Annotated in this window: 124 protein-coding genes and 1 pseudogene; 103 read left to right on the top strand and 22 right to left on the bottom strand. The window is 68.1% G+C overall.

All coding sequences use genetic code 11. The features are described 5' to 3' along the window. The 41 genes from HY68_RS37025 to HY68_RS45945 all read left to right on the top strand — a co-directional run. Window positions 1-783 (top strand): GntR family transcriptional regulator (locus HY68_RS37025; RefSeq protein ID WP_347560692.1); only part of this gene is annotated, 783 nt, incomplete at its 5' end. Window positions 784-950: 167 nt separating this feature from the next. Then, window positions 951-1,163 (top strand): helix-turn-helix domain-containing protein, encoded by a 213-nt coding sequence (locus HY68_RS37020; protein WP_157874571.1) that lies wholly within the window; start codon window positions 951-953, stop codon window positions 1,161-1,163. 37 nt (window positions 1,164-1,200) lie between these two features. Beyond that, complete coding sequence (locus HY68_RS37015; protein WP_157874570.1) at window positions 1,201-1,653, top strand: hypothetical protein; 453 nt, start codon at window positions 1,201-1,203, stop codon at window positions 1,651-1,653. After that, on the top strand, window positions 1,650-1,772 hold the full coding sequence (locus tag HY68_RS46150; RefSeq protein ID WP_277816795.1) for a hypothetical protein: 123 nt from the start codon (window positions 1,650-1,652) through the stop codon (window positions 1,770-1,772). Before HY68_RS37015 ends, HY68_RS46150 begins: the two co-directional genes overlap by 4 nt. Before the next feature lie 17 nt (window positions 1,773-1,789). Next, entirely contained in the window at window positions 1,790-2,116 is a 327-nt protein-coding gene (locus HY68_RS37010; RefSeq protein ID WP_157874569.1) for a hypothetical protein, read from the top strand. Then, entirely contained in the window at window positions 2,116-2,514 is a 399-nt protein-coding gene (locus tag HY68_RS37005) for a hypothetical protein (RefSeq protein WP_042001333.1), read from the top strand. The genes HY68_RS37010 and HY68_RS37005 overlap by 1 nt, the downstream gene beginning before the upstream one ends. 70 nt (window positions 2,515-2,584) lie before the next feature. Further along, window positions 2,585-3,145: an NUDIX hydrolase gene (locus tag HY68_RS37000; protein ID WP_063779760.1), complete on the top strand. Its 561-nt coding sequence runs from the start codon at window positions 2,585-2,587 to the stop codon at window positions 3,143-3,145. A gap of 48 nt (window positions 3,146-3,193) precedes the next feature. After that, window positions 3,194-4,195, top strand: a complete 1,002-nt coding sequence (locus HY68_RS36995; protein WP_042001330.1) for a hypothetical protein — start codon at window positions 3,194-3,196, stop codon at window positions 4,193-4,195. 34 nt (window positions 4,196-4,229) lie between these two features. Next, complete coding sequence (locus HY68_RS36990; RefSeq protein WP_241778911.1) at window positions 4,230-4,763, top strand: hypothetical protein; 534 nt, start codon at window positions 4,230-4,232, stop codon at window positions 4,761-4,763. Between the two features lies 1 nt (window position 4,764). Beyond that, complete coding sequence (locus HY68_RS36985; protein ID WP_052457555.1) at window positions 4,765-5,373, top strand: hypothetical protein; 609 nt, start codon at window positions 4,765-4,767, stop codon at window positions 5,371-5,373. Window positions 5,374-5,496: 123 nt separating this feature from the next. Then, window positions 5,497-7,536: a hypothetical protein gene (locus tag HY68_RS43205; protein WP_042001327.1), complete on the top strand. Its 2,040-nt coding sequence runs from the start codon at window positions 5,497-5,499 to the stop codon at window positions 7,534-7,536. After that, a complete protein-coding gene (locus tag HY68_RS36975) occupies window positions 7,536-7,916 on the top strand; it encodes a hypothetical protein (protein ID WP_042001324.1) in 381 nt (126 codons plus the stop codon). Before HY68_RS43205 ends, HY68_RS36975 begins: the two co-directional genes overlap by 1 nt. A gap of 51 nt (window positions 7,917-7,967) precedes the next feature. Beyond that, window positions 7,968-10,301, top strand: a complete 2,334-nt coding sequence (locus HY68_RS36970) for a hypothetical protein (RefSeq protein ID WP_052457554.1) — start codon at window positions 7,968-7,970, stop codon at window positions 10,299-10,301. A gap of 374 nt (window positions 10,302-10,675) precedes the next feature. Next, entirely contained in the window at window positions 10,676-11,131 is a 456-nt protein-coding gene (locus HY68_RS36965; RefSeq protein ID WP_042001320.1) for a hypothetical protein, read from the top strand. Next, a complete protein-coding gene (locus HY68_RS42445) occupies window positions 11,128-13,668 on the top strand; it encodes a terminase family protein (RefSeq protein WP_052457553.1) in 2,541 nt (846 codons plus the stop codon). Before HY68_RS36965 ends, HY68_RS42445 begins: the two co-directional genes overlap by 4 nt. A gap of 81 nt (window positions 13,669-13,749) precedes the next feature. Continuing rightward, complete coding sequence (locus HY68_RS36955) at window positions 13,750-15,636, top strand: hypothetical protein (protein WP_042001318.1); 1,887 nt, start codon at window positions 13,750-13,752, stop codon at window positions 15,634-15,636. Between the two features lie 65 nt (window positions 15,637-15,701). Then, window positions 15,702-16,535: a hypothetical protein gene (locus tag HY68_RS36950; protein WP_042001316.1), complete on the top strand. Its 834-nt coding sequence runs from the start codon at window positions 15,702-15,704 to the stop codon at window positions 16,533-16,535. Window positions 16,536-16,638: 103 nt separating this feature from the next. Further along, a complete protein-coding gene (locus tag HY68_RS36945; RefSeq protein WP_042001313.1) occupies window positions 16,639-17,373 on the top strand; it encodes a hypothetical protein in 735 nt (244 codons plus the stop codon). A gap of 10 nt (window positions 17,374-17,383) precedes the next feature. Beyond that, window positions 17,384-18,445 carry a major capsid protein gene (locus HY68_RS36940; RefSeq protein ID WP_042001310.1) on the top strand — a complete coding sequence of 354 codons (1,062 nt, stop codon included), beginning with the start codon at window positions 17,384-17,386 and terminating at the stop codon, window positions 18,443-18,445. A 3-nt stretch (window positions 18,446-18,448) separates the two neighbouring features. After that, a complete protein-coding gene (locus HY68_RS36935) occupies window positions 18,449-18,739 on the top strand; it encodes a hypothetical protein (protein WP_042001307.1) in 291 nt (96 codons plus the stop codon). Between the two features lie 143 nt (window positions 18,740-18,882). Next, window positions 18,883-19,224: a hypothetical protein gene (locus tag HY68_RS36930; protein WP_052457552.1), complete on the top strand. Its 342-nt coding sequence runs from the start codon at window positions 18,883-18,885 to the stop codon at window positions 19,222-19,224. After that, a complete protein-coding gene (locus HY68_RS36925) occupies window positions 19,221-20,057 on the top strand; it encodes a hypothetical protein (RefSeq protein WP_042001304.1) in 837 nt (278 codons plus the stop codon). The genes HY68_RS36930 and HY68_RS36925 overlap by 4 nt, the downstream gene beginning before the upstream one ends. Next, window positions 20,054-20,650, top strand: a complete 597-nt coding sequence (locus tag HY68_RS36920) for a 3'-5' exoribonuclease (RefSeq protein WP_042001301.1) — start codon at window positions 20,054-20,056, stop codon at window positions 20,648-20,650. The genes HY68_RS36925 and HY68_RS36920 overlap by 4 nt, the downstream gene beginning before the upstream one ends. After that, window positions 20,643-21,020 carry a hypothetical protein gene (locus HY68_RS36915; protein WP_157874568.1) on the top strand — a complete coding sequence of 126 codons (378 nt, stop codon included), beginning with the start codon at window positions 20,643-20,645 and terminating at the stop codon, window positions 21,018-21,020. The genes HY68_RS36920 and HY68_RS36915 overlap by 8 nt, the downstream gene beginning before the upstream one ends. Further along, the gene (locus HY68_RS36910; RefSeq protein WP_042001294.1) at window positions 21,020-21,469 is read left to right on the top strand and encodes a DUF6093 family protein; all 450 of its coding nucleotides are present in this window, start codon (window positions 21,020-21,022) and stop codon (window positions 21,467-21,469) included. The genes HY68_RS36915 and HY68_RS36910 overlap by 1 nt, the downstream gene beginning before the upstream one ends. Then, a complete protein-coding gene (locus HY68_RS36905) occupies window positions 21,466-21,852 on the top strand; it encodes an HK97 gp10 family phage protein (RefSeq protein ID WP_042001291.1) in 387 nt (128 codons plus the stop codon). Before HY68_RS36910 ends, HY68_RS36905 begins: the two co-directional genes overlap by 4 nt. Then, window positions 21,849-22,298 (top strand): hypothetical protein, encoded by a 450-nt coding sequence (locus HY68_RS36900; RefSeq protein ID WP_157874567.1) that lies wholly within the window; start codon window positions 21,849-21,851, stop codon window positions 22,296-22,298. The genes HY68_RS36905 and HY68_RS36900 overlap by 4 nt, the downstream gene beginning before the upstream one ends. 132 nt (window positions 22,299-22,430) lie before the next feature. Then, window positions 22,431-22,913: a hypothetical protein gene (locus tag HY68_RS36895; RefSeq protein ID WP_042001285.1), complete on the top strand. Its 483-nt coding sequence runs from the start codon at window positions 22,431-22,433 to the stop codon at window positions 22,911-22,913. Window positions 22,914-23,024: 111 nt separating this feature from the next. Beyond that, a complete protein-coding gene (locus HY68_RS36890; protein ID WP_042001281.1) occupies window positions 23,025-23,612 on the top strand; it encodes a hypothetical protein in 588 nt (195 codons plus the stop codon). Beyond that, a complete protein-coding gene (locus HY68_RS39905; RefSeq protein ID WP_052457551.1) occupies window positions 23,609-23,980 on the top strand; it encodes a hypothetical protein in 372 nt (123 codons plus the stop codon). Before HY68_RS36890 ends, HY68_RS39905 begins: the two co-directional genes overlap by 4 nt. A 17-nt stretch (window positions 23,981-23,997) precedes the next feature. Further along, window positions 23,998-28,788 (top strand): hypothetical protein, encoded by a 4,791-nt coding sequence (locus HY68_RS39900; protein WP_052457550.1) that lies wholly within the window; start codon window positions 23,998-24,000, stop codon window positions 28,786-28,788. Continuing rightward, on the top strand, window positions 28,781-29,683 hold the full coding sequence (locus HY68_RS36875; RefSeq protein ID WP_042001278.1) for a phage tail domain-containing protein: 903 nt from the start codon (window positions 28,781-28,783) through the stop codon (window positions 29,681-29,683). Before HY68_RS39900 ends, HY68_RS36875 begins: the two co-directional genes overlap by 8 nt. A 12-nt stretch (window positions 29,684-29,695) precedes the next feature. Then, a complete protein-coding gene (locus HY68_RS36870) occupies window positions 29,696-30,631 on the top strand; it encodes a hypothetical protein (RefSeq protein ID WP_042001275.1) in 936 nt (311 codons plus the stop codon). Beyond that, window positions 30,628-31,725: a hypothetical protein gene (locus HY68_RS36865; protein WP_042001272.1), complete on the top strand. Its 1,098-nt coding sequence runs from the start codon at window positions 30,628-30,630 to the stop codon at window positions 31,723-31,725. The genes HY68_RS36870 and HY68_RS36865 overlap by 4 nt, the downstream gene beginning before the upstream one ends. Beyond that, window positions 31,725-33,500, top strand: a complete 1,776-nt coding sequence (locus HY68_RS36860) for a hypothetical protein (protein WP_042001269.1) — start codon at window positions 31,725-31,727, stop codon at window positions 33,498-33,500. Before HY68_RS36865 ends, HY68_RS36860 begins: the two co-directional genes overlap by 1 nt. 154 nt (window positions 33,501-33,654) lie before the next feature. After that, window positions 33,655-34,488 (top strand): hypothetical protein, encoded by an 834-nt coding sequence (locus tag HY68_RS36855; RefSeq protein WP_042001266.1) that lies wholly within the window; start codon window positions 33,655-33,657, stop codon window positions 34,486-34,488. Between the two features lie 28 nt (window positions 34,489-34,516). Next, window positions 34,517-34,696, top strand: coding sequence for a hypothetical protein (locus HY68_RS36850; RefSeq protein ID WP_042001263.1), 180 nt, complete (start codon window positions 34,517-34,519; stop codon window positions 34,694-34,696). After that, the gene (locus HY68_RS36845; protein WP_052457549.1) at window positions 34,696-35,748 is read left to right on the top strand and encodes a peptidoglycan-binding protein; all 1,053 of its coding nucleotides are present in this window, start codon (window positions 34,696-34,698) and stop codon (window positions 35,746-35,748) included. Before HY68_RS36850 ends, HY68_RS36845 begins: the two co-directional genes overlap by 1 nt. 33 nt (window positions 35,749-35,781) lie before the next feature. Continuing rightward, window positions 35,782-36,147, top strand: a complete 366-nt coding sequence (locus HY68_RS36835; protein ID WP_042001260.1) for a hypothetical protein — start codon at window positions 35,782-35,784, stop codon at window positions 36,145-36,147. A gap of 30 nt (window positions 36,148-36,177) precedes the next feature. Further along, window positions 36,178-36,492 (top strand): hypothetical protein, encoded by a 315-nt coding sequence (locus HY68_RS36830; protein WP_042001257.1) that lies wholly within the window; start codon window positions 36,178-36,180, stop codon window positions 36,490-36,492. A 746-nt stretch (window positions 36,493-37,238) separates the two neighbouring features. Continuing rightward, on the top strand, window positions 37,239-39,521 hold the full coding sequence (locus HY68_RS45945; RefSeq protein WP_078864160.1) for an SGNH/GDSL hydrolase family protein: 2,283 nt from the start codon (window positions 37,239-37,241) through the stop codon (window positions 39,519-39,521). A 170-nt stretch (window positions 39,522-39,691) separates the two neighbouring features. Here HY68_RS45945 and HY68_RS36820 read toward each other — a convergent pair whose 3' ends face one another. Both HY68_RS36820 and HY68_RS36815 read right to left on the bottom strand, forming a co-directional pair. Continuing rightward, on the bottom strand, window positions 39,692-39,886 hold the full coding sequence (locus HY68_RS36820) for a hypothetical protein (RefSeq protein ID WP_042001254.1): 195 nt from the start codon (window positions 39,884-39,886) through the stop codon (window positions 39,692-39,694). Then, a complete protein-coding gene (locus HY68_RS36815) occupies window positions 39,883-40,353 on the bottom strand; it encodes a hypothetical protein (RefSeq protein WP_042001252.1) in 471 nt (156 codons plus the stop codon). The genes HY68_RS36820 and HY68_RS36815 overlap by 4 nt, the downstream gene beginning before the upstream one ends. A gap of 598 nt (window positions 40,354-40,951) precedes the next feature. Here HY68_RS36815 and HY68_RS36810 point away from each other — a divergent pair. The 6 genes from HY68_RS36810 (at window position 40,952) to HY68_RS36785 (ending at window position 45,460) form a co-directional block, all read left to right on the top strand. Next, window positions 40,952-41,194, top strand: coding sequence for a hypothetical protein (locus HY68_RS36810; RefSeq protein WP_042001250.1), 243 nt, complete (start codon window positions 40,952-40,954; stop codon window positions 41,192-41,194). Window positions 41,195-41,567: 373 nt separating this feature from the next. After that, on the top strand, window positions 41,568-41,804 hold the full coding sequence (locus HY68_RS36805) for a hypothetical protein (RefSeq protein ID WP_042001382.1): 237 nt from the start codon (window positions 41,568-41,570) through the stop codon (window positions 41,802-41,804). 162 nt (window positions 41,805-41,966) lie between these two features. Further along, on the top strand, window positions 41,967-42,236 hold the full coding sequence (locus HY68_RS36800; RefSeq protein ID WP_042001248.1) for a hypothetical protein: 270 nt from the start codon (window positions 41,967-41,969) through the stop codon (window positions 42,234-42,236). 421 nt (window positions 42,237-42,657) lie between these two features. Further along, window positions 42,658-43,686, top strand: a complete 1,029-nt coding sequence (locus HY68_RS36795) for a site-specific integrase (RefSeq protein ID WP_042001244.1) — start codon at window positions 42,658-42,660, stop codon at window positions 43,684-43,686. After that, the gene (locus tag HY68_RS36790) at window positions 43,683-44,306 is read left to right on the top strand and encodes a hypothetical protein (RefSeq protein WP_042001241.1); all 624 of its coding nucleotides are present in this window, start codon (window positions 43,683-43,685) and stop codon (window positions 44,304-44,306) included. The genes HY68_RS36795 and HY68_RS36790 overlap by 4 nt, the downstream gene beginning before the upstream one ends. 74 nt (window positions 44,307-44,380) lie before the next feature. After that, window positions 44,381-45,460, top strand: coding sequence for a LacI family DNA-binding transcriptional regulator (locus HY68_RS36785; RefSeq protein WP_042001238.1), 1,080 nt, complete (start codon window positions 44,381-44,383; stop codon window positions 45,458-45,460). Window positions 45,461-45,806: 346 nt separating this feature from the next. Here HY68_RS36785 and HY68_RS43195 read toward each other — a convergent pair whose 3' ends face one another. Both HY68_RS43195 and HY68_RS36780 read right to left on the bottom strand, forming a co-directional pair. After that, window positions 45,807-45,950: a hypothetical protein gene (locus tag HY68_RS43195; RefSeq protein ID WP_157874565.1), complete on the bottom strand. Its 144-nt coding sequence runs from the start codon at window positions 45,948-45,950 to the stop codon at window positions 45,807-45,809. A 15-nt stretch (window positions 45,951-45,965) separates the two neighbouring features. Continuing rightward, window positions 45,966-46,355 (bottom strand): WYL domain-containing protein, encoded by a 390-nt coding sequence (locus HY68_RS36780; RefSeq protein WP_042001236.1) that lies wholly within the window; start codon window positions 46,353-46,355, stop codon window positions 45,966-45,968. Window positions 46,356-46,591: 236 nt separating this feature from the next. On the opposite strand from HY68_RS36780, the gene HY68_RS36775 reads away from it, so the two are divergent. The 55 genes and pseudogenes from HY68_RS36775 to HY68_RS41400 all read left to right on the top strand — a co-directional run bounded on the left by HY68_RS36775 (window position 46,592) and on the right by HY68_RS41400 (window position 78,572). Beyond that, entirely contained in the window at window positions 46,592-47,122 is a 531-nt protein-coding gene (locus HY68_RS36775; protein WP_042001234.1) for a hypothetical protein, read from the top strand. Between the two features lie 8 nt (window positions 47,123-47,130). Beyond that, on the top strand, window positions 47,131-48,360 hold the full coding sequence (locus HY68_RS36770; RefSeq protein ID WP_157874564.1) for an ATP-binding protein: 1,230 nt from the start codon (window positions 47,131-47,133) through the stop codon (window positions 48,358-48,360). After that, entirely contained in the window at window positions 48,360-49,163 is an 804-nt protein-coding gene (locus tag HY68_RS43190) for a hypothetical protein (protein WP_157874563.1), read from the top strand. Before HY68_RS36770 ends, HY68_RS43190 begins: the two co-directional genes overlap by 1 nt. A gap of 82 nt (window positions 49,164-49,245) precedes the next feature. After that, window positions 49,246-49,524 (top strand): hypothetical protein, encoded by a 279-nt coding sequence (locus HY68_RS36760; RefSeq protein ID WP_042001232.1) that lies wholly within the window; start codon window positions 49,246-49,248, stop codon window positions 49,522-49,524. Between the two features lie 306 nt (window positions 49,525-49,830). Continuing rightward, window positions 49,831-50,718, top strand: coding sequence for a WhiB family transcriptional regulator (locus HY68_RS42440; RefSeq protein WP_042001226.1), 888 nt, complete (start codon window positions 49,831-49,833; stop codon window positions 50,716-50,718). After that, window positions 50,715-51,050, top strand: a complete 336-nt coding sequence (locus HY68_RS36745) for a hypothetical protein (RefSeq protein WP_042001224.1) — start codon at window positions 50,715-50,717, stop codon at window positions 51,048-51,050. Before HY68_RS42440 ends, HY68_RS36745 begins: the two co-directional genes overlap by 4 nt. Next, a complete protein-coding gene (locus HY68_RS36740; protein WP_042001221.1) occupies window positions 51,047-51,442 on the top strand; it encodes a hypothetical protein in 396 nt (131 codons plus the stop codon). Before HY68_RS36745 ends, HY68_RS36740 begins: the two co-directional genes overlap by 4 nt. Further along, a complete protein-coding gene (locus HY68_RS36735) occupies window positions 51,439-51,852 on the top strand; it encodes a hypothetical protein (RefSeq protein ID WP_042001218.1) in 414 nt (137 codons plus the stop codon). Before HY68_RS36740 ends, HY68_RS36735 begins: the two co-directional genes overlap by 4 nt. Window positions 51,853-52,273: 421 nt before the next feature. Continuing rightward, entirely contained in the window at window positions 52,274-52,675 is a 402-nt protein-coding gene (locus HY68_RS36730; protein ID WP_042001215.1) for a DUF6221 family protein, read from the top strand. Further along, window positions 52,672-53,157 carry a hypothetical protein gene (locus HY68_RS36725; RefSeq protein WP_042001212.1) on the top strand — a complete coding sequence of 162 codons (486 nt, stop codon included), beginning with the start codon at window positions 52,672-52,674 and terminating at the stop codon, window positions 53,155-53,157. Before HY68_RS36730 ends, HY68_RS36725 begins: the two co-directional genes overlap by 4 nt. Further along, on the top strand, window positions 53,154-53,612 hold the full coding sequence (locus HY68_RS36720; RefSeq protein ID WP_042001209.1) for a hypothetical protein: 459 nt from the start codon (window positions 53,154-53,156) through the stop codon (window positions 53,610-53,612). Before HY68_RS36725 ends, HY68_RS36720 begins: the two co-directional genes overlap by 4 nt. A 400-nt stretch (window positions 53,613-54,012) precedes the next feature. Beyond that, window positions 54,013-55,338: a helix-turn-helix domain-containing protein gene (locus HY68_RS36715; RefSeq protein ID WP_052457544.1), complete on the top strand. Its 1,326-nt coding sequence runs from the start codon at window positions 54,013-54,015 to the stop codon at window positions 55,336-55,338. Then, a complete protein-coding gene (locus tag HY68_RS36710) occupies window positions 55,331-56,125 on the top strand; it encodes a DUF721 domain-containing protein (protein WP_052457543.1) in 795 nt (264 codons plus the stop codon). The genes HY68_RS36715 and HY68_RS36710 overlap by 8 nt, the downstream gene beginning before the upstream one ends. Beyond that, window positions 56,122-56,598 (top strand): SLOG family protein, encoded by a 477-nt coding sequence (locus tag HY68_RS36705; protein WP_042001203.1) that lies wholly within the window; start codon window positions 56,122-56,124, stop codon window positions 56,596-56,598. Before HY68_RS36710 ends, HY68_RS36705 begins: the two co-directional genes overlap by 4 nt. A gap of 80 nt (window positions 56,599-56,678) precedes the next feature. Continuing rightward, on the top strand, window positions 56,679-56,888 hold the full coding sequence (locus HY68_RS43185; protein WP_157874562.1) for a hypothetical protein: 210 nt from the start codon (window positions 56,679-56,681) through the stop codon (window positions 56,886-56,888). An 89-nt stretch (window positions 56,889-56,977) separates the two neighbouring features. Next, window positions 56,978-58,396, top strand: coding sequence for a ParB/RepB/Spo0J family partition protein (locus HY68_RS36700; protein WP_042001200.1), 1,419 nt, complete (start codon window positions 56,978-56,980; stop codon window positions 58,394-58,396). A gap of 29 nt (window positions 58,397-58,425) precedes the next feature. Next, entirely contained in the window at window positions 58,426-59,298 is an 873-nt protein-coding gene (locus tag HY68_RS39885) for a ParA family protein (RefSeq protein WP_052457542.1), read from the top strand. 760 nt (window positions 59,299-60,058) lie between these two features. Further along, entirely contained in the window at window positions 60,059-60,388 is a 330-nt protein-coding gene (locus HY68_RS36690; protein ID WP_157874561.1) for a hypothetical protein, read from the top strand. A 362-nt stretch (window positions 60,389-60,750) separates the two neighbouring features. Beyond that, window positions 60,751-61,176: a hypothetical protein gene (locus tag HY68_RS36685; protein ID WP_157874560.1), complete on the top strand. Its 426-nt coding sequence runs from the start codon at window positions 60,751-60,753 to the stop codon at window positions 61,174-61,176. Between the two features lie 142 nt (window positions 61,177-61,318). Then, on the top strand, window positions 61,319-61,591 hold the full coding sequence (locus HY68_RS36680) for a hypothetical protein (RefSeq protein ID WP_157874559.1): 273 nt from the start codon (window positions 61,319-61,321) through the stop codon (window positions 61,589-61,591). A 180-nt stretch (window positions 61,592-61,771) separates the two neighbouring features. Beyond that, complete coding sequence (locus HY68_RS36675) at window positions 61,772-62,116, top strand: hypothetical protein (protein WP_042001188.1); 345 nt, start codon at window positions 61,772-61,774, stop codon at window positions 62,114-62,116. A gap of 101 nt (window positions 62,117-62,217) precedes the next feature. Then, the gene (locus HY68_RS39880; protein ID WP_052457541.1) at window positions 62,218-62,568 is read left to right on the top strand and encodes a hypothetical protein; all 351 of its coding nucleotides are present in this window, start codon (window positions 62,218-62,220) and stop codon (window positions 62,566-62,568) included. Between the two features lie 37 nt (window positions 62,569-62,605). Continuing rightward, window positions 62,606-62,869, top strand: coding sequence for a hypothetical protein (locus HY68_RS36665; RefSeq protein ID WP_042001186.1), 264 nt, complete (start codon window positions 62,606-62,608; stop codon window positions 62,867-62,869). Between the two features lie 8 nt (window positions 62,870-62,877). Beyond that, on the top strand, window positions 62,878-63,156 hold the full coding sequence (locus tag HY68_RS36660) for a hypothetical protein (RefSeq protein ID WP_157874558.1): 279 nt from the start codon (window positions 62,878-62,880) through the stop codon (window positions 63,154-63,156). Window positions 63,157-63,199: 43 nt separating this feature from the next. Continuing rightward, window positions 63,200-63,520 carry a hypothetical protein gene (locus HY68_RS36655; protein ID WP_042001180.1) on the top strand — a complete coding sequence of 107 codons (321 nt, stop codon included), beginning with the start codon at window positions 63,200-63,202 and terminating at the stop codon, window positions 63,518-63,520. Further along, entirely contained in the window at window positions 63,517-63,639 is a 123-nt protein-coding gene (locus HY68_RS46145) for a hypothetical protein (protein WP_277816794.1), read from the top strand. The genes HY68_RS36655 and HY68_RS46145 overlap by 4 nt, the downstream gene beginning before the upstream one ends. Beyond that, complete coding sequence (locus HY68_RS36650) at window positions 63,636-64,235, top strand: hypothetical protein (RefSeq protein WP_042001178.1); 600 nt, start codon at window positions 63,636-63,638, stop codon at window positions 64,233-64,235. Before HY68_RS46145 ends, HY68_RS36650 begins: the two co-directional genes overlap by 4 nt. Then, window positions 64,232-64,486, top strand: a complete 255-nt coding sequence (locus HY68_RS36645; RefSeq protein ID WP_042001175.1) for a hypothetical protein — start codon at window positions 64,232-64,234, stop codon at window positions 64,484-64,486. Before HY68_RS36650 ends, HY68_RS36645 begins: the two co-directional genes overlap by 4 nt. Further along, window positions 64,479-64,706 carry a hypothetical protein gene (locus tag HY68_RS36640; RefSeq protein ID WP_042001173.1) on the top strand — a complete coding sequence of 76 codons (228 nt, stop codon included), beginning with the start codon at window positions 64,479-64,481 and terminating at the stop codon, window positions 64,704-64,706. Before HY68_RS36645 ends, HY68_RS36640 begins: the two co-directional genes overlap by 8 nt. Further along, a complete protein-coding gene (locus HY68_RS36635; protein WP_042001170.1) occupies window positions 64,703-65,185 on the top strand; it encodes a hypothetical protein in 483 nt (160 codons plus the stop codon). The genes HY68_RS36640 and HY68_RS36635 overlap by 4 nt, the downstream gene beginning before the upstream one ends. 237 nt (window positions 65,186-65,422) lie before the next feature. Continuing rightward, window positions 65,423-65,788 carry a hypothetical protein gene (locus HY68_RS43180; protein ID WP_042001167.1) on the top strand — a complete coding sequence of 122 codons (366 nt, stop codon included), beginning with the start codon at window positions 65,423-65,425 and terminating at the stop codon, window positions 65,786-65,788. 23 nt (window positions 65,789-65,811) lie between these two features. Further along, on the top strand, window positions 65,812-66,357 hold the full coding sequence (locus tag HY68_RS43175; RefSeq protein WP_042001164.1) for a RusA family crossover junction endodeoxyribonuclease: 546 nt from the start codon (window positions 65,812-65,814) through the stop codon (window positions 66,355-66,357). Between the two features lie 5 nt (window positions 66,358-66,362). Next, a pseudogene (locus HY68_RS45940) lies at window positions 66,363-66,668 on the top strand (WhiB family transcriptional regulator); the annotation flags it as partial. 371 nt (window positions 66,669-67,039) lie between these two features. Continuing rightward, complete coding sequence (locus tag HY68_RS36615) at window positions 67,040-67,786, top strand: hypothetical protein (RefSeq protein ID WP_157874557.1); 747 nt, start codon at window positions 67,040-67,042, stop codon at window positions 67,784-67,786. Next, entirely contained in the window at window positions 67,786-68,286 is a 501-nt protein-coding gene (locus HY68_RS36610; RefSeq protein WP_042001159.1) for a single-stranded DNA-binding protein, read from the top strand. Before HY68_RS36615 ends, HY68_RS36610 begins: the two co-directional genes overlap by 1 nt. Before the next feature lie 153 nt (window positions 68,287-68,439). Beyond that, window positions 68,440-68,619 (top strand): hypothetical protein, encoded by a 180-nt coding sequence (locus HY68_RS36605; protein WP_042001156.1) that lies wholly within the window; start codon window positions 68,440-68,442, stop codon window positions 68,617-68,619. Between the two features lie 115 nt (window positions 68,620-68,734). Next, entirely contained in the window at window positions 68,735-68,866 is a 132-nt protein-coding gene (locus tag HY68_RS46140; protein ID WP_277816793.1) for a hypothetical protein, read from the top strand. 103 nt (window positions 68,867-68,969) lie between these two features. Further along, window positions 68,970-69,362: a hypothetical protein gene (locus HY68_RS36600; RefSeq protein ID WP_042001152.1), complete on the top strand. Its 393-nt coding sequence runs from the start codon at window positions 68,970-68,972 to the stop codon at window positions 69,360-69,362. Next, the gene (locus tag HY68_RS36595; RefSeq protein WP_042001150.1) at window positions 69,362-69,610 is read left to right on the top strand and encodes a hypothetical protein; all 249 of its coding nucleotides are present in this window, start codon (window positions 69,362-69,364) and stop codon (window positions 69,608-69,610) included. The genes HY68_RS36600 and HY68_RS36595 overlap by 1 nt, the downstream gene beginning before the upstream one ends. Before the next feature lie 90 nt (window positions 69,611-69,700). Continuing rightward, entirely contained in the window at window positions 69,701-69,880 is a 180-nt protein-coding gene (locus HY68_RS43170) for a hypothetical protein (RefSeq protein ID WP_157874556.1), read from the top strand. 3 nt (window positions 69,881-69,883) lie between these two features. Next, entirely contained in the window at window positions 69,884-70,402 is a 519-nt protein-coding gene (locus HY68_RS36590) for a hypothetical protein (protein ID WP_042001147.1), read from the top strand. Between the two features lie 137 nt (window positions 70,403-70,539). Further along, window positions 70,540-70,914 (top strand): hypothetical protein, encoded by a 375-nt coding sequence (locus HY68_RS36585; RefSeq protein WP_157874555.1) that lies wholly within the window; start codon window positions 70,540-70,542, stop codon window positions 70,912-70,914. 26 nt (window positions 70,915-70,940) lie between these two features. Further along, the gene (locus HY68_RS36580) at window positions 70,941-71,483 is read left to right on the top strand and encodes a DUF1643 domain-containing protein (protein WP_042001361.1); all 543 of its coding nucleotides are present in this window, start codon (window positions 70,941-70,943) and stop codon (window positions 71,481-71,483) included. A 19-nt stretch (window positions 71,484-71,502) separates the two neighbouring features. Then, window positions 71,503-71,964, top strand: a complete 462-nt coding sequence (locus tag HY68_RS36575; protein ID WP_042001141.1) for a helix-turn-helix transcriptional regulator — start codon at window positions 71,503-71,505, stop codon at window positions 71,962-71,964. Between the two features lie 106 nt (window positions 71,965-72,070). Next, window positions 72,071-72,304, top strand: coding sequence for a hypothetical protein (locus HY68_RS36570; RefSeq protein WP_042001138.1), 234 nt, complete (start codon window positions 72,071-72,073; stop codon window positions 72,302-72,304). A gap of 35 nt (window positions 72,305-72,339) precedes the next feature. Beyond that, the gene (locus HY68_RS41410) at window positions 72,340-72,927 is read left to right on the top strand and encodes a hypothetical protein (RefSeq protein ID WP_052457539.1); all 588 of its coding nucleotides are present in this window, start codon (window positions 72,340-72,342) and stop codon (window positions 72,925-72,927) included. Further along, window positions 72,924-73,313, top strand: coding sequence for a hypothetical protein (locus HY68_RS36565; protein ID WP_052457538.1), 390 nt, complete (start codon window positions 72,924-72,926; stop codon window positions 73,311-73,313). The genes HY68_RS41410 and HY68_RS36565 overlap by 4 nt, the downstream gene beginning before the upstream one ends. After that, window positions 73,310-73,780, top strand: coding sequence for a hypothetical protein (locus HY68_RS36560; protein WP_157874554.1), 471 nt, complete (start codon window positions 73,310-73,312; stop codon window positions 73,778-73,780). Before HY68_RS36565 ends, HY68_RS36560 begins: the two co-directional genes overlap by 4 nt. A 199-nt stretch (window positions 73,781-73,979) precedes the next feature. Then, window positions 73,980-74,660 carry a nuclease-related domain-containing protein gene (locus HY68_RS39870; protein WP_078864155.1) on the top strand — a complete coding sequence of 227 codons (681 nt, stop codon included), beginning with the start codon at window positions 73,980-73,982 and terminating at the stop codon, window positions 74,658-74,660. 280 nt (window positions 74,661-74,940) lie between these two features. Next, the gene (locus tag HY68_RS43165; protein ID WP_157874552.1) at window positions 74,941-75,204 is read left to right on the top strand and encodes a hypothetical protein; all 264 of its coding nucleotides are present in this window, start codon (window positions 74,941-74,943) and stop codon (window positions 75,202-75,204) included. A 410-nt stretch (window positions 75,205-75,614) separates the two neighbouring features. Further along, window positions 75,615-75,998 carry a hypothetical protein gene (locus HY68_RS43160; RefSeq protein ID WP_157874551.1) on the top strand — a complete coding sequence of 128 codons (384 nt, stop codon included), beginning with the start codon at window positions 75,615-75,617 and terminating at the stop codon, window positions 75,996-75,998. After that, a complete protein-coding gene (locus HY68_RS36540; protein WP_042001128.1) occupies window positions 75,995-76,174 on the top strand; it encodes a hypothetical protein in 180 nt (59 codons plus the stop codon). Before HY68_RS43160 ends, HY68_RS36540 begins: the two co-directional genes overlap by 4 nt. Continuing rightward, window positions 76,171-76,320, top strand: coding sequence for a hypothetical protein (locus HY68_RS43155; protein WP_157874550.1), 150 nt, complete (start codon window positions 76,171-76,173; stop codon window positions 76,318-76,320). Before HY68_RS36540 ends, HY68_RS43155 begins: the two co-directional genes overlap by 4 nt. A 718-nt stretch (window positions 76,321-77,038) precedes the next feature. Beyond that, the gene (locus HY68_RS36530) at window positions 77,039-77,572 is read left to right on the top strand and encodes a hypothetical protein (protein WP_042001124.1); all 534 of its coding nucleotides are present in this window, start codon (window positions 77,039-77,041) and stop codon (window positions 77,570-77,572) included. A 37-nt stretch (window positions 77,573-77,609) separates the two neighbouring features. Continuing rightward, window positions 77,610-78,572 (top strand): helix-turn-helix domain-containing protein, encoded by a 963-nt coding sequence (locus HY68_RS41400; protein WP_052457536.1) that lies wholly within the window; start codon window positions 77,610-77,612, stop codon window positions 78,570-78,572. 222 nt (window positions 78,573-78,794) lie between these two features. On the opposite strand, the gene HY68_RS36520 is transcribed toward HY68_RS41400, so the two are convergent. The 15 genes from HY68_RS36520 to HY68_RS36455 all read right to left on the bottom strand — a co-directional run bounded on the left by HY68_RS36520 (window position 78,795) and on the right by HY68_RS36455 (window position 86,506). Then, complete coding sequence (locus HY68_RS36520) at window positions 78,795-79,073, bottom strand: hypothetical protein (RefSeq protein ID WP_042001121.1); 279 nt, start codon at window positions 79,071-79,073, stop codon at window positions 78,795-78,797. Next, window positions 79,073-79,324: a hypothetical protein gene (locus HY68_RS36515; protein ID WP_042001118.1), complete on the bottom strand. Its 252-nt coding sequence runs from the start codon at window positions 79,322-79,324 to the stop codon at window positions 79,073-79,075. The genes HY68_RS36520 and HY68_RS36515 overlap by 1 nt, the downstream gene beginning before the upstream one ends. After that, window positions 79,324-79,749 carry a hypothetical protein gene (locus HY68_RS36510; RefSeq protein WP_042001117.1) on the bottom strand — a complete coding sequence of 142 codons (426 nt, stop codon included), beginning with the start codon at window positions 79,747-79,749 and terminating at the stop codon, window positions 79,324-79,326. Before HY68_RS36510 ends, HY68_RS36515 begins: the two co-directional genes overlap by 1 nt. After that, complete coding sequence (locus HY68_RS36505) at window positions 79,749-80,231, bottom strand: hypothetical protein (RefSeq protein ID WP_042001114.1); 483 nt, start codon at window positions 80,229-80,231, stop codon at window positions 79,749-79,751. The genes HY68_RS36510 and HY68_RS36505 overlap by 1 nt, the downstream gene beginning before the upstream one ends. Continuing rightward, window positions 80,231-80,662 (bottom strand): hypothetical protein, encoded by a 432-nt coding sequence (locus HY68_RS36500; protein WP_042001110.1) that lies wholly within the window; start codon window positions 80,660-80,662, stop codon window positions 80,231-80,233. The genes HY68_RS36505 and HY68_RS36500 overlap by 1 nt, the downstream gene beginning before the upstream one ends. A gap of 195 nt (window positions 80,663-80,857) precedes the next feature. Next, window positions 80,858-81,058 carry a hypothetical protein gene (locus HY68_RS36495; protein ID WP_042001108.1) on the bottom strand — a complete coding sequence of 67 codons (201 nt, stop codon included), beginning with the start codon at window positions 81,056-81,058 and terminating at the stop codon, window positions 80,858-80,860. After that, the gene (locus HY68_RS36490) at window positions 81,055-81,933 is read right to left on the bottom strand and encodes a hypothetical protein (RefSeq protein ID WP_042001106.1); all 879 of its coding nucleotides are present in this window, start codon (window positions 81,931-81,933) and stop codon (window positions 81,055-81,057) included. The genes HY68_RS36495 and HY68_RS36490 overlap by 4 nt, the downstream gene beginning before the upstream one ends. Before the next feature lie 78 nt (window positions 81,934-82,011). Next, entirely contained in the window at window positions 82,012-82,203 is a 192-nt protein-coding gene (locus HY68_RS36485) for a hypothetical protein (protein WP_157874549.1), read from the bottom strand. 47 nt (window positions 82,204-82,250) lie between these two features. After that, a complete protein-coding gene (locus tag HY68_RS36480) occupies window positions 82,251-82,655 on the bottom strand; it encodes a hypothetical protein (RefSeq protein WP_042001100.1) in 405 nt (134 codons plus the stop codon). 40 nt (window positions 82,656-82,695) lie between these two features. Further along, window positions 82,696-82,920: a hypothetical protein gene (locus tag HY68_RS44455; RefSeq protein ID WP_198533526.1), complete on the bottom strand. Its 225-nt coding sequence runs from the start codon at window positions 82,918-82,920 to the stop codon at window positions 82,696-82,698. Between the two features lie 647 nt (window positions 82,921-83,567). Further along, a complete protein-coding gene (locus HY68_RS36470; protein WP_042001097.1) occupies window positions 83,568-84,002 on the bottom strand; it encodes a DUF732 domain-containing protein in 435 nt (144 codons plus the stop codon). 32 nt (window positions 84,003-84,034) lie between these two features. Further along, window positions 84,035-85,315: a 3'-5' exonuclease gene (locus tag HY68_RS39860; RefSeq protein ID WP_157874548.1), complete on the bottom strand. Its 1,281-nt coding sequence runs from the start codon at window positions 85,313-85,315 to the stop codon at window positions 84,035-84,037. 85 nt (window positions 85,316-85,400) lie between these two features. Further along, window positions 85,401-85,724 (bottom strand): hypothetical protein, encoded by a 324-nt coding sequence (locus HY68_RS36460; protein ID WP_042001094.1) that lies wholly within the window; start codon window positions 85,722-85,724, stop codon window positions 85,401-85,403. 123 nt (window positions 85,725-85,847) lie between these two features. Next, window positions 85,848-85,988, bottom strand: coding sequence for a hypothetical protein (locus HY68_RS44450; RefSeq protein ID WP_198533525.1), 141 nt, complete (start codon window positions 85,986-85,988; stop codon window positions 85,848-85,850). Window positions 85,989-86,110: 122 nt separating this feature from the next. Next, window positions 86,111-86,506: a hypothetical protein gene (locus tag HY68_RS36455; protein WP_042001092.1), complete on the bottom strand. Its 396-nt coding sequence runs from the start codon at window positions 86,504-86,506 to the stop codon at window positions 86,111-86,113. Between the two features lie 48 nt (window positions 86,507-86,554). On the opposite strand from HY68_RS36455, the gene HY68_RS36450 reads away from it, so the two are divergent. Continuing rightward, window positions 86,555-86,998: a hypothetical protein gene (locus HY68_RS36450; RefSeq protein WP_042001089.1), complete on the top strand. Its 444-nt coding sequence runs from the start codon at window positions 86,555-86,557 to the stop codon at window positions 86,996-86,998. Window positions 86,999-87,027: 29 nt separating this feature from the next. Here HY68_RS36450 and HY68_RS36445 read toward each other — a convergent pair whose 3' ends face one another. The 3 genes from HY68_RS36445 to HY68_RS36435 all read right to left on the bottom strand — a co-directional run bounded on the left by HY68_RS36445 (window position 87,028) and on the right by HY68_RS36435 (window position 88,195). Then, window positions 87,028-87,273: a hypothetical protein gene (locus HY68_RS36445; protein ID WP_157874547.1), complete on the bottom strand. Its 246-nt coding sequence runs from the start codon at window positions 87,271-87,273 to the stop codon at window positions 87,028-87,030. A 47-nt stretch (window positions 87,274-87,320) separates the two neighbouring features. Next, window positions 87,321-87,821: a hypothetical protein gene (locus tag HY68_RS36440; RefSeq protein WP_042001084.1), complete on the bottom strand. Its 501-nt coding sequence runs from the start codon at window positions 87,819-87,821 to the stop codon at window positions 87,321-87,323. A gap of 71 nt (window positions 87,822-87,892) precedes the next feature. Then, window positions 87,893-88,195: a hypothetical protein gene (locus HY68_RS36435; protein WP_157874546.1), complete on the bottom strand. Its 303-nt coding sequence runs from the start codon at window positions 88,193-88,195 to the stop codon at window positions 87,893-87,895. Between the last annotated feature and the right edge of the window lie 120 nt (window positions 88,196-88,315).

Below are 88,315 nucleotides of genomic sequence, written 5' to 3'. Positions count from 1 at the left end.
TCACCGAAGGAGACGTCGTTGTCGGACCAGAAGCCACAGAGCCGAACGCAACCGCACTTCCAGCGGATCGCGGCGGACCTGCGCGCCCTGATCCACGACGGATCCCTCGCCCCCGGCGACAAAGCCCCCAGCGAAACACAGCTCGTCGCGCAGTACGGCGTGTCCAAGATGACCGCCAGGAACGCCCTGGTCTCCCTTCGCGACCAAGGGCTCCTCGAGAGCCAGCACGGCAGGGGATTCTTCGTCCGGTCGTTCCAACCCATCCGCCGGAACGCCACCAAGCGCCTATCCAAGGAACTATGGGGCGCCGGCCAGTCGATGTGGTCCGTAGACGTACACGACCGCGACATGATCCCGGCCAACGAACAACCCGAAGAAGTCGACCCGCCTGATGGCATCGCCCGAACGATGGACCTGCCCGCGGGCCTCAAGGTCTGCCGACGCTCCCGCATCTACATGGTCGAAGGCGTCCCCGTGATGTCCGCCGTGTCCTACCTGCCCATGGACGTAGTCGCTGGTTCGCCCATCATGCAGGTCGACACCGGCCCCGGGGGTATCTATGCCCGCCTTGCCGACCTTGGGCACGAGCCCAAGCGGTTCCGTGAGGAGCTGCGGGCGAGGATGCCGCAGCCCGAGGGAGCGGAGCGCCTGAGCATGGGCGCCGGCACGCCCATCATGCACATCGTCCGTACGGCCGCCGACGCGGAGGGCCGGATCGTGGAGGTCAACGACATGACCTTGGACGCCTCTCGGTTCGTCATGGAGTACGACTTCACGGACTGACCCGCACTCCTGAGCCCCCATCAGCCCCCGCTGGTGGGGGCTTTTTTGTTTTCTCGGGCCGTGTTCGCTCGGAGCGCTTGACTCCCATAGGGAACTGGTCTTCAATGAAGCAAGTGACTCCCCTAGGGAAGTTGCAACCCTTGATGTCGACCAGGAAGGAGAAGCCCGTGGACAAGCAGAACGCGGATGAGACCAACGATCTGCTGGACGCCGTGCAGGTCGGGGCGATTCTGAAGCTTCACCCGCAGACCGTTCGTCGACTGGTCAGGGAGAAGCGCATCAACGCGCACCGCTTCGGCACCGGACAGCTGCGAGCCCGCGGGCTCCGCATTCCGAAGTCGGCCGTCGACAGCTTCCTGAGCGAGTCCGCTGTCGCCTGAAGAAGTCAGGCCCCGGAACACCAGCGTTGCACCGCCAGTGCCCGAGGCCTTCCAACAGAAAAGCCCTACCTGCCGTAACAGGAGGCCGATCCGCATGGATCAGCATGCCATCCAGCACAACACGCTGGCCACCGACACCGCACGCCCGGTCTTCCGGCCGCGCCGGCCCTTGGAAGGCCCCGGCGGACTCAGGGTCCAGATCACAGGACCTGCCGGACAGAAGTCCCAGGTTCTGCGACACGCGCAGACCGATGCCACCGTGCAAGCCACGGTGTACGTGCAGTCCTTCTCGCCCTCCGCCGACGGTGGCGCCCGAGGGGTTGTCGAGAACAACACCGGCACGGCCATCTTCACCGTCGACCGGAACACGCTGCCGAACTTGAGCAGGGTTCTTCACGCAGGATCACGAGTCACGCTTACTGGGACCGTGACGCGCGTCGGCCGGTTCGCCACGATCAACATTCGCTCCACCCGGGCGGTGGCCGCATGATCGCCACCGACCCGGCGCCGGCCCCGAAGGACAAGCCGGCCACCGAGCAGCCCCCGGCGCGCCCGCTGCCCACGGAGCCCGCAGCCCGGCGCCGCGCCCTGAACATCAGGGGCTGGTGACCATGAACGCCGCCGACATGCCCTTTGAGGCAGACCCGCAGCTGACCGCCGCTGTCGAGGACGCCCTCACCCCGGTCACCGCCGACCCCTCCCAGGTCGGAACCAACGTCCTCGACACCACCCTCCACTTCCGCGACCTCACCACCGGGCTCATCGACCAGCACCTGCACAACCTCCTGGTCGCCGACATCGAAGACCTGTACGACGCCCTGGACCTGATCGACCTCACCCACACGGTCCTGCGTGACGTGCCGGCTGGTCAGCAGATGAACGCGATCCGGGCCATGGACGACATGTTCGGGCAGGTCGCCGACCCGCAGGCCGAACAGGACGGGGAACTCTGATGGGCGACTACCTGGGCCCCCTCCACACACCCGGCAACGCAATCCCGGCCGTCGACGACGACCTCGCCGGCGTCCTCGCCGACCTGGACGGCGTGCACTACGGCATCGACCAGATCCGCCACGGTCTTGAGTCCCTCGCCATGGAACGCCTCACCAAGGCGCAGACCCAGACCGTCCTCTACAGCCTCGCCGGGGCGGAGGGCACGGACATCCTCACCGCCCTCACCCTCCTCATCACCCGACTCACCAACCCCGACACCAACCCCACCCTCCGCAACCTCCCCCTTGATCGACAGAAGGACATCCAGCACCTGGGCGAGCAGCACGCCCACCTCACCGAACAGTTCGCACCCCGCCAGACCATCGCCGACGCCATCGCCCACATCGACACCCCCTAACCACCCACCCCTGGGGGCCGGTCGAGCCGACAGACCGGCCCCCACCCCCAACCCGCAGAAAGGACCACCCATGGCAACCGAAGACCTCGAGACCATCCGCTACACCGCCGACGTCGTAGCCACCACCCCCGACGGCAACGTCCTCCTCATCAACCGCGGCTGGCCCCCCTACAAAGGCCACCTCGCCCTCCCCGGCGGCCACGTCGACCCCGGCGAAACCGCCAAGCAGGCCGCCGTACGCGAACTCCTCGAAGAGACCGGCATCCACGTCACCGAAGACGACCTCACCCTCATCGGCGTCTACGACGACCCCAACCGCGACCCCCGCGGACGGTACGTCACCGTCGCCTACACCGTCACCGTCCCCGCCGGCACCACAGCCCGCGCCGGAGACGACGCCACTTCCGTCCAGTGGAACCCGATCGCCAACCCCGGCAACAACCTGGCCTTCGACCACAACAAGATCCTGGCCGACGCGCGACGCCGACAGGACGCCATCGGCCACTGGGCCTGGACCACCGAGCAGGGCCTGGCCTCCTTCGAAGACGCCCACGGCACCAAACCCGACGAGCACTGGGTCGCCGGCGTCTACGAGACCTGGCTCAACCTCCACCTCACCCAAGCCGCCTAACCACCCACCAGCCCCCGCTCACCACCGACCAGGAAGGAACCGACCGCCATGAAGACCAACCCCACCACCCCCCAGCGGCGCCTCTCACCGCTCCTCTACCCGGCCGCGCTCCTCTCCCTGGCCTCCCTCGCCTGGACCACCTGGAGCCTCGTCGACCTCCTCGGAACCGGCCTCATCGGCGCCACCGTCGCCGCCGGCGCCGACATCATCTGGGGATCCGTCATCATCGCCGAAGCCCGCGGCCTCCGCGTCACCGAAAAACCCTGGGTCGTCCCCGCCTTCGGCTGGATCACCCTCCTCATCGTCGCCGGCTTCCTCGCCATGCACGGCATCGAGAAGAACAGCCTCGCCATGGCCGCCGCCGGCCCCTTCCTCCCCTTCGGTGCCAAAGCCGTCTGGGTCCTCGCCCTCGCCGACATGCGCAACCCCGCCGCCCTCACCGACGAAGAGAACCACGCCCTCGCCCGCATGGAACGCGGCATGGCCTTCGAGGAAGCCCAGCACGGCATCGAGATGCGCCGCCGCGAGATGGGCGCCGAACGCCACATGGCCGAAGTGTCCGTCGACTTCGACATCGAACTGATGCGGCAGGACAAGACCCGCGAACTGATGCGCCGCCGCACCATCGACGTCACCGGTGACACGGACACTGATACGCCCCGCATCACCGATGCGCAGCAGTCCCGCCTCGTCAGTGATGCGCCCGCCGCGTTCAGCGCCAAGCAGACGCAGCAGACCATGCTCACCGCGGCCGCGCACCGTACTGCTGCGCTCAGTGAAGCCGCTGATGAGAACCGTGATGCGCCCCTGACGCGGACCACGGCAGCCGGTGATGCGGCGCCCCACGGCGACAGTGAAGCGCTCCACCTCGCCGGCATGAGCAAGGCCGCCGCAGTCCGCGCGATGCGTGATGCGGACCCCGCCGCATCGGCGCCGCAGATCGTGAAGCGCCTCGCGCATCACGGCGTTGATGCGGACGCCAACTACGTCCGCACCGTCCTGTCCCGCATCAACCGCCAGCGCGCCGCCACCGACGGCGGCTACCTCTAAACCGCCTCACCCACCCCGCCAGGAAGGAACGCACGTGCCGCACCTGATCACCCGCTCCGCGCCGGCCCCCGCCCCCCAGGCGGGGCCGGTCGCGGGTACGCCCCTGCGTACGAAGACCACTCAGCAGCTGGTCGACGAAGCCCTCGCCACCCTCCCCGCCTACGCGGCAGCACCCGACACCCCGTCATGGGGGCACCGGTTCCTCCCCGCCCCCGTACGCGGGCTCCTCGCCGACCTGGGCATGTGGCAGGACCCCACCCCCCAACCCCCCTCCACACACCTCCTGCAAGTCCTCGCCGTCCTCCACCGGTACGGGTGGTGCCAGTCCCTGGACGTCACCGTCACCGGCCGGCTCTGCGTCCGCGGCGCCCAGAACCTCCTCCAGAAAACCGGGCACGTCACCCCCCACGCCCGCGACAAGGCCGTCGACTACATGCAGGAAGTCCTCGCCGACGCCGGAATCCGCATGCAGTTCTTCGCCTGGAACGACCTCCCTGACCAGCAGTTTTCTGCCGTCGAAACCCTCATCAAAGAGTCCGCAGTAAAAGCCCGAAGGAACGGAGAGTGAAATGACCGACCCCAACGAAGAATTCGACCGGATCGTTGCCGGAATGGGCACAGAAATCCCCGTGCAGACCATCCCGCAGACCGGCCCCTACGGTGCACCCGCGCACCCCACGAAGCCCGGTCTTACGAAACGCGGGAAGGCCGTTATCGCCGTCGGTTCAGTGGTTATCGCCGGTACCGGACTGATCGGCTACCAGATTCACGCCGGGAATGTTGCGGAGAGTGAAGCGAAGCAGCAGGAGATCGCCCTCCAGGCCAAGGCCCTCGACCTACAGAAAGTCCGTGAGTTGAATCGGCAGGAGGAAGCAGACCGTAAGGCGGTAGTAACTCAGGAACACGCCCGGCAGGCGTCCGTCGACAAATGCGTCAAGACCAACGCACACCTTTCCGGGAAGACCCTCGGTTCGCCGGCGCACCGGGACATCGTCGATGACTGCCAGGCCCAGTACTCCACCAGCACGAACACCAGCGACGTGCAGACCGCGGCCGCCGCGAACGACGCCAGCACCGGCGGCGGAGGGGTCAACAAGGGCCTCCTCCTCGGTGGTGCGGCGCTCGGCTTGTTCGTCGTCGTGGCCGCCAAGAAGGGCACCCGCAGTAATCAGTCCTGACTACTTCCTACCTACCTCCCGACCGAAGAACCCATGATCCGTCACACGTAAGGGATCACCGATTCGGGTTCTTCGGCCGGGAAGCCGGTAGGGAGTAGTAACCCACAGTGAGGAGTTGATGAAGTGGCCGACGCCATCCCCGCCCCCGTCCCCAACCCCAACGACCCGACCCCGAACACCCCCGCCACCACCCCCAGTGCGGGCCTCTTCTCCACCATGCTCACCCCCATCGGACCCGCCCGACCCGCCCCCACCGGCCCCGACCTGACCACCACCGGGACACCCGAAGCCCCCGTTGACGGGACCAGCAGCGCCACCTACCACGGCACCACTGACGCCGACGACAAAACCGGCAGCAGCAACAGCTCGACCACGGAAAAGAAGGGCATCATCCGGGCCTGGTTCCTTGCCGGGGCAACCCGTTGGGCCAAGGGCGGTGGCACACAGAACAAGCGTCTCGACATGCGGAAAGCGAAAGCCTCCGCCATGCAGGTCAAGGAAACCCGGCAGGTGTCCTTGAACCGCTCCGGAGGCCTCTTCTCCGGCGGTTCAGGTGCCTCCGGTAAGGGCTCTAATTCAGCATCAGGTAAGGGCGCCTCTAAAGGCCCTGGAAAGGGTCCGGTTAAAGGCCCGAAGAACACCAACGGCAGCACCAATAAGGGCCCGTCAGGACGGTCCGGGAACGGCTCTGGGCCCGGCCGCAGTGGTGGGAGCGGCGGTTCAGGTGCCGGCTCGGGGGGCGGCAGCAAGCAGCCTGGCGGCGGCGCTCACAAGCAGCCCAAGCCGGACTCCAGCTCCAAGGGCCCGAAGGGCGCCGGGAGCAAAGGCGCCGACGGCAAGGGCGCTGCGGGGGGCGGCACCGCCCCGAAGACGCCGAACGGCAGCAACCAGAAGAACAGCGGAACCTCCGCCGGCGGCAAGGCCGGACCCTCCGGGCAGGCCGGCAGCAACGCCAAGACGGCACCCGGCGGCGGCCAGGGCCCCAAGGGCGACAGCCCCAAGACCCCCAAGAACGACGGCAGCAGCGACCGCGGGCGCATCAGCCTGCGGAAGGACCCCAAGGACCCGAAGTCGGACAAGGACAGCCGGAAGCAGCCCGATCCGAAGGCCGGCCGGAAGACCGACCCGAAGGGCACCACGAGCACACCCGGCGCTTCGACCAAGGACACCGCGGCCACGAAGGACTCCAACGCCAAGCCGGCCAGCACCGACAAGAAGAACGACCTCACGAAGAAGACCACCCCCGACAAGCCCCCAGCGAAGGGACACGAAACCCCGGACGGCACCAAGGGCAAGACCGGCAAGACGTTCAGCGTCCGCGATTCACGCGAGACCGGCTACCGGGACGGCACCCGCATCGGCAAGACCACCGCCCACGTCAAGGCGTACCGCGACGGCGTCAAGGACGGCTACAGCGACGTCACCGAGGCCGCCGCACAGGAGAAGAAGCGCCTCGACAAAGCCCACGCCGACCACAAGAAGCAGATCGAGGAGAGCCCGCTGGCCACCCCCCGATCCAGTGCGGACTACCACCAGACAGGAGCCCCCGTGCCCGCCGAACCCAAGCTGACCGACGAAGAAGCCATCAGCACCCTCCGCTGGATGCAAACCTCAGCGGCCGAAGCCGGCGACCAGGAAGTCGCCGACAAGATCGGCAAAGACATCGACGAACGCCTCGAACGCCTGCAGCCCGCACCGGCCGGCCCGCAGCCCATCAAGGTCGACCGGATTGACGGCACCCACCTCTACCTCGGTGAAGGATCCGCCCGGAACACCGTCAGCCGCGGCGAAGTCCGCTCCCTCAAGCAGTTCGAGCGGCGTCTCACCGAACGCGCTCTCGCTCTTGCGACGGTCGCGGAGACCACGAAGAAGCTCCACGTCCACGCCCAGAACCAGGCAGGAGAAGCACAGACCTACCTCGAACAGGCCAAGAGCATCGAAGGTGGCGACAGGCTCACCGGGAAGCTCGTACGCCTCGCGGACAAGGCCAAGGCCCAGGCCGCCGACGCGGAGCAGGTCTACAAGAGGGCAGTCCGGTCTGCTGACGCCTGCAACGCCGTCCTCACGAACGTGAGCACCCGCTACTCCGGCATGTACAAGGCCGTCGTCGACTCGCCCGAGACCGGCCCCGCCGAAATGGCCTACTACAAGGAGTCCAACTGATGCCCGACAAGATCACCTACCGGCAGCTCAACAGCGCGGTCACCGGTTTTGCGAAGCGGGTCTCCCGCGGATCCGAAGCCATCAAGGGCGAGTCTCTGGTCATCAGCGATGCCGCCGTCGACACCGCCCGTACCGCGGAGGGCATCGCTGGCATGGGCATCGACCCGGACACCGTCGCCGAAACCCGGGGCCTCGCCCGCCTCATGGACGGCCTCAGCGCCTCCGCCACCGCCTACGTATCCACCGCCGACACCACTGCCCGCGCCGCCCAGGCCGCCCACGACCAGAACCGCGACTCCCACCAGGGCATCGCCGAGGCGTTCAACCGATCCCCGGTCGACCTGAGCGCCGTTAACCGCACCTGGTTCGCCCAGGAATAGCCCTCGCACCGCCTGCCTGTCCGCGTCCGCCAACCCCGTTTGGAGCCCACCATGAGCCAGGACACCGTCCCCCAGACCACCACCCAGCCCCCGACCAACACCACACCCGGCGCGGCCGGCACCGAACGGACCATCGCCCTCGCCACCTCTGCCGCGCCCGTCATCACCGGTCTCGTCGCCCCGTTCCTCGATGGCGGCGCCGAACTCACCACAGGTGTGGCCTACGCCGCCGGCGCCAGCCTCATGTTCGCCAACTACATGGACCGCCTCCCGAACGGGCTCATGGACAACCTGCCGGCCGGCGACATCATCCAGGCCCACCGCTCACCGATGCTCCTCTCCACCGTCGCCGCCGGCATGTCCCTCGGCATAGGCATCACCATGGGCCCCGACGGTGCCGACGCCCTCATGGCCGGCTTCCTCGCCCTCCCGTCCATCCCCGGCATCGTCTCCCTCGGCTGGTGGGCCGCCGTCGCCCTCACCCCGTGGAAGCTCCGCAACGTCCTCCGCCGCGCACCCGCCAAGACAACCCCCACCCAGGCGAAGGCCCCCAGCAACACGCCCAGCCAGCCCCTGACCCCGGCAGACCAGATCGCCGCACTGTGGGGCCGTCACATCTCCGACCCCGAAGGCGGCGCGCACCGCGGGCAGATCCTCACCCTCCGCACCCTCGGCACCGCACGCTGGACCGGCACCATCACCGCCCCCATCGGAACATCCGTCACCGTCACCCCCGACACGGTGTCCTCCGTCTACCGCGTCCCCATCAACTGGATCACCTTCACGGCCGGCGCCCACGCCGGGGAACGCCACATCACCGTCAACCTCACCCCGCCCCCCGAACTCGACCCCACCACCCTCGCCGGGGCCTGGCAGAAGTGGGCCGCACGCAAAGGCGGACTCATGGACGGCACCCGCCTCGAGAACATCCAGGACGACCCCAACACCGGCGGCCAAGTCGCCCTCGTCGTCGCCGGCGAGAACAGCGACCGGCTCACCCACCCCGACCGCATGGACCTCGCCGGTGCGCTCCGCGTCGACAACCCGCTCCTCGTCTCCTACGAGCCCCGCCAGAACCCCCGCGAAGCCGTCATCCGCCGTATGGACCACAACCCCCTCGAAAAGGGCGCCGTGTTCCCCGGCGTCCACGTCCTCAAGCCCAACCCCAACGGGTACATCCAGCTCGGACCCGGCGTCTCCGGATTTCCCGCCCGCATCCAACTCCACGACCCCGCCCTCGGTGCGCAGCACTGCATCATCGCCGGCGTCACCGGCTCCGGAAAGGGCGGCACCCTCCAGCTCATCTCCCTCGCCCACCACGTCAACGGCTCCGCGATCATCTACGCCGACCCCAAGGGCTCCTCCAACCCCGCCATCGAGAAGATGGCCGCCTACTCCGGCCTGGGCCCCGACGACGCCATGGGCGCCCTCCGCATCTGGTACCACGGCCTGATGTTCCGGGTCGAAGAATCCGCGCGGCTCAGCATGAAGAATTTCCAGGCCAGCGACGAACGCCCCTGGGCCCCCCTGATCCTTGATGAGGCCAGCAAGCTCCTGGGTGAGAACGCTGAGTACCGCAAGGAAGCGACGTTCATCATCAACGCCGGCGCGACCCTCGGCAGGTCCCTCGGCATGCCCGTGATCCTCGCCAACCAGCTCATGCAGCTCAAGGAGTTCGGAGGCGACGCAGCGATCCGCGACAACGTCTTCTACGGCGGATCCCTGATCATGCTGCGCTCCGACTCCCAGCAGAAACACCTCATCGACCTCCCCGAAAACTTCGCCGGCTGCAACCCCGCCGACATCCCCCCCGCCTGGTCCGGCGAACGCGACATGGTCTACGACCCCAGCAAGCCCCTCAACGACCCCAAGCGGACCTTCGGACTCGCCTTCGCCGCCAGCCCCGGCGGCCACGCGGAGATGATGCGCAACTGGATCCTCGAGGACGCCACCCCCTACATCGACCAGAACGACATCCGCATCCCCGCCGACTGGCCGTTCTGGGACGACCGCCACAACCTCGCCACCCAGTCCGTCCTCCCCGGCGACGACGAGGACGGCGACGGAGACGACGGGGACGGCATGTTCTTCACCGGCCCCGCCGCCGCACCGAAGAAGCCGGCCAGCGCCAGCGACAAAATCCTCCGCGTCCTTCAGGAAGTCGCTGACCCGCTCGGCATCGAACCCGTCTACCAGCACAAAGACCAGATCGCCGCCATGGCCCGACTCGAGGCCGGATCGCCGACACTGAACAACTCCCTCACCAGCCTCACCAAGGCACGGAAGATCCACCGCCAGATCGTGGACGGCAAAGTCACCCGAGGCATGTACGGACTCGGACCCGCATCCGAGGACGACGCCCCGGCCACCGACGACGAGGCGTAGGCCCCCCACCAGCACCGGGGGATAGCAGCCCGGACAAACAGCCCCCCATACGCCACCCTGAAAGAGCACGGCCCGGACAACTCATGCCTTCAGCGTCCCCGCGCCCGAGGTGTGTCGAGGAACCCGGGCCGTGCAAACAAACCCCACCCGAGCCCACCCCAACGGCACCCCCCGCCGTACAGGCTCACCCGGCCCCCACCAGCCCCCCGCTGGTGGGGGCCAACCCGCGCCCGGGGCAAGACAACCGCCCACATCAGGGATCATCAGGAACAGGCGCGGGGCCTGACACAACAACAGACGACCATGCGGGAGCCCCGACCGTCATGCCAGCATCTCGAACCGCGCAAGCCCTCACCGCCGCACGCCGCAAGGAAATGTTCCGCCGCCGCGCCGCCGGCGAGCACATGAACGACATCGCCGAATCGTTCGGCATGTCACCCAACACCCTGTCGAAAGACTTCACCCGCGCCTACCGGGCCTACCTCAAAGCAGTCAACGTTGAGGCTGACGTCTGGAGACAGTTCCAGACCGACCGCTACGAACAGCTCCTCGCCGCCGTATGGTCCGACGCCACATCCGGAGACATACGAGCGAACGAGCAAGCCCGGAAACTGGTAGCCGACCTCAGCGAGCTGAACGGCTGGAAGGCCCCCGTGCGCACCGAGGTGACCGGAGCCGACGGCGGGCCCCTCGCTTTGTCCAGTGCCAGCCCCGAAGATCTCGTCTCCCTCATTGAGGCCACCAGCCGGCTCGACCAGGCCGACCCGCGCAACAGTGCCACCTCCACAGCGGACGACGAGGACGGGACTGAAGAGGCGTCCACCGGGTGACCAGCCAGTTCGAAGAGGAAGTAGCCAGGTACCAGCGTCTGCCGCCAGCCCAGCGGACAGCCATGGCCCGCCTCGCCGACGACGAACTGCGCAAGGTCCTCGCCTGGGCTGAGCGGAAGATGGCCATCGGGCGCTCCCCCGGCTCGATGGCCGCGGTCCTCACCGGCGGTAGAGAGTGGCAGGCCCGGCACCTTGACCTGATCGACAAGGCATTCGTGCGCATCGCCAACGGAGAGCGGATGCGCGTCCTGCTGAACATGCCACCACGCCACGGCAAGCAGGTCGCCGACTCGGAGCCGGTGCTGACCACTGGGGGATGGAAGCGGCACGGAGACCTTCGAGTAGGCGACTACGTGTACGCCCCGAGCGGCAGCCCCGCGATGGTCGAATGGGTCTCAGACCCGTCGGACGAGAAGGTGCGCGTCACGTTCAGCGACGGTGAATCCGTCCTGGTCCATCCCAACCATGAATGGTCGGTGTACGACAGAGGCGCAGGCGCGTGGAGGACCGTTGAGACGCGATACCTGGCGACGCAGAAACTGCACTCTGGGCCGGAGGGCCGGCGCGGGGGGCGCTACCGGTTCCAGCTTCCGCAGGTCGGCCCGCTACAGAACCCCGACGCCGACCTTCCCGTAGACCCCTACACGCTTGGGGTATGGCTCGGTGACGGCGCGACCGGCAAAGCCTCGTTCTGCGGAACGGAAGAAGACGTCAACCACATCGCGGACCGCATCCCCTACGTCCTGGGGGCACGCTGGGTCCACCCCAATACCGGCGTTCACTACCAGTACATCAAGGGGCTGATGGCGCCTCTCAGGGCGGCTGGCGTGCTCAAGCGGAAGCACATCCCGCAGGTCTACCTCATTGCGTCCGAGCGGCAGCGGCGCGATCTTCTGGCTGGTCTGGTCGACACTGACGGCTCCCTTGGGCGTGACGGGCGCATCCGATTCGTGTCTGCCTCCGAGGAACTCGCAAGCGATGTCCGCGATCTTGCTCGGACCCTCGGATACCGCGCGAACCTCTCCTGGCGGGGGCCCGACCTGCGGAAGCGGTCCATTTGGGGTGGTCACCCGTTGAGGGGCGGTGCCTGTTGGGTCACGGACTGGACGCCGCACGACGGGATCCCGCAGGGAATGCTGCCGCGCAAGGCGACCAAGCTCGCTTTGAAGACGAAGCGACGCGTCGGCTTCGCGGCAATCGAGCCTGTCGCCCCGGAGCCTGGGCGGTGCATCCAGGTCGAAGGCGGTCTCTACCTCGTTGGGCGTGCCCTGATCCCCACGCACAACAGTGCTCGGGCAGCACGGTGGGCTCCGCTCTGGTACCTGGCGAAACACCCAGACCACCGGGTCATGATCGCCTCCTACGCCGCCAAGCTTGCTGAAGGCCACGGCCGGTGGATCCGTGACGGCATCAAGGAGTTCGGTCCGCAGATCGGCGTTGAGCTGCGCTACGGCTCGATGGCAGCCAACCGGTTCGACCTCGCAGGCACCCCAGGAGGTCTCGTTACCGCTGGCGTCGGAGGATCGCTGACTGGGATGGGCGCAAACATCGCCATAGTCGACGATCCGCTGAAGGACGCCAAAGAGGCCGACAGCCCCGTCAAGCTGGCGAACCTGTGGGACTGGTGGCAGCAGGTCATGAACACGCGTATGGAACCCAACGGGTCCATCATCGTCATCCAAACCCGCTGGTCAGAGAACGACCTGGCCGGACGGATCCTCCAACAGGGCGCCGAGGATTGGACAGTCATCGACCTGCCTGCCCTGGCTATGTCTCCCGATGATCCGCTTGGACGCCAACTCGGAGAGCCCCTCTGGCCTGAACGCTTCCGCCGCAAGCACCTGGACCGGTTCAAGAAAGACGTCGGCGAACGCGGCTGGTGGGCCCTCTACCAGCAGCAGCCACGCCCCCTTGAGGGCGGCGTATGGAAATGGCCCTGGATTACGCAGCACCGCATCACCCCCCAGGCGTTCCGTGGCGTCGACCTCACCCGGACCATCGTGTCCATCGATACCGCCGGCGGCCGCGAGGACAGCGACGAAGTCGGGCTCATCGGCGGCGGCCGGGACGAGGCAGGCGAGATGTACCTCCTCGCCGACCGCTCATCAAAGATGGGAGCAGCCGAATGGGGTCGCACTGCCTGTCTGCTGGCCATCGAGCTCGAGGCCGACGCGTTCGTGGTCGAATCGAACTTCGGCGGCGACATGGCCGCTCAGATCATTCGCCAGGCATGGGCCGAACTGGAACGCGAGGGGCTCACCAAGGGCATGCTCATGCCCCGCATCATCGAGGTGACCGCGAAGGTCGGGAAACGACTGCGTGCGGAACCCATCGCGCAACTCTACGAGAACGGACACGTCCACCACGTCGGAGAGTTCCCGGGACTCGAGATCCAGTACATCTCCTGGCTCCCGGGCATGGACTCCCCGGACCGTCTGGACGCCGCCGTGCACCTGTTCACGGAACTGGCCGGCTCTGCATCTGCGGGCCTGGTCGCCACTCCGTACCGGGATCAGCGGCTGGCTGGGCGCCGCTGACGGGTAGGGCGGGGGGAACAGACCGGCCTCCCGCCCGTACGCTGATCAATAGGCGCGGGGCCTGGTACAGAGGGGACTCTGGTGGGCCTGAAGCAGGTCGTCATCGACGCGTGGTCATGGCTGAACTACAAGCCGGTCTACAGCGACCCCAACCACGGCATGCCCCACCGCAGGGCCTTCCCCGAAGCGACCCTGTCCTGGGTGCCCGCAGCCGACGAGCGTCGTCTCGCCGCCTACAAACTGCTCGCCGCGTACGACAACAACCAGGCCGCGGAACTCGCCCAGATCCGTGACGGTGACTCCGTACGGGACCGGCGCGAGTTCGGTGACGTCAGCATGTTCATCGACACCCTCGTCTCGAAGGTCCTGGGGGAGAGCCAGAGCATCGTCGTCCCCGGCGCCGACACCCCCGGCACCGACGGTGCAAGCCCCGACCAGGCGCAAGCACAGCACGTCCAGGACCTCCTGCGGGCGTGGGCTGTCGAGGAACGCCTGCCCATGCGGATGCTGCAGTGCGAACGGAAAGCCGTCAGCCTCGGAGACGGCGTGTACCGCTTCGCCTGGGACCCGGCCAAGCAGCGCGTCACCCTCCGCGTCACTGACCCCGGCTTCTACTTCCCCGTCATCGGCGAAGACGACGACGCCGGCGAGTTCCCCGACCGGGTCCACTTCGCATGGGAACTCCCCGAAGACCCCAAGAGGAACCTCAAGGCCCGACTGCGCCGCATCACGTTCGAACTCGACTGGATCCGGCCCGTCACCGCACCCGGCGTCGACCGGGCCGGCCGCGAAGTCCGTGCCCCCGTCATGTCCGACCCCGGCCCCAACGGGGAAGCACCCGCACCGCTCCTCGGCATGGGCGACATGTTCGACGCGGACTCCGGGACCATCACCCGCCAGTACCTGTGGAACGACCGGCCCTCCGCCCAGACGTGCTACCTCACCGACGCCACCTGGGAACTCGGAGACCTCAAAAACTCCGACGTGGACGACCTGCCCATGGAAAAGGCCCGATTCGCGACCCGCTCCGACGGCGAAGTACTCGATGCCCTCGACCTGTACATCGACTTCATCCCGGTCGTCCACATCCCCAACACCGTCCCGCCGGCGGAGGAGCACTGGGGGCAGCCCAGCCTCGCCAAGGCCCTGCAGGTCTTCGACGATCTCCAGGGCACCGACACCGACTCCAGCCGGGCATCCTCGACAACCGGGTCCCCGATGGTGGCCCTGTGGGGCAAGGCGGCCAGCGGAACAGGCAAGAGGGAAATGTCCGTCGCCCCTGGAATGGTCCTGGAACTGGGCGAAGGCGGCGGCATGAGCACCCTCAACACCGCCCCGCAGCTGCAGGAACTCCGCAACCAGCGCCACGACCTCGCCGACCAGGCAGCCAACGTCGTACGCCTGCCCCCGGTCTCGCTGGGCACCATGGACCCCTCCAAAGTCCCCTCCGGGTACGCACTCGCCCTGACCCTGGGCCCCCTCGACTCGCTCATGTCGGGGATGCGGCTCGCCCGCGAGGACAAGGAAGCCCTCGCCCTGAAGTTCGTCCAGCGCCTGAACCTGGCCGGCCAGCACCCCGACTGGGCAGGAGTGACACCACTGCCGGCGAAACTGGTCCGCGGGCCCTACACCCCCACCGACCGCACCGCGGTCCTCGAACAGGTCACCAAAGCCCTCACCGCTCACGCCATCAGCCTCGAAACGGCCGTGGGGATGCTCCGCGAAGCCGGGTTCCCCATCGACGACATCAAGGAAGAGATCAAACGCATCGAGTCGCGGTCCTTCGACGACGCGAAGCTGCTGGCCGACGCGACCGGCTCGAGCGACGCCGTCAGTACCTATCTCGGTATCGACTTCGAACCCGACCCGGCACCGCCCGCTGTGGTCTTGCCCGGCCTGCCCGGGCAAGAAGAAGACCCCCAGGAGCTGGAAGAGGAACCAGCCCAGGGGAGCAGGGGCAACGCGTGAGCAGAACCGTGCTTACCTTGATCCTAGGCGCGGGGCCTGGACACTCCTTGGGAGGAACTGCCCCCATGCGTCGCCCCGCGCTGCACCACCCGGGACACCTCGTCGACACGTCGGCGTGGTCCCACCCGTACCCGACGGGCCTGTTCTCCCCCGTGTTCTACAGCTCCGGTGCGGTAGAGGCCCCGCCGGTCCCGGCAGCCGTGCCCACCCCGGCTGAGCTCGCCGCCCGCCTGGCCCCCGGTACGGCGGCCGTGACGCCGCCCGACCCGGTTGTCGACCCGGACGAGGAGAAGGTCACCTTCACCCAGCGGCGCCTTAACACGATCATGCGGGATGAGAAGGAAGAGGGCCGCCGGGCTGCGCTGCGGGCCCTCGCCGAATCGGCCGGCCTGAACCCCGACGAGGTCGACCTCGACCAGGTCGGCAAGCTCATCAAGGAAGCCAACGAGTCGCAGCGCCAGCGCATGAGCGACGTAGAGCGCCGCGAAGCCGACGCGAAAGCGGCCGCCGACAAGGCCGCCCAGCAGGTCGCCGCGGCCCGGCAGGAAACCCTCGCCGCGCAGCGCGTCGCCCGGGACGCCCAGCAGACCATCATCCTCACCCGCCTCGGAGTGAAGGCCGAAGACCTCGTCGATGTCGGAGCCGTACTCCGCAACGACATGACCGGCATGGACAACCCCACCGAGGCGCAGATCCAGGAGTACGCGGAGAAGCTGAAGACCCGCCGCCCCACAGACTTCGGCGGACCCACAACCGCCCCGCAGACCCTGCCCCCGGCCCCCGGCGGTGCACCCGCAGGCGGACCGCCGCAGCGCACCCCCGCCAGCGGCAAGGACGCCATCAAGGAAGCCGCCCGAGCCCGCGCCATCGCTATGGGCCTGCGCACCGAGACCGCCTGACCCACCGCACCACCGCAGACCAGGGACCACGCCCTCACCCCACGTGGACGGCACCCAGCAGGGGCCCTCACACATTCCGCGAAACTCGCGAAAGGGGAACGGCGTGGACATCCAGCCGTACACCACCACCGAGACGCTCGCCGTCGGCCGCCCGTGGCTGATGAGCATGCTCGGCATCGAAGCCAACGTTTCCGTCACCCTCGACCTCACCGCGTTCGACGAGAACGTCCACTGGACGGCCGGGTCCGCGTTCCAGCCCGAGCGCAAGCTCAAGTCCGGTATCCCCCTGGGGAAGAACGCCACCTCCGGCCTGTACGAGCCGTACGCGGCCATCACCAACGAGGTCCAGACGGCCACCGTCACCGGCGGACCCACAGGCGGCACCTTCACCCTCACCTACAGCGGCCAGACCACCACGGCCATCGCTTACAACGCGACCGCCGCAACAGTTCAGGCTGCCCTCGTCGCTCTATCGAACCTGGCACCCGGCGATGTCGTCGTTACCGGCGCAACCGGCGGGCCGTACACGCTGACCTTCGGCGGCGCGCTCCTGGGTGAGAACGTCGCCTCGCTCACCGCGACCGCGTCCTTCACCGGCGGCACCAGCCCCGGCGTGACGATGGCTACCACCACCGCCGGCGGAACGGCCACCGCGTCCGACGGCACCCAGAAGTTCGCCGGGTTCCTCTTCACGGAGGAGTCCTTCTACCCCGGCAGCAGCAAGATCGGTGCGGCGCTGATGGTCCACGGACAGATCGACGTGGCCAAGCTCCCCGTCGCCTTCGACCCGGCAGACGTTCCCGCCGGATCCAACACCCAGTTCATCTACAAGGTCTGAGGGGCCCGACATGCCGAACGACATGCTGGAGCTCCTGCTCCGCGACATCAACCCGACCGTCATCAACGCCTTCGTGCGTGAGATCCAGACGCCGGCCGACTACGAGCTCACCCGCACCGTCATTCCCGAGCGGACCATCGACTCCGTGAAGTGGGAGACCCGCGGCAACCGCCGCCGGGTCGCCGCAGCGTCCTACCGGGCGTGGGATGCGCAGACCAAGGTCGCCACGCGTGAGATCACGCAGTTCGCGACCTCCGGGAAGCTCCTGCCCCTGGGCCAGAAGTACATCGTCGGTGAACTCGAGACGATCCTCGAGAACGTCGACCGCGGCATGGACGCCGGAGATCTCGTCAAGAGCGTCTACGACGACTCCGCCGCGCACGTCCTGTCGATCAAGCACCGCATGGAGCTCGCCGCGGGAGACCTGCTGGTCGACGGCAAGTTCACCCTCACCGGCGAGAACGGCCTCACTGTCGAGGCCAACCACAACGTGCCGGCGGCGAACATGCCCACCGCGCCCGTCGTGTGGACCGACCCGGCCGCCGACATGCTCGGAGACGAGCTGCGCTGGATCGGCGTGCTCCGCGCGTCCGGGGCTCCCATCCCCGCCAGGGCCCTCACCTCGTACACCACGATGGCGCTGGCCATGGGTAACAACTCCTACCGGGCCGCTTACTACGGCAGCGTCTCCCCGAGTGCCACTCCGACCGCGGTCCTCGGACCGAACGAGGTCAACGTGGTCCGGACCCGCTACGGACTGCCGCCGATCACCACGTACGACGTGACGATCCCCCTCGACAACGGCACCGACGTACGGGTCCTGCCGGAGAACATGTTCTTCCTGATCCCGCCCAACGTGAACCAGTGGGCGGAGACCCAGTACGGGCTCACCGCTGAAGGGCTGGTCCTTTCCTCCGGCGGCAACCCGTCCATCGACCGCTCCGAGGCGCCCGGCATCATCGTCACCTCCGGGTACCAGGACGACCCGGTCCAGGTGTGGAGTAAGGGGTCCGCGGCCGCCATGCCGGTCATGTACACCCCGGACATTCACATCGCTGCGACGGTGTGGTGACCCATGGCCGCCCAGTTGAAGGGGACCGTGTACGTCACGGACCCGGACACCCACCAGACGGTGGAGCTGGCGCCCGGGACGCTGCCTGAGCCGCACCTCGCGGCCCTGGTGACGAACCCCAGCGCCTGGGAGGACGGGGAACTGCCCGTATTCCCCGGCGGCGACACCCCACCGGTGGAGCCCGAGGCACCCACCGACCCCGGAAACCCCGCCGACCCTGGCGAGGACACCAAGCCGGCCGTGAAGAAGCAGGCGGCCAAGAAGACGGCCGCCCGCAAGACCACGGCCAACTGACCGGCTCGGGGCCGGACGGCCGCCGCGAGGGCACCGGCGGCCACTAGGCGGTGTGCGGGCCTGAACTCCCCTGGTGGGGGCGCCAGGCAGGCCCGCACCCGCTCACCCCTTCCCACCCAACCGCCTTGACCTGGAGGAGCCACATGGACGCAGCCACCCGCGCCTGGCTCATCGCCCAGCTCGGAACCGCCACCCCCCTCCCCGACCTTGAGGCACGCTTCACCCGCCTCGGCAAAGCCCGCGCTGTGGCGCTCGAGGTCCTGGGCGAACGCCTCGCCGCGTTCATCGCCCAACCGACCACCGTCAACGTTTCCGGCGTCGTCAGCGTGTCGTTCTCCGCGAACATCGCCGCGCTGCAGAAGCAGATCGCCGACCTCCGCAACGGGCAGCCCGTAGCCCCGGATGAGGACGACCCAGACGGCGACGGCATCGCCGGGGACAACGGATTCGGAGTGATCCTCCTCAGAGAGCGGCCCCGACGGTGACCACGCCCGTGCGCGGCCGCCGCACCCTCCGCTCCCGCCTCCTCGAGTTCATCGCCGACGCCACCGGCCGGCTCACCGCGGCCTGGCGGATCCTCACCACCGCCCAGAGCAGGCTCCTCGACACACTCGCCGGAATCCGCCCCGGCCGTGCAGCCAGCGCCCGCATCCGCGCCGCAGGCACAGCCTTCCAACGGTCCCTGGCCGACTTCGACCGCAGCATGGTCGCCTTCACCGAACGCTGGGCGGCAACAGACCTGCCCCTCGCCTACCGAGAAGGGGCCTTCGGCATGCTCGACCGGGCTGACCGCCCCCACCGCCTGTGGTCCTGGACGCCCCGCCACCAGGCTGTCATCACCGCCACCAGCTCTCAGTACTACGCCGACCTCATGGGACGCCGTAGCGAAGCCCTACGCCGCGCACAAGCCTTCCTGCGGGCAGCCCTGGAAGCCGCCCGCGCCCGGACCACCCAGTTCCGCGTAGCCCGGTTCAACCGTGCCGCCCTCCTGGCAGAGCACCCGCTGAACACGGTCATCTACGCCAACGACACCCGACACCCCGTCGACTCCTGGGCACGCGCCGCCGTCTCCTGGCAGGCCGTCACCACCGCCAACGCCGGAGCCGCCCACACCGCCCTCGAACAACTCGGCTGCACCAAGCTGCAAGTCCGGGATGGTGATGGCTGCGGATGGCGTGACCACAACGACCCTGACCGGGCCGACGGATCACGCCGCGACATCGAGGACGCTCTCGCCCACCCGGTCGCTCACTCGCACTGCCAGCGCGAGTTCCTGCCCTACTTCGAACGCCCCGCCCGCCTAGGAGCCCCCGCATGACCGCCATCGACTACGACCTTGAGTTCCTGGAAGACGGCCACACCATCGAGGTGATCTCGATCGGGATGGTCGCCGACGACGGACGCGAGTACTACGCCGTCAACAGCGACGCCCCCTGGGACCGCATCAAGGAGAACGACTGGCTGGTCCGCAACGTCCTACCGTCCCTCCCCATGACCGGAAAGAGGGCGCTGGACAGTTACTGCGCCCAGTCTCCGAACATCCACCCCAGGCCGCCGCTCGACATGGTCGGACCGGACCTCGGGGACACACGGGTCAAGCCGCACCAGGTGATCGCCAATGAGGTGCGCGACTTCATCCAGGCGACAGACACTGCGGAACCCCAATTGTGGGCCGACTACGGCGCCTACGATCACGTGGCCCTGTGCCAGCTCTGGGGAACGATGATGCAACTCCCGGCGGGTGTGCCCATGTGGACGCACGACCTGCGCCAGGAGATCGAACGCCTCGGAGTCGACCCCGCTGGCCTCCCTTCGCAGGAGTCCGGCGTACACAACGCGCTCGCCGACGCCAGGCACAACCAAGTCGTACGACGCTGGCTGGCCGCAGGAGAGGACGCGCAGCATGAGTGACCCGAGCATGGACTGGAAACCGCGCCATATCTCCGTCACCGGCGACGGCCTCACCGCACGGGTTGTCCTGGACGACACGGACATCAGCCGCCACGTCCAGGGCTACAACATCGAAGGCCGCCCTGGACAACTCCCCTTGGTCGTCCTCTACGCCCACCCCAACGCGGGATCCACCTTCGACGGCGAGGCCCACATCGCGGTCGCCGACCAGACCAACCCCGCCGATGCCATCACCGGGTTCCTCACCACCATCGATCCGGTCGCGCTTGAGCGGGCCGCCCTCGACAGGCCAGACCTCGGCAACGGCAAGGGCGACCTGACCAGGGCCATGCTCGCGCAGCTCGCTGACTGGGCGAAAGGCAACACCTGATGGCCGGCCTCGATGGAGTCCTCGCTGGAGTCAAGACCTGGCTCGAGGACACCATCCTCATCGACACCGTACGGATCACCCTCCCCAGCACCGCCGAACCCGTTCTCAACACCGAGACCGGCCTACTCGAGCAGCCGGACGGCGAGATGCTGTACGAAGGCCCGGGGGCCGTCATCCCACGCTCCGGCACCGGCGACATCAACGTCGTCTCCGACGCCACCCAGCCCTGGACGCAGGACACCAAATCGTCCGGGCTGCTCCTTACCCCGCTCGAGGCCCCGATCGCCCCGCAGTACGCCCTGATCTCCGTCCGTGCCGTCCACGACCCGGCACGGACGGCCCTACTCGGACGCACATGGATCTGCGCCGACCCCGGCCTGGCCAGCACCGTGGAAGTTGTCCGGCGGACCCCGATCGACCAGAAACCCATCCCGGTGGTGGCGCCGTGACCCCAGACGAAGTCGCTACCCGCCTCGACCAGGCGGCTGACGCCCTGCCCTCCGCGATCCGGGGACGGGTTCAGCACGCCGGCGAGTTGGGGCGCGGCATGATCCGGGCGAACGCGTCGGGCCGGCCCGGGCCGAACGTCATCACCGGTCACTACCGGGCCTCGTGGCAGACGCAGACCAGGTCATTGCCGAACGGCGCGGAGTGCACGATCGGCACCGACGCACCGCAGGGACGGCGCCTCGAGTTCGGCTTCACCGGAGTCGACTCCATCGGCAGGTACTACGACCAGCCGCCGTTCCCGCACGTCGGCACAGCCATCCCCGCCATAGAGGCAGCACTGCAGGCGGGGATGCGGAACGCGGTAGAGGAGGTCTTGTCGTGATCGAGCGTCTGCCCTTCACGATGGCTCTGAGCGTCCTGGTGGCGGCGGCCACAGGGAAGCCAGCGGGCCGCGGCCGACGGCCACTAGGTGCGGTGCCGCCCTACTCCCTGCTGTACCCCCTGGAAGCCATCGCGTCCGGCGCCCCCTTCTCCGACCTGAACGAGGACGCGTCGTTCGTCTACCAGATCACCAGCGTGTCCGGCCCGGACCCCACCGACCCTGATTCGTTCGGCGTGTCCGACCAATCCGAGTGGATGGCCGACAAGACCCGCAAAGCGATCCTCGGACGGGACCCGACGACCGGACTGTGGCTGAACCAACTGGATATCCCCGGCGCAAAGGTCGTCTGCCGGGAGCTCGACACCGAACCCGGGGCAACGAATGATCCCTCCGATGCCATCATGAGTTATGTGCAGAGGTTCAGGTTCGACCTGACCTCCACCTGACTCTGGTCAGGTGTTTTACCGCACCGCGGCGGGACCCCACGCGGACGCCACCACGCAGGTGGCCGCACCCACACATCACGTGTAGGGGCCGGGTCCGCACCAACGGATGGCCCCATGACAAGGGGTCCACCCATGCCAGTCAAGAAGTACATGCGTAGGGGAACGTCGAAGTTCTTCTTCCTCGAAGAGATCGCCGCCCCCTCCATGATCCCCACCCGGGCCGAACTGACCGGCGGCGAGGAGTTCTCCGAGCAGATCGCCGCCATGGACGGCTGGACGGTCACCAACAACGAGATCGAAACGCCGAACATGGCGGACACCTACGACTCGACCATCCCCGGCTCGGACAAGGCGGAGTCCTCGAGCTTCACGTTCTACGAGGACGAAGACACCGCCACCACCGAGGCCACGTTCGCCAAGGGCACGGAGGGATTCGTCGTCATCCTCCGTAAGGGCGACGTCGCGGCTTCCACGTCGATGGACATCTTCCCGATCCGTGTCGCCTCGCAGTCCCCGCAGTACACCGCGGAGAACCAGGCCGCCCAGTTCGTCGTGACCTGCTCCATCACCTCCCGCCCGGTGCAGGGCGCCCCCGTGCCCGCAGTCACCCCCTGACCAGTCACCTCACTCGCTCCCCAGCTCCCGGCCGGGCCCAAAGGTGACCTTGGGAAGGGGCACCCTGCGGTGCCCGGTCGGGTCCCCTTCCCCTGACGGAGGACCCACCACATGACCACCACCACAGCGAAGAAGACCGCCGCCACGAAGCCGGCTGCGGACAAGCCCGAGCCGCCCGCGCAGGCAGTTGCGCAGGACGCCCACTGGGCTGCCACACGCGAACGCCTGCGGAACCGCACCCGGCCCACGGCAAAGCTGACGATCTGCGACGACCACGAGGTCAAGCAGGCCCTCGCCGCCGCCCAGTACGCGCAGGGACGGCTCCGTGACCGATTCGCCGTGGACGAGGACAACGCGGAGCTGAAGGAAGCCCTGGAGAAGGCCGCCGCCGATGTCGCTGCCGCGCAGGAGGCGTTCGACGCGGTCGCCATGGTTCTGCGCTTTCAGGCCCTCCCGCGCGACGAGTTCGACGAGCTGAAAGCCGAACACCCCCCGACCGAGACCCAGGCCGACGAGGGGGCCCTCGCCAACGCGGAGACCATCGGCCCGGTCCTCATCTCCCGCTGCTCCATGGACGGCATCACCGAGGACGACGCCCGCGCCTACCTCAACGAATGGGCGGTCGCCGAAGCCGCCCAACTGTTCCAGGCCGCCTGGGACGTCCAGCAGGTGGTGCGCTTTGACGTGGGAAAAGGTTGATCGCAGATGACGGTCTGCGGAAAGAACTCGAGCTGTGCGACCGGTGGGGCATCCCGCACTCCCTCTTCCGAGGCGCCGGGGACGGCAGGTGGACAGCCCGCGACCGGGCCAAGGCCCTCGCCTACCAGGAGTACCAGCGCAGCGTGTGCCCCCAGTGCGGGACCCGCGAAGCGGACTGGGACCCCGACCTGGGCGGCGACCCCTACGCCTACGAGGCGAGCACCCACATGTGCTTCGGCTGCGAAGAGGTCGCCCGCGTGCAGAAGGAAATCCCGGACGGGCCCGCGTCGGCCGGGATGAAAGTCGTGCTGCTGCCGGCGTCGATCGTCGCAGCGCTGCGGGTCCAAGAAGAGCTGGCTGAGGCGTAGGAGAGGAGGGCGGGGCGGTGGCCAACTGGAATCTGTCAGTGGACCTGACCGGTCGGGACAATGACCTGTCGACGAAGCTGCGAGCCGACGCGAAGGAAGCCCGCGCCCTCGGGGTAGCCTCCCGCGCTGCGAAGAACGACATTCAGGGCCTGGGTGACGCGTCGCTCGTCGCATCCGGCCGGCTCGACTCGCTCGGCACGTCGGCGACTGCCGCCAAACGCAACGTCAAGGACCTGGGCGGGGCGGCCACAACCACCGACGGGAAGATCCTCAGCCTCGGGACGTCGGCACAGACCACGCAGGGCCGCCTCGACCAGCTCGCCGGCGAAGCCGGCAAGGCATCCCGTCAGATGCTGGAGTTGGCTGCCGCGGCGGAGCTTGCTGACGAGCAGCTGCGGGCCGTCAGCGACGTACGCATCACCGCCACCCTCGACAACCAGACCTCCACCGGCACCACCGAAATCCAGACCGCCATAACCGGTCTGCGCGCACTCAGCCCCATCGAACTCGTCGCCCAACTCGACAACCAAACCACCGCGGGGATCGCCGGCCTGCGCACCGCCATCACAGACCTCGAGACCCTAGGTCCTGTCCAGCTCGTCGCGAACCTCGATGACGAGACCAGCCCCGGGCTCGCCGCAGTCCGTGAGGCCATCGCCGCCCTCGAGAGCATGAGCCCCGTCCAGCTGCGGGCCACCGTCGATGACGACACCGGGCCCGGGCTGCGGGAAGTCCGTGAAGCAGTCGATGCCCTACGGCTCCTCAGCCCCGTGCAGCTGAACGTCGTCTTCGACGGAGACTCCGCACAGATCACCGCCGCAGCCACAGCGATGGCAGAGCTGCGGGACAACGCGTCCCGCGCCAACACCGCCCTCACCACCCTCGCGACCCGAGCCACCGCCGCCGCAGCAGCCCTGGACGCGATGAAAGAGGCCGCGCAGAACGCGTCGAACGCCCTGCGCACGCTCCGCGGCCGGGCCGCCGCAACCGCTGAGGCACTGGGGGACCTGCGCACCAACGCCCTCGCCGCGGGTGTAGCCCTGCGCACCCTCAACAACCACGCCTCCACCGGAGACGGCAGGCTCGATGCCCTGGCCGGCCGCGCCCGCACCCTGCGCACCGACCTCAACGACCTGGACGGGGTACTGACCACCGTCGGCGGCCACATGGGCGGCCTCAACGGCAACCTCGGGGGACTCGGAGGATCCAGCGGCAACGCGGCCGGCGGCATGAACAAGCTCATGTCGGTCGCCCTCATGCTGGCCCCCGCGCTCCTGCCCATCGCCGCATCGATCGCACCGATCATTCCGCTCGCCGGCGCGGCTGGCCTGTCCGTCGGCGCCTTCGGGGCAGCCCTGATCGGGCAGATCAGTGCCCTCACCGACGCGGCGAAAGCGGAGAAGGCCTTCGACGACGCGGTCGCCAAGCACGGGGCGGCATCGAAGGAAGCGGCGCAGGCGGAGACGGCGTACCTGCAGAGCGTCCAGAAGATGCCCCCCGCCACCCGGCAGGCTGCGGCAGCACTGGCGGTCGCGCAGGATGCGTACAAGGCCTGGAGCGACTCCCTGGCGGGCGACACGATGCCCGTCGTCACCAAGGGGTTGGGCATCTTCTCCGGGCTGCTCGAGCACCTGTCGCCCCTCGCGAAAACGTCCAGCACTGAGCTGTCCCGCATGGAGACGATCATCGCCGGGGGCATGGAGAGCCCCGGGTTCGACACGTTCATGGGCAAGGTCGACAAGCTCGCCGCCGGGGCCTTGCGGGACGCGACGACTGGGGTGCTGAGGTTCGGTCAGGCCCTCGAGAACGGCACCGGCGACAGCCAGATCACCGAGTTCATGCAGTACGCCCGGGAGAACGGGCCCCTCGTCGGGAAGACCCTCAAGGACCTGGCCACAGCGATCATCCACTTGATCAGCGCCGCGTCCGGGGTGGGCGTCGGCATGCTGACCCTGGTCAGCATCCTCGCCCACCTCGTCAACGCCGTCCCCACGTCGGTCATCACGAACCTGCTGCAGCTCGCCATCGCCATCAAGGCCGTCAAGCTCGCCGTGGCAGGCGGTGCAGCAATCAAGATGGCCATGGCGGCGATCACCGCACAGGTCACCCTGGCCGGCACGGCAGCCATCGGAGCATCCGGTGCCCTGTCGACGCTCAGGGTCGCCTTCATGGCCATGTCCGTCTCGGCGCGCATAGCGGTCGCGTCGACCGGAATCGGGCTGCTCGTAGTCGCCTTGATGGCACTGTCGGACAGAGGGAAGAAGACCCCTCCAGACGTCGACAAACTCACCACCTCACTCGCCCGGCTGGCAGCTACCGGCAAGGTCAGCGGCGAAGCGGCCCGCGTGTTCGGGAAGGACCTGGCGGGCCTGGGAGACAGCCTGCAGAAGATCGTCGACCCTAAGGGCCTGGACCAGGCCCAACAGTCGCTGATCTCGCTGTTCGGTACGGACTCGACCCCAGTCAAGGACGCCAAGGCGGCGTGGGACGGACTCGACAAGGCTCTGGCCGGGATGGTGTCGAGTGGTCACGCCGATCAGGCGAAGGCCGCACTGGCAGAGATCGAAGTGCAGTTGCGCAAGCAGGGCCTGACCTCGAAAGAGGTCGACGCCCAGTTGGACGACTACAAGCAGTCGATCAAGGACGCGGCGTTCGAGCAGAAGATGGCCGCCCAGTCGATGGGCCTGTTCGGTGACCAGGCCCAGGCTGTGCAGGCGAAGCTCGCCGCGCAGAAGCAGTCCGCGGACGGGCTGCGGCAGTCCCTCGTCGCCCTGAACGACGTGCAGCGGGCGAGCTTGGGCGGGCAGAACGCGTTCGAGGCCGCCATCGACGCCGGCACGAAGGCGTTGAAGGACAACGGGGCCGCCCTGTCCATGCACAACGGGCAGCTGGACCTCAGCTCGGAGAAGGCCCGAAACGAGGAAGCAGCCCTCCGCACGATCGCCTCCAGCACGGATGAGTACGCGTCGTCGGTGCGGGAGTCCGGCGGGTCCTGGTCGCAGGTCAGCGCCATCTACGAGCGGGGCCGTTCGCAGATCATCGCCCAGGGTGATGCGATGGGCCTCACGAAGACTCAGGCCAGCCAGCTCGCCGACCGGATCCTGACAATGCCGACCCCGAAGGCCATCTTCAAGGGCGACATCACCGACCTCGACGCGAAGATCAAATCTGCTCAGGGGCGGGTCGACTCCCTGAAGCAGAAGCGCAAGACCGCAGTCGGCGCGGACAAGAAGCAGCTGGACGCCCAGGTCAGCGCGGCGCAGCGCAAGGTCAACTCGTTGAAGCAGCAGAAGGCCCTCGCCCTGCTGGCGATCAACAAGACCGGTGGGGCGGTAGCCGCCGCCCGCAACGCCATCGCGTCCCTCCACGACCGAACCATCAACATCACCAGCGTGTTCCGCACCGTCGGAACCCCCTCCACCTTCATGGAGACCCACCCCCGGCCCAACGCCAACGGCGGACTCACCCAGAACGGGATCCGGTACTTCGCCGACGGTGGCGAGAACCACGTCGCCCAGATCGCCCCCGGCGGGCAGTGGCGGGTATGGGCGGAACCCGAAACGCAGGGCGAGGCGTACATCCCCCTCGCCCCGTCCAAGCGCGGACGGTCCCGCGAGATCGCAGAAGAGACTGTGCGACGCCTGGGCGGCAAGGGCATCGCCTGGAAAGCCGACGGAGGTGTCACCGACTTCCGGTACGACCCGTCCACCGGATCCCTGTACAGCGCCTCCGAGGCCGGGTCGGCAGGCAACAAGACCAAGAAGGTCACCACCAAGGTCAAGGGCAAGAAGGTCACCAAGGAAGTCGACTTCTTCGACCTGTCCACGGTCGAGTCGAAGCTCAAGTCGACGTCGAAAGCGACCGCGGCGTGGAACAAGGACCTGCAGAAGGTTGCCGACCTCGCCGGCGGGGACGTCGCGGACGCCCTCGCGTCCATGGGCAAGGACGGCATCGCCCTCACCCACAAGATGGCGACCGGGTCGACGTCCTACCTGAAGCAGATGTCTGCGGCGCTGCGCGGTTTGGCGGCCACGGCCAAGGCCTCCCTGACGGACTACACGCGGGAGATCGGCAAGGCCACCACCACCAACACCACGTTCGCCTCCAACCTGGCCAAGCTCGCCGGGAAAGGGTTCGGGGAACTCGCGAAGCAGCTTGCCGCGCAGGGGGATGAGGCGGCGCAGCAGTTGGCGGCGGCCGCTGTGGCCGACCCGAAGAAGGCCGCGACCGCGAACACCGCTGCGGGCAAGGCCAACAACGCCCTGACGGGGGAGCAGGTTCAGCAGCTCGTCTCCATCATCGCCGCGGTGAAGACCGCCAAGACCGGAATCCACGACGTTGCCGCGGCCACGGGCTTGGGCGAGGACGACATCATCTCCACCGCTACCCGCTCCACCGCCCAGATCAAGTCCGCCCTTGGCTCCCGTGCCACGAAGTTCCTTGCTGACCTGGGCAGGGCGCAGAAGCACCTGTCGTACGCCGACGGGGGGATCAGGGCCGGCATGTATGCCACCCAGGGCGGCATCGTGAATTTTGCGGAGCCGTCCACCGGCGGGGAGGCCTACATCCCCCTCGGGTCCAACAAGCGGGGCGCCGCCACCAAGGTCCTCCGCGATGTCGCCGGCAGGTTCGGGGTGTCCATGACGGACCTCTCCTCCAACCGGCCCGTAGTCGTAGTCCAGCAGGCCGGCGACACCCACGTCACCGTCACCCCCGTACGCAGCAACGCGTCCGGATCTGACATCGGAGCGCAGGTCGGTCGCAGCGTGCGGCGCGCCCGCAGAGGAGGGGTGGCAGCCCGTGCCTGACCTTGCACTGATCGACGGTCAGATCGACCTAGGAGGCATCCTCCTCGGACCGGACACCGCCATCAACATCATCGACGTGGCCGGCCTGGGACGCCCCCCGGTCCGCACCAACGACGTCGACCAGCCCTCCATGGACGGCGCCTGGGCCGGCCCGGACTACTGGGCATCCCGGCAGGTCCAGATCGACGCCGCGATCCGCATCCCAGGAGACCGTGAGGCGTGCGAGGAGATCCTCGCAACCCTCCTGCAGGCGTACGCCGACCCGGCGACACGCCTCACGGGTGGCGTCGGGACCACGCTCCGCATCAAACGCCCCGGACGCCCGGTCAAGCGCCTCACCGGACGCGTCCGGAAGATCGACCCCGAGTACGCCCGCGTCATCTACGGCTACATGCCCCTCGACATCGAGTTCATCGCCCAGGACCCCGTCTGGTACGGCGACACCATCTCCGTCACCGAGATCCCCCTGGGCTGGCTCACCGGCGGCGGGTTCGCAGCCCCGGTCGTCGCACCGATCTTCGTGCAGGACGGAACGGTCGCCGCAGACCGGCCTGGGTGGGCCCACAACGACGGCACCGCGGACGCGTGGCCGATCATCCGCATCACCGGGCCGTGCGCCACCGTCACCATCACCCACGCCGAATCCGGCCGGCAGCTCTCCTTCCCCACCCTGAACCTGAGCGCAGGCCAGTGGATCGAGATCGACACCCGGCCCGGCTACCGCACCGTCACCCGCGAGACCGGCGGCAACGCCTCCACCCTCATGTCCCCGTCGTCGCGGATCGACCTGTTTTCCCTGCCGCCCGGCCAGTCCGAGATGCGCTGGACCGCGTTCGACAACACCAACACTGCCCGCATGCGCCTGACCTGGCGCAACGCCTACAACGCCCTCTGAGGAGCGACAGCGATGACCCTGTTCCAGGTGCCGATCCTCACCAACGGCGCCACCCACTCCGCCCAGCAGTTCCGCATGATGGTCCGCGACCTGGTGTCCGCCGCTGAGGGCATCACCGAGGGCGACGACCTCAAGGTCACCCAGCGCAGCACACCCGGATCCGGGGTTCAGGTTGCCGATGGGTCCGGGGTCATCCGCGGCCGAGCCAACGCGAACCAGGGCCACTACTCGGTTTGCAACATCGGGACCGCCCTCGTCGACATCTCCGCGACCGGCGGCAGCGCCCGATCCGACATGGTGATCCTCCGTGTCGAAGACCCCGAGTACGAGGGCGACCTCGACCCGGTCACGGACCAAATCTGCTACTTCCAAGTCATCTCGAACGTGTCGTCCAGCGCCACGACCATCCCCGACGGCCGGACAGGGATCCCCCTGGCCCGCATCGACATCCCCTCGTCGACCAGCACCATCACGAACGCGATGGTCAAGGATATCCGGAAGGTCGCCACCCCCCGCCGGGACCGAACCCTGTTCACCCAGTCCCCGGCGTCCACGTCGACACAGATCGGCGGCACCACCCTCGTCTACAGCTACTTCTCCACCACGGCCGGCATCAGCGTCCCCGTCCCGGACTGGGCATCCACCGCCCGAGTCATCGTCGATGTGGGCGGCCTGCGCCTCGCGACCGCCGCGGTGTTCGGGAACATCAGGGCGACGTTCGGGGCGTCGCTGACGATGCAGCCCGTCATCGTTGACGACAACGGGAGCGGGGTCCGGCGCCTGTACGCGAAGTGCTGCGACACGTTCACGATCCCCGACGCCTACCGGGGCACCAGCCAGCTCCTGCGCCCCCAGTTCGGCGGCAGCACCGGCAACGCCGGCACCGTCGCAGCCGACTCCAGCAGCACCTGGTCCTACGACATCGAGTTCTCCGAGGCGCCGCGGTGACCGGGACCCGCATCCTCACCCAGAACGCCCTCACCGGGGAGTGGCTGTCACCCGCCCTGCCGCTCACCGCCCGCGAGTACGGCGACGAACTCAACGGCCCCGGGTCCCTGTCGGGGAAGCTGTCGCCACGCCTGGTCGCCCAGAACCCGACCCTCCTCGACCCGGGCACCACCCTCATATACGTCGAAGAGGCCGGCGACCTGACCTGGGGTGGCCTGGTGTGGGACGCCCGTCCCCAGGGCTCGGAGTACGCCATCGAGGCCGCTAGCTGGTCGTCGTACCTGATGCACCGGTACGACCTGGACGGCGAACTCAACGGCCGCGGCCCCTACGTCTACGCCGACCGGTGCAAAGTCATCCGCGACGTGTGGGCGTACGCGCAGTCCATCACCGACGGGAACCTGGGAGTCGTCGTCGACAGCACCACCTCCACGTCGACCGTCGGAACCCCCGAGGACGTCCTGCACTCGAACCGGTGGGACGCCAGGGCCCTGGGTGACCTGGTCGACGACCAGGTATCCGCAGACGCCAGCCCGGACTACTCATGCACGGTCGCCTGGAACGCCGACAAAACCGATGCGATCCGCCGGATCCGCCTCGGCTGGCCCCGGTTGGGGGCCCGCCGCACCGACATCAGCTTCTCCTCCGGCGTGAACATCGTGACCGACCCAGAGATCGAGCTCGCCGGCGACGACTACGCCCAGGTGGTCATCGGCATGGGCGCCGGCGACGGCTCAGAGAAGCGCCGCCAGATATCCGCCATCCGTAACGGCCGGCTCCGCCTTGAGTACACCGCCTCGTTCCCCGAAGCCGCCGGAGACGACGTCCTCAAGTCCCTCACCGATGCTGAGCTGGCGAAACGCCTGAAGCTCGGCAGCCTCAACGAGATCACCATCCGGGACACCCCCGCGGCCCCGTTCCGGTCCTGGCAGGTGGGCGACGACGTGTACACCCGGGTCTACAACCCGTGGGTCGAGTTCGTGGGGTGGCGGCGCATCACCGGCTGGACCATCCGACCTGACGCCACCGGCGGACCCCAGGCCACCATCAGCCTCCAACCGGCTGACAGCTACCAGTACGGAGGAGTGTCCTGATGGACATCGGAGTGCAGCTGGTCCAGCTCGAGAAGCGTCTCGCCGCAGTCGAGCGCCAGTCCCGACTGTCGTCCGCGTCGCTGGACGACACCTCCATCACCGTCAAGGACAGCGTCGGCCTGGTGCGGGGCATGATCGGCCAGCAGGCCGACGGGACGACCGCCGTGAACATCGTCAACGGCGGCCCCCCGCCCGTACCGTCCACGCCGACCGCGGCACCCGCGCTCGGAGGGATCGCCGCAGGATGGGACGGGACGTTCGCCGACGGGGCATTCATCCCCATGGACTGGGCCCGAGTCGAGGTTCACGCCTCCACCACGGCCGGCTTCGACCCGACCCCGGCCACCCTGGTGGCGACGATCGAGACGGCGCAGGGCGGCATCGTCTACGTCCCGGCCACCGCCCCCACCTACGTGCGTCTCCTGGCCCGCAACACGTCCGGGGCAGCCTCCGCACCGACCGGCACGGTCGGCCCGTACGCGCCGCGCCCCGTGGCGGGGGAGATCGGCATCGGGGAGATCACCGCCACCCTCATCAGTGACGGCGCCGTCACCACCCCGAAACTCTTCGCGAACGCGGTGACCACAGCCAAACTGGACGTCGGCTCGGTCGACGCGACCGCCCTGAAAGCCGACGCCATCACCGGCAAGGTCATCACAGGTGGGGAGATCAACGGCTCCGTCTTCCAGACCTCCTCGGTCGGCGCGGAACGCATCACCATCAACGAAGCCAACGCCAACAAAATCATCATCTACGACGAGACCGGGCGGGCCGTCGGCGAACTCTCCGGGCGGGGCCTGCTCCTCGAGGGCACCAACGGTGCCCTCATGTACCTCGACCCCGACAACACCTATCCCAACCTGCGCCTCACCAACGACGACCAGTCCAACGAGGCTGTCATCAACGTCGTGGAGAACACCCCGGGCTCCGCGAACCTGGGGATGAACTCGGGCAAGTTCTCCGGCAGCGGCTTCACCGACCTCAAATGGCGGACGTTCTTCGGCGAGGACTTCTGGGTCGCCGAACGGATCCGCCAGTCCGCCAACTCCACCACCGTCGGCGGCCGCATCGACCTGCGTGCGGATCACGGGTCGGTCGGGTACGCCGACACCACCGGCACCACCCTGTCAGCCGACATTATTTTCACCGCAGGAATAGCGAACATCCGCACAGGACGGCTCGTAGCGACTCCTGCCGCCACATCGTCCTCCGCAACGTGGATCAGCGGCGCGGCAGGCCAGACAGGGCCGCTGTTCCGGATCACACTCGATAGTGTCGACAAACTAGTCGTTTTCCCGTCGGGGAACTTGCAGTCTTTCGGGACGGTCTTCGCGCCAGCGCTGGAAACGGACAGTCTCTCTGTCAGCGCAACCACGTTCACCGCCTACACTCCGACCCTCACCGGCGGAGGGTCGGCCACATTCAGCACCCGAGACGGCTGGTACTACAAGCTCGGTGACATGGTCTTCGTGTACGCCTACATCGTGATCGGCACGACGGCCGGCACTGGAACCACGGGCATCATGGTGTCCCTGCCGTCCGTGCCCTGGCGCGGCAGTTCCGCTGACCGCAGGCAGGCCATCTCCGGATACGGCGGCGGCATCGGCGCCGGCACCAACTCCGGAATCGGCGGAAACATCACCGGCCTGGTCCTCGGCTCCGGCACCGGCGCCGTCCTCGACCACATCCGCACACCCACCGACATCCAATTGCGCGGCAACAACCTCGCCGCAGGGGCGATCATCACCCTTGAAGGCTGGTACCGGGAGGCCTGACCGGGGGCAACACCTGCCCCGTACATGCGTACGCTGATCTCAGAGGGCGACCCTCCGCCCCAGCTCCACTCCCCGAGGGACTGCCACCCGGCCATGCCGGAGCAGACACCACCCACATAGCTCTGGGCGCGGGGAGTGCGAGGAGCAAGGGCGAGTGCCCACCAACGACCTGACGGTCAAGCAGTACGACGTCACACCCCAGCTCGGCAGGCACATGGTCCTGGACCCCAGATCCATGGCCTACCGCCGGCACTTCAACGGCGACCCCGTCCACCCCGTCGAATGGGCACCCAAGGTCCCCGTCCTCGACCAGCAGGACCTCCTGGCCCAGGGCATCCGCACCAGCGAGCTGTTCCCGAACGTGGGCGACGTGGACGGTCTCGGGTCGTGCACCGCGAACGCCGCCACCGCCGTCGTATCCGTGCTCCTGGACGCCGACGCCTGTGCTGCTGCGGGCCTCGACATCACCGACCCGGTAGCCGCCGAAAAGTGGGCCATCGGCCTGTACGCCGACGCCACCCAGCGAGACGAGTGGCAGGACCAGACCTGGCCCAGCGACGACTGCGGATCCTCCGGCCTCGGAGTCGTCAAAGCCCTCCGCGCCCGCGGCCTCATCGACCAGTACGGGCACGCCACCACCGCGGAGCAGTTGACCATGCTGCTGCAGACCGGGCCCGTCCTCATGGGCATGCCTTGGCTTGAGGCGTTCTTCGAGCCGAGCACGCCCGACGCCTTCCTGGACGACATCCCCGACTGGCAGCAGTCCCCGGTCGCCGGCGGCCACGAAGTCGCCATCACTGCCCTGGAGTCCGTCCACTACGACAGCGGCGACGCCCTCGACTACGACCGCACCATCCTCCGCGTTCGCAACAGCTGGACAACCAGCTGGGGCGACGACGGTCACTTCCGCATGTCACTGGGCCTTTACCAGGCCTTGCACGACCAGATCGACATCGTCCAACCCCGCCTTGACGGCACAGCTCACTAACCCTCCGCCCGCTTCCCAGGGAGTCCCCATGGGCGCCACCCGCCCCACAGACAGCGACCCGACGCAGGAGCAGCAAGCCGAGCTCCTCACCGAGTCGGGCAACGCGCCGACCGTCGACAACGAGGCCCAGCTCCTCGCCGACATGTACGGACAGCCCGACGCCAACGGCGTCTACGGCGCCCCGGCCACCGAAGGGAGCGCCTCCTGATGTCCGGCCTCGAAGCAATGATCTCGTCGATGGAGAAGTGTCTCGGCCTCGGCGAACCGAACAAGATACAGACCTGGTACCGGAGTCGGAACGGTTCCGCCTACAACGGCAACTTTGCATGGTGCGATAGCACCATCACCTGGGCGGCCGTCGATTCCGGCAACTACGACACCGTGTGCTTCGGCACCGACTACGCCTACACCGTCGCCCACGCCCAGAAGTTCAGCACCAAGGGCCAGTGGACCGCCATGACGAAGGGCATCGCCGGGTCCGGTATCCGCCGCGGTGACATCGTCTTCTTCGACTGGGACGGTTCCAGTTCCATCGGGTCCATAGACCACGTCGGCATCGTGACCAGCGTGTCCGGCGGTAACGTCTACACCATCGAGGGCAACACCTCGAACGTGTGCGCCCGCCGCGTCCGTGCGGTCCACGACATCGCTGGCTTTGGGCGGCCCGCGTACAGCAAGGTGCCCGGCACGCCAGCCGCCACTCCGGCCCGGTACACGAACACCGTCAACGGCCTTGCGTACGGGTACGGCGCCAAGGGCGACCACGTGACGAAGGTCGGCAAGGCCCTCGTCGCCAAGGGCTTCGGGAAGCACTACACCGAGGGCCCCGGCCCGACCTGGTCGGACGCGGACACGTCCAACTACTCGGACTACCAGAAGAGTCTGGGACTCAAGGGCACGGCGGCCGGCCAGGATGCCGACGGCGTTCCCGGCGCCTCCACGCTGAAGAAGCTCCTCGGCACCCTGCCGTCCAAGCCGGCACCCAAGCCGGTCTACGAGCCGTTCCCAGGTGCCGCGTTCTTCCACACCGGGCGCAGCAGCCAGGTCATCACCGCCATGGGCCGCCGTCTCGTTGCGGAGAAGTGCGGCAAGTACAACTCGGGGCCGGGTCCGAACTGGACTAACGCCGATCGGGCGAGCTTCGCCGCTTGGCAGACCAAGTACAGCAAGGCGAACAAGCTCGGCTGGTCCGCCGCTGACTGCAACGGCATCCCCGGCAAGGAGTCGTGGGACGCCCTCAGGGTTCCGAAGTCCCTCTAACCACCACACCCATCCCACCCTCAGGAGAATCCCGTGACACCCGTCAAGATTTTCGGGCGCGAACCGTCGGTCATCCTCGGTGCCATCGCGGTCATCGTGCAGTTCGTGTCGGCTTTCGTCATCGACGTCAGCCAGAACACCCAGACGCTCATCAACGCCCTGGCGGCCGCTGTAGTCGGCTTCGCGGTGGCGTACATGGTGAAGGACGAAGGGACCTTCGCCCTGTTCGTCGGTCTTGGCCAGGCGGCCCTGGCGCTCGGTATGAACCTGGGACTCGACTGGTCCACCAAGGAACAGGCCGCCGTGATGGCACTGGTCACCATGGTCGGTCAGTTCTGGCTGGTCAGGGACCGGGTGACCGCCCCCGTGTCGAAGGAAGACCTTCGGCTGGCGGCCTGACCACCTCTTCATCCTGATCCGGAGCTCGACATGGCTGATGAGCCGTCTCTCGGAGAGCTGGGGCGGCTCATCCAGGCCATGCGCGGAGACATCCGTGACGACATGGCCCAGATCAACGCCCGGCTCGATCGAATGGTATCCACCGAGGTCTACGCGGTGGAGAAGGCAGGACTGGCCAAGGACATCAGCGACTTGGCCAAGGTTGTGGAGACGATGCAGCAGCAGCGAGCGCAGGATGCCGACCGGGTCACCCAGACCCGGCGGTATCTGACTGCGTCCGTCATCATCCCGATTCTGGGTCTGATCGTTCCGTTCGTGTTCTTCATCCTCGGAGGTAAGGGGTGAGGACTCAGACACGGGTCGAGGCCCGCAAGGAGCGGAAGCGCGGCGACTACATGGCGGCGGCCGCCGCCGTGTTCGCCGCACTGGTCCTGGGCGCAGTTGTGACAGCTTTCGTGGTGCTGTCGGGGCAGCTGGATTCGGCGAACCAGGCCCGGGACGCTTTGGCCCGGCAAGTGCAGGGGCTGGGTGGGAAACCCGTGGCGGGGCCGCCCGGGTCGCGTGGGCAGTCCATCGCGGGCCCTCCCGGCCCGTCCGGCTCTCCGGGACCGCAGGGACCGTCGGGGAAACCCGCCCCGACCATCACCCCAAGCCCGGGGCCACAAGGACCAGAAGGGCCTGCGGGGAAAGCGGGTCAGGCGGGTGCTGACTCTGTCGTACCGGGCCCCTCCGGGCCGCCGGGGCAGGACGCTACTGGCGCCCCGGGCAAGGATGGGCAGAACGGTGCCGACGGGCAGAACGGGACGGACGGTTCGCCGGGCCCTCCGGGAGAGAACGGCAAGGACGGGGCCCCGCCCTCCGGCTGGACGTACACAGACCCTGACGGCGTCACCTACAACTGCACGCCGGCCGTCGACTTTGATCCGGATGCCCCCCGCTACGCCTGCACGCCTGTAGGCGGCGGCGAGCAAGCCCCGGACACGCAGGGACCTACCGACACCCCGAATGATCAGCAATCCCCGAACGACAGTGTGGCGTTGCTGCCGATGGGGCTGCTGTCCGACCGCCGACGAAGCTGACTGGAGATCGTTATGCCGTTCCCTGAGGGCCTGCCGACGACGCTGGTCACGTATACCGCAGCGTCTCCGGCCGGTGGCGGCCCCGCGGTGGGCACAGTGGAGTTCGTGCCTGCTGCGCCTGCGGTGACGGTGGCCGGGTACGGGATGGTCTTCACGGGGAAGGGTGCGTTCTCGTTCGACGTGCAGGGCCGTCTGGTCGACGCCGACGGCAACGTCGGGGTGCGACTCCTGCCGAACGACGTCCCCGGGGCCAACCCCGCGGACTGGGTGTGGATGGTGTCGGAGACCATCGCGGGTGCCCCTCCGAGCCTGTACTACATCCACCTGTCCGTAGACCAGCAGGAGGTCGACTTGTCTACTATCCGGCAGGTCGATCCGGTGAAGGCCAATTACGTGGCTGTGCGCGGCCCGGAGGGTCCTGCCGGCGAGCCAGGGGAGCCCGGTCCTGCGGGATCTGCTGGCCCTCAGGGGGAGCCGGGCCCCCAGGGGGTAGCCGGCCCGGCGGGTGATCCAGGTCCGGCAGGAGCCGACGGAGCCGACGGAGCCGACGGCCAGGATGGTGCGCAGGGCCCCGCGGGTGCCACCGGAGACACCGGACCTGCGGGGCCAGGTGGCGAGGCAGGACCGGCTGGCAGCCAGGGCCCGAAGGGCGACACCGGAGAACGCGGGCTCCAAGGCGAACCCGGAGCCGCCGGCACCCCAGGTGCGGCAGGCCCGAAGGGGGATACCGGCGACACCGGTCCCGCCGGCGAGCGGGGACCTTCAGGAGACACCGGCCCACAGGGCGAACCCGGAGAGCAGGGGCCCGTCGGCCCTGCGGGTACGGACGGAGCCGACGGCCAGGACGGCGCGCCCGGTGACACAGGCCCACAGGGCGAACCCGGGCCGGCCGGAGAGCAGGGAGAGCCCGGGACTGCCGGGGCGACGGGCGCCAAGGGCGACACGGGCGAACAGGGCCCTCCCGGAGCTGATGGTGCCACAGGCGCGGCCGGGCCCAAGGGGGATACCGGAGACGCGGGTCCTGCCGGGCCGACTGGTGCAACCGGCGCCAAGGGCGACACAGGCGACCAGGGTCCGAAGGGCGACCCCGGGGACACCGGCCCGGAGGGACCTGCGGGTGCAGGATCGTCCGCGTGGAGAGTCCGCGACCTCCCCGACCAGTCGACCGCAGACAGCCTCTACACCGGCACCACACCCACATACTCGACCGCGCAGACGTCGACTCCGACCAGCGGCTACATCCGCTACTCACCGCCCGGAGTGGCCCTCGCGGGCACCGATGTGACGGGCCCGTACTCGTTCATGGGCTGCGGCGACATCACCCCTGGTACTGGCACCCCCGACTCGAACTACGTCCTGCCGCTGTCCCGGTACCCGAATACGTACGCCTCGGGGCAGGCTGTGTGGTCGGTCGAGTTCGGCACTGACGCCCAGATTTTCCAGGTCCGCATGAAGTACATCTCGACCGCGACCATGTTCCGGCTGAGCATCGACGGCCGTAAAGCCCAGGATCTGATGCGCGCCTCCGCAGGCACGACCGCAGGGTCGGCGCACCTGATCACGATCGACCTGGGGAGCGCGGCCGCGCGCAGGATCCGGTTGGACTTCTACACGTTCCCGTTCGGCGGGGTGTACCTGCCGCCCACCGCGTCCATGTGGCCCGTGTCGTCGACCGGCGGCCGGCTCATGGTCTTCGGGGACTCCATCAGCGACGGGTCCGCCCAGAACACCGGTGGCGGCGCCGGCACCTGGTTCGCGAGGGTTGCTCGTATGCTCGGGGCGAATGACGCCTGGGAGCAAGCCCGAGGCGGTACCGGGTACATCACCCCGGGGACGTTCGCGACCTTGGCTGACCGGGTCGACGACGACGTCGTCGCGTGGGCTCCATCGAGACTGATTGTGTGGGCCGGGTACAACGACAACGGCGGCAACCAGACGACGATCAAGTCTGCTGCGGACAGCCTGTACGCCACGATCAAAGCAGGGCTGCCGGACTGTGAGGTGTACGTCCTGGGTTGCTGGGCGCCTGCCGTGTCCGTGGCGGCGGGCATCACGAACACGGACAACACCCTGCGCGCGGCTGCTGCGGCGGCTGGGTTCCCGTTCGTGTCCCCGGTGACGGGCAACTGCTACGACGGTGCGGGGACGTTGGTGTACTCGGGTGGCCCGTGGATCAGCAACTCGGGTCAGGTGTCGGCGTACATCGGGGCTGATGCGGTGCACCCGGTGGACGCGGGTCACGTGTATCTGTCGCGTCGGATCATGACGTCGTTGGCTGCGCTGATGCCTGTGTAGGTGGGGGCTGGTTGGGTCTCTCCGACCGGTCGTGTCCTATAGAAAACCGCAGCAAATAACGATCATGAGCAGCCCTCTGACATCCCTCGCCTCACGCTCCGCCCGGATCTCCCCTGACCGTTTGACCTGCGAAAACGGCGCCTGCGTGAAGCTTCTGGGTTTTCGGGACTCTACCGTTTCAGGTCGGTGCGCTTGCCCTGTCCGGGCATGGCGGACCGAGCTGTCTCTGCCGCGTCCTGCTCGTAGAGCTTGGCGCCGGTGGTGATGTCTCGGCCGACGGGTTCCAGTGTTCCGAGGATGGCGCGTGCGCGGCCGTAGGAGATGCCCCAGGCGTCGGCGCACTGGCGGGCGGTCATGGTCTTCATGCGGCGTCCTCTTCGTACCGGGCGCGGAATTCGGCCCAGGTCAGGGTTTCGATGATCTGCTCGGGGACGGCGGTGGGTTCGTCGTCGAATCCGGTGTCGGTTTGCCAGCCCTCGAAGATGATGACGCGCTCAGCGTCGGGGACCATGCCGCTGCGGCCGGACTCGGCGTAGTAAGTGATCAGGCTCTCGGGTGTGGAGTAGCAGGAGTAGCCGCGGATGCAGTCTTCCCATCCGGTGCCGTCGCAGTTGGTGCAGGTGGTGCTGCCGCCCTGACCGTCGCACTTGTCGCAGCCAAGGGCTTCGCAGTGGCGGCACTCGGTCCACTCGCCTTCGCTGGCGTCGCACATCTGGCACTCGGACTTGCTGAGGTCGCCTGGCTTGCGGTCGATTCCCGTGAGGGATGACCAGGCGTTCGCGGCGGTGAGGTCGCCGAGTTCGGTCCAGTGGACGCGGTAGAAGGTGGCCATGCAGCAAACCTACGCGCATGGCGCACGGAAGTCAATCGGTGTTGGCTTTCGGAGGTGCTGGGCTGCTGGCCTGAGGGGGCTGGGCGCAGCGGTTAGAGGGCACGGAAGAAGGGCCCTCCCGGCACCCGCGCCAACGGGACAGCAGCCGTTCGGACCCTTCGAGGGGTTGGAGCCCTGTAGCAACCAGGGGTTCTTCCCTTTGAACGTAGCGGGCGGCGGGGCGGGGGCACAAGGTACGCAGGCGTTCTGGCGCGGAAGTGAGCCAATGCCAGCCTGGGGCTGACTGGCCTGAGGGAACGCCAGCGCCCATCGGTGTCACGCTGGTTCCGTGGCTCGCATGCTCGGTACGTTCGCCCGTCCCTGGTGCCCCGTCTGCAAGGGCCCCGCCGGTCCGGACTGCCCTGACCAGTCACGGGACAAGAAGGCCCAGCGCGCCTGGGAGAAGCGGGAATGGCGGCGCGCAGCGCAAAGCCCCGCCGAAGCGGGGCTTTGGACTTCGCCCGACCCTCGATGAGATCCAGCGACGGAGTCCCCTTCACTGTACCCACAGACACAAGCGGCGGGCGAGTTAGCTGGCCAGCCCCCGTAGGCTCCCGGCATGACCTCAGCGGAACTCCAGCAGCACCTGGCGGACTACGACCAGGCTGTGCGCGTGGCCCATGAGACGTATCCGGGCATGTCGAGCGACGAGCGCGTTGCACGCGGCTTGGCGGCTGGTCAGCTTGCCGGGCACGCGCCCAGCGACCGCACCGACCCGACGTGCACTGGGTGCCCGGGGAAGCCGTGGCCGTGCGGCATCGCCAAGGGTGCCATCAAGTACGCCGACCCCCGGTACAACTGAACGGCGGGTTCGGCCGGGGGAGCCTTCCACCCGTCGCGTGGGATCGTGGGGGCATGGGCGACGCGGAGGGAATCCGCCTCATCAATGGGCGGCGCATGCAGTGCAAGGACATTCCTGACGGGGTATTCCTCGGGGCGGTCAGGCGGACGCCGGGTACCTCCGTGAGTTCATGGCGGATGAGCTGGAACGTTCACGCAGAGCTGGAGGAGACGGTGGGGCCGGTGCCGGCGAATCTGTTCCAAGCTAAGGCGCGACGGCTATGCGATCGGGGGCTGCTCGGAGGGTGCCCGTGCGGGTGCCGCGGCGACTATCACCTGCCTTCGGAGTGCGACGCGGGTCCCACCTGCTGCCCTGACGCAATCTGATGGAGACGATGAGCGGTTTTAAGACCGAGGCTGAGCAGTGCTACGTGGCCCGGTACTGGCGTTACTTCGAAGAGTTCTCGGAGGAGTGCCCGTCCTTCGACGAGGCCCTGTACTTCTTGTCGGCTGGCTGGGCTGCGGGCGATCTGAAGGAGATCGCGATCGTCGCACCGGACGGGCAGGTCGTCTCGGAAGGTGCCGAGTTGTTCGCGGCCCTGACCGATCGAGTGCGGCAGGACAATCCGTAGCACTGCCCGCAGGATCCTCCCATAACGTGCGTTGGGCGTCCGATGTCGGCGCCGGAGTCCAGATCCTTAGGATCGGTCCTGGCGAAGAATCGGAGATGCCCTCCGCATTCGCGCGGCCACGGCGGCGGGAACGTCTGCCGCATCGGGCCGTACGGTCGGTACATGGACAGAGACCCCCGCTTCGAGTGGATCCACGTTCCCGAGGTCGGCAACGAAGACCAGTGGGTCAAGGGCAGTTGCAATCACCTGGCGCCCGTTCCGGTGCATGCTGAAGTGACGGGCGAACTGGTGGCGCACCTGTGTCCGGACTGCGATGCGCAACTCCCGGCGGAGTTGTCGTCGGTGCGGGGCGGCCTGGTGAACGGTCCCCAGCCCTTTGCCCTGTATCCGGGTGAGGAGTACATCCCGCTGTCTCGCCCACCGCGCTCGTGACGAGCGGGCAGCCGCAGCGCGGCGACTTCGCCACCAACGGGGAGTACGAGCAGGCTTGGTATGTGTGGCGTGCGCTGTGGCGGGACGATCGCATGAGCGATGACGAGCTGAAGGCCCAGTTCGAGGCGCTCTGCGACGTGCTCGGCTCCACGCGTGGGGCACGATAAGCTCACATATGAGGAACGATCACTAAGCAGGGGAGAGCCTCAATGAGCCAACCCACACCCGTCGCCATGGTGTGCACCGTTGAGGAGTGCCCAGCCTACGAGCCGACTCCCACAGCGGAAGCCGGATGGACGGGGGACGCCATCGGACGCCTGTTCTGCCCCCGCCACCCTGCGGACAAGGCCTGCCGCATCTGTGGCGCCGACAAGGGAGACAACCGCATCATCTGCTCCTCATGTGCCAGCGGAGACTTCCGGTGACCGCCCACCTGCCTACCAGATCGACCGGACGCCCGCTCCTTCCCGCAGAGTTCGACGCCGAACTGCTTGCCCGCCTCGCCGCCCTCGACCGGGCTTCCGACAGCCACGCCCAGGAGCAGCGCCCCGACAACACCACTCGCGCCTACGCTGGCGACTGGAAGACCTGGACCCTGTTCTGCGAGCAGTTCCAGATCCCCACCACCGCAGCCACCCGAGGCACCCTCCGCGCCTTCGTTGACTACCTGTGGAACCGGGAGAAGCGCGCGTACGCCACCATCGACCGGAAGCTCGCCGGGGTCACCGTGACCCTGCGCACCCAGTACAGCGTCGTCGTCGACCCGAACGCCACCAAAGCCGCCCGGGAACTGCTCAAGGACTACCGGAAGAAGTCCGAGGAAGACGAGGAGCCCGCGCGGGGCCGCGGTAAGGCGCCCGCTATGCGGCTGGCTGACCTGCAGCACATTGTGTCGCTGTGCGGCGATGACGTGTTCGGGCTCCGGGACCGGGCCATGCTGCTCCTCGGGTTCTCCATCGCGGCCCGCCGGGCGGAGCTGGCCGGGCTGCGGCTGCGGAACATCCGCGATGACGAGAAGGGCCTCCTGGTCGACGTGCGCGTCTCCAAGACTGACCCACGTACCGTTCCTGTCCCGTACGGGGAGCACGTGCTGACGTGCCCTGTGCGGGCCTGGAAGGCGTGGCAGGAGGCGGCCGGGATCACCGACCCGGACCGGCATGCGTTTCGCCGTCTCCACCACACGGGCAGCGTCCAGCCGCAGGGCCTGACGCCGCAGCGGGCCGGCGATATCATCACCGCAGCAGGGCTGCGTGCCGGATACGAGGAATTGTTCACGGGCCACTCGGTACGCTCCGGCATGGCGACAGAGGCACGTCGCAAGGGCAAGGACCGTAAGGCCATCGCGGCGATCACCGGGCACAAGGACGGTTCCAAGGTGCTGGACGGCTACATGCGCATCGTTGACCAGTGGGATGAAACCGACAACGCGTTGATCGGAATCGGCCTGTGACCACCAGCCACGAACGCGGCGCGCACGCTGTCCTCGATCGCATGATGACCCGCGAGCACACGGCCGCTGCGCTCGTTCGGACGCGCAACCGGCTTGCTGGTAGCGACCACTTCACCCCCGGGTTCGTGGCCGCCGTCGGGCAGATGCACCGCCTGACCCCGGGGCGCTGGCCCGTACACCAGGTTGCCGCCTTCCTCGACATCCACGCTGCGGTCGGCGCCGGCCGGTTCGCCATGGTTCACATCGGAGTCGGCACGGCGCCGCGGCCCGATACAGAGCGGGCCGCCAACGCAGCAGCGCTGACTGACCTACCCGACCCGTTCACTGTGCGCCTGGACCTCGGCCAAAACGCCGCCGACGAGGACGGCATTGTGGAGTGGTCCGAGGACATCGTCGTCACGCTCTCAACGGGAGTGTCCTACACGGCAGGATGCGTCATACCAGAGCCGCTGACGATGCCGACCATTGTTCGACCCTCGCGGATTCCGCTGGAGGTCGGCACCACTCTGCCCAGTCGAACGCTGCTGCATCTGGAAGAAGACGGCGGAGTAGCCCGCTGGGCGTACGACAGCACCGACATCTGCGTCCTACTGAACCTGCAACACCCGCTGACGGGCTGACGGCCACAAGGGGCCACGTGAATCGCGGCGCGTATCGCTGAACGGCTACCCGCCACAGACGAAGAGGAGTGACTGTGCCCAGGCAGTACGACGCCGCGTCCGTCCGGCAGTTGTCCGCGGTGGTCGACGGCATGGTGGGGGAGGTGTCGTCGCAGCGGATGCAGCAGCTGCGGATGGTCCTGGGGATGTGGGACCGGGCGGTGGGCCGGCCGGAGATGGGGGACCGGTCTCTGCGCCGGTGCCAGCAGTTCTTCACCTTGCCGGTGCTGCGGGTGTTCTGGGATCTGGCGGTGGCCGGCGAGCTGCGGGCCCGGGAGGAGGACCGCGGAACGGAGTTGCCGTTGGCGACGCAGCGGATTGTGCGGGACTGCCTGCACATCTTGGGGCGCCGGGTTCTGCCCGCAGGCCGGCGGTTGTGGTTGCCGTCGGTGGGGGAGCCGGATCTGAGGGAGACCGTGGCGCCGCGGGGCCTGGATGCCTTGTACCGGGGGTTGGTGGACCTGGCGGCGGCTGGGCCGCTGGAGTCGGCGGGTACGGCCTTGTCGTTCGAGGATCGGACGCGGACGTTGGCGATGGTGGCGGTCGTGTTGGACTCGCGGGCCCGGTCGGGGGAGTTGGCCCGCATGCGGGTGGACGATCTGGTGGAGGGTGAGGCTGCGGTGGGGGTTCGCCGGCGGCAGCAGAAGGGCCCCCCGAACCGTGCGGAGCAGATCGCGGCGTTGGCTGAGGTCCGGCCGTCGGCGGTGGAGCAGGTCTTGTGGGGGCGGTTGGATCAGGTGTCGGAGGCGACTCGGCAGCGGGTTTTGGCTGCGGTGGCGGAGCTGGGGGAGTTGCCGGAGGTGGAGTGGTACGCGCTGCGGGAGGGGTCGCGGGTGGCGGTGCGCCGGTGGTTGGAGGTCCGGGAGCGCCTGGTGAACCTGCTGCCGTTGGAGGGTGCCCGGACGGCGTTGTGGGTGACGTTGAAGACGACGGGTGCCGGCGGGGTGGTGGGGTTGCCGTTGAGCCCGATCGGCCTGCGGAAAGCCTATGTGCGTGGGGTGACAGCGTTGAACTTTGTGATGGGGGGTCAGCATGGGTGGGAGCCGATGCCGACACGCATGGAGCAGTTGCGCAGGTCGGTGGACGTGGCCCCGTTGCCGGGCCGGCCGGGCTGAGTCAGGTGCCGGGGAGCGGGTCTTGGTCGACGTGGTGGTCGGGTCCTTGCCCGTTGCGGGGCTCGGGGTCGCACTCAGGTCCCTTCCGGCGGGCTCGCGAGACCTTGTCGGTCAACTCCCTTTTGCATTCGGTGCAAACGATCTTGACCCTGGCCAGTCCGGCGGTTCCGACGAGTGCGGGCTGTCGTTTCGGGCGGTGTCTCATGGGTCCAATTGTGGCTGGTTGGCGGGTTGGGTGGTGGTGGGGAGCCGTGATCCGCTACGCTGTCCGCGTCGTCAGCGGCGTATGACCAAAGGCCACCACCCGGGCGGGTAGGTGGCCTTCTCATGCCGGGTCTCTGCCCTATCAGTGATTGTCCGTCTCGCTGACCTCCGTGATGTCGAAGCCGAACGGAACGTCGCCAGCGGCGTCGTAGAGCTCTTCGCGGATCTGCTCAGCGTTCGCGTCGTCGTCGGCTTCGATGCGCATCGTCAGGGTGTACGTCTTCATGGCTGGATTCTCCTATCAGGCGGCGAGCGTAGTGCGGGTGCGGTGCACGGCGGCGATGGTGTCCCGGTTGATTTCGTAGGCGATGAGCGCGGCGGCGGTGGTCGGTACGGGCAGGTGCTGCTCAGTGTCCTCGCTGAGGCGGGGGACCTGGTAGGTGCTGCGGTGGCAGGTGTAGGTGAGGATGCCGGTCAGACGGAAGGTGCGGGCTTCTCCGGTGGCCCGGTCGTAGGCGCGGATGATGATGTTGCCGGACTTGGTGGTGCGGATGTCTTCGATCTCGATGGTCCGGACCGACTCTTCGCCGGTCTCCTTCCGATAGGTGACGCTGACGGCGTGCTGGTGGTCGAGAGCCCGGTAGAGGTCGGCGAGGGTCTTGGTGGTGGTCTGCCGGTTGGTGATGCGCATTTGGGCCCCCGCTGCTTGTGGTGTGGTCCCCACCGTAGACCCAATGTATTGCCATTGCAATACATTGGGCGTAGAGTCTGGGACAGCACGCACCACCAACCCCTCTGCCACCCCGCCAACATCCCGTATGGCAATGGCACTACCGAATGGAGGACACTGGCGTGGCCAACGCCCCCACCACGCGCCCGCCCGGCCGAACCACCCGGTCCCTGCGGCGCCCGCCGAAAGGACCCCGAGTGGCCCTCAAGCCCGACGACCAGCAGCACCGCGACAACCTGGTCACCGCAGCCCAAGTCCTCCGCGACACCGACCGGGTAGACCTTGCCGAGTCCGTCGACTACGTCCTCTCCCCCCAGGGTGTGGCGTTCGTCGGCCGGATCCGCGTCGACCGTCTCGACAGTGACGACGACCGGAACCCCAACCTCCCGGTGAGCATGCCCACCAGCCGCAAGGACCAGGTGAAGCGTCTCGCGAAGGCTGCGGGGGAGTCGCCGACCCGGGTGGTCGAGGACTACTTCCGCCGGTTCCTGGACGGGGAGTGGATGCCGGAGAAGGAACCGCGGGCTACCCGGGGTGCCGGCGAGACGCGCGCCATTTTGAATGTGACGCCTGACAAGGATCTGCACGCGGATGTTGCTGCCCGGTGCCGTGAGCTGAAGGTGTCGCAGCAGCGTACGGGGCTGTTCGTGTCGACGGTGGCCGCGCACGCCTTGTATGCGCATTACGGGATCGGGCCGTACGGCTCGGAGAGCTCGGGCACCGAGTAGTGCCCGCGGTGGTGCGGGCCTGGACGCCGACAACCGGGTCCCGCATCACCGCACCAGTCATCACCCATAGGAGAGACCTCATGGCGCAGGCCATTCAGGCCGCCGCATCCGCGGGCGGTCCCACTTCCCACACCCAAAATCAGGCTGACGGCCTCGACTTCGAAGACGCCGTACGCGCCGCGGAGAAGGCCCGCATCGCTCTCACCGGACCATCCGGGTCGGGGAAGACCTACACGGCACTCAGCATCGGCACAGGGCTCCTGCCGGAGGGTGGAACTCTGGGGGTCATCGACACCGAGCGTGGGTCCGCCTCCAAGTACGCCGGCCTGTTCACGTTCAAGACGATGAAGCTCCCCAGCTTCGAACCGCAGGCACTCATTCGAGCCCTGGCGGTGGCTGCTGCCCGCGGTATCGACGTCGTCATCATCGACTCCTTCACGCACTTCTGGTCCGGCCGCGGTGGGGCCCTCGCCCAGGTCGACCAGAAGACAAGGAACTCCAACTCGAAGAACGCCTTCACGACCGGCTGGAAGGACGTGTCTCCGCTCCTCCTCGACATGCTGGACGCGATCCTTTCTTACCCGGGGCACGTCATCACCACGATGCGTGTGAAGACCGAGTGGGTCATCCAGGAGAACAACCAGGGCAAGAAGGAACCCACGAAGGTCGGCATGAAGCTCGACCAGCGTGACGGCATCGACTACGAGTTCGACTTGGTCGGCGCCCTCGATCAGTCGCATGTGTTGACGGTCGACAAGTCCCGGTACCCAACCATCGAGGTCGGGTCGCAGCACGACAAGCCCGAGTTCGCCTTCGGCCAGACGATCGCGCAGTGGTTGGACGACGGTGAGGGGAATGCCCTGGGTGTCATGGACTACGCGCGGATGGCTGTGGACCCGCAGCAGACCCCGCAGCAGCTCCTTAACCTCCTGGCTGACGCGGAGACCGCGGGCTTGGTGGGCGCCGCGGTCCTGGACCTGGGCAAGCAGGCCACCTCCTTGGGTGCGCTGATCCGTCTGATGGGCTCCGGTGCGCGAGTGAAGGACCCGACAACCAACCCGGACGGTATCCGCGCACTGCGTATCCGGTTGGAGCAGAGCGGCCAGTTGGGTGCTCTGGTCCCTGGACTGGATGGTGAGCCCACGAAAATCGGTGACCTGATCGCCTTCACGCAGAAGCAGCGCCACCAGAGCCAGCAGGCCACCCAGGACGCCGACGCGGGAAGGAGCGCCGCCTGATGGGCGCCCCGCGCAGGCACGGGACAAACGCGAAGTACCACCTGGAGAGATGCCGCTGCGCCCCGTGCTGCACGGCTGCCAGCGAGTACGACAACAACCGGCGCCGGGCCATCGCGTACGGCCGCTGGCAGCCCTTCGTCGATGCTGAACCTGTCCGAGCCCACGTGCGTAATCTGGGCGAGTTCGGTATCGGGTGGATGCGGCTGGCTCGACTGGCCGGCGTCCCGCGCGGCTCTGTTTCCAAGCTGCTGTACGGGGATCCACAGCGTGGTCTCGCGCCGTCGAAGAGGCTCCTACCGAAGAATGCTCTGGCGATCCTCGCGGTACAACCCACACTGGACAATCTCGGGGCGCGCGTTGCCGTTGACGGCACAGGAACCCGGCGCCGTTTGCAGGCGCTCGTCGCGAAGGGCTGGCCCCAATCCGAGCTGGCCCGGCGGACCGGAATGCACCAGGCGAACCTCAGCAAGACCATCACCGGCACCCTGGTCCAGGTGGGCACCGTCCGTGCGGTGAGCGGCCTGTATGACCAACTGTGGCGTGTCGAACCTGTCGACGGTGGTGTGCCTGCCCACCGGGCGGAAGCCGCCCGGCGCATCGCGGTACAGCACAACTGGGCGCCGGTCGGCTGCTGGGATGACGACACGATCGATGCCCCGGAGGCGTTCGCCGACTGGACCGGAAAGTGCGGCACACCCGACGGGCGCCGCAGCCACTACCGCATCGGCATCCCGGTCTGTGCACCCTGCCGGGACGCCCGCACCGCCCACAGAAACCAGGCCGCGTTGGTGGCCGCAGCCTGACGACACGCACCTCTACACCATCCGGCCGGCCCCCAGTGTGAGGGCCGGCCGTTCTGCTCTCCGGACCTGTGAGGAGGCCGCTGTGAGCGACACCGTTTGGTACATCGTGGGCGCCGTTTTGATCGCGTGGGGCTGGGGCGGCGGGCCTGCCGTCCACGCATGGTGGCTGCGCCGCCGCGGCCCGGACCCGGACGTGTTCACGAACACCCGCGCCCACCGGACCGCGATGGCCCGTGCGGAGGACGAACTGCAGCTCCGCCAGCAGGCCATCCGTGACGCGGAGACCGCGGCCCTGGTGGACGCCCGGCGCCGGTACGAGGCCCTGTACGACCCGCCCACCCTGACCCCGCCCAACCCCTAACCCCAGGCACCCCACTGTGGAGGTGATCGCCTTGTCCTGGATTCCTGTGGTGGCGCTCACCGCCGCCCCTCTCGTCGCTCTGATCTTGGCCGTGTGGCGGCGGCTGCGAGCCCTCACCCGGGCTCTCGCCGCGGAACGTGCTCGGGCCCGCCTCATGGAGGCGGGTCACCACCGTGACATGACCGCCCTACGCAACCGGCTGACCGCGGCACGGGCTGCGGCACCGGTCCTTGAGGCCGCTGATCTCGAACTGACCCGGGCTCTCGCCCTCTACGCACCCACCGACCCGACCGAGGGGAGACCGAGATGACCGACCCGAAGCTCGCACGCCAGCAGTTGACGGACGACCCGATGTACAAGTACCGGGGGTGCGCCCCCGACGAGGATGATCCGCGCCGGTCGGCCGGCGACCCGGACGTGTCCGTCGATGCGTGGGCCCCGTATACGGGGGACGGTCAGGAGCCGCAGCGTGTGCGCCTGGCGCGGGAGCGTGCCGCGGTCCGTATCTGCGGGTGGTGCCCGGTACGGGCCCTGTGTGCGGCGTACGCCAACACGGAGACCGAGGACGGGCATCTGGCGGAGCCGGAAGGCATCTTCGGAGGTGAGCACCCTCTGGCCCGGCACCGGGCCCTGATCGCCCGCCGGGCCGCCGCCGTGACCGCAGCACAAAATGGCACCCTGCCCGCCGCGGTGGACACCCCACGTCTGGCGGTCGCGGACGCCCGCACCCCCCAGAAACTCGCCGTGCTCCGCTCCCTGGCCAGGGAGACGGACCCGGAGCTGGTGGCATACCGGGCCGGCATGGACGTCCGCACCGCCAACTGGCACCGCAGCGCCCTCGTCACGATGCTCGGGCTGGACAGGGAAACCGCGACCCGCGCCCAACTCCTTGCCGCCGCGGTGCAGCACCGGATCCTCCCCCCGTCGACCCGGATCCGCCCCGACGGAACCTGGCCGTACGCGGCGGCGCCGACGACGGACGGCATCCGGCAGCGCCGTATCGCCCCCACCCGACCCGTGCAGCTGATCCTCCCCGGGTACGAGCACCTACCGCGCGGCCGCCGCACACCCGCCAGGAGCCCCGAGCGCGCGCCGCACCCCCTGCGGCGCGCGCTCCGCCTCGTACCCGCCACCCACCACACCCACCTGCCCCTCAACCTCCCCACCCCCGCCGCACTGGAGCCCGCCGCATGACCACCAGCCAGCCGACCTTCCACTGCCTCCGCTGCGACGAGACGTACCAACAGCACTGGCGCGACCCAGACTCCGACCTCTGCCGAGCCTGCGCAGCCCAGGCCCGCGACGCGTGCGTCTTCAACACCCACCCGCACCACCCCGAGCACCCATGCAGCTACGGCACCGAACAGCCCGGCGAACCGTGCCGGTACTGCGGTGAGCCCGTCCCCCTGGACGGCAAGCCCTGCACAGCCTGCTGGTTGACGTTCGAGGGCATGGCCCTCGCCGACATCAAGGCCGTCTTCGCCGGTGACGGAACCTTCAACGTCACTCCGGAGGTGCGACCGTGACCACCAGCCACAACCTGCCACCAGCCAACCCCACCGTCGTCGACCAAGCCCTCACCGAACGCTGCGAGGACTCGGGCCAGTACCTGGCGGGGCTCATCGCCAAGGGCATGCTCGACCACGTCGGCAGGCCCACCCGTCTACCGGAGGTGATGTTCCCCGACGTCGACCCCGACGTGGTTCGCCGTATCTGGGACATGGCCCTGCCTGTCGGCTACCTGGCGGGGAAGATGACCGCCCGCCCCCAGTGGACCGCTGAGGGGCTGAACCGGTTGCGTGGCGAGCTGCGGGATGCCGGGTACGAGGGCATGGCCCGTCTGACCGGACGGAGTGCCAGCGTCCACCACCCCGCCGACGGTGAGGCGCAGGGTGTGCGTGAGGGCGGGCACCCGTGACCCAGGTCGCCGCCGCGAAGCGCCGCCCGGGGAGGCAGGTCACCTTCACCCCCGACCGGCGCCAGCAATACCTCGAAGCCCTCGCCACGGGGATGCTCCTCAAGGACGCCGCCGCCCACGTCGGTATCAGCCCCAACCTGCCCCGCCTCCACCAACGCGCCGACCCAGGCTTCGCCCAGGCCGTCCAGGAGGCCAAGCAGATCGGGCGGAAAGTCCGTCAGGACACCACCGCGCACGGTGAATCCCGCTACAACAACCAGGGTTGCCGCTGCCGGACATGCCGTGCCGCCGCCACCGCAGCACGCACCAACCGCCGCCACCAAACCCCCGAAACCAGTGGGCACATCATCAACATCACCCCACCTGAACCGTCTGCCCCAGGTGCGTTGTTGCTGCTCAGGGCAGGTTAGAGCGAAGCGACACAGGGGCGCTCATGATCGTTATTTTCTGCGTTTTTTTATAGGACAACGCAGGGTCCCGCACGGCTGTGCGATGAACTGGAGGTCTGACTATGCGTCGATTGATCCGACACGTCACACGATGGGTAGGGACAGTGGCGGCTCAAGTTGGTAAGCTGCGCTTGGCGCCAGACGGCTACTCAGGTACACAGTCCGGATGGTGTCACCCCAGACATAGGTCCGACCCCGCTGTTTTCCCAGGTGAGCCAACACCAGGGAGCGAGGTCGGGTCGACACACAACCATCGCGAAGGTGCCGACATGGCGAAGAATACCCGGGCCCCGGCCCGTTCAGACAGTGGGACCCGCGAGACCGGCGTGAACATCACACCGCCGACGCACACGGGCCCTGTCACTCCTACGCAGACCGCACGATGAGCACGGCAGCCGGCGAGGGAATCCTCGGCTGGCTGAACGGAGCCATTTCCAACTGGGAGCGGATCGCCGGCGACGCCGCATCCGAGGCCGGAGGGACTTGGTCTGAGGGCCCGTTCGTGTACGGGGTTCGGGATCAGCGGCACGCCCTGGTGGCCAGGTCCCGGGAGAACCGTGCAGCATCGATCGTCCACATCGCCCTGAACGATCCCGAGTCGGTCTTGCGCCGTTGCGCCGCCGACCGGAAGCTCCTCGAACTCCACGGCGGGCGAGGCCACTCATGCCCCGCCTACGACTACGACGGCGACCTGGATGAGTTTGCTCGGTTCTACAACCACGAGGTGTGCCCCGTCGTGCAGAACCTCGCTGAGGGCTACGGCCTGACGGAGGGAAGCCGATGAGCGCCCTGGGTGAGAACCTCTACGGGGACGTACTTGCAGCCGCGCCGCCTGTCCTTGCCGAGGCCGCAATCCGTCAGGTTCACGAGCTCCTCGAATCCAGAGCCGACTCGGACGACATCGCCCAAGTCGTCACCACGGCGGTCGCCCTGCTGAACATGCACCAGCGGAACCGGCCAGGGCGGAAGCGAGCTTGGCTGGCCAAGGTCACCAGCTTCGCGTTCCCCCGCACCTTCGCCACCGCATGGGGCGATACCGGCGAGCGGTACGTGTGCTTCACCGGCTCGATCACGAAGGGCGGCAAGCCAGCCGTCGGCCGCGAGATCGAAGTGCAGATGCCCGTCGATGACGCGGAACGGCTCGGGCAGCAGATGCTGCGCATGGTCGAATTCCAGCGCGGCCAGACCACTCAGACTTCCTGCCCCGGACAAGCGCAGGAGCAGGCCAGGCCCAGCAAGGCGAGCCGAGCGGAGGTCGACCGATGAGCGCCTACCTCACCTCTGACGACCCCGACTTCGGCTGGGAGTTCCACGCTGAGGACTTCGTGTACGCACGCCTCACCGAAGAACTCGCAGACGCCGAAGCACTTCCGGCTGGCCCGTCTCGCGAAGAGGCCATGAACCGTGTGCTGTCTCTTCGGCTGGCCGTGAGCCTGCACGCTACCCATGTCGGTCGCAACGGCATGAACTGGGTGCGCTGCTACACCTGCCACGGCAGCTCGGGCTTCCCCTGCTCGACCATGCGCTTCTTCACTCGCATGTGGCGCCACCACCCCGACTACAGGCAGGGATGGAACGAGACCGTGGACGGCCCGGCCGGTCCGAGTGACTGGACACGCGACATGATCCGCGTCGCGGAACTGGGCGGCTTCCGCAATGACTTCCTCGCCGGAGCGGCGCAGGGACAGACCTCACCCAGTAAGGGAGATCAGGTGACGTAGCGACTTCCTAAGCGGGAGGTCCTGAGCCCCTTGGCGGGGGCGCTTCCTCTACCGCTGGCCGCTGGTGTTGGCGCACCGTCTGCGGCCCTATCCCACGGATCGGTTTGGCGACCGATCTAAGGCTCCGGTTCCCCGGAGTAATTCAGGTTCTCCACGAACCCAGCACCGCCGAAGCGGGGCCTTTTTGTGCCCCCAACCGCTAAGCGAAGGCGAGTCCATAGTGCCGTACGTAACCCCTGCTTGTCAGCTTCAGCATGTCCGCTCGGGCGATTCGCGAGGAAACTCCCGTCCACTCGAAGAAACTCGCACCCCCGCAGCCCCCGGCGACACGATCAGTTCACATGACACGTTCGAACGCATGTGCGAGAGTGATGATCCCGGTCGTGGCGGCACCCTCCGCGTGGACGCAGCCCACCAATGGGTCGCCACCACGACCGGACGCACCGCCACCGACCCCTACTCCTGGATGCAAGCCATCCACTGGGTAAGCGGCTCCGGCCTGTACAAGCCCACCCGCACCCACGGACCCGCCTGGGGGCCCACCACCGTCCTCATCGCGCAGGAAATCTCCGCCCTGTCCGAGTGCCGGCCCGGTATCGACTACCTCGCCCGCAAGCTGGACTGCTCGGAGAGGACCGTGCAGTACCACCTCGGCATGCTCCGTGAAGCCGGGCTCCTCGCCTACCGCAGCAAAGGCACCCGTCTCTCCGGGCAGCCCAACCAGGCGTCCGTGTACGAGCGGATCATCCCCACCGTGTTCGACACGGCCCTCGGGATCCGCACCACCGGCGAAGGGCTGCAACGGCGCCCCGTAGGCATCGCCCCCGAGTCCCGAACCCTGATCGGGAAGCTCGCCAAGAAGGCCGCGAGGAAGATCCGTAAGCGTCGTCGCCGGGCCCGCACCACCCCTGTTTCCGGGGGGTCCCTTTGCACCCCAATGCAGGGTGGTACCTCAGCGTCTTCTCCCACCGGTTGTAACTCTCTTCCCTCTGAGACAAGCAAGCTCGCAAGCGGGGAAGCAGATTCCCCCACCCCGAAGACGTCCAAGTGCGGGCCCCGGAAACTCAACCGGGTCGGGCGCCGTCACCAGCTCGCCCGCGAACTGATGACCCTCATCCCGTGGCTGGGCGGAGCATCCCCCCAAAGGCTCGCGTGGATTGTGCGCCACGTCGCCGACGCCGGATGGACAGCCCTCGAAGTCCAGGCCATCGCAGAGACCATGCCGCTCACCGCCCGCGATGTGCGCCGCCCGTCCGGGATGCTCGCGCACCGACTCAAGGGCGTCCACCTCCTCTTCACCACCCCCCAGCGCCGCGCTACCGCCGTTGCCGCCTGGCAGGAGTCCCGCACAGCCGAACACGCCCGGCACGCCGGCTACGACGAAGGCATCACCACCAGCACCGCCAACAGCGCCCACGTACGCCGCCTCACCGCCGAAGCGTTCGCCCAGGTACGCCAGGGGCCGGTTCTGCCAGAACCGGTAGACGGGTCCCTGTGTGAGATCCCTGCCGGTGCGATCCCCGGCATCGGAACCCTCACCCGCGACGACGTGATCGAGATGCGGGCCGCCGCCCAGAAAGACCCCGGCCTCATCGAGTTCGCCATCGAGGGCCTGGGCGAGACGGAAGCCCGCCGCCTGTACACCAGCGCCCTCGTCGACCAGGCCCTCGCCAGCCGGTCCTCCAACATCACCCTCAACCCGTGGATGGAGACCTCCCGTGCCTGAGCAGCAGACCGCGTCCGGCGCCGACCTCGCACGGCAGGCCCTCGCCAACTACCGGGCCACCGCCAAGACCGCCCCCACAGCAAACCCCAGGCCCCGCACCACCCGCCGTGAACGCGGCGACGGCCGCGACCCGGTTGGTCTCGGAGCCGTCCTCGGACGCATCAACACGGATCAGGACTGGCGGTTGGCCCTCACCGGCGGCAGCATCCTCGACCAGTGGCCCACCCTCTGCCCCCAGTTCGTGGACACCGTGCAACCCGTCAGCTACGACCCCGAACGCGGCCGCCTCGATCTCCGCCCCGCCTCCCACGCCTACGCCGCGCACCTCCGGCTCCTCGGTGGGCAGCTGGCCCGGCAGATCAACGACAAGCTCGGCAAGCCCGCCGTCCGGTCAATCCGCGTTCTGCCCGTCGGCGCCATAGCGGCCCCCGCCACCGCGACCATGCCCGACCAGCACGACCAGACCCCGGAGCCCGGCCCGGTCATCACCCGGGAGACCGCATCCCCCGGCTACCAGCGGACCCTGGCCGAAGCCCTCGCCCACAAGCCCGCACGGCCAGCCGACGACCCGCACATCGCCCGCGCACGCGACGACCTCAACGCCCGCATCGCCCACCCCACCCGCCGCGAACCCCAGACCGCCTTCACCGACGCCGTCGCCGAACAGGAACGCCTCACCGCACCCGAGCCGGCCGACAGGCTCCAAGCCAGCCTCGCCGCCGCCCGCGCCCGCGCCGCCCAAGAACAGCACGGCGACGTGCCCAAGCGGCTGTTCGGTGCCGCATGAACCTCCCGCCCAACTACGCACGGATCCTCATCACCGGACCCCGCACCCTCACCGACACCCAACTCGTCGCCAACACCCTCCTCCAGACCTGGCACGACGCCATCCAAGACGGCTACGACGGCATCCTCATCACCCACGGCACCGCCGAAGGAGCCGACGACCTCTCCGACCAATGGGCCCTCAGCAACGGCATCCCCCGAGACCCCCACCCCTCCGACTGGGAAGGCCCCTGCAGCCCGCAATGCCCGCCCGGCCACCGGCGGCCCCGAGCCGGCCGGGACTACTGCCCAACAGCCGGCCACCGCCGCAACCAGCACATGGTCGACCTCCAACCCCGCCTATGCGTGGCCTTCATCCGCCCCTGTACTCGGGCCACCTGCCGCAAGCCCCAACCGCACGACTCCCACGGCACCGCAGACTGCATCCGCCGCGCCAAGAAGGCAGGCCTCCCCGTCCTCCGCGTCCTCGCATGACCCGGGCAGGGGCAACGATCAGCGCCAAGTGCGGCACCGTGGTTTACCGCGGAACCGACCCGGCCAGCACAGGAGCAGCATTGCCCGCCCAACACCCCCCACAGCCCACCACCTGCCTCCTCCACGCCGACGTCCACCTCATGGGCGCCGCATGCTGGGACACCACCCTCGACTGGTACTTCACCCACCAGCACGTCCACCCAGACGAAGCACGCGACGCCTACCAGGCCGAAGCCGAACGCCGCATGCTCGACCACCTCATCAAGGAACACCAGGGGCAGCCGTACTGACTCACCCGGGAATGCCCCAGTCCTCCACCGGTTCTGCCAGAACCGGTAATGTCCGGGCGGTACACCCGAGCACCACGCAGGAGGAACCGATGCCGCGCTCGAAGCCCGGCGGGTCACAGAACACCGCAGGAGCCGTCAAAGAGATCCCGCTGCGGCCAGACGCATCTCGAGCCCGCGAAATCGCGATCACCCGCATCGTGCCCAACCCGCAGAACCTACGCGGCGACGACCTCTGGGAGAGCGACGAAGAACAAGATGCGACCGTCAACTCCATGCGGGAGATCGGCCTCATCCAGGCCCTCGTCGTCTGCACCCGTGACGCGCACCTTCGGGAGTACCCCCAAGACGCAGATGCTGTTGCCGGCGCCGACTTCATCGTCATGGCCGGACACCGACGACTGGCTGCCGCATCCCTGGCCGGGCTGACAGAAGTCAAGGTCGACGTCCAGGACGATCAGGTTAAGCACCTCGACCTGCTCATGCTGGAAGAGAACCTGAAGCGAAAGGCCCTCAACGTCTTCCAGGAGGGCGAGGGCTACCGGCGCCTGCAAGGCAAGGGCGCTACCCACGCCCAGATCGGCAAGCAGGTCGGCAAGAGCAAGTCGCACATCACGAAGCGCATCGCGCTGCTGGCCCTGCCCAAGGACGCCCAGCAGGCCATCCATGAGAAACGCCTCGGAGTGGACGCCGCCTACAACCTCCTCGTCGCCCTGGACGGGCAGCCCGAGCGGGTCCTGGACGCGGCAGAGATCATGCGCAGCCGCAGCGTCATCGCCCAGGACGCCGTCAACATCCTCCTGGGCGGTTCTGCCAGAACCGACTACGACAGCACCCCAGCTCCCAGCACCCCGCCCGAACCGGTTCTGCCAGAACCGGATGCGACGCCCACCGTGCCGCCGTCCCGGACCGCTGAACCCGAACCGAACCCCCCTCACCCAGAACCCGCCCTTGTGCCGACGGCAGTCACCGCCGCAACGCTCGAGGACCCGGCGAGCACAGAACCGGTTCTGGCAGAACCGGCAGCCACCCCGGCAAGTGAGGCAGAGGCCGGCGAGGCGAAGACCCTCGAGCCGGCCCGTGTCGCCACCCCCGCGGTCACAGCCGAACAAGAAGGCCGCGCCCAAGCGAACGCCGCCCGCAACGAGCACTGCCGCCAGCTCGTCATCGACTACGACAAGCCGGCCACCGACCCACAGAGCACCCGCGTCGCAGTGACCGCCCTCATCCACGCCACCCCGCCCGCGCTCACCCGCGCCCACGGCTGGCTCAAGGACGCCGACCAAGCCGACGCCGCAGCCATGGGAGCCAACAGCTACCGCGACGCCCTCCTCGTCCGCGGGGACGCTACCCTGATCGCCAGACTCGCCTACGCGGTCGCCCTCGCCGAAGATGAACTGCGAGCCTCCAACCGCAGCCGCAACTGGGACTACCGCGACGTCGCCTACCTCACCCACCTGATCGAAGCTGGCTACGAGCCAGCCGAGTGGGAGCGCCGCCACCTCGGCTGACCACCCTCGGCCTTCGCTCAAGGAGACCCATGACCCAGTACACGCCCCCTCTGTACGCACCCCACCTGCCCCCCGTGTTCGTGATGATGAACCGGGCCGGGTCCGTCGGGAAGACCACGTTCGCGAACACCGTCTTCACCGAAGCGGCCCTCCGCGGATACCGCGGCCTCATCGTCGACGCCGACCTGCAGTCAGACATGTCGTACTGGTACGGATACGACGGTGACTTCGTCCCGCCCGGCGTGCAGACCATCCACGACCTCATGCTGCGCCGGGCCAAGCTCGCCGACGTCACCGTTCCCGCCCGCACCCGCATAGAGGCCGGCGACGGCGACGACGCCTTCCAGGTCATCCCCGGACTGGACCTGGTGCGCGGCGACATCAAGATGTCGCAGGCCGACGGCGAGCTGGTCCAGGATCCTCTCGGGGTGTTCTGGTTGCGCGACGTCCTGAAGACACAGGTCCAGCAGGGCCAGTACGACTTCATCGCCATCGACGCCCCCGCCTCGTACGCGCGCCTGTCGCAGTCGCTCCTTGTCGCGGGGACGGACGTCATCACGATGATGCGGCCCATGCGGAAGGAACTCCGCGGGGCCCGTGCCCTCGCGCAGGAGGTCCTGGACGTGGTCGCCGACTTCGAGGACCACGGCGTCTCGACACGGTGCAGCTGGTACTGCGTCAATGACGCCAAGGCGGAGTCGCAGGGGAAGTTCTTCACGAACATGCAGGACGAAGCTCTGGCGTCGTACGGGGACCGGCTGCTGCCCGGCATCCGTAACGCGGTTGTCGTGGCGGAAGCGTTCGACGCCCAGGAGCCCTTGCCGATCTGGGCCCCCAAGTCGGAGTCGATGACCTTGTTCCGGGGGATCACGGACCGGATCGGGTTCCCCGTGAAGGGGTGAATCCGGTTCTGCCAGAACCGACTGCGGCCCCACTGCCTGCGTTTACCGGAGGTAGTGGGGCCGCTTTTGAATTCTGGTCAGTATCCGCCGAATCCCGGTAACTTGCAGTGGTTTTTCGGTCACGCGAACGAGTGAAACAAGCCGCACACCCCTTCCCATACGTGTACCAGGCACCGTTGAGTGGGTACTACTGGCGTTCCCATCGGGAGCCCAGTGGCGGGGTCGAGGCACTCCGCCCACGGAGTTCGCAGCCCTCGGCCCCGCACCCAGACCCCGTGCCCGGCAGAAACTTCCCCAACCCCCACCAGCACGGACGCTAACCCCGCTACAATCACCGTCATCTGACGGGGCTGCCCGTGAGGTCCTAGAGCCCCCGCCGGGCCGGGCAGACGTTGTCGGCAAAACACCGTCCCCCCGACTGTCGGGGGCTCACCCGTACCCCGCGTACATCAGCCACCCACAGTCTGTACGGGATTGGCCGGTAGGTTACCCCTCGGTCGGTTATCGCAATGTCAAAACTGAGTCTCTCCGTACCTACCGGCCGTAATAGGTGTCACAGTGGCATCCCCGGCCCTGGACGGCAGTCAGGACCGGGGTACGGGACCGGAGGAGTGCCGGACCCCGTACAGCCCCTTCCCGCCTGCCGGAGGAGCGGAGACGCCCCATGCCCGCAGCAGCGCAACCCCCATGCCCCACCACCTGCACCTGCCACACCCGCCCGCCCGGAGATCCCGGCACCGCGGGCGTGGACGGTGCGGACGTGATCAGCCTCAGCGACCACCGCCGAAGGCCCGCCCCCGGCACGACCGGACCCCCAGGCATCAGCACCCGACCCGCCGGCCCCACAGCCCACGAGGCGCCGCCCGTCGACCCGGTCCTCGCCGCCATAGGGGAACAAGTCCAGGCACTGTTCACCAGTCGCGGACGCACCCTGACCGACCCGGCCACGGCGCAGGCCTTCACGATCACCATGGACGGCGTCCTCAACCTCATCGACGGCGCCCTCGCCCAAGGCCTCATCGGCCCCGCAGAACACGCCATGCTCATGGCAACCTTCGAAGGCATGAGGCAGGCGCCCCAAGGGCTGTAACACCCCACCGGCCCTGACCTCGCATGTTACTGATGAGTGGTCAGATGTGCCGACTCCGCAACAACCGTGCACAGACCGTAGATCATCGGCAACAACACGTTCAACAACGGCCATACCCGTGCCATCATGGGGCGTCCGGAACACCGGAGGAACAACATCTCCGGCCCCCGGCGCGCGCCCCGGCACCATGTCCGCTACGCACTGCGCCCCCGGGGCCACGACGGGACGGGGACACCATGGGACAGGACGACCCGGCAGCGGGCAGACTCCACCTCCTCGCAACAGAGTTCACTACGCCCCCCAACCGCGGTCCCCAAGAACGCGGCCCAGCCGCCATGCACCCCGTACCCCTGAACCTGGCCGTGTTCGACCACATCGTCCGCAGTGTCGACGAAGTCACCCGCAAAGCCCGCGCCCAGCAGACCCGCAACGCCGGCCCAGTCCCCGCCGACGTCGCCGCCGTGTACGACTGGTGGCGCGCCAGCACCCCCGACCTCGAGGGCGAACGACGCCTCGAGCGGGAGCGGGTCATCTACCGGCAGGGCCTCGAACACGCGATAGCCGCCGGCGACCACAAAGTGATCCGCCCGCACCCCTGCCCCGGCTGCGGAACATGGGGCCTGTTCTGGGACGCCGCCCGGCGCCGCGCAGTCTGCGCCTATCAGCCCGCCGTCGACCCGTGCGTCGACAGTGACGGCATCGCCAACACTTGGTCACTGGGGCACCTGGCGTACGAGCACGTCAACCGGTTGAGCCATCAAGAAAAAGCCGCAGGCGGTACAACCTGACGGCCAGTCCGCTGGTCTACCTACCACAAGAGCCACAACTCAATAGGAACCACCGCATTTCACTGGACCCCGACGGGGGGTTCACTCGGTATCGGCCGCCGTCAGCTGCGAACTGCGACCGTCGATCATCGGGAGGCCGACCTTGGCCGTCTTCACAGTCACGCCGGACGTCAGCGACATGGTCACCCTCCAGGAGTGCTCCGCCTTATTCAGGGAGACGGGGCACCCCGCCAGCGAGACGACCCTGAGGCGGTGGATCGCCGCACACGACGTCAGGACCGAGTGGGAGGAGCGCGTCTCCCATCGGTGGGTGGCCAGGTTGAACCGTGACATTGGCCGCCGGCAGAGCGTCATGGTGGTGTCCTTCACCGAGATGCTTCGGGTGCACAAGGAGGAGATCGCCAAGCGGGACTAGTTCAGGTCTGGTCCCGCAGGACAGAGGAGCCCCCGCCCCGGGTTTACCGCCGGGTCCGGGGGCTTTCTCATGCCCACCCCACCCAATGTATTGCCATGACACTACATTCGCGTTAGTCTGGCGTAGCCGACAACGTCCCGCCCAACACGCGGACACAGCACCCCAGTTCAGGAGCCAGACATGGCCACAGCTGTACTGCCGCACGCCCAAACACGCCCCTGCGAGATCCAGCTTCACCGACTCGCCCCCGGCACTGCCGCCAAGGCCAGCGCCCTGCTCGACCAGGCCGACCATGAGGCCGACAACCGAAACCTCACCGCCTCCGCCCTCCTCCACGGCCAGGTCATCGACCTCATCGGCATCCGACCCCCGGCCTCCGGTGAACTCGCCCGCTGCAGCTGCCAGAACTGCTACGGCTGCACCCGCGTGTTCGACGCCGTAAAGGCCCGCACCTACCGGGACGGCACCGTCGAATTCGTCCAGTGCGAGACCTGCGCCGACGAACACCGCATCGAAAGCGACTAACCCCCAAGCTCCCCGGGCTTGGTGAGCACCCGCACCCCAGGTACGGCAGTAGCTCCCAGGCCCGGGTGTCCAACCTCCGCACACCCAGCACAGGAGAACCCATGGCCGACACCAGCTTCCTCGCCCGCCAGCAGGCCCGCCAGGACATCACCACCGCCGTCGAATGCACCACCAACCTCTACGGCCTGCCCCTCGGACGCCTCGAAGTACGCGACGACGGAACCGCCCACATCTTCACCGCCGACATTGACGACCTCGCCCTCTGGCTCCACATCATGCACGGCACCACCACCCGCCAGCCCGCCGGCGACCAGCTCGCCCTGTGGACCCTCCACACCACCACCGAGCCCTACGCCAACGGCACGACCATCCCCGTCCACGTGTCCGTGCTGCTCCTCGACACCGAGGTCGTCGCCTACGAAATCACCAACGCCCTCCGCACCGTCGCGTAACCCCCAGCCGCCCGCCCCCACCAGACGGAGACCCGACATGACCACCATGACCCCCGCCCCCGCCACCACCGGCGACCCCGACCCCTACTACGCCGGCCGCGGCGACGCCTACGACGACTCCGCCACCCTCACCCTCGACCAACTCAACGTCCGTGCCGCCCTCCACGCCGAATACCACCCCGCCCTCATGTACGTCCTCGGCTACCAGGACCGCATCATCGAACTCCGCTTCGAGCTGGCCGCCGTCAAGGCAGCCGAGACCGAGCTGGCGCACGTCGACCTGCTGGCCGATGCCCTGTGACCGCCCGCATGGACCTCCTCGACGCACTGGAGAAGACCGGCCTCACCGCCGTTGCTGCCCGCGCGCTGCTCACACGCACCTACGCCGAACCGTGGGCCGATCAGCCGGACCCTGACTTCCGGGAAACCCTCGCGGGCGGCCACGCCCTGATCGTCCAGTACGGCGACTGCGAACTGATCGGGTCCTGCCAGTGCGGCAAGGACCTCGGAACCGTCACGCCGGACAAGCCGATCGACCGGTTCGCCGCCAAGTGGGAGCGCCACTGCATGACAGAGGTGACCTCGTGAGCGCCACCGAAGAGACCAGACCGCTCAGCACGGAAGGAACCCGATGACCGACACCACCCCCGCCAGCCCCCTCACCCCGGAACGTGAGCAGGAGATCCGTACCGCCGTGGCGGTCTACCAGGATCACCCGACCATCGGCTTCTCCTGCTGCTCCGCACACGCACCGGCCGACGCGGTCCCTGCCTTGCTGGCCGAGCTGGACCGCATCCGCGCCTCCCGCGCCGAGATGACCCGCTCCAACGCCGACTGGCTGGACGGCATCGGCCAGGACCACGCCGCCGCCATGCTCCGGTACTCACTCGACCTTGACGCGGAAATGGCCGGCGTACCGGCCGGCCCCGACGCTCCCCAGCCGACCGAGTGACCTGGCCCGCCTCGATCGCCGCCGTGCTCGGAGTCATAGCCGCAGCCATGATCTACGCCTCCCAGCACGGCCTCGCACCACGCAACAACACCCAGCACCAGGACGGAGAACAACCGTGAGCAGCCGTACCCGCACCCGCAAGCCGCACCGCACCCAGCCCACCCGCCGGGCCCCCGCACCCCAGCCGCCCCTCCGCCTGGTCGACCTCACCAAAACCACACCCATCAGCCTCGACAAGCCCGCCCCAGACCCGGCCGAACCGGTCGTGATCCTCGACCCGCCCGTCATCTTCGACGCCCGCGCCAACGCCGCCACCGCCACCATCCACGCCGGCACCCTCGGCATACCCGCCTACTACGACACCTGGACCGGCATGAGCACCGACCAAGCCACGGCGCTCATGGACCCCGACAACCCCCACAGTGCCCGCCTCATCTACGACCGGCACCCCAACCAACTCACCGCCACCCAGAAATGCCCCCACGGCCAGTGGCACGCCACCCCCGTCACCCACATCGGCGACATCGACCAGTTCACCGCCACCGTCGCCGACTGCACCAGCCACAACCCCCGCGCCATCCGCGCCCGCCAAATCGGCGAAGGCGTCCACCGGGCCACCACCAGCGCCGCCGACACCCAACTCACCGACGTCGCCGAACTCCGCGCAGCCCACGCCGCCGACAACGACCAGCCCAAGGAGCACCCACAGCCATGACCGACACCAAGAACCGAGGCTTCTGGATCCGCATCGCCCCCAACGGCTGCGTCGCCGGATCAGCCCTTGAGGAGTACGTCGGCCCGCTCGCCGAAGACGCCCACAAGGAGTTCACGCCGCGCGTCGCCGACCGGCGCCGCGAAGCCCGCGAAGGCTACCGACACGAACTGGTCAACCGCGAGGAGTACGACCGCCGTGCCCACCCCTGCCTGACCGGCAAGTGCCAGCACCGCAAGGCAAGCCATGGCTGACGGCCTGCCAGAGCCCGCCTACATCGCCGGCCTCGCCACCCAACTCCAACACCACCCCGACCTACGCGCAGCCGAAGACGAACTCGCCCGCATCCGCGCAGTCATCACCCGCCTCACCGGATGGATCAACAACCCCGCCCACGACATCACCGCCCGCAGCAACCTCGCCGACCACCTCGGACTCCCCGCACCCCGCACACCCAAGAAGGACACGCCATGAAGAAGGTCTGCCCCACCCCCTGGCGCATCGGACACCCCACATACCAAGCAGCCGACCGGCAACGCATCACCGACCACTTCCTCCACCAAGCCACCCTCCACCCCTACAAATGCCGCTGCGCCCTGTGGCACCTCACCCGAAACCTCAACGAAGAACTCCCCACAGACCAAGAGGCACAGCCCCAAGACGTCGCACGCCTCCAAACCCTCAGCGCCACCGACTTCACCGACCTCGTCGACGCCGACGCCAAGAAGACCGCCACCGCCGCAGACCGCCTCGCCCTCCGGCACCCCGACAACCTCACCCGCTGGCGCTGGTCTCTCAAAACTCTCCTACGCGACGTACACAAGCAACTCGCCACCACAGGGACCAAGGACTGGGAGAAGAAAGCCCACCTCTACGAAGACGTCCTCGCCTACCGCCTCATCGAATGCCAAGCCCTCCGCGCCCAAGCCAGCAACACCCGCGAAGCCGCATGACCGAGTACCAGATCGCCTGCCTCGGCAAAGCCCGCTTCACCAGCAGACGCCAAGCCCGCCGACGAGCCCGCCAAATACGCGGCGAAGGCGGACCCGGCTTCCACACCTACCGGTGCCACTACTGCCAACACATCCACCTAGGCCACAGCCAAGGCCAAGCCACCCACCTCCGCACCGGACCCCACGGCCCCATCCACATCACCGAATACGCCGCCTAACCACCCCAGGAGACCAACCATGACCACCATCACCACCCCCGGACCCACCCCCGAAACCATGGAAGCCACCCACTTCGACATCCCCGTCGCCCACCTCGGAGAAGAAGGCGAATGGATGTTCGCCCTCGGACACCACACCCCCCGACGGGCCCTCGCCGCATTCAACCGACACGCCCGCCTCTTCATCGGACTGCTCAACCTCCAGGACTGCACCACCTGCTACCGCCGGGACTGGCTCCCCGACATCAAGCAGGTCTGGGCCACGTTCCACGCCCCGAACCCGGAGAACGACGAAGACCCCGACTGGGACTGGGTCGCCAACTGGGCTACCGCCGACGCCGCCACGCCCGGCGCCATGCCGCTGACCGTCCTGCGCGTCCACTAACCGCCGCCACCGGAAGGCCCCCAGTGACCCTCACAGCCCCCGACTCCCTCCCCAGCACGGTCTGGCAGCAAGTCGCCCTCATCACCGTCCACGGCACCCCCGCCGGCCAAGGCCAAATCAGCTTCCTCGGCAAAGGCCGCGGCGCCCGCCACACCAACGAGAAAACCCTCAAACCCTGGCGCCACGCCATCATCCAAGCCGTCCGCGACACCACCGGCTGCCACGGCTACACCGACTGGAACGGCATCTGCCTTACCTGCCGCACCCCCAAACAGGAACACGGCCTCTACACCAACACCCCCACCAACGTCCAAGTCACCATCACCGTCCCCAAACCCAAGACCGCCCCCAAACGCCGCCGCACCTGGCCCATCACCCGACACAGCACAGACATCGACCACCACGCCCGCGCATGCCTCGACTCCCTCTCAGCATCCGGAGTCATCAAGGACGACTCCCAAGTCACTGAACTCACCGCCCGCAAGGTCTACCCCGGCGAACACCCCGAAGCCCTCGACCAGCCCGGCGCGATCATCCGCCTCTACACCCTCACCGGAGACCCCAAATGACCGTGATGACAGGCCGTGCCATAACAAACGCCGTAGCCCCCGGACCCGCCCACGACTGGCGTCACCTGTCCGCCTGCGCCAACGAAGACCCCGACCTGTTCTTCCCCCTCGGAGGGTCGGATGAGGCGGTGATGCAGGCCGAACAGGCGAAGGGCGTGTGCCAGCGGTGCCCGGTCCAGGGGGAGTGCCTGGGATGGGCGTTGGACACCAAGCAGGGGGCGGGGGTGTGGGGTGGCATGACGGAGAAGGAGCGGCGCAAGCTGCAGGGCCGCCGCCTCAAGGCCTACGAGCGGGCCCGGGACGGCAAATCCGCCCGGGACCACATCATCGAGCACCGCCTGGGCGAGTTCCTGGAGCTGGAGAAGACGTTGAAGCCGAAGGGCATCGCGGACGCCATGGGCACGAACGTGCAGACCGTCCGCAACGTCCAGCGGGCTCTGGAGTCCATGACTGCCGAGGCGTTGGACATGGCCATGCAGAACGTGGGGGTGTCGGCATGAGCAAGTCGACAGACCGGCATGGCACTCAGAGCGACTACAAGCAAGGCTGCAGGTGCCCCCGCTGCACCCGGGCTGCGTCCCGAGCCGACGCGGAACGGCGCCTGGACCGTCTTGCGGGCCGGCCGCGGTCTGTCCCCGCCGGCCCTGTGCGCAACCACGTGTTGATGCTGCAGAAGTGCGGCATGAGCAGCGGCCAGATAGCCGGAGTCTCGGGAGTCAGCGCGACCACTATTGCGAAGGTTGCACTGGGCCATCGGAAGACTGTTCTCCGCAGAAACGCACTGGGGATCATGGCAGTGCAGGCGTCTTCCCCAGTGACCTTGGGAAACGTATCGTCGCTGGGCGCTGTACGCCGACTGAGAGCTTTGTACGCTCTTGGCCACTACCAGCACGAGATCGCTGCAGTGTCCGGGCTGTCGCGGGACTTCATCAGCGGCCTGGCGGTCGGTCACTGGTCGACACTGGCACTGGACAGGGACCGCGCCATCAGGCAGGCGTACGACGCGCTGGCCATGAGGGTCGGGGCATCGTGGAAGACCCGACGGCTGGCAGAGAGCCACGGTTGGGCCCCTCCGTTGGCGTGGGATGACGACACGATCGACGACCCGAAGGCGCTTCCGCAGATGGACGCTGCAGCGCCTCGCCCGACCGAGGGGGCCAACGTCGTCGACCGGTTCCTGCTGGGGGAGTCGGTGGTGCTCGGCAACGAGGGGCGCCGGCAGGCCATCCAGCACCTGATGGAGTGGACGAACCTGACCCCGGATGAGGTCGGTGCGCGTATGGAGATGAGCGCGGACGCGGTCTCGAGGTCGTGGGAGCGCTTGAAGGCCGCGGCCCGTGCTGAGGGCCGGCCGGTGCCGTGGCGGCGGGTGTACGTCTCGCTGCAGGACAAGGACATGACCCGTGACGACATGAGGAGTGCAGCCTGATGGCTGGCGAAACGATGATCACCCTGGTTGGCAATCTGGTCGACGAGCCGAACCTGAAGTTCACCCCGTCGGGCGCTGCGGTCTGCCAGTTCCGGGTTGCGTCCACGCCTCGGATCTTCGACAAGCAGACGAACGCCTGGAAGGACGGCGAGGGGCTGTTTCTGACCTGCTCGGTTTGGCGGCAGGCTGCGGAGAATGCGGCTTCGACGTTGGAGAAGGGGATGCGGGTCATCGTGCAGGGCCGGTTGAAGCAGCGGTCGTACGAGGACCGGGAAGGGGTCAAGCGGACGGTTTTTGAGTTGGATGTCGAGGAAGTGGCCCCCTCGCTGCTCCGCGCCACGGCGAAGGTGACGAAGGCGTCAGGCAGCGGAGGTGGGCAGGGCCAGCAGCAGCCGGCGCAGCAGGGCCGCCAGTCGCAGGGGCGTGGTGCGGAGGATCCGTGGGCGTCGCAGTCGGCGGGGCAGCAGGGTGGCGGCTGGTCGGATGAACCTCCCTTTTAGACCTGCTGGTTCGCGGTAGGGGTCTGACTCCCGGGTGGGGTTGGGCCCCTTTTGGTTGGACCCGAACTGTCAATGTATTGCCATCGCACTACATTGACGTTAGAGTGGGCAGGGCCAACAACCCGCCACTCGCCACCTCATGGGGGCACCCGCGTGCAGGAACTCCGCCTTACGGACCCCGATGGCTACACCGTCCCCGACTCCGTCGTGACCGTCCCCGACGAACACGTAGCTCAGGTCACCGACCACCTCCTCACCACCACCGCCCCCACCCATGCCGCACAGAACACCATCCACGGGTACGACGCCCGCTACTACCGCGTCACCCCCTAACCACCCAAGCCCGGGTCCTGCATCCCCCGACGGGACCCGACGGGCCGGACACCCCACCCAACCCCCCTGCGTGGGGTGTCCGGTCGCACCACCCAAAACCGACACAGGAGGCCCCGTGATCGCCGCCGACATCCACATCGACCTGAGCGACCTCACCCAAGACGACCTGGACGAAATCCAGGCCCGTATCGAGGAAGCGGTCGCCCCGTGGAAGCCGACCATCACCGTCGACCGCCGCGAGTACTGACCCGCACGTCACCAGCACCACCCCCCACCACGAACGGGCCGCCCGGCCAGCACCACGGTGTCGCAGCCCGGCCGGGCGGCCCTCCCACATAAGGAGACCCATCTTGATCCGAGAAGACCGGTTCCTCATTAGTCGCCGCCCCTACGCCATCGACCTCGGCTCGCTGCGGACAGCCAAGAAGGACCGCCGGGACGGAAGCAGCTTCTACTTCGGCCGGATCAACGCCGTCTGGTTCCGCCGGAAGCAGGGCGTCACGGTCGCCTGCGTCGGGACCCTGTGGGACTTCCAGGACACCGAGCCCGCTGACGGCACCGAGTTCGTCACCCGTCACGACGACGGCCGGTATGGCGGTGACTGCGACGGCCGGTGGGACGGCGAGAACTACTGGGGTGCGCAGAAGCTCGACGTGATCGAGGCGCACCTGGCCGTGCTGCGGCCGATGCTCGCCAACTACCCGGCCATCCCCGACGGCTACAACGGATGGTGGAAGTTCTGATGAGCCTCGCCCTGGTCGTGCGCTGCGACCGGTCCGGCCCGCATGGGATGTGCGGACAGTTCCTGCCGACCGGTACCGCCGACGAAACCCAGGCGTACGCCCTGGCCGAACAGCAGGGCTGGGATGTGGGCGGTGACAGTGCCGACTTCTGCCCCGGCCACGCGCACCGCCCCAAGCCCGACGCCCAACCCACCCGCATCCACCACACCATCCGACCCCTGACCGCCCTCACCCCCGAGGAGAACTGACCCATGACTGCTGACCCCGAAACCCCGCTAGGACACAGCACCCCGTCCCATCACGTGCTCGGGTGGTGCTCGCATTGCCCAGGTCGGTCCGTGCCTGAGGAGTTGGCGGCATGGCAGGTCGACGCCCTGGACCGTGCCCTGGGCCGCGGCGACGAGATGGAGCAGCTGCGGACCAAGAACGAGCGGATGCGCCACGAGCTGGAGGTGATGTACGGCGGGGCCTTCGACCGCCTGCCTGACCACTGGCGCACCGACGGCAAGGAGAGCTGACCCATGCCCGACCTGAACAGCACCACTGCCCTACCCGTCGACCTGCAGAAGGGCTACCTGCGGGGCATCGCCGACAGCGCCAAGCACGCCATCGACTTCACCAAGCACGGCCAGCCGGAGGAGGCGGGGGAGCACGTTGACGCGATCGGGCGACTCGTCACCGCCTACCGCGGCGTCACCGGGCAGGACAAGGAGATCGGCGAGCAGATCGCCGCCGCGATTCGGGCGCAGTCCTCCCGTGTCGATGACGCCGACCTGGCCGCTGCTGTCCTGCCGATCGTGCGTGCCGCTGCCGACGCTGCGCACCGTCGGGGGATGACCGACGCTGCGGACCTGGTCGAGCACTGGCATGGGCAGGCCCCGGACGTGTATGCGCCGGCGGACAGCGTCGCCCTGATCCGGAACGTTGCAGAGGGCGGACACCCGGCCACCACGTCCTACCCGGGCTGCACGCACGCCTGCGACAACTGCGACGGCATCGACCCCGGCAGCTGCCTCATGAACTCGGAACGCACCCTGTGAGCGCCTACGCGGTCGGTTCCCGTATCGCAGCCGTCCGGGATGCCACAGACACCACGGTCCGCCTCTACGGGCGTGGCGTGTACGCCGGGGACTTTCCCCGCCCCGGGTCCGGGAACTGGTCGGAGGAGACCCGGCAGATGGCACGCAACGTCATCGAGTCGGATGTCGACAACACCGACGAACTGCGGGCCGCTGACGACGCGTGGATGGTCCGGACGCTCGGGGAGACCGTGACGGCAGGGAAGCGGACCCAGGAGGAAGCCGACCTCGAGCTGGTGGAGTACCGGCGTATCCGTGCCGAACGAGAAGCCCACCGGGCGTCCATGACTGTGGATGAACAGGTTGTTGAGCTGCTGGCGCAGATGGACCTGAACCCGCGCCTGGACCTGGACGGTGGCGGGACGGTGTGGGGCTGCGAGTGCTGGTGGATGCCGGAAGCGGAGTTCAACAAGTTCCTCGGCAGCCGCACCATCGTCATGGCCCCGGAGCCGGAGCGGGGTGGTGCCGAGTGAGCACCCTGACGCTGATGCCGCCCGACATGGACCTGGACGTGCACGTGGAGCAGTCCACCGACCTCGCCGGCGGGTGCGCGGCCGTAATATTCGACAGCCCCCGCCGCGAGTACCGGTACCTCCTCACCCGCATCTGGGACCCCACAGTCCGGCCGCTGGTGTTCCTGATGCTCAACCCGTCCACGGCGAACGCCCTCACCGATGACCCGACCATCCGGCGCTTGGCCGGGCCGACCGGGTTCGCCCGGCGTGAGGGTGCGGGTGGGGTTGTCGTGGTCAACCTGTTCTCCCTGTGCTCACCCCGCCCGAAGGACCTGATCACCCATCCGAACCCGGTCGGCCGGTACGGGGATGCGTTCATACGTCGCGCGTCCACCGCCGGTAACGGGGTGATCGTGGCGTGGGGTGCGTTCCCGGTGGCTGTTGAGCGTGGTCGTGAGGTTGTTGCGGGGCTGCGTAAGCAGGGGGTGGCCTTGTCGTGCCTGGGGACGACGTCGTCCGGGCAGCCCCGGCACCCGCTGTACCTGCCGGCCGGCCAGCCGCTGCAGGACTTCGGGGGCGTGTCGTGACTGCGCCCGGGAGGTCTTGATGCGTGCCACACGATTCGGTCTGCCCCTCACCGACCGCGAAGTGCAGATCCTCCAGGCGTTCTCCGACGGGGCCAGCTACAGCCAGATCGCAGCCGACCTGTTCCTCGCGAAGCCGTCCGTACACAACTACGCCTCCAGTGCGATGAAGAAGCTCGGGGCGTCGAACCAGGCGCACGCGGTTCGGATCGCGTTCGGCCAGGGTCTCCTGCGGGCGGTGCCGGTCGTGGAGTTGCCGGCCCAGTGGGTGCAGGTCCTCGAGCTGGTTGCCGCCGGTCGTACCAACAGGGAGATTGCGGAGGTGTTGGCACGGTCTGAGCACACGGTCGTTGCGCAGATCCATGGGGCCCGTAGGCGTCTTGGGGCTCGGGATCGTGCGCATGCGGCGGCGTTGGCGGTTGCTCTGCAGTTGGTTCGGGTGGATGTGACGCCTGAGATCCGCGCCGGGTTGCACGCAGCGTGACCGGCTCGGGGGCAAGGTGTCCTTCCCTCCGGGGCTGAGACCCGTACTCGCCAGTACATCCCACCTGTTCGTAACCCACCGTCACATCCGTTTCCAGGAGGGCACCGTGACCCGAAGAACCCTCAACAACCCCGTCTACCTGGCTCTCGTTCTCACCGCGTCACTGGCGTACGGGATCCTCCTGGCCGTCATCGGCCTGCACCTCTGGGCCGCCCTGGGCGGAGCAGCCGCCATCAGTGTGCTGGTCGCCTTCATATCCGACCCGGTCGAAGCATCCGTCCGACGCCGGCGTGGGGCGCACCGGGCCCCCAAGGGCACCACCCGCAGACCAACGTCATGAGCGGCGCCCCCGACAACCCGAACCCAAGGAGCAGCATGACCGAGCAGGAGACGCATCAGGGCCCTGGCGTGCACGGGGGGCTGGAGACTCACCGTCGCGCCCGACACGAGTGCCCGGCCCCGGACTGCGGACCCCAGGGCGTCCGTGTCGTCCCGAACCACCCCGACGACGACGAAGGCGTGACCATCCACTTCCCGGAGGTGGACTACGTGGACATCACGCAGGTGTGGTCGGTGGACGTCGGTATCAGCACTGAAGCGCTCAGAGAACTGAGGGACGCCATCGATAAGCACCTCGACGCAGACGACTCCGAAGCCCTACGGAAGCGGATTGCGGGGTTGCAGGCGGAGCGGGATGTGCTGCGCCGTTCCCTGGCCCGCCTGGCGGACGTCGTCGCGTCCGTCGCTGCACTGGCGTTCGGCCGGGACGACTCACGCCGCGCCCTGCTCCGCACGAAGTGGCTCACCGCGGACCGGGTGTTGGCGTACACGAGCGGGCCGGCCGTGGGCTGCGACTGCGACCGCACCAAACTCCGACGCAACCCGCACTTCGGACACTTCGTCACCTGCCCCCAGCACAGCAGCCACCGAACCCGTCGCTACGGCAAGGAGACCAACCGATGAGGATCCCCGGACGTGTATGGATCACGATCCACCGCGTACAGAACCGTTGGCGCGACGCACTGGCTGTGGCCGCTGGCTACTGCAACGACCGGCCGCAGAAGACCGGGATCCCTGGCGAGGGCGGGGGCTACCGGCACTGGCGGTGCGCCCTGAAGCGGCGCCACGAGGGCCTGCACCGGGCTGGGAACTACGTGTGGACCGACGACGGTAAGACGACGTACCTGCCCGCCCCGCATGGCAGCGGCAAGGAGGCGTGGCAGCCCAAGAAGTGGAACCGGAACATGACGCCGACGATGCGGCAGTCCCGGTTGTGGCGGCAGTGGCAGGCAGAGCAGGACCGGAAGCGTGCCGCGGAGCGGCGTGCACTTGGGGAGGCGTACTCATGAAGCGGACCCGTGAACGGATGGAAGACCACCGGGGCACCGGTTGGCACGAGGTCATGCACTGGCTGCGTCACCCGGCGGACTGGGGGCGTACCACGGAGTACGAGGTGCGGTTCCCGCTCGGGCACACGGTCCATCTGATCCCGAAGGCGTGGATCGAACGGTCATGCGCGGCGTACGACGCTCGGCATGCGGAGGAAGACATCCCTCTGACCCGTCGGGAGGCGTGGGAGGAGGTGGAGAGCCTGGGCCAGGAGGTCTACAAGCTCGAGGACGCTCTGGCGTTCGTCAGGGAGATGTGCACGATCAGGGATGAGTCGCAGAAGGCGTCCCCAGGGCGGGGTGAGGTCCGGACTGGTGAGGTGCTGGAGTGGCTGCAGGGCCCTCAGTGCGCACGCATGGCCGGACTGGTCACCGACGCCGACACCCTCGGTATCCGGAACATCGCCGGCGAAGGGGACCGCTCATGACGATGCCTCGCCGTTTCCATCTTCAGCGCAACCACGATGTCACCGGAGCGTCGGGTGCGGGCCGGGTGGCTGATGGTGTGCTGTGGCCAGACGGGACCGCCACTCTCCGTTGGCGGGGTGATCGAGCTTCCACAGTCAACTGGGACCGGATCGAAGATGCTGAGGCAGTCCACGGTCACGGCGGTCACACTCTGATCGTGTGGGACGACCCCGAGCGGGAGGACCGGTGAGCGCGGCGGGTCGGTCTGCCGCGGCTGAGGCTGTGGCTATCCGTGCGCGGGCCAGGAAGGGCCTGTGGCGGCGTGTCCTGGCCTGGTTGGGTGTTGGGTCGGCGGTGCGCCGTGCGGACGCCAGGGCGGCCTTGTGGGCGCACGGTGCGGCCGGGGAGGAGGCCACCGCTCGGTTACTTGCGCAGCTCGAGGCCCAGGGGTGGAGGGTGTGGCACGACATGCGGCTCCACAACCGCCGCTTCAACCTGGACCACGTCCTCGTCAGCCCTTGCGGGACTCGGGTGGTGGTCCTGGACACGAAGGCGTGGCGGCGGACTTGGTCGACGACGGTGGTGGCTGGCCGGGTGCACTGTGGGCCGGAGGACCGGCACGAGCAGATCGTGAAGGTCGGCGGGTACGCGGCCGCGGTCAGCACGGCGATCGGCATGGGGGACGTGGTCGTCTGGCCGGTGCTGGTCATACACGGCTCCACCGTGGCCGGCGGGCATCTCGAGACGCACCTCCCCGGGGTCGGGGTGGCGTACGTCCTGGACCCGGCGTGGTTGGTGCCGACCCTGTCCGCCGTCCCGCAGGTTCGTCACCAGCTGCGCGCGGATGTTCTGGCAGCCCGGGTGGATAAGGTGCTGCGCCCCTATGTGCAGACGTCCTGACAGGCCGGTGTGGGGCGGCGTACGGTCGTGTCACGGCCTCGCAGCTGCAGGAGCCCGTCACCCTTCCAGGGGGTGGCGGGCTCCTTTCCGTGCGGCGTAGCGTCGCGTGTCGCCGACCTCCCCGTCGTCAACGGCCCGCCCCCACACAGGGGGCGGGCCGTTTTGGTGTTTGGGGTGGCCCCGCCGACGGGGGATGCGACGGGGCCGTTCCCAGTCTGACACCGTCCGGGCCAGCGGGTACCGCACGGGTTCGGGTGGGGTGTCGGCGTAGGGTCGGCGGGTGCCGATCGAACAAACAGGTGAACTCCCTGAAGAACTGAAACAACTCGTTGACCTGCAACGACAGGCCCTCCGTGAGAAGGAGGAGTTGCGGGACTTGGACTACTCCGCAGATGCGTGGCAGCCGTGGCGTGATGCGGCGTGGCGGGTCCAGGAGGGCATCACCCTGTATGTGCAGGCGGGTGAGGTGGCGGGGGAGGTTCGGAGCCGGTATGAGACGGAGATGCTGGTGAAGTCTCAAGCGCGGGGTGGTGTGGCGCCGTGAGCGTGGAGGAGCCCGGGCAGGCTCCGCCGTGGCGTGAGGAGCAGGGCCCGGCGCCAGTCATGTGGGTGTGGCCCAGGGGCTGGCGTTGGCGGCGAAGTATCGGGCGGTTGAACGCCGTGGCCATCACCCGTACCAGGACACGGCGTGGGACCGCAGCGACGAAACAACCCGCAGCGGCGCCAGACCGGACGGGTGGGAGCGGGCGCCCTGGTGCGGGGGTGAGGAGTGCGACGAGGTGACCCGGACCTACCAGGTTGAGGTCGAGCGGGGGATCAAGGCGCTGAGAAGGTGCCAGAAATGCCACCCAGCGCTGCGGTTTTGACCTGACGCCCCACCGAATTCGCACCCCCAACACCCCACCGCCCGCACCTTTTTGCTGCCAGAATGGGTACATCAAACCAGGAGGAATAGTGACAGAACGATCAACGGTTGGGGCGTCCGCCGTACAAGCCGACTCTCAGAACCAAGCTGCTCTACGCGACCGCATCGCCGAGGCGCTGTACACCCACGACCACCCCGGCCATCTCGTACCGCTGAACAAGACAGGCATGGGGGCGGCGTACCGAGACACGGCCGATGCGGTGCTGGCCGTCCTGCCCGAACCCGTGGGGCGGGTGGCTGCATGGCGGGCCGCTGCCGACGAACTCGACAGCATCAGCGATCAGTTCGACGGTGGTGGCTGCCTCTGTGGTGATTGCGCCCTGTGTACCTGGACTGAGGCTGCTCGGCACCTTCGACGCGAAGCCGTCGAATTCCAGAAGGCGGACGCCGCCGACACGGGGCGCCCCGCATGACCGACACGCAACGGCAGGCTCTCTCTGAGCCGGATGACCCGGCCGCCTACGCCTTGGCCCGGCATATCGCCGACCACCCCCTGTCGACCGTCCAGGCTGCATTCCAGTACCTCAACATGCCCCTGGACATCGAACTTCACGACACCAACGACACCCCTGAAGGGGGACGGGAATGAAGCCAGCCCAGGAGCAGACCGGATTCACCTATTGGATCAGCTGGGAGTGCCAACGCTGCGGCGCGAAAGACGACATCCAGGGCACCGACAAGACCGGCGACGTCATCGAGTCCATCGAGCACGACTGCGCCACTGTCGGCAAGTAGGCCCCGCACAGCACAGTGCCTCAGCCCGAGGAAAGCGGGCTGGGGCACTGCCACGTCAGGATATCGGGGCCGCTTCACCCCGCACCCGCCCGGTGACTCCCCCGCCACCCCTGCGTCTGCCGTGACCCCTGCGCCCTGTGTTCTGTGGCCCGCCTCACACACCCACCAGTAGCGTCGCGTCACCCCCCGGGCCACGGCAGTCTGCTGTCCCTGTCGAGGGAGGCCGCCGTGTTTTGTCCGAGCCCAAAGTGCGGGTCGTCGAACGTTCAAAACCTGCCCCACTACTGGGAAAGTTTGCCGTCCGACTCGCCGTTGAAGGCCCGGTACGCACAGCCGGCCGCGGTGAGCGTCCAGCTTGTCGGGGTGGTTGTGGTGGCGGTCCTGGGCATAGCCATGCTGGTGTCGGGTGCCTGGGTTGGCCTGCTGGTGCTGCTGGGTGCCGGCTTGTGGGGTGCGGCAGGGTTCCGGCGGGCTGGGGTTGCGGAGACGGCGCGGGCGGCGTGGGGTAGCTCGCTGATCTGCCTGGCGTGCACGGGGACGTTCCCGGCGTAGGGGCGAGCGGTGAGGATGCGGCTCCTGTCCAACTGGGCGGGGGCCGCTGCCGTTTGGTGCACTCTTTCCGCAACCCCCTTGCGCACACCCCGTTTTAGGGTGCATGCTGTTCACGTGAGGCAGGGGAGCAGCCCCAGCCCACTCCGTAAGTCACTCGGAGAAGCCCATGAACACCACCGCCGCAGCCGTTGAGGCCCACGTCACCGTCGACACCGTCCGCACCTGGTGCCGCCTCGGCGTCGTCGCCGCAGTCAAGCAGGCCGGACAGTGGATCATCGACACGGCCTCCCTCGCCGCACGCATCGCCATCGGCAGGATGAAGCGCCCCGCCCGCCGCGTCGTCTTCACCGCGGAGTCGATGACCGCGATCGGCGGCCGGCGCTGGCAGAAGAACGGCATGGACCGCGTCTACCTCAACGAAGGCGTCTGGGCCGAGCTGGCGGGCATCGACGTCAGCCGCTACGGCACCGGCAACGTCTCCTCGGCTTCCGTTAACGGCCGCGGCATCGCCAACGGGCGCGCCCTTGGCCTCCTGGGCGCCATCGACAAGGTGTGGTTCGACGCCGCTGACGGCCTGCTCCACTTCCGCCACTACGGGGCCGACGTCTACGAGATCCGCTACCTGGACGGCGAGCGGAACTACCTCAACCTGCTGGACCTGGTCACCCGCGGTGCCCGCGCGGCCGTTGCCGCCCTCTGACCGTCCCTCACCCGCGAGTCCCTGAAGGGGGATCACTATGCCTGTCGGGATCATCGAGTGCACCGACCCGCTTGAGCTTTTCCGCCACTACGACGGTCAGTTCGAAACGCAGGGCGCCTACATTGAACTGGATCTACGCGAGGGAAAGCTGCTCGCCAACTACGACTCAGAGGTCGGGGGGAACGCCCAGCCCTTCTCCGTCTTCTACGGCTTCGACCGCCGCTACACCATCCCCGTCCTGACCGGCGATGCAGCGAACCGCATGATGCAGCAGGTCGCCCCGCTGGCCGACCGCATCCTCGCCGACTGGGAGGAGAAGTGGGACGGCAACAGCATGATCGCCGTGCTCGGCGAGGACGCCGAGGCCGCCGAGGCGGAAATCGAGAGCCTGCTCGGATCCGACGAGGAGGACTACGACGACAGCGACCTGGTCCAGGAGTGGGACATCGACGGGGTCATCAACGGCAGCGAGGCCGATGAGTACGACATCACGGCGGACACCACCGATGCCCGCCTCACCGAGATCGAGTCGGAGATCCTCGGGGATCTGGCCGAGGTCGGCCCGTCCGGCGTCGTCGTCTGCCCCGGCCTGGAGGGCTACCTGCGGGGCCTGCGGGACGAGCTGGCAGAGGAGGACCCGCTGACCGATGCCGAGCTGCGGACGGCCCGCGAGACGCTCGGCCTGACTGGTGACCACTTCGCGAAACTGTTGCGGGTGAACCCGCGGACTGTGCGGTCGTGGGAGCAGGGTCGCGACGCTGTGCCGGGTCGGATCCGCCCCGAGGTTGCCGAACTGCGGGAGCAGACCGACAAGGCGGTCACAGACCTGGTCGCCGCATATGAGGCCGGGGATGACGACACAGTCATCACCTACCGCAGCGACGACGAGTACGTGGCGGCGAACCCGCACGGCCGGTGGTCGGCATCCTGGCACCGGCAGGTCGCCGCCCGTGCCGCTGCGCAGGCCGGTGCCCACATCGCCTATGCCGACGAGGAGTGACTGGGGATCCGAACGCACGAACGCCCCGCTGGGGGTACTCAGCGGGGCGTTGGCGTTGCGGCCAACCCACAGGGCGGCTGCCGGCCTGAGCGGGTCACTGCCCGGGGGCGTGGCCGGCACATCAGACCAGGGAACCCCATCCCGAGACCAGGCGGAATGGTGCCAACGCCAGTGTTGCACCAGGCACTGACATTGCGCCCGACTATGCGCGGATCCGGCGCATCAGTCTTCGTCGGACTCGGCAGCAGCAGCGCGCAGCCGTGCGTACTGAAAGCCGACCAGGCCCAGGACCCAGTGAATCGCGGCCCGTCCGCCTCCGCCGGGGAGGAGCTTCCCGTAGAGGGGGATGCTGTCACCTTCAGCGTCAACCCGGTGGTGCACAGTCAGGACCACCCATTCGGTGAGGATCCCGTCGTACTCCTCGGCTTGGGTGACAGCGGCGATGGCCTGCTCAAGCCGCTCGTATAGGGCCTTCTTGTCCGGGGTCGGGGCCTGGTCCATCAGGTGCCGCCCCGGCGGAGGTTGCGTGCGATGATCTCGCCTACCTGGACGGGGCTCAGCCTGGACGTGACGTGTACCGGGCCCAACTGGACGGCGCGTGCCTCACGGAGGGCGTGAGCGGCTTCCTGGGCCTTCTCTGCGGCCGCTTCTGCGTCGACTCGTTCCGCGCGGGCCTGCAACGCGCTGACGATGCACAACCCGCACAAAACGAGGCACACGGCGACGACCGTGATCGGGACGATGGGCGTCATCAGTTGCTCGCCTTCGGGTCGGCGATGGCGGTCTGGATCGCTTCCATGGCAGCGTCCCAGCCGTGCTCGTAGTCGCCGGGTGTCGTGAGGGCAGTGTTCGGACCTGCGTTGATGAGGGTTCGGCAGCGTTCGAGGGCGGCGAGGAGTTGGCCGCGGATGGGTTTCTGGTGCGGCTGCCACCAGCCGGGGGGTGGCACAGCGAGGGGTACGGTGCGCGGTTCGATGGCGGCGCTCGTGCCCCGCTCATCGACCATCTTGCGACCTTCGGAGTCCACGACGAACGCTTCGTAGTTGAGGTGGCGGGTGCCGTCGGGGCTGGTGCTGATGGTGAGGTCTGTGTCGCGGGGAACGTGATTGGGGTCGACACCGTTGGCGCGGAGCCAGTCAGCGACGGCCTGCCGGCGGTCGTCCGGGGGCTTCACCATCAGACGCTCCCCTCTGCGTTGCGTCGCCAGGCCTTGGGGATGTGCTTCGAGTCCCGGGGCGGCATGACGATCAGGTCGCCGCGCAGGCCGTAGCCGATGACCTGCCCGGGCCGGATGTGGGGGTTGCCTGCTGACGTGCCTGTGCAGGCGTCGGCGGGGCCGCACGCGTCGCCCTGGTGGCGTCCGTGTTGGCAGCGGTCGAGGTCGGAGAGGACCTTGACGAGGTCAGCGGTGTCCTCGATGGGGATCATCGCTGCCGATGCAGTCCCGATGAGCTGGGTGCGCTTCAGGGCGTGGTCGATCCCAGCGAGCGCCGCGGCAACCTTGGCGTGGAGGGGGGAGTACATGACGCGCTCGGAGCAGTGGAGTGCGGCGTTCATTTCGGCGTGGTGGGCGAGGTGGGTGGCGCAGCCGTTGAGGGCTTCGGCTGCTTTGTCCAGTTCGCGGCGGAGGTCGGTGATGGTGGGGTCGTCGGAGGCCATCAGCCGCTCACCTCGTCGGCGGGCAGGTCGGGCATCGGCACGGTCTTGGAGCGGTGGAGGGGTGTGGTGGTCAGGTCGCCGGCCGCGGTTTGCTCCGACAGCAGGATGTACGTCTTACCGCCGTCGGTGCTCATTGCGTCCGGGTGGCGCACGGACTGCCACAGGGGGCTGGTCGTCATGCCCTCTGCGTGCCGGTCGAGCCATTCGGATGGGTCGTCGGTGAGTTCGGAGAGCGGCTCGTACCGCAGGAGCCGTTCGAGGTAGGAGATGGCGTAGGGGGCGCTACCGCCGCTGTGGCCCATCTTGGCGAACGCGTGGACGACGTCGCAGATGCCTCTGATGGTGTCGGGGTCTTCTTCGAGGATTCGGAGTTCACGGCGCGCGTGGGCGACGAGGTTGGACTCTTCGGGGCGGGTCTTGGGAAGGGCCATACGTCCATGCTGGGGCTGCCGCGGCGGATCGTTGCCCCGGGTGCGGGTGGACCAATCCGGGTGGGCTGATCGTTCCGAACCTGCGGGTAGGCGGTGCCCGTTGGGCCGCAGCCTGTCGCAGCGCGGGTACCGCCGCCGTGGGTCAGTGACGGCTCGTCCCGCTGTACGACGATCCGCGCCGGGAAGTGTTGACGGTCACGACGTGGGCTCCTCGGGGGCAGGCGGCCACTCCCCGGCGTCAATCTGCCGCAGACGGGTGTCGAGGAGCTGGCCCAGACGCTCGACACGGACTTGCCACCGGTCGCGGGCGGCGCGAGCCAGCTTGATCTGGTGCCGGATCGATTCGGGGCTGGCGCCCTCGATGAACTCGGGGCGCAGAGGCGGGGCGGTACTCATCGGGTCGGCTCCTCGGGGGCGGGCTGAGGATCTGCGACCGGGGATAGCGGGCAGTCGCGGTAGTGCCTGGCCGGACGGAACTCCTCGCCCGCGATGGCGCAGGTGCAGCCGTCAGGGTCCGGGGAGTTGCGGCCGAGTGACAGCTCTTCGGCGGCTTGGTCGAGGGCGTCGCGGCGCGCGACGCCCTGGAGCGCTGTACGGAACTGGTGCGTCTCGGCCTGCGCCTGCTCCAGCTCGGCACGCAGGCGGTCGTTCTCGGCAGCGAGACGATTAACTTCCTGGCGGCGAAGCGTTCCGCTGACGCCGGTAACCTCATTCAGCTCGGCACGCAGGCGCACGGCTTCCTCGGCCTTGGCCAGGTAGAGACGGCTCATCTCTGTCCGGTCGGCCAGTAGCTTCTGCTGCTCCTCGTCCGCTTTGCCCATTCCGATGGTGGCGAGGTTGGTGTAGTCGTGGGCGTCGTACTGGCGGTACGCCACCTCCCAGCGTTCGCGCCGTCCGGTGTCGGGCTTGGTCGGCCGGGTGTTGGCGAGGTCGTGGATGCACGGCCCCATCCGGTCCGTGGCGGAACGGCAAGCCTCGGGCTCGGGCTGGCTTTGAGTCCCCTTTGGGGCAGGTGTTGCAGTGAAGGTCGGGCTCAAAGGCTCGGGCTGCGCTACCACCCCAGCAGCGGCGCGGCGGAGGAGTTCGTCAAGCGCCCCGCCCGTCCCTGGGTAGCCCTTCGCGACGATGAAGTTTCGCAGCATGTCGGACGGGAGCTGTATCTCACAGGTCTGATCGCAGTGCTCGTGGTCGCCTGCCTTGTGGAGCCGGGCAACCTCCTCTCGGTCCTCGCGCCGCTCGCGTTCCTCGTCGGTCTCGGGTGTGGTGGTCATTGGTTTCCTCCGGGCTGGGTGTGTGGTGAACTCGCGCCGTGGCCGGGGCTGTGTCGAGCAGCCCCGGCCCGGCAGGTGTCACGGGGTGGTGGGTTCGAAGCGACGTCGGAGCGTCCACTGGTGGCGGCAGCGCGGGTTTACGCAGACGGCGCGGATCCGGACGACGTCGCCCTTGTAGAACTCCATGTGCTGCTCGGCGGGTCGCACGGTGCCGTCGCTGTCGACGACCGCGAGTCCCCAGTCGTTGTGGCCTGTCACGTCCTCAGCCACGCTGCACGGGCCACCGCAGCGCGTACAGGTGAGCGGGCGGCCCGGCATCAGAACCTCCACCACCCGTCGTAGCCGGCGGGGAGGTCCGGGTAGTTGGCGAGCATCGGTTCGAGGAGCGTCAGGTGCAGGGCCTGCTCGACCGGCTTCTGGGACCCCCAGTACCGCTCCCCGTCCCAGCGCCCGTGAGGGTCGCCTCCGTAACGGCTGTCCAGGCTGTTGCTGAGGATCGCCTCGGGGCTGGATACGTCGGGCTCTTCCCTCAGTCGGTGAGCCCACAACCCCAGGGTTCCGAGGCATGCATAGGTGATGCCGTTCTTGCGCCGGAACCAGACGGCCAGGCACGTTCCGTCCAGCCAGTAGGCGTCGTGCCGGTGAGCGCTCTCCATCGTCACGGAGGACAGGCCGATCGCAAACGGCTTGCGGCTGATGAGGAAGCGGTCTTCGCGGATCACAGTGGGTGTCCTTGTGTGGGTGTGGGCGGAACCGGGTGTGCTACCAGGGCTCCTCGGTGTAGGTGTCGGCCGGCAGGAGCGCCACACGGGCGAGGTGCTGCTGGTAGAGGCGGTCTTGGATGCGCTGGTAGCGGGGGCAGTTGTCGGTGTGGCAGGTGGCGCAGCGGGGGTTTTCGTCGGCGGTGTAGGCGTCGGCGTGGATGGCGCGCATGCGGTCGCGGGTGGTGACCAAGACGGCCGGCCGGTTGGCTCGTCGTGCGCGCATGCGGGCGAGGATCTGGGCTTGGGTGGGCTGCTCCCAGGGGTGCCAGCCGACTGTCGGCTTCCACCGCCGCATGTGCTCGCGGCGATCGATGCCGCACCACCGGCAACTGTTCGGGTTGGCGGGATGGGGACGCGCCGGCGGGGCGAGGGTCATGGTGCGGCTCCTGGGGAAGGGGACGGTTCTAGCGTGGCGCGGGTGGACCGGATCGTTGCCCCGGGTTAGGTGCGCGCGCGATGAGTCTCACTCTACCGCCTAATGTAGTGCCATCACAATACATTGGGCGTCACGGTGTGGGCATGAAGAAGGGCCCGCAGCCACTGGCTACAGGCCCTCGTCGCGCGTGGTGGAGCGGTTAGCTCACTTGATCGGCTCAGCTGGTGCGCGGAGCCGATAGTCCGGACACTTGCCGGGATCTCCCCATGCCGCCGTATGTGGCGCCGCGCTCCCGCACCAGGGGCAGGGGAGTACCGGGCTGGCCTGGTTGCCTTCGACTCCGCAGTACCCGACGTCGCCAAACTCGGTGCTGCTGTAGACGACGGTGGCCTGGCGGCCGCAAGTGCACAAATCGCCGGGAGCAGCGCGGCGTTCTGTCGATTCGGTCATCCCGCAAGTCTGTCAGAGAGGCATTCGGCCCGCAGGCGACCAGCTCAGTACGCGCCGGCCGCCCGCAGTTCATCAACGACCGCAGCCCGGTGCGTGGGGCAGTACGACGACACCCCCAGCACCACCAGCTGCTCCGCGTCTTCCTTCTTCGTACCCCAGGTCTGGCCGATCGGGTACAGGTCTTCCTGGTCGAGGATGTACGTGACGCTGTGCCCGGCATCCAACGCCTGGCACCAGTCCGGCGGGAACGCGGTGAGCTCACTGTCGGTGGGGGCGGTGTTGTCCCAGCTGGGAAATGCGGCGGCGTGGACGTCGGCGAGGTATTTGACGGTCGGGTCGACCGCGGCGGGCGGAGGGGTGGGTGATGCGGCGGCCGGCTTGGCGTCGGCTTTGCTGTCACCGCTGCCGTCGTCGGTCCCGCAGGCGGCGAGCGTGGCGAGCAGCAGCACAGCCGTGACGGCGATGGCACGTGTACGCATGAGTCCCCCTCAGAACACGGACAGTGCCCACATCATGCGGTCTGTGGCGCCACGCTGCCGCCCTGTCCCGACATCTCCCGCAGGCAGTCCACGACCGCCCGGCAGTCACCCAGCGCCCTGTGGCCCCCGCACAGGGGCTGCCAGGCGTAGTCACCCCAGTACTCTGACCACTCGCCGGCCCATTCCGAGTACGGAATCATGGCGTCCTCGAACGTCATGCAGTCCATCCACGCGTCAGCCGCACGGGCAGGTTCGAGGTTGTCGACTGCCTGGTAGTGCTGGGTGAGCTCGAAGCGTAGGCGGCCGATGTCGTAGGGGGCGTTGTAGATCAGGCAGCGCTTACCGTCCAGGGCGGCTGAGAGCTTGCCGAGGACTTCCGTGAACGTCGGGGCGGCGGCGACCATGCTGTCGGTAATGCCATGAATGCTGGTGGCCGCCTCGGGAATCGGTTGCCCTGGGTTGACGAGCGTGTCGAGGACGACGTTGCCGGCCGTGGTGATGATGGACACCTCGACTACCCGGGCGTCGTCGTCCAGTCCGGTCGTCTCCGTATCGAGGATGACCACGCTGGGGTCGGTCAGTGCCGCGTACGCCCACGCCTTCAGGTCTGCGGCCCGCTGCCGGTCCTTCTCCTCGGCTTCCGCCCGGTACCGGCGATTCGCCTCCTCCCGTTCGGCCTCGTACTGCCGCATGGCGTCCTGGCACGGTGGGCAGAGCTGCACGCCCTTCCACGTGCCGGCTGCCCGCGCGGCCACGACTTCCGCCTCGGTGAACAGTTCGACCCCGCACGGGTGATGGCTGGACCAGCCACGGCACGTACGGTCCCGCACCATCTGCTGTTCCGCCTCGACCCGAACCCGCACCGCGTCCCGGAGCCGGCACGGGGTGCATGCCTTCCACCCGCGGGTATCGTCCCCGAGGGCCGCCCCGGATACCCGCTTACACCAGTGGCAGGTGCGGGCGTACAGGTCCTGCTGCGCCGCGATCTGCTTCTGACGGCAGTCCTCGCACCGCTGGTACACGATGTAGTCGCACAGGGCGCTGCACTCCGGGCAGGTTCGGCGGGCGTCCTTGGAGCGTTTCTGCTTCGCGGACAGGGGCCGCATCTTCGCCGCCCCGGCCGGGTCGTACAACGGGAACTTCCCCCACCCGTGACCCCGCCGGTACCTGAACAGGAACCCGACCGGCTCCTGCCCGTCCGCGGGCTTCAGCCGGTCGGCTTTCAGCTGCGTCATCGTCCGCAGATGCCCGGGTACCTCGCCGGCCTTGTAGACCGGCAGGGTGTCCGTCTGGGTTGTGGTCGCCGTGCTCACGCGCATCTCCCCGGAGGGTCGGGTTCCTGGTGCCACTCACGGTAGGGCCGACCACTGACAGTGCGGATCGGAATGACTGTAGTGATCAGGCGTTCGGGGCGCTGCCCTGTCGCAGAACCGTGACGTCCCACCAGACGTGCAGCTCGTCGCTGACCGCGGCGTACGGCGACCCCGACCCCGTGGGGACTGGGGGATCCGTCTCTACGGTCACGGGGTGATTGACGTCGCGCCGGCTGTACTCCAGCAACCGCACCAGGGCGGTGGCTTGGCCGACGGTCATGGGCCCGTCGATGACGAACAGGCGTGGTCCTTCGGGGCGGGCGCCGGTATCGCGGAGGAGCCCGGCGACGGTGGGGAAGTCCTCGAAGAACCCGAGACGGAGTCGGATGTGAGGGGCTGTGGGTGTCATTCCCGCAGCGTATGGGCTTGTCGTCGGGGCTTGGCGGGGGTGTTGCGGGCCGCGCTCCCCTCCTGATCGCGCGATCCTACCCGCACGTGACACACCCCACAGCAGACTGGACGATCGGTGGGTTCAGTCCGGCTCGCATTCCTCGTCGCACCGCCAGCACCAGAAGACGGCGGGCGCCTCGTACCGGTGTCCCCAGAAGCCGACGTCGGGGCACCACACCTCGTTCGTGGCCCCGCACCGCCAGCAGTCAAAGTCGAAGTACACCCCTCCAGCATGCCCGTAACGGGCCGTCAGGGGGAGTACGCGATTACGCCCGGAAATGCGCCGAGCCAGGCTCGCGGTCTGCCCCAACGCCCGCCGGGCGGCGGTGTTGTCCTGGCATGTCCTCACCGGTCCGTTGGCTTCTCCCCAAGTGCGGCCAGCTCGCTCACGGCCAGGTGCTCGAAGCCGGACGCGGGGCGTTCCGCGTACTTCTTGAAGAACTCCCAGGCCGACTGCCGGGTCATGCCGAGCGCGTGGCCAACCTCGGTCCAGGAAGCGTCTTCGCGGCGGGCTTCCCCGGTGATCCATCCGCGGCTCGCCGCCATCGACTCGGCCAGCAGCCGCGTTGCCGTGAGCGCCTCCAGCGCGGTCACGGGGCCCGTCTGGTCGTTGTCGTACTGCGAGATGTAGCTGTTGATGATCCAGACGAGAACGTGCATCGGGACCCCCCGCCCCTCTGTTTCGTCGGGGAAGTCGTCAAGGTAGTCGGCCAGGATCGCCTTCGCATTCATGTCCACCATGCCCGTAAGGCTAGCCTGACGGATGGGTGTCAGGCTAGCCTTACGGGCATGTCTCTGGTGACGTGGCACCGGCCCGAATTCGAGAGCCGAGAAGACGAACTGATCAACCAAAACGCGATCGCCGAACTGGCCGGCGTCACACGCGCCGCCGTCTCCAACTGGATCAGCCGCGATCCGACCTTCCCCGCCGTGGTCGCCATCCAGGGCAACCACACCCGTGCTCCGCGCCTGTACGTTCTCACCGAGGCCAGGGCGTGGCTTTCCGAGCGCTCCTCCCGGCCACGTAGCAAGCCGTCGTGCCGTACACCGGCCCGCCCGCGCTACGAGATCCTCACCGAGCGAGCGGAGCGCGCCAAACGCCGAATCGCCGACGAGCAGCAGCGCATGACCTCGCTCTACACGGAACTCGGCAAGGCCGCGGAGCGCCTGAAGCGAGCCCAGGACGAGCTGGCGGCAGTCGCGGCCGAGGTTCAGGAAACGCCGCGGTCATAGTTCCGGATACCGACAAGGGCGTCGCGGGATCACTGTTCCCCGTACATCTCCCCGCTGAGGATGGACTGCGCCATCTGCGCGATGAGGTCACGCCGGGTCAGCTCGCCTGCTGTGGGTGCCGGGTAGCCAGCGGGTAGATCACGTTCCACCGCGTCGACAATGTCATCGACCGTGAAGGTGATATTGGTGTCGACGGCCAGGCGGGCAACGGTTTCGACTGCGCGTTCTGTCCGGCCGATCAGGTCATGGAGAAGGTGTTCCTGGTCGAGTGGCATAAGCAGAACGTAGGTGACAGGGCGGATCGGTGTCCCCGGATCGTGCATCAAACCGGCTTGTCGTAGTACCCGTCGACTTGAGCATTCAGTTCTGCCAGGTCTGGGTGCGTAGCCACCTCGCGTACCTCGCTGGCGGCCACCGCCTCATTGAACTGCCGGATGCCCACGCTCGCGGAGGCGACAGCTTCCCCGACTACCTTCAGCATCGCAGCCACCTTCCGGTTCTTCCAAGAGGCCACGGAGACGACGGTGATCTCCTCGCCGTGTACGCGCTCCGCGTCAATCAGCCAGGCCATCAAGTCCGGGGCATCAATTTCGGCCGGCGGCTTGAGGTCTGCCAGGAACGGGTGCTGCTCGACAAGGACCGGTGCTGTTGTGTCTGCGGCTTTGAGGAACTGCTGGGCGGGGATGAGCTGCTTGGCGAAGGTGTCCTGCCCGGTGAGGTAGTTGAGGAGGGTTCCCATGCCGTCCATGCGGGTGCGGGAGAGTAGGCAGCCTGTGGTGACGCTGAGGACGTCGGCGAGTGGGAAGGTGCGGGGCTCGGTCATGGGGTCATCCTCTCGTGGGGAAGCCCTGCCGCGTGGGGGATTCGCGGCAGGGCCAGTCTCGGGGGTGGGGGTTACCAGCTCGGGGTGTACTTCGCGATCAGGTCTGTGAGCCAGTCGGGGGTGGTGTCCTGGTCGGCGAGGTTTGTGAGGACGATGCTGGCGGCGTCCATGTCGGTGACGCCGTTACGGAGGACGCGGTATCCGGAGACGGCCGCAGTCCAGGTGTGCTGGTTCGCGCCGGTGTTGAGTCGGTAGGTGATCCACACGCTGTACGGGGCGATCGTATCGAGGCCGCCGCTGAGGTGCGGGGTGCTGGTGAGGCGGAGGATCTGGATGTGCTCCTGGGCGAGGGGCTCGACGGTGATCGTCTGCATGGTCTTCTCCACTTCCGGGGTGGGTGTTACCTGCCATCGATCCTCACCATACCCTGAATGTATTGGCATGACAATACATTCAGGACGGAGTTCGTGCCGGCGCCCAGGGGCAGGACACGG

This window comes from Streptomyces sp. AcH 505 (assembly GCF_000818175.1).
Taxonomy (GTDB): Bacteria; Actinomycetota; Actinomycetes; order Streptomycetales; family Streptomycetaceae; genus Streptomyces.
Note: the sequence above shows the minus strand (reverse complement) of the source record. Positions and strands in the feature narration are given on the sequence as shown.

Excerpts from the sequence above, each read along its gene's own strand:
- HY68_RS39885 (WP_052457542.1), top strand. The coding sequence starts at position 58,426 with ATGACCCAGTACACGCCCCCTCTGTACGCACCCCACCTGCCCCCCGTG.
- HY68_RS37010 (WP_157874569.1), top strand. The coding sequence starts at position 1,790 with ATGCCCTTTGAGGCAGACCCGCAGCTGACCGCCGCTGTCGAGGACGCC.
- HY68_RS36585 (WP_157874555.1), top strand. The coding sequence starts at position 70,540 with ATGGCACGCAACGTCATCGAGTCGGATGTCGACAACACCGACGAACTG.
- HY68_RS36580 (WP_042001361.1), top strand. The coding sequence starts at position 70,941 with ATGGACCTGGACGTGCACGTGGAGCAGTCCACCGACCTCGCCGGCGGG.
- HY68_RS42440 (WP_042001226.1), top strand. The coding sequence starts at position 49,831 with ATGACCGACCCGAAGCTCGCACGCCAGCAGTTGACGGACGACCCGATG.
- HY68_RS36975 (WP_042001324.1), top strand. The coding sequence starts at position 7,536 with ATGCCCGACAAGATCACCTACCGGCAGCTCAACAGCGCGGTCACCGGT.
- HY68_RS36510 (WP_042001117.1), bottom strand. The coding sequence starts at position 79,749 with ATGGTGAAGCCCCCGGACGACCGCCGGCAGGCCGTCGCTGACTGGCTC.
- HY68_RS36635 (WP_042001170.1), top strand. The coding sequence starts at position 64,703 with ATGAAGAAGGTCTGCCCCACCCCCTGGCGCATCGGACACCCCACATAC.
- HY68_RS43180 (WP_042001167.1), top strand. The coding sequence starts at position 65,423 with ATGACCACCATCACCACCCCCGGACCCACCCCCGAAACCATGGAAGCC.
- HY68_RS36985 (WP_052457555.1), top strand. The coding sequence starts at position 4,765 with ATGACCGACCCCAACGAAGAATTCGACCGGATCGTTGCCGGAATGGGC.
- HY68_RS36675 (WP_042001188.1), top strand. The coding sequence starts at position 61,772 with ATGGCCACAGCTGTACTGCCGCACGCCCAAACACGCCCCTGCGAGATC.
- HY68_RS36445 (WP_157874547.1), bottom strand. The coding sequence starts at position 87,273 with ATGCCACTCGACCAGGAACACCTTCTCCATGACCTGATCGGCCGGACA.
- HY68_RS36935 (WP_042001307.1), top strand. The coding sequence starts at position 18,449 with ATGGCCGCCCAGTTGAAGGGGACCGTGTACGTCACGGACCCGGACACC.
- HY68_RS41400 (WP_052457536.1), top strand. The coding sequence starts at position 77,610 with ATGCCTGTCGGGATCATCGAGTGCACCGACCCGCTTGAGCTTTTCCGC.
- HY68_RS36450 (WP_042001089.1), top strand. The coding sequence starts at position 86,555 with ATGTCTCTGGTGACGTGGCACCGGCCCGAATTCGAGAGCCGAGAAGAC.
- HY68_RS39880 (WP_052457541.1), top strand. The coding sequence starts at position 62,218 with ATGGCCGACACCAGCTTCCTCGCCCGCCAGCAGGCCCGCCAGGACATC.
- HY68_RS44455 (WP_198533526.1), bottom strand. The coding sequence starts at position 82,920 with ATGCGCGCACGACGAGCCAACCGGCCGGCCGTCTTGGTCACCACCCGC.
- HY68_RS36970 (WP_052457554.1), top strand. The coding sequence starts at position 7,968 with ATGAGCCAGGACACCGTCCCCCAGACCACCACCCAGCCCCCGACCAAC.
- HY68_RS36665 (WP_042001186.1), top strand. The coding sequence starts at position 62,606 with ATGACCACCATGACCCCCGCCCCCGCCACCACCGGCGACCCCGACCCC.
- HY68_RS36575 (WP_042001141.1), top strand. The coding sequence starts at position 71,503 with ATGCGTGCCACACGATTCGGTCTGCCCCTCACCGACCGCGAAGTGCAG.
- HY68_RS36780 (WP_042001236.1), bottom strand. The coding sequence starts at position 46,355 with ATGCGCATCACCAACCGGCAGACCACCACCAAGACCCTCGCCGACCTC.
- HY68_RS37000 (WP_063779760.1), top strand. The coding sequence starts at position 2,585 with ATGGCAACCGAAGACCTCGAGACCATCCGCTACACCGCCGACGTCGTA.
- HY68_RS36540 (WP_042001128.1), top strand. The coding sequence starts at position 75,995 with ATGACCGACACGCAACGGCAGGCTCTCTCTGAGCCGGATGACCCGGCC.
- HY68_RS36530 (WP_042001124.1), top strand. The coding sequence starts at position 77,039 with ATGAACACCACCGCCGCAGCCGTTGAGGCCCACGTCACCGTCGACACC.
- HY68_RS36725 (WP_042001212.1), top strand. The coding sequence starts at position 52,672 with ATGAGCGCCCTGGGTGAGAACCTCTACGGGGACGTACTTGCAGCCGCG.
- HY68_RS36910 (WP_042001294.1), top strand. The coding sequence starts at position 21,020 with ATGGCCGGCCTCGATGGAGTCCTCGCTGGAGTCAAGACCTGGCTCGAG.
- HY68_RS36560 (WP_157874554.1), top strand. The coding sequence starts at position 73,310 with ATGAAGCGGACCCGTGAACGGATGGAAGACCACCGGGGCACCGGTTGG.
- HY68_RS36730 (WP_042001215.1), top strand. The coding sequence starts at position 52,274 with ATGAGCACGGCAGCCGGCGAGGGAATCCTCGGCTGGCTGAACGGAGCC.
- HY68_RS36850 (WP_042001263.1), top strand. The coding sequence starts at position 34,517 with ATGGGCGCCACCCGCCCCACAGACAGCGACCCGACGCAGGAGCAGCAA.
- HY68_RS37005 (WP_042001333.1), top strand. The coding sequence starts at position 2,116 with ATGGGCGACTACCTGGGCCCCCTCCACACACCCGGCAACGCAATCCCG.
- HY68_RS36860 (WP_042001269.1), top strand. The coding sequence starts at position 31,725 with ATGGACATCGGAGTGCAGCTGGTCCAGCTCGAGAAGCGTCTCGCCGCA.
- HY68_RS36920 (WP_042001301.1), top strand. The coding sequence starts at position 20,054 with ATGACCGCCATCGACTACGACCTTGAGTTCCTGGAAGACGGCCACACC.
- HY68_RS36745 (WP_042001224.1), top strand. The coding sequence starts at position 50,715 with ATGACCACCAGCCAGCCGACCTTCCACTGCCTCCGCTGCGACGAGACG.
- HY68_RS36470 (WP_042001097.1), bottom strand. The coding sequence starts at position 84,002 with ATGCGTACACGTGCCATCGCCGTCACGGCTGTGCTGCTGCTCGCCACG.
- HY68_RS36640 (WP_042001173.1), top strand. The coding sequence starts at position 64,479 with ATGGCTGACGGCCTGCCAGAGCCCGCCTACATCGCCGGCCTCGCCACC.
- HY68_RS36700 (WP_042001200.1), top strand. The coding sequence starts at position 56,978 with ATGCCGCGCTCGAAGCCCGGCGGGTCACAGAACACCGCAGGAGCCGTC.
- HY68_RS36870 (WP_042001275.1), top strand. The coding sequence starts at position 29,696 with ATGACCCTGTTCCAGGTGCCGATCCTCACCAACGGCGCCACCCACTCC.
- HY68_RS36820 (WP_042001254.1), bottom strand. The coding sequence starts at position 39,886 with ATGAAGACCATGACCGCCCGCCAGTGCGCCGACGCCTGGGGCATCTCC.
- HY68_RS36610 (WP_042001159.1), top strand. The coding sequence starts at position 67,786 with ATGGCTGGCGAAACGATGATCACCCTGGTTGGCAATCTGGTCGACGAG.
- HY68_RS36995 (WP_042001330.1), top strand. The coding sequence starts at position 3,194 with ATGAAGACCAACCCCACCACCCCCCAGCGGCGCCTCTCACCGCTCCTC.
- HY68_RS36895 (WP_042001285.1), top strand. The coding sequence starts at position 22,431 with ATGCCAGTCAAGAAGTACATGCGTAGGGGAACGTCGAAGTTCTTCTTC.
- HY68_RS36950 (WP_042001316.1), top strand. The coding sequence starts at position 15,702 with ATGCGTCGCCCCGCGCTGCACCACCCGGGACACCTCGTCGACACGTCG.
- HY68_RS36915 (WP_157874568.1), top strand. The coding sequence starts at position 20,643 with ATGAGTGACCCGAGCATGGACTGGAAACCGCGCCATATCTCCGTCACC.
- HY68_RS36505 (WP_042001114.1), bottom strand. The coding sequence starts at position 80,231 with ATGGCCTCCGACGACCCCACCATCACCGACCTCCGCCGCGAACTGGAC.
- HY68_RS43195 (WP_157874565.1), bottom strand. The coding sequence starts at position 45,950 with ATGAAGACGTACACCCTGACGATGCGCATCGAAGCCGACGACGACGCG.
- HY68_RS36815 (WP_042001252.1), bottom strand. The coding sequence starts at position 40,353 with ATGGCCACCTTCTACCGCGTCCACTGGACCGAACTCGGCGACCTCACC.
- HY68_RS43155 (WP_157874550.1), top strand. The coding sequence starts at position 76,171 with ATGAAGCCAGCCCAGGAGCAGACCGGATTCACCTATTGGATCAGCTGG.
- HY68_RS36720 (WP_042001209.1), top strand. The coding sequence starts at position 53,154 with ATGAGCGCCTACCTCACCTCTGACGACCCCGACTTCGGCTGGGAGTTC.
- HY68_RS36830 (WP_042001257.1), top strand. The coding sequence starts at position 36,178 with ATGGCTGATGAGCCGTCTCTCGGAGAGCTGGGGCGGCTCATCCAGGCC.
- HY68_RS43190 (WP_157874563.1), top strand. The coding sequence starts at position 48,360 with ATGGGCGCCCCGCGCAGGCACGGGACAAACGCGAAGTACCACCTGGAG.
- HY68_RS36520 (WP_042001121.1), bottom strand. The coding sequence starts at position 79,073 with ATGGACCAGGCCCCGACCCCGGACAAGAAGGCCCTATACGAGCGGCTT.
- HY68_RS36595 (WP_042001150.1), top strand. The coding sequence starts at position 69,362 with ATGAGCCTCGCCCTGGTCGTGCGCTGCGACCGGTCCGGCCCGCATGGG.
- HY68_RS36965 (WP_042001320.1), top strand. The coding sequence starts at position 10,676 with ATGTTCCGCCGCCGCGCCGCCGGCGAGCACATGAACGACATCGCCGAA.
- HY68_RS36615 (WP_157874557.1), top strand. The coding sequence starts at position 67,040 with ATGAGCAGCGGCCAGATAGCCGGAGTCTCGGGAGTCAGCGCGACCACT.
- HY68_RS36930 (WP_052457552.1), top strand. The coding sequence starts at position 18,883 with ATGGACGCAGCCACCCGCGCCTGGCTCATCGCCCAGCTCGGAACCGCC.
- HY68_RS36590 (WP_042001147.1), top strand. The coding sequence starts at position 69,884 with ATGCCCGACCTGAACAGCACCACTGCCCTACCCGTCGACCTGCAGAAG.
- HY68_RS36800 (WP_042001248.1), top strand. The coding sequence starts at position 41,967 with ATGGACAGAGACCCCCGCTTCGAGTGGATCCACGTTCCCGAGGTCGGC.
- HY68_RS36565 (WP_052457538.1), top strand. The coding sequence starts at position 72,924 with ATGAGGATCCCCGGACGTGTATGGATCACGATCCACCGCGTACAGAAC.
- HY68_RS41410 (WP_052457539.1), top strand. The coding sequence starts at position 72,340 with ATGACCGAGCAGGAGACGCATCAGGGCCCTGGCGTGCACGGGGGGCTG.
- HY68_RS36645 (WP_042001175.1), top strand. The coding sequence starts at position 64,232 with ATGACCGACACCAAGAACCGAGGCTTCTGGATCCGCATCGCCCCCAAC.
- HY68_RS36460 (WP_042001094.1), bottom strand. The coding sequence starts at position 85,724 with ATGACACCCACAGCCCCTCACATCCGACTCCGTCTCGGGTTCTTCGAG.
- HY68_RS36660 (WP_157874558.1), top strand. The coding sequence starts at position 62,878 with ATGGACCTCCTCGACGCACTGGAGAAGACCGGCCTCACCGCCGTTGCT.
- HY68_RS36500 (WP_042001110.1), bottom strand. The coding sequence starts at position 80,662 with ATGGCCCTTCCCAAGACCCGCCCCGAAGAGTCCAACCTCGTCGCCCAC.
- HY68_RS36810 (WP_042001250.1), top strand. The coding sequence starts at position 40,952 with ATGACCTCAGCGGAACTCCAGCAGCACCTGGCGGACTACGACCAGGCT.
- HY68_RS36655 (WP_042001180.1), top strand. The coding sequence starts at position 63,200 with ATGACCGACACCACCCCCGCCAGCCCCCTCACCCCGGAACGTGAGCAG.
- HY68_RS36440 (WP_042001084.1), bottom strand. The coding sequence starts at position 87,821 with ATGACCGAGCCCCGCACCTTCCCACTCGCCGACGTCCTCAGCGTCACC.
- HY68_RS36490 (WP_042001106.1), bottom strand. The coding sequence starts at position 81,933 with ATGACCACCACACCCGAGACCGACGAGGAACGCGAGCGGCGCGAGGAC.
- HY68_RS36805 (WP_042001382.1), top strand. The coding sequence starts at position 41,568 with ATGAGCGGTTTTAAGACCGAGGCTGAGCAGTGCTACGTGGCCCGGTAC.
- HY68_RS46150 (WP_277816795.1), top strand. The coding sequence starts at position 1,650 with ATGATCGCCACCGACCCGGCGCCGGCCCCGAAGGACAAGCCGGCCACC.
- HY68_RS36515 (WP_042001118.1), bottom strand. The coding sequence starts at position 79,324 with ATGACGCCCATCGTCCCGATCACGGTCGTCGCCGTGTGCCTCGTTTTG.
- HY68_RS45945 (WP_078864160.1), top strand. The coding sequence starts at position 37,239 with ATGCCGTTCCCTGAGGGCCTGCCGACGACGCTGGTCACGTATACCGCA.
- HY68_RS36845 (WP_052457549.1), top strand. The coding sequence starts at position 34,696 with ATGTCCGGCCTCGAAGCAATGATCTCGTCGATGGAGAAGTGTCTCGGC.
- HY68_RS36435 (WP_157874546.1), bottom strand. The coding sequence starts at position 88,195 with ATGCAGACGATCACCGTCGAGCCCCTCGCCCAGGAGCACATCCAGATC.
- HY68_RS36705 (WP_042001203.1), top strand. The coding sequence starts at position 56,122 with ATGAACCTCCCGCCCAACTACGCACGGATCCTCATCACCGGACCCCGC.
- HY68_RS36455 (WP_042001092.1), bottom strand. The coding sequence starts at position 86,506 with ATGGTGGACATGAATGCGAAGGCGATCCTGGCCGACTACCTTGACGAC.
- HY68_RS36890 (WP_042001281.1), top strand. The coding sequence starts at position 23,025 with ATGACCACCACCACAGCGAAGAAGACCGCCGCCACGAAGCCGGCTGCG.
- HY68_RS36495 (WP_042001108.1), bottom strand. The coding sequence starts at position 81,058 with ATGAGTACCGCCCCGCCTCTGCGCCCCGAGTTCATCGAGGGCGCCAGC.
- HY68_RS36940 (WP_042001310.1), top strand. The coding sequence starts at position 17,384 with ATGCCGAACGACATGCTGGAGCTCCTGCTCCGCGACATCAACCCGACC.